We start from the raw sequence: 112,341 nt of genomic DNA, 5'->3' as shown, positions 1-112,341 counted from the left end.
CGGGCTCGACAAGCTAGTGGAAGCCATCGCCAAGGCCCACAAGGTGTGGAACAAGCGCGTGGCCACCAACCCGCTCAACCGCCTGCTGCAGCAGGTGGTGGACAAGCACCCGCCGCCGGCGGTGTCCGGCCGCCGGGTGAAGCTGCGCTACATGACGCAGCCCAAGGCGCGCCCGCCGTCCTTCGTCCTGTTCTGCTCGCGCGCCGATGCCCTGCCCGAGAGCTACCTGCGCTACATCACCAACGCCTTGCGTGAGACCTTCGACCTGCCCGGCGTCCCGATCCGGCTGACGCTGCGGCAGAAGGACAATCCCTACGCCGACTGAGCATTCCACGTATCCCGCGCCTCGCAGGCGCCGGATACGGCCTGCCAGTCACAGGGCGCGAGCCCCCGTGGAATCGGACCCTCACTGGGGCCTCGACGGAAGCGCTCTTGGGCGAAGATGGGACCGGCTCGCGTGAAAAACACGTGCGCGCTCGGCGAGGGAGGGCATGGCCCGCGTTCCGATGCGAGCGCGAAAATGCTCCAGGGCCGTCGCGCCCTTGACGCGGGCGTAAACACCGGATGGCGCAGCGCCCACGGGCGCCACAGGCCGCCGGGGAGCTGAGCGGGCTCCCCCATTTCGTGACATGCGGCGTCCGGGCTCGAAGCCGCCGGCACTGCCTTGCTGACCCCTGCTGAGAAGACGCACGCCCCAAGGCGAAGCCGCCTGTTTCGGAACCAAGCCGCCGGCCAAAGCCTTTCGCCAGAGCGGCTCCCGCGAAGCACCGGCGGGCGTCACCGGATCGTTGCGGACGCGGCATCACGCTGTGCCGCCACGCAACAACCTTGCACAACTGAGCACATGCACATGCCGGACGAGAGGCGGAAGCGACATGCGTCGCACCACCACCGGGCCCACCACGAAGGCTGGCGAACACACGCGCGGCCGGGAAAACTCACGCCCGAGCCGCGCCTTGCCGCTCCGCGAGGATCAGTTGAGGGCGGCCGTCATGGCATCGCCCAGGCCCTTGAAGGACACGGGCAGGATGATGGGGCTGCGCGAGCCGTTCTCGAAGGTCAGGTCGCCCTGGCCGGAACTCGCCTTCAGCGCCGCGAGGTTCTCCCGCGTCAGGGCGACGCTGGCCACGCAATACTGGCCGCAGCGCTTGTAGCTCAGCACCACGTCCGGCACGCCGCCCACCTTGAGGGTGACGTTGGACGGTAGCCACACCCCCGGCGGGGTGAGGACGATGAGCAGCACCTCGCCGCCCTTCTGCGCGCGCACGGCCACATGGGCGAGCACGCCCTTGAGGTCGGGGGTCTGCAAGGTCTGCACCGCCTCGCACTCCTTGGGGGAGGCATCCTTCTTGCAGCGCACGGTCCAATCGTCGTGGGTGGAGCGGGTGACGGTGTCCGCGGGGGTCTCGGCCCGCGCAGCCGGCGCCTGAAGCAGGAGGCCGCCGCTAAGCAGCGCCGCCGCGGCAAGGGCCAGCACCTTGCGGGCGCCCATGGCTTCGGCCCCGGCATCCACCATGGCCCCAGCGGACCGGACAACCTTGCGCGACATGCTGATCATAGCGTTCCCCGAGGTTCGACGGAGCCATGCCCGCCGCTGCTTGCGCCGGGATATCCGAATTTCGGCCGGTTCGGCAACTCCTATCCCGGCGGCAGGCGGGCGCCGGCCTCTTTAGCCCAGGACCCGCCGTCCACAGGTGCCTCAGCCGCCGTGAGCCTTGGCGGTGTCGGCCAGGAAATGCTCCAGCCAGTGGATGTCGTAGCGGCCTTCGGCGATATCGCGGGTGCGCACCAGCGTGCGGAACAGCGGCAAGGTGGTGTCGATGCCGTCCACCACGAACTCGTCGAGGGCGCGGCGCAGGCGGCGCAGGCACTCGTCGCGGGTCTGGCCGTGCACGATCAGCTTACCCACCAGGCTGTCATAGGTGGGGGGGATGACATAGCCCTGATAGGCGTTGGAATCGACGCGCACGCCGAGGCCGCCCGGCACGTGGTAATGGGTGATCCGCCCCGGCGAGGGCCGGAAAGTGGTGGGGTGCTCGGCATTCACCCGGCACTCGATGGCGTGGCCGTTGATGACCACGTCGTCCTGGCTGACGCTCATGGGCTCGCCGGCCGCCACGCGAATCTGCTCGTTGATGAGGTCGATGCCCGTCACCGCCTCTGTCACCGGATGCTCCACCTGGATGCGGGTGTTCATCTCGATGAAGTAGAAGCGCCCGTCCTCGTACAGGAACTCGATGGTGCCGACGCCGAGATACTTCAGCTCGCGCATGGCGCTGGCACAGGTCTCGCCGATCTCGGCGCGCTGGGCGGCGGTGATGACGGGCGAGGGCGCCTCCTCCCACACCTTCTGGTGGCGGCGCTGGAGCGAGCAGTCGCGTTCGCCAAGGTGGATGGCGTTGCCCCTGCCGTCACCCAGCACCTGCACTTCGATGTGGCGCGGGGTGGAGAGGTACTTCTCCAGATAGACGGCGTCGTCGCCGAAGGCGGCCTTGGCCTCGATCCGCGCGGTGGAGAGGGCCTGGGAGAGATCCTCCTGCGTGTGCGCCACCTTCATGCCGCGCCCGCCGCCGCCGGCGGCGGCCTTCACCAGCACCGGATAGCCGATCCCGGCAGCGACGCGATGGGCCTCCTCGTCGTCGCGGATGCCGCCTTCCGAGCCCGGCACCACCGGAATGCCCAGGGACTGGGCGGTGCGCTTGGCCTCGATCTTGTCGCCCATGATGCGGATGTGCTCCGCCTTGGGGCCGATGAAGCCGATGTTGTGGTCGTCCAGGATCTCGGCGAAGCGGGCGTTCTCGGCCAGGAAGCCGTAGCCCGGATGCACCGCGTCCGCCCCCGTGATCTCGCAGGCGGCGAGGATGGAGGGGATGTTGAGATAGCTCTCGCGGGCCGGCGGCGGACCGATGCACACGCTTTCGTCGGCAAGCCGCACATGCATGGCGTCGGCGTCCGCCGTGGAGTGCACCGCCACGGTGGCGATGTCGAGCTCCTTGCAGGCGCGCAGAATGCGCAGCGCGATCTCGCCGCGGTTGGCGATGAGGATTTTCTTGAACATCTCTGGCCTGCCCCTAGAGCGTCTTCCGCGCGCACTGTCTCACGGAAAGCGCCCCACGTTTTTGCATTGGCGCGTTTTCTTCACGCGAACCGGGATCCACTTCGCTTGAAAACGCTCGAGAGCGTATGCGCGCGAGCCTGATGCCGCTTCGCGCGCGGAAGGCGCGTCGATGCCGGGAGGGGCGCGCCGCCGCCGGATGGCGACGGGGGCACCTGCCGGGCACCGGTGTCACTCGATGATGAGGAGCGGCTCGCCGTATTCCACCGGCTGCGCATTGCCCACCAGCACGCGCGTCACCGTGCCGGAGCGGGGCGCGGGGATGGCGTTCATGGTCTTCATGGCCTCGACGATGAGCACCGTCTGGCCTTCCTTCACCGTGGCGCCGACCTCGACGAAAGCGGCGGCGCCGGGCTCGGGCGAGAGATAGGCCGTGCCCACCATCGGCGAGGTCACGGCGCCGGGATGCTTGGCAGGATCGGCGGGCGCCTCCGCGGCCGGGGCGGCGTGCGCGACGACGGGCGCGGGCGCGGCGGCCACAGCGGCCGGGGCGGCGGCGATCACCGGCGCGGGGGCGCGCACCACGCGCACGCGCAGGCCCTCGTGCTCCACCTCGATCTCGGTCAGGTCGCTGTCCGACAGGAGCTTCGCGATGTCCTTGACGAGGTCGGTATCGATCTGGGGTTTGGTCGGCTTCATCATCATCCTGCTCTTGCCGGCTGCGTCCGCGCCCGCGATCCTAGGGCACGGCGCGCCACCAGCTTCTTAAGAAAGGCCCGCCAGCGCCTGGATTCCGAGCACGTAGCTCTGCGGTCCGAAGCCGCAGATGACCCCGCGCGCCACGGGCGAAAGGTAGGAATGGTGGCGAAACGGCTCGCGCGCGAACACGTTCGACAGATGCACCTCGATGGTGGGAACCCCCACCGCCGCCACCGCGTCGCGGATGGCGACAGAGGTGTGCGTGTAGGCGGCCGCGTTGAGGACAATGCCCCGCGCGCCGCGCGCGGCCTGGATGAAGTCCACCAGCGCGCCTTCGGAATTGGTTTGCCGGAACACGAGGCCGAAGCCGTGCCGTTCCGCCTCGGAGCGGCACAGCGCCTCCACGTCGGCCAGCGTCGCGGCGCCGTAGATGCCGGGCTCGCGCGTGCCGAGGAGGTTGAGGTTGGGCCCGTTCAGAACGTGGATGGTATCGGACATCCCAGAAACATCTGTCGCCGGCACACCATGTCCGGGTCGGCGGCACTTATAGGGGTGCCCGCCGCGCAAGGAAAGAGCCCGCCGCGCAGCCTGGGGCCGGCGGCGGGCGGAAGCTCGGCGGTACTCAGTTCGCCTTCTTCTGCGTCCGGCTCTCGGCAATGGCGGCCTTGAGCTTGTCGAAGCCCACGGCGCCCACCACCACCTGGTCGCCCACCACATAGGACGGCGTGCCGTTGAGCGAGAGCGCCTCGGCGATCTTCATGTTCTCGTCCAGCGTTGCGTTCAGCTCCGGCGAGGAGGCCTGCTTCTGGATCAGGGCGGGGTCGATGCCCGCCTCCTTGGCGGCGGCGAGGGCCTTGGCGCGGTCAGCCTGGCCGCGGCCGTTCAGCAACGCCTGGTGGAAGGCCATGTACTTCTCCGGCGCCACCATGCGCACCGCGATCGCCACCTGCGCGGCCTCCACCGAGCCCGGTCCGAGCACCGGGAACTCGCGCAGCACCACGCGCAGGTTCGGGTCTTCCTTGATCAGCTCCTGCAGGTCGGAGAGGGCCTTTTTGCAGTAGCCGCAGTTGTAGTCGAAGAACTCCACCAGGGTCACGTCGCCCTTGGGATTGCCCACCACCACGCCGCGCGGGCTCTCCATGAGCAGCGGCTTCACCTGGGAGAGGGCCTTGCCGCGCTCCTGCGCCTCGGCGGCGTTGTGGCGCGCCTCCAATACGGCGATGGCCTCCTGGAGCACCTCCGGATTCTGGAGCAGGTACTCGCGGATGACCGGGCCGAGCTCCTTCTTCTCCTCGTCGGTGAAGGCGGAGGCGGGGCTGGAGGCCAGGGCGGCCGCCAGCGCCAGCGGAATGAGGCCGGCGCTGAGGCCGAGGCGCGAAAACATGCATATCTCCATCACGTGAGAAAGGTCTGTTCCGGGGCATCCCACGCGCAGTGATGCGCGGCAATGCCCCTGCTTCCGGCGTCCGCGCACTCCCCAGCGCGAACAGGTGCCCGCCTGGGGCAGGAGACCGGGGCAAGAATCCGGCTATCCGCCGTCCCGCCCGCCCCGCTGCTCGGCGCCCTTGGGCGGCTTGAAGTTCACGAGGTCGTCCGCCTTCAGCCACCCCGGAGAGCCCTGGGGAAAGCGCTGGCGGGCACGGGCGGCGATCTCCCGGCCGATCTTGAAGTCGCCCGAGGCGAAATAGCCGCTGGCCGCCGCGAGATCGGCGTTCGCAAGGTCGCCCTTGCGCCCGTAGGCAATGGAGAGCGAGCGCCACGCCCCAGCCGAATTGGGATCGCGCTGGGTGGCCTGGATCAGCTCGCGGATGGCGTCCTCGGGATTGACGTTGCTGCCCGACTGCACCATCGCCTGGCCGAGCATGGCGCGGATGAGCGGGGCGCCATCGGTCATGGAGACCGCCTTGCGCAGCGGCGCCACGGCCTCCGCCGCCCGGCCGCTTTCCAGCAGCGCCTGGCCCTTCAGCTCGTAGAAATAGGGATTGCCCGGCTGCTTGGCGATGAGGGAATCGATCTGCGCCAGGGCGCCGTTCACATTGCCGAAGCGATAGGCGGAGATGGCGCGCGCATACTGCGCCGCCAGCGAGTTGTCGGAGATGGGATACTGCCGGTTCACCGCATCGGGCCGCTCGATGAAGGCGATGAGCTTGGCCCGCATGAGATCATGCCGGGCCTGCAGGTCGGCCGGGTCCTTGGCGTTGTAGTAGGGGCTCGCCTTCACGAGCTGCTCCAGCGCCGCGATGCGCTCACGCGCCATGGGGTGGCTCAGCAGGTAGGGGTCCACCCTCTGGCTCAGGAAGAGCTGGTCGTTCTGGAAGCGCTCGAACGTCTCCAGCATGCCCCTGGACGATTGGTGGGTGGCGTCGAGGTACTTCACCGCCGAGCGGTCGGCCGCCTGCTCCTCGCCGCGCTGGTAGGAGAGCAGGGAGCGGCGAATCATCTCCTGGGGGGCGCTCATGCCGGCCGCAGCGGCGCTGCCCAGGCTGCTGCCACCCATGCCGCCCGCCGCGCCGGCCGCCACGCCCGCGCCGGCCAGCAGCATGGCGACGATGGCCATGGTCTGTGCCCCCGCGAGCTGCTCGCGCATGCGGGCGAGATGGCCGCCGGCGATGTGCCCGGTCTCGTGCGCGAGCACGCCGATGATCTGGTTCGGCGTCTTGGAATCGATGAGCGCGCCGGTGTTCACGAAGATGCGCCGTCCGTCCGCCACGAAGGCGTTGAAGGAGCGCTGGTTGATGAGCACCACTTCGACATTCTGCTGGGCGAGCCCCGCGGCCTTCAGGATGGGGCGGGTATAGTCGCGCAGCAGGGCCTCGATCTCGGTGTCGCGGATGGTGGTGACACCGCCCTTGGGCTGCTCCTGCGCGCGCACCGCGTGGAGCGGGAGCGCCGCCACTGCGAGCACGGCCGCCACACGCCCGGCGCGCAGCGCCATCCGGCGCAGAAGGGAGCAAGAAGGTGATCGGTCCATGAGCCCTGACGCTTGTCCTCGCCTCGCCACGTGTTCCCTCTCCCCTTGGCGCGCCGGTGCGCGCGCGCTAGGAAGCCGCCGGACAGTGGAGCCCCTCGCCGGCCGGGTCAACGGCCTCGGCCTCACATTGGGGCGACCTTATTCTCAAGGACCGCGAGAATGCGGCGGCAGCACGGCAGGTGCCACCCGCCGGCCTCGCGTCGCCGCTCCTGGCTGAAGGACCTTCGCCCGTGACCGCTTCTTCCACCCCCCTCCCCCGCGCCGGCGTCAGCCTTCAGCCCTCGCGCCGCAGCGCCGTCGCTCCCTTCATCGTGATGGATGTGATGGAGCATGCCGCGCGCATCGAGGCCGCCGGCGGCCGGGTGATGCATCTGGAGGTGGGGCAGCCGGCCGCGCCGGCGCCACTGGTGGCCCGCCGGGCGGCGGCTGATGCCATCGCCGCCGGGCAGGTGGCCTACACGGCGGCGCTCGGCATCCCCGCCCTGCGCGCCCGCATCGCCCGGCACTACGAGGAGACGCACAAGGTCGCGCTCGATCCGGAGCGGGTGGTGGTGACCAACGGCTCCTCGGGCGGCTTCATCCTCGCCTTCCTGGCCCTGTTCGAGGCCGGCGACCGGGTGGCCATCGCGGCGCCCGGCTATCCGCCCTACCGCCACGTGCTCTCCGCCCTGGGCTGCGAGCCGGTGCTCATCGAGACCCGCGCCGAGGACCGCCACGCCCTCACCCCGGAGCGGCTGATGGAGGCCCACCGCAAGGCGCCGCTGAAGGGCGTGCTGGTGGCGAGCCCCGGCAACCCCACCGGCACCATGATGGACCGCGCCGCCCTCACCGCGCTCTACGACTGCGCCCGCGAGCTCGGCCTCGCCTTCGTCTCCGACGAGATCTACCACGGGCTCGACTACGCCTTCCCGGCGGTGAGCGCGGTGGAAATCGCGGAGGATGTCACCGTCATCAACTCCTTCTCCAAATACTTCTGCATGACCGGCTGGCGCGTGGGCTGGATGGTGGTGCCGCCCGGCCTCTCACGCACCATGGAGCGGCTGCAGCAGAACCTGTCCATCTCCGTGCCCACGCTCTCGCAGATCGCGGCCGCCGCCGCCTTCGAGGGCCGCGAGGAGATGGACGGGGTGAAGGCCGGCTATGTGGAGAACCGCCGCATCCTCACCGAGGGGCTGCCGAAGGTCGGCCTCAGCCATTTCCTACCGGCGGACGGCGCCTTCTATCTCTATGCGGACGTTTCGGCCTTCACCGGCGATTCGGCCGCCTTCGCCACCCGCATGCTGGATGCCGTGCATGTGGCCACCACGCCCGGCGTCGACTTCGACCCCTTCCGGGGCAAGCAGTTCCTGCGCCTCTCCTATGCCGGCTCGGCTGCCGACATGCGCGAGGCGGTGGAGCGCATCGGCGCCTTCCTGAAGCGCGAATAGGCCAGGGCGGAGACGCGCGCCGCCATACAGTCGCACAATTTCCTGCTATCCTGCCGCCATGAGCCGGATGAGCGACCAGACCGTCGAGATCACCCCGGAGGTGCTGCTGAAGGCCTATGCCTGCGGCATCTTCCCCATGGCCGAGAGCGCCGAGGATCCGGGGCTCTACTGGATCGAGCCGGAGCGGCGCGGCATCATCCCGCTCGACGACTTCCGCATCTCCTCCCGCCTCGCCCGCACGGTGCGGTCCGACAAGTTCGAGGTGCGGGTGGATACCGATTTCGAAGGCGTCATCGACGGCTGCGCCGAGCCCCAGGAGGGCCGGGACAAGACCTGGATCAACGCCCGCATCCGCCACCTCTACGGCGAATTGTTCGCGCGCGGGCGCTGCCACACGGTGGAAGCCTGGCGCGACGGAAAGCTGGTGGGCGGGCTCTATGGGGTGCGGCTCGGCGGCGCCTTTTTCGGCGAGAGCATGTTCCACCGCGAGCGCGACGCCTCCAAGGTGGCGCTGGTGCATCTGGTGGGGCGCCTCGTCGCCGGCGGCTTCCGCCTGCTCGACACCCAGTTCGTCACCAGCCACCTGAAGAGCTTCGGCGCGCTGGAGGTCTCGCGGCGGCAATACCACCGCCTGCTCGATCACGCCTTGGCCGTAGAGGGCGACTTCTACTGCTGGCCGGCGGGCGCCGCGGTGACGGGAGCCGGCGCCTTGCAGCCGATCAGCCACACGTCATAGACCGGGTGCTCCACCCCATGGAGGCCGGGGCTGGAGGCGAACATCCACCCGGTGAAGATGCGCTTGGCCTCGCCCTTCAGGGTCACTTCGTTCACCTCGGTGAAGGAGGTGGTGTTCTGCGTCTCGTTGGCGGGCCGCGTGTAGCACACCCGCGGAGTCACCTGCAGGGCGCCGAACTGCACCGTCTCGCCGATGGCGACATCGAATGAAGTGATGCGGCCGGTGATCTTGTCGAGCCCGGCATAAACCGCGTAGCCGTTGGAGATCTTCACCGCCGGGGGCTGCACCACCATGCCGTCCGGCTCCGCCTGGGCGGGGGCCCCGCCCGCCTGCGCGGGTGCAGTGGCGGCGCGGGCGGGCGCGGCACCGGTGTTGCCGCCGGGGGGATAAGGCAGCGGCTCGTAGGGCGTGGGGGTATAAGGCGTGGGCGCGGACTGGGCCGGACGGCGCGGCTGCGGCGCGGTGGGGGCACCATAGCCCGTAGGCGGCGGCACGTTCGACTGCTCGATCCCCGAGCGCTGGAGCTGGGCCGCCGCGGGTGAAAGGCTTGCCGCCTGCGCGACCGCCACCATGGCGAGCGCCGTGAGGCCCTGGGACATCCGCATCATGCTACAGGCGCACCGGTCTAGTATCGTGGACCTGGGCGCTTCCTGCTGCCGGCCGCGGCCGGCGCCGGCGAAAGGCGCCCTTGGCGAGGCGGACGCGCCGTGCGGCACCTCCGAACCGAATGGATCTTCGTGTGGAGCCGATTAGCACTCACAATGCGGCTTGAACAGGGCATGCGGGCGGCGCGGTTCCCGCGGTCGCTGCATCGAAGTCGGGCGCGGAGCGCCCCGCCTCATTCGCCGGGAACCCAGGCCTTGTAGTCGCCGGTCACGGCCGGGCGGTGGCCAGTAGCCAGCACCGAACCCTGGGGATGGTAGGCGGCAGCGGTGCCGGTGGGATTCGCCCGGTGCTCCTTCTGCCACTCGCGGGGCGTGTAGGTTTCCTTGGAGGGCGGCGTATCGACACGGTGGTGGATCCAGCCCCACCAGCCGGGCGGAATGCTCGAGGCTTCCGCATAGCCCGGATAGATCACCCAGCGCCGCTCAAAGCCGAGGACGGGATCGATGGCGCCACCCTTGGTGCGGTAGTAGCGGTTGCCGAACTCGTCCTTCCCGACGAACTCGCCATAGCGCTTGGTCCACCACCAGGTGCCCACGGTCTGCTTTTGCCACCAGGTGAAGATGTAGAGCAGGAGAGTCTTCACGGCCGACGCCTCGTTCCAAAAACGGGCGGAACATGCCACCGGACCTTGCCTGTGTCCACCATCGCGAGCGACGTGCGTCACGGCACGATGGTGAGCATCACGTACACACCGAACAGGATGAGATGGACCACGCCGTTGAGCGCGTTGGTCCGCCCCGTTCCGAAGGAGAGGATGGCGAGCACGAAGGTCAGCAGCATCATGGTGCGATCCTCCGGGTCCAGCCCCAGTTCCATGGGCAGGCCGAGCACCATGCTGATGGCCGCCATGGCCGGGATGGTGAGGGCGATGGAGGCGAGCGCCGAGCCGAGCGCGATGTTCAGGCTGTGCTGGAGGTGATTGGCACCGGCCGCCCGCACGGCACTGATGCCCTCCGGGAGCAGCAGCAGCGTGGCCACCAGGGCCCCCGTGACCGCATCAGGATCGGCCAGCGGGAACATGCCGAGGAAGTCCTCGAAGCTCGCCGCCACATGGCCGGACAGGCTGACCACGCCGGCGAGGCTGACCAGAAGCATCGCCACCGCCTGCGCGAACCGCCGCAGGGTGGGTCGGCGATCCGCATGGCCACTGTCGTCGTCGACGAAATGCTCCCGGTAGCGCACCGTCTGCATGTAGAGGAAGGCAGCATAAAGGGCGACGGCGATGAATGCCATGAAGCCGAGCTGGAAAGGCGTGAACTGCCCGCTCTTCATGCCGGCCCGCGTCTCTATCGGCAGGATCAGCAGCATGACGCCGAGGGCGATCAGCACCGACAGGAAGCCGGTGACGCCCTGCTGCTGGATCACCTGCTCACGGTGCTTCAGGCTGCCGAGCAGCAGGCAAAGGCCAACGATGCCGGTGGTCACGATCATGATGACCGAGAACACCGATTCGCGAACCAGCGTGGGATTGCTGTTGGCATGCAGCATGAAAGAGGCGAGCACCGACACCTCGATCAGCGTCACCGAAAACGTCAGCAGCAGCGTGCCATAGGGCTGGCCGAGGCGGGCGGCCGCCACATCCGCATGCGCCACCGCGGCGAAGGAGGAGCCGCACAGGAATACCATGGTAAGCGCGCCACCTACCGCTTCCCGCACACCGCTGCCACCCGCTGCCGCGTGCGCCGGCGCGAAGTCAGGCACGGCAGCGAGGACGGCGGCCAGCGTGACGGCCAGGAGCGGAAAGACATAGGCGTAGGCGCCGAACCGCGTTTTCGTCACGCTGCACCTCGCAGGGCCTGAAGCGGCGCCGCTCTCCCATATCCTCGTGGCGGGCGCAAGGTTCCCCGCTGCCCGCCCCTCAGAGCGAGATCGAGCGGCCCTCCGCCTTCCGCTGCGCGAGCAGGCACAGATAAATGGAGGCGAGCGTGGCACCGGCCAGCGCCGTGACCTCCGCGTGATCGTAGGGCGGCGACACCTCGACCACGTCGAAGCCCCGCAAATCGAGCCCGCCCAGCCGCTTGAGGGTGGAGATGACCTCGCGGGTCGTGAGCCCGCCGCACACCGGCGTGCCGGTGCCGGGCGCGAAGGCAGGGTCGATGGCATCGATGTCAAAGGAGAGATAGACGGGCGCATCCCCCACCCGCTCGGCGATGCGCGCGGCCAGCGCCGCAGGCCCGAGCTCCCCGGCGGTGAGGGCGTCGAGGATCTCGATGCCGAAGGTGTTGGGCGCGTGGGTGCGGATGCCCACCTGGATCGAGCGGTCGGTGCGAATGAGGCCGTCCCGCACCGCGCGGGTGATCATGGTGCCATGGTCCACACGCTCGCCATGGTCGTCCCAGGTATCCTGATGCGCATCGAACTGCACCAGCGCGACCGGCTGGCCGGTGCGGGCCACCAGCGCCTTCAGCACCGGATAGGTGAGGAAATGGTCGCCGCCAAGGGTCACGAGGTGGCTGCCGCGCCCATAGTGGACCGCCGCCTGCTCGCGAATCGCCTGGGGAATGCCGGCCGCGATGCCGTAGTCGAACACGCAGTCGCCAGCATCGACCACGTCCAGGAGCTCGAACGGATCGATGCCGAAGGGATAGAAGGGATCGCCATCGAGAATGCTCGATGCCGCGCGGATGGCGCGCGGCCCGAACCGCGTGCCGGGGCGGTTGGACACCGCCACATCCAGCGGCACGCCCCACACCACCACCTCGGCCCCGCCGCCGTCGCGCGCGTAGCGCCGGCGCAGGAAGGACGTGACGCCCGAATAGTTCGGCTCCGTCGACTGGCCATGGCGGAACGACGGGTCCAGGGCCCGGTCGACGGGACGCGGCAAAACGGGATCGGTCATGGGACACCTCTCGGCTCGACGGGCCGGCGGACGCATGATATCGAGCATGAACGTTCATGCCAGCTCCTTCGGCGCGTCGTTCGGGATCGGGAGAACAGCCTTCGTCAGAGCACGAAGCTCCGCATGGTCCGGGCGCCGCGTGCGCGGAGGCCCGTGCGCCGTGCCCGCGGCGGCCGGTGCCGCCTGGAGAACGACCCGCGCATCGCCCCTTCCGCGCCGGACGACCACTCAAGCGCCTGTTCACACGCCCCTCGACCGTTTCGACCGACTATCTCGACCGACCGCTGGCGACCCGCATGACGCTCCATGTTCCGACCATCCTTCTCGCGTCGGCCGCCATAAGCGGGCTCATTGCCATGCTGCAGTTCGTCGTCAGCCCACGGCTGCAGAACCACGCCCTTCGCTACTGGGCGGTGAGCAACCTCGCAGCCGCCGTCGGCACCATGCTGCTCGGGCTCAGGCCCGCGCTGCCTCTCGCGCTCAGCGTCATCGTCGGCAACGGGCTGGTATTCGCGGCCCTCGGCCTCATTCTGGCGGGCATCCGGGTGTTCGACGGCAGGCGCCCCATGCTGGGCGCGGTCTTCGCCGGCACGCTGGCGGGGGCGGGGCTGCTTTTCCTGTCGATGCTTTCCGGCGACAACCTGGGCCAGCGCATCGTCATCACCTCGCTGGTCATCACCGCATGGTGCGCGCTGGCAGCGGCCCTGCTGTTCCGCCAGCCCGAGCGCGACGACTGGTCGCTTGCCCGCGGCATCTGCGCCGGTCTCATATGTATCATGGCGATGCTCCACGCCGCGCGGGCCGCGGCAGTGGCCGGCGGTTGGACCAACCCGGAGATCGCCTATTCGGGCACACTCCAGGCGGTGCTCGTGCTCGCCGCGGTGGGCCTGTCCATCAATTGGAACTTCTGCTCCCTCTATATGGTGCTCGACCGGCTCGCCTCCACCGACGACCTGACCGGCCTGCCCAACCGCCGCACCACCCTGCGCCGCGGCCGGAACCTGTTCAACGAGGCGATCATCCGCCAGCGTGCGCTCTCGATCCTGATGGTGGACCTCGACCACTTCAAATCCATCAATGATCGCTTCGGCCACCACGTGGGCGACGCAGTGCTGCGGCGCTTCGCGGAAGCGGCCGCGCGCGGGCTGCGCAGCGGCGACGTGATCGGCCGCCTGGGCGGCGAGGAATTCTGCGTCCTTCTGCCAGGTGCCGATGCCGTCGCCGGCCGCGAGGTGGGCGAGCGCCTGCGCCGCGTTGCCGAACGGGAGCTCTCCTGCGTCGTCGACCTGCCGGTGAACGCCACCGTGACCGTGGGCGTCGCCACCTTGCATCCCGACGGGCAGGCGGTGCCCGCCCTCTCCAGCCTGATCCGCGCCGCGGACGAGGCCCTCTACGTGGCCAAGGGCGAGGGGCGGAACCGGGTGCTCGCGGCGGCCTGGCCGGCTGCCTACCGGCAGGATACCCCCCGCGCGGACGTCACCGGCGCCTCGGCCTGAGGCGCGGGGCTCGCCGCCGACCTGCCCGGCACGGTGATCCCGACTTCGACCCGTCAGCCGCCGCAGCCGAGGGCCTCACTCCACGATCCGGCTGTCGTAGACCTCCTCGCCGGGGACGCCGGGGGCATCGAGGGAATCAAGGGTCACGGACAACCGCGCGCTGCCGGGCGGGTTGCCGCCCAGGAGCAGCCCCAGGTCCGCCACCGCATCGAAGCTGCTCGCGAAGGTGCCCAAGAGGTGGGTGCCGGCCTTCTCCGTCCGCAGGCGCAGGCTGTAGATGCGTCCCGGCGGGGCCGGCGGCGCATCCACCCGCACCTCCGCGCGGCCGGTGCGCGGATCAAACCGCAGCCGCACGGCGGGCGGCGGATTGGCCACGAATACGGGCGCCAAGGTCACTGTCCGCGGCTGCGGCACGCCATCTCCGCGCCAGCGGGCGAACAGGTCCGAGCCGAGGGCGATGCCAATGGCGGCCACCAGTGCGAGGGCGCCCCACAGCAACCGCCGGTAGCGCGAAACGGAGGGCTCCGGCTCCAGCCGCCGCAAGGGCAAAGTGTTGTCGTCCGACGCGCCGCCGTCCGCCGCGGGGCGGGCCGGTGCTCCCGCTTCCTCGGGACGATCCTGCGCCTCGACAGATGGCGTCGCGGCCGGCACCGGCCCCTTCGGGCGCGGGCCGTCATCTTCCTGAGCGGCGACGCCCTCCCTCTCCACCGGGCGGACAGAGGGCATGGGCGGTATTTCTGCCACCGCGATACCGGGATCCGCCGGCTCATCCCGCGACTGCCGCTCGGGCGCCGGCGCCGCCTCGGAAGCGGCGTCCTCCCCCGCCCGAGGAGCGATAGCCACGCGCTGCGCCCGCGCCGCACCCTTCGGCCCGACCATGGCCGGGATCACCTGCTTCACTGGTCCCCGGCTCAGAAGCGGCCATGCTGGCACCCAGCGGGGCTCCTCGGGGGGCTGCTCGGAGAGCGGAGCGGCTTCCGCAGCACCTTCCGGAACTTCATCTGCGGATGCTGCCGGAGCGGCCGCCGCCCCATCGGCGGGCAAAGTGTCCGCCTCCGCGTTCGGTGCCGCGCCTTTATCCGGCCTGCTCGGCTCAGCCGGCGCTTCGGGACCGGCGGGCTTCGGCGCTTCATCACCTCGGGTCTCGGCCCGTTCGGCTAGCGGTGCAGCGGATTCGGAGAGAGGCGCGGCGGCCGCGGCCGCCTCCACGATACTGAGGAGCTCAGGGGCCGTGACCGCCGGCGGCGGAGCGCCCTCCTCCGCGTCTGCTGGGGGACCTAACGGTTGCCCGCCCAACTCCGCGCCGAGCGGGGAGACCGGAGCCTCATTGCGCACACCGGCAGCCGCCGAAGCCGGCCCCTCGCGGGCGGGAACATCCTCCTGCGATCGCCCGTCCAGCCCTGCGCCGAGCAGCACGGCTGGAGCCTCATCGCTCCCACGGGTGTCCGCCGAGGCCGGCGCTTCGGGCGCGCCAACATCCTCCTGCGGTCGCGCGTCCAGCCCTGCGCCAAGCGGCGCGGCCGGAGCCTCATCGCCCCAACGGGCATCCGCCGAGGCCGACGCCTCGGGCGCGCCAACATCCTCCTGCGATCGCCCGTCCAGCCCCGCGCCGAGCGGCGTGGCCGGAGCCTCATCGCGCACACCGGCAGCCGCCGAAGCCGGCCCCTCGCGGGCGGGAACATCCTCCTGCGATCGCCCGTCCAGCCCTGCGCCGAGCAGCACGGCTGGAGCCTCATCGCTCCCACGGGTGTCCGCCGAGGCCGGCGCTTCGGGCGCGCCAACATCCTCCTGCGGTCGCGCGTCCAGCCCCGCGCCGAGCGGCGTGGCCGGAGCCTCATCGCGCACACCGGCAGCCGCCGAAGCCGGCCCCTCGCGCACGGGAACATCCTCCTGCAATCCCCCGTCCAGCCCTGCGCCAAGCAGCACGGCTGGAGCCTCATCGCTCCCACTGGCGTCCGCCGAGGCCGGCGCTTCGGGCGCGCCAACATCCTCCTGCGGCCGCCCGTCCAGCCCCGCGCCGAGCAGCGCGGCCGGAGCCTCATCGCTCCCGCTGGCATCCGCCGATGTCGCGGGGTCCGAGATGCCGTCCCCCCTCGACGCGTCTGGAGTCTCCTCCGTCGCGGCGGCGAGACGCTGCGCGTCGTCACTTTCCCTTGCGTCCGCCGCCGGCTCGCGCGCAGCAGTGACCTCTCGCAACGGTGCGTCCACGGCCGGAGCACCGGCAGGCGGCGCGTCATCCCCGGTATCGGTATGGGGCGGCGGCTCAGGCGCGATGATCTCTTCCAAGGACAGGAGAAGCGGCAGCTCCCCCAAGCCCGAGCCGGCATCGGCCGGCAAATCATCATGAACAGGACCGGAGGGAGCCTCGAGCGTCGCGCCGGCGGCAGCATCGGTCGGCGGAGTCTCGGGCGTAGGGGCGCCCGGCGCGCGGCTCTCGAGGGGCGACGCAGGCATGGCCGGCGCCTCGCCCCCGGCGCTGTCCCCGGGCGCGGGCGCCACCTCCGGCACGGGCGCGACGACGCGTTCCGGCAAGACTGCGACGCCAGGCCGCGTGGCAGCCACCGGTGCAGGCACCAGCACCGGCGGCGCGGCCATTGCCGCCGCCGCCTGCCCGGTGGACGCCACCAGCGGCCCGACCTCCGGCGCAGGCACCCTGACGCGCGCCGCAGAGGATGCTGGCCGGGCGCGCGTCACAGGCGGCGTTTGCGGCTCAGAAGGCAGGGCGGGTTCCGGCGGCGCGGGGGGCGCCTCGCTGGCGGGCGCCTGCCGGCGCAGCCCGCGCACCAGCCCCTTTACCGCGCGGAACGGTGTCTGCAGGGCCCCGCTCTTCCCCCCTCTGCGCCGCTTCGCCCGACCTTCATCGGAAGCGGGGGTGGTGGCAGGCACGGCCTCGGCCGCTGTTTCCTGCGATTTGCGTCCCCGTCCACGCAGGGCGGCAAGCACCCCGCCGCGCGTGTCGTCCAGGTCTTCGGAAATGATGTGCCAGAGGCCCGGCGGCGGAGCCACCGGCGTCACCAGCTCGTAAAGCGGCGCAAGCGCCTTCTCCCAGGCACGCACGCGCGCCGCGAAGGCGATATCCACCGCGATGCGGGTGCGGACCTCCGCCCGCTCCTCCGTATCGAGCGTGCCGATCACGAACTCGGCGGCGAGAAGCTCGTCGCGCGTCATGCCCGCATCCCGAGCGCGGTGGCGAGCTGCTGGATGCTGCGGCCGAGCCAGGCGCGCACCCCGGCGGCCGGAACGTCGAAATAGACGCCCAGCGCCTCTTTGGTCCAGCCGTCATAATAGGCGAGGAGCATCATCCGCCGGCGCTCCTCCGAAAGGGTGCCGAGGCCGGCGAGCAGGCGCATCAGCCCCTTGCTCCGCTCCGGCATGGCCAGGGGGTCCTCGGCCGCCTGGGCGACCCGAAAGGGCTCGAAGGCATCGATGCCGCCATGCTCGCGCGCCACGTCCAGCGCCGCCCCGCGGGCAATGACGACCATGGCGGCCAGGGGGTCGTGCTCGGCGCCGAGGGCCTCGGCCCGCGCGAAGATCTGGCGATAGGTCCGCCGCATGGCCTCGGCCGCCAGCTCGGGCCGGCGCACCAGGCGCAGCACGAGCCCATAGAGCTTGGGCGATGTCAGGGCGTAGACGCGCTCACGCGCGGCGCCGTCGGCGGCGCCAGCCAGCAGGGCTCGCAGCTCTCGTTGGGGCGTCACGGCCGGCTCACCTCCCATTCCCCGCGCCCGCCCCGGCGCACTGCGCGCCACGGGGCGGCACCCGAGCCACCCCATTGAAACCCGGGTGGCAGGCGAAAAACCAGGGGAACATCACAGCAGGGCGAACGCTTCGCCCGGAAGGACCCTCAGGCCCGCGACGAATCGGCGTGGCGCCACGTCCCCCGGCGGCCGCCCATCTCCGGCTTCACGGTGCGGTCGAGGTCGCCGGCGGCTTCCGCCAGGGCCAGCTCAGCCTCCGCCTCCGCCAGGACGGCGCTGGCGGCCTCGCGCTGGGCGGCGAGGTCCTCCACCGAGCGGCGCAGGTTGTCGCGACGGCCGCGCGCGGCGGTGGCGAGTGGCGGGTAGGCGAAATGATTGGGGTCGGCGATGCCGGAGCGCCCCTCCTCCGTAGCGATGTCGCGGTCGAGATCCACCGCCATGCGCTCGAAATCGGCGATCATGGCGTCGATCTGAGCGAGGCGCCGGCGGGCATCGTCGATCTGAAACTTCTTGGCGCGGATCAAGGGCTCTCGCGACTTCATCGCCGTCAACTCCGGTACGCAATGACGCAACCCGGCCCGAGCACCCTCGGACCCCTCAACGACCGCCACAATGCCGCCTCGCGGTTGCCCCTTTCTTACCGTCGAGCGCTCCGTTGCGGAAAATTGCACCGGATCGCCCGGCGGAAACCAATCGTTTACCGCCTTCGTTAATCATGGCTCCACGGTTCGAGCGAGGGGCGCCAGCTGCCCGCTCGAAAGCTGCCGGTAGGTGATCGGCGACGGGTGGAACGGGGACTGGAAGGCCAGGGCAAAACAGTTAAGTGCTTGGCGGCGATTCGCTCTTCGAAGCCGTGCACAATTGTTTTCTCACAAGGCCTTGTCCGCGAGAATCGAGGTCTGTTATCGATTCCCCACACGTAACGCGAATCACCCCGTCGGCCGAGCAACGGAAGTCGGCATAGCCGCCTTCCGGTCAGTTGCGAGGAAAGGGATTGCCATGCGCGTCTTGCTCATCGAAGACGACAGTGCGACGGCTAAGGGCATCGAACTGATGCTCAAGACCGAGAACTTCAACGTCTATACGACGAACTTCGGTGAGGAGGGCGTCGATCTCGGCAAAGTATACGAGTATGATATTATTCTGCTCGACCTGAACCTGCCGGATATGTCCGGGTTCGAAGTCCTTCGCAACCTGCGTGTTGCCAAGGTGAAGACCCCCATACTTATCCTCTCCGGCCTCGCCAATACGGAAGACAAGGTGAAGGGCTTCGGCTTCGGCGCCGATGACTACCTCACCAAGCCCTTCCACAAGGACGAGATGGTGGCGCGCATCCACGCCATCGTGCGCCGCTCCAAGGGCCATGCCCAGTCGGTGATCCAGACCGGCGACCTCATCGTCAACCTCGACACCAAAACGGTCGAGGTGGAGGGCGCCCGCGTGCACCTCACCGGCAAGGAATACCAGATGCTGGAGCTGCTCTCGCTCCGCAAGGGCACCACCCTCACCAAGGAGATGTTCCTGAACCATCTCTACGGCGGCATGGACGAGCCCGAGCTGAAGATCATCGACGTGTTCATCTGCAAGCTGCGCAAGAAGCTCGCGAACGCCTCCGCCGGCAAGAACTACATCGAGACGGTGTGGGGCCGCGGCTACGTGCTGCGCGAGCCGGTCCTGGGTGCCGAGCGCATGGCGGTCTAGAGGCCGCCCCCTTTTTCAGAAGTTTCCTCGCATGTCCCGATGCCCCACCCGCCGGTGGGGCATTTTGCGTTGGCGGCCGGCGTCGCCGGCCGCTGGCGACAATCCCGCTCCGCTTATCGCGCGAGGGCGGTGAAGGTCACCACCTCGTCGCCCTGGCCGAGGCTCACGATCATGCCGCAGGAGCGGGCGAGGAGGCCCGTGTAATAAGGCTGGATGACCTGCGCCGCGAGGCCCCCGGCAGGCACCTCGCCCGCCACCAGCGCCTCCGCCCCTGAGGGAATGCGCGCCTTGGGACCGCTGGCGGCGAGCACGAAGCCCATGGCCTCGCCCTCTCCTTCCGCGGTCACCCGCACCACGCCGCCACGCGCCACCGAGGCGGCGGCCAGCAGCATCAGGTTGAGCAGCAGCTTCACCTTGTTCTTGGCCTGGAACTCGCGCGGCAGCAGCCATTCGATCCGCGTGCGGTCATCCTCGATCATGCCACGAGAAACCTGCTCGGCGTCGCCGAGGTCGAGCTGTGCGCCGGCCGAGCCGGCGGCGCCGAAGGCGAGGCGCGTGAACTGAAGCCGCGCCGAGGCCTGCCGCGCGCTCTTGGCGATGAGCTCCAACGCCGCCTCGCGCATGTCAGCGGCGTTCTCGTCCTCCAGCACCTCGATGCCGTTGACGATCGAGCCCACCGGGCTGATGACGTCGTGGCACACCCGCGAGCACAGCAGCGCGGCCAGCTCCATGGCGGAGATGGGCAGCAGCGCATCGGGAGCAGTCACGGCGGTCGGCGTCACGTCGGACATGGTCGGGGTTCCGGGCGTGGTGCGATCCCACCACCGGCCGGCCGCGGAGCGCGGCCCGGCGGGGAAGGAAACCGCAGGGGGTGCAGGGTTGGCTCTGATACACCCGACCGGACCCCGCTCACAAGCCGCCGTCGACAGCCGCCGGCCCGCCCACTATGAGAAGGCCATGACCGCATCCGATCCGGCCCCCGCCGCCGCGCCGCGCCCGCCCGCCCCTACCGATGCCTCGCTGCTCGCCGGCCTCGCGGAGGCGGCGCTCGCCGCCGGCGTCGCCATCCGCCGCATCGAGGCTGATGGCATCGACGCCCATCTGAAGGCGGACATGAGCCCCGTGACCGCCGCCGACGGCGCGGCCGAGGAGATCATCTGCGCCGCGCTGGCGAAGCTTGCGCCCGGCGTACCCGTGGTGGCGGAGGAAGCGGTCTCTGCCGGCGCGCAGGTGGCCTGCGGCGGCCGCTTCTTCCTGGTGGACCCGCTCGACGGCACCCGCGAGTTCATCTCCGGCAACGGCGAGTACACCGTGAACATCGCCCTGGTGGAAGACGGCACGCCGGTGTTGGGCGTGGTCTATGCCCCGGCGCGGGCGACCCTGTTCGCCGGACGCCCCGGCGGCGCCTTCCGGGCGCTGCGCGCGCCCGGCGCCCCGGTGGACGCCCAGGACTGGACTCCCATCTCGTGCCGCCCCATCCCGGACGGCCCGCTGGTGGTGGCCGCCAGCCGCTCCCACGGCGACCCCGCCACCGACGCCCTGGTGGCGCGCTATCCCGTGGCCGAATACATCCCGGCCGGCTCGGCGCTGAAGTTCGGCCTCCTGGCGGAGGGGCGAGTGGACCTCTACCCGCGTCTGGGAACGGTGATGGAGTGGGATTGCGCGGCGGGCCATGCGCTGGTGGCGGCGGCCGGCGGGCGGGTGACCCGGCCGGATGGCAGCCCCCTCACTTACGGGCATGGCGCGGACGGCTTCAAGGTGCGCGGCTTCCTCGCGTGGGGCGCGGGCGCCCTGCCCCAGCCAACCGGGGAATAAACGAGAAGCCAGCGTGCAGCGGCACTGCGCCACCACGCCTTCCGCCGGTCACAGTATTGAGAATAATGGGGGCTCGAATCGCGGCTCCCGCGGTCCCGAAGCCCATCGCGAGATCCCATCATGCGCTTCTCATCGAGCTTCCTTCCGAACGCCCTGCGCCGCGCCCTTCTCGCCCCCGTGCTGGCCGCGGGCCTCGCCGCCGCCGGCGGAATGATGCTTGCCGCGACGCCGGCTGCCGCCCAGCAGCAGGCGCCGGCCACCTATTCCACCGGCGAGCTGGTGAGCAAGGGCCACTCCTTCTTCGGCAGCGTCTCGCGCGGGCTTGCCCTCTCCATCGAGAAGGCCGTGTCGCAATGGGGCCAGCCCAACGGCTACATCCTCGGGCAGGAGGGCTCCGGCGCCTTCGTGGGCGGCCTACGCTACGGCGAGGGCGTGCTCTACACCCGCAACGCCGGCGACCTGAAGGTCTACTGGCAGGGCCCCTCGGTGGGCTGGGATTTCGGCGGCGACGGCGCCCGCACCATGATCCTCGTCTACAACCTGCGCAGCGTGGACGATGTCTTCCGCCGGTTCGCCGGCCTCTCCGGCTCGGCCTATGTGGTGGCGGGCTTCGGCATGACCGCCCTGGGAGCGGACGGTATCGTGGTGGTCCCCATCCGCTCGGGCGTGGGCGTGCGGCTGGGCGCGAACCTGGGCTATCTGAAGTTCACGCCCAACCCCACGTGGAATCCGTTCTGATCCCCGCCGCGCGGGGGGGGGCCGGCGCGGCGTCCGCACTGGTGCGCCGCGCGCACTTCTGGCATGAATGGTTGAGAGGTCCGGCGTGGCGGACCCAAGCTGAAGGACAAGGGCCGACGTGATCGAGCAGATCATGTATTTCGCGTTGGGCGTTCTCATCGCAACGCTCGTGGCTCTGCTCGTCCTGCCGGCGGTGTGGCACCGGGCAGTGCGCCTCACCACGCGCCGGGTGGAGGCGGCGGTGCCCGTCTCCCTGTTCGAGGTGCAGGCGGACAAGGACCAGCAGCGCGCCTTCTTCGCGCTCAACCAGCGGCGGCTGGAGCTGAAGGCCGACGCCATGCGCGAAACCATCACCGAGCACGCCTCGGCCATCGAGCACCAGCGCCAGAGAATCGTGGAGCTGGAGCGCGCCAATGGCGAGCTGGAAGACCGGGCCCGCCGGCTGGAGGGCCTCAACGCGGAGCAGGCGGTCCTGGTGGGCGAGCTGCAGGACCAGGTGGCCGACCACGCCGCCGCCGGTGGCCAGCTCGATGCCGAGCGCGTCGCCCACCTCACCGACCTCACGGAAGCCAACGAGATCGTGGCGCGCCTTCAGGCTGACATCGAGCGGCTGAATGGCGCCGTCGCTGCCCGTGACAGCCGGCTCGCCGCCGAGCGCGCCCGCATCGCGACGCTGGAGCTGGACCGCACCCGGCCGGGCACATCCGGCCAGGGCTCCGCGCCGGATGCGGCGGACACCGCCCTCCGGGCGGCGCTGGCCGAGCTGGCGGCGAAGGTGGTGGTGCTCACCGCCCAGGTGGAAGGGTCCGCCTCCCCCATCCCAGCGCTGGTGGCCGATGCGCCCGCCGGCGATGCCACCCTCGCGGGCCGCATCCGCGCGCTGCTCCACGAGCCCCGGCAGGCGGCCGAATAGGAAGCCGCAGGGCCTGCGCCCCGCAGCCCCATCACCGCGCAGGGCACGACTGCGTGTTCATGCGCCGCTGACCCAGGCCCGCGCTCGCGGCCCGGCCCACCACGGGTGCGGCCAGGACCAGCGAACACGGCCGAGGCAGGCGACGCCCATGGGCTGCGCTCATGTCATGAGGCACGCCGCTGCCTCACGCCACGCGGAAGCGCGGCGCGCGGGCAGCCTCAGTCGGGGAGCGGCCATCCCATGCTCAGGCGAATTGCGAAACCGTGAGGCCCGTGTGCGGCGCCGGTGTCGCCGGCATGTCCGACGGCGCCGTCAGCAGCGCGAGGGGCGGCGTGGCGATGAGCACCGCGGCGAACAGCACCCCCACCAGCGAGACGAGCAGGGAGGCGCGGCGCGCGACGCCATCATCCTCCCCCCGCCGGAAGGACGAGGGAGGGCACGCGGGGAACGGGACAGGACGGGACACCGAAGAAGCCATGGCGGGAATCCTTCATCCAGCCTTCGCGCGCCACGCGCGACGAAGGGCGAGACTCGTGTTTCCAAGACTTGTGCTTTCCATGAACAACCCGCTGCCGATCCGCCGCACCGGCACGCAGATGTTAAGAAAAGATTGACGCCACCCGCGAAGTTCCCGCCTTTCCCATTCACGAATCCGAGAGAAGCGGCACGCTGCGGCGCCCCCGCGCATTCGCTGCGGCGCAACGCAGAAGAAGAGTTGCGCGACCTCCCCCGCACCCCTGATATGGCGGGGATGATAGACAAGCTCGAATACCTCATTGCCCTTGCCCGTGAACGCCACTTCGGCCGCGCGGCCGAAGCCTGCGGGGTGACGCAGCCCACCCTCTCCGCGGGCATCAAACAGCTTGAGGACATGCTGGGCGTGCTGCTGGTGCAGCGTGGATCGCGCTTCATGGGCTTCACGACCGAGGGCGAGCGGGCCCTGGAGTGGGCGCGGCGCATCGTCTCCGACGCGCGCGCCATGCGGCAGGACATCGACGCCCTGAAGCGCGGCCTTTCCGGCCCGCTGCGCATCGCCGCCATTCCCACCGCCCTGCCCATGGTGGCGGCGCTCACAACCCCCTTCCGCGCCCGCCACCCGGACGTGCGCTTCACGGTGATCTCCCGCACCTCACTGGAGATCTTGAGCGACCTCGAGAACCTGGAGATCGATGCCGGCCTCACCTATCTCGACAACGAGCCCCTGGGCCGGGTTAACACGGTGCCCCTCTATCGGGAGCGCTACCGGCTGGTGACCGCCGCCGATGCCCGCTTCGGCGACCGTTCCAGCGTGAGCTGGGCGGAAGTGGCGGAGCTGCCGCTGGCCCTGCTCACGCCCGACATGCAGAACCGCCGAATCGTGGACGGCCTTCTGGCCGCAGCCGGGCCGCAGCCGAAGCCCACCCTGGAATCCAATTCCATGACCGTGCTGTTCACCCATGTGCGCACCGGCCTGTGGGCAAGCGTGATGCCGGCCATGCTGGCGGATTCCCTGGGCCTCACCTCGGTGGTGCGCTCCATACCCATCCGCGATCCCGACATTTCCCATTCCATCGGCCTCGTAGTGCCTCACCGCGAGCCGACGACGCCGGTCATCTCCGCCTTGGTGGCGGAGGCGCGGCGCATCGCCCCGAAGCTGGACCAGCAGGTGCTGGCCGATCCTGCCCTTGCCGCGATGCGGTAGGGTCAGCGCCCGCGCACGCGGGTACACATAGAAAAGTCCGATCAAGACTGGGCTTCCGGCGCGGCGATGTCCCATTTGTCGCAGCCTGGAGGCTGATAACGCCGCGAGCGCACCCCCGCGCCCGGCATCTTTCATAGAAATGTTCTATTGCACCATCCCACGGCTGCATTGATCGGCGCCGCTTTTGTGACAGTCTGTTTGAAATCATCACAAGGAAGGGCCGCCGCCCGAGCGGCCCCGATGAACAGTCTGACGCGGGAAGGCGGACGCCCATGGCGGTCTTTGAGGATTGGAGCACCGAGCGCGCGGCTCAGGTGATCGCGGAGCATCGGCACCTGGAAGGCGCCGCCATGCCCATCCTGCACGCGCTGCAGGAAACCTTCGGCTTTGTGCCCGATCCGGCCGTGCCCATGATCGCGGAGAGCCTCAATCTCTCCCGCGCCGAGGTCTACGGCGTCCTCACCTTCTACCATGACTTCCGCCGCGAGCCCCCGGGCCGCCACGTGGTGAAGCTGTGCGCGGCCGAGGCCTGCCAGTCCATGGGCGGCAAGGCGCTCGCCGCCTATGCGGAGGATAAGTTCGGCGTGGGCATGGGCGAGACATCGCCGGACGGCAAGATCACGCTGGAGCCCATCTACTGCCTCGGCCTGTGCGCCTGCGCGCCCTCCGCTTTGGTGGACGGCCAGCTCGTGGGCCGGCTCGACCATGGCGCCATCGACGAGATGGCCGATGCCTTCGCCCACGGCAAAAGCTTCGGAGACGCGTGATGAAATCCCCCCGCATCTTCGTGCCCAACGACGCCACGGCCATGGCCTGCGGCGCAGACCGGGTCGCCCGCAAGCTGGAGCATGAGCTGCTCGCCCGCGGCGTCACCGCCGACATCACCCGCAACGGCTCGCGCGGCCTTTTCTGGCTGGAGCCGCTGATCGAGGTGGAAACCGAGAAGGGCCGCGTGGGCTACGGCCCGGTGAAGCCCTCCGATGTCGAGGACCTGCTGCACGCCGGCCTGCTCCACGGCGCCGACCACCCCCTGTGCGTGGGGCTGGTGGACGAGCTGCCTTATCTCAAGAAGCAGACGCGGCTCACCTTCGCCCGCATCGGCATCATCGACCCCCTCTCCCTGACCGACTACGAGGCCCACGGCGGCTATCGCGGCCTGAAGCGGGCCATCGAGATCGGCCCCTCCGCCACGGTGGAGGAGGTGGTGGAGAGCGGCCTGCGCGGTCGCGGCGGCGCCGGCTTCCCCACCGGCATCAAGTGGCGCACGGTCGCCGCCGCCCCGTCCGACCAGCGCTACATCGTCTGCAATGCGGACGAGGGCGATTCGGGCACCTTCGCCGACCGGCTCATCATGGAGGCGGACCCGTTCTGCCTCATCGAGGGCATGACCATCGCCGGCCTCGCGGTGGGCGCGACGCGCGGCTATGTCTATTCCCGCTCCGAATATCCCCTCGCCTTCGTGGTGATGGAAAAGGCCATCGAGAAGGCCCGCGCCGCCGGCCTGCTGGGCAGGAACATCCTGGGCTCGGGCGTCGATTTCGACCTGGAGATGCGCATGGGCGCGGGCGCCTATGTGTGCGGCGAGGAGACGGCGCTGCTGGAAAGCCTGGAGGGCAAGCGCGGCCTGGTGCGCGCCAAGCCTCCGCTGCCGGCCCACAAGGGCCTGTTCCAGCAGCCCACCGTCATCAACAATCTCGTCTCGCTCGCCACCATCCCCGTGATCCTCGACAAGGGCGGCGCCTTCTATCGCGACTTCGGCATGGGCCGCTCGCGCGGCACCATGCCCATCCAGATCGCCGGCAACGTGAAGTATGGCGGCCTGTTCGAGACCGCCTTCGGCATCACCCTGGGCGAGCTGGTGAATGACATCGGCGGCGGCACCCAGTCCGGCCGCCCGGTGAAGGCGGTGCAGGCGGGCGGGCCGCTCGGCGCCTATCTGCCGGTTTCCCAGTTCGACACGCCGTTCGACTACGAGGCGTTCGCGGCCAAGGACGCGCTCATCGGCCACGGCGGCCTCGTGGTGTTCGACGACACCGTGGACCTCGCCGGCATGGCGCGCTTCGCCATGGAGTTCTGCGCCCATGAGAGCTGCGGCAAGTGCACGCCCTGCCGGATCGGCTCCACCCGCGGGGTCGAGACCCTCGACAAGGTGATCGCCGGCGAGCGGCGCGACGCCAATCTCGTGCTGCTGCGCGACCTCTGCAACACCATGAAGCTCGGCTCGCTGTGCGCGCTGGGCGGCTTCACCCCCTATCCGGTGCTGAGCGCCCTCAACCATTTCCCGGAAGACTTCGGCGACACGCCGAGCCTGCCGGCCGCCGCAGAATAATCCGGAGGAACGCCAGATGTCCCTCGACACCGAAATCGACTACGGCACGCCGGCTTCCAAGTCCGAGAAGCTCGTTACCCTCACCATCGACGGCATGCGCGTGAGCGTTCCCGAAGGCACCTCCATCATGCGCGCGGCCATGGAGGTGGGGAACCAGATCCCCAAGCTCTGCGCCACCGACATGCTGGACGCCTTCGGCTCCTGCCGCCTGTGCCTCGTGGAGATCGAGGGCCGCAACGGCACGCCCGCCTCCTGCACCACGCCGGTGGCCGAGGGCATCGTGGTGAAGACCCAGACCGAGCGGCTGAAGCAGATCCGCAAGGGGGTGATGGAGCTTTACATCTCCGACCACCCGCTGGACTGCCTCACCTGCTCCGCCAACGGCGACTGCGAGCTGCAGGAGATGGCCGGCGTCGTGGGCCTGCGCGACGTGCGCTACGGCTACGAGGGCGAGAACCACACGAAGCTGCGCAAGGACGAGTCCAACCCCTATTTCACCTATGAGCAGTCGAAGTGCATCGTCTGCAATCGCTGCGTGCGTGCGTGCGAGGAGGTGCAGGGCACCTTCGCGCTCACCATCTCCGGCCGCGGCTTCGACAGCCGGGTGTCGCCGGGTATGAGCGAGCCGTTCCTCACCTCGGAATGCGTCTCGTGCGGGGCCTGCGTGCAGGCCTGCCCCACCGCGACGCTCAATGAAAAGTCCATGGTGGAGATCGGCACGCCCGAGCATGCGCTGGTGACCACCTGCGCCTATTGCGGCGTCGGCTGCGCCTTCCGGGCGGAGATGCGCGGCGACGAGCTGGTGCGCATGGTGCCCTACAAGGACGGCAAGGCCAACCGGGGCCATAGCTGCGTCAAAGGCCGCTTCGCCTATGGCTACGCCACCCACCAGGATCGCATCCTGAAGCCCATGATCCGCTCCTCCATCCACGAGCCGTGGACCGAAGTGAGCTATGAGGAGGCCATCGCCTACGCCGCCTCCGAGTTCAAGCGCATCCAGGAGAAGTACGGCCGGCGCGCGGTGGGCGGCATCACCTCCTCCCGCTGCACCAACGAGGAGACCTACCTGGTCCAGAAGCTGATCCGCGGCGGCTTCGGCAACAACAATGTGGACACCTGCGCCCGCGTCTGCCACTCGCCCACCGGCTACGGCCTCTCCCAGACCTACGGCACCTCCGCCGGCACCCAGGATTTCGACAGCGTCGAGAAATCGGACGTGGTGCTCATCATCGGTGCCAACCCCACCGACGGGCACCCTGTGTTCGGCTCGCGCCTCAAGAAGCGGCTGCGCGAGGGCGCCAAGCTGATCGTGGTGGACCCGCGCCGCACCGACATCGTGCGCTCGCCCCATGTGGAGGCGGCCTTCCACCTGCCGCTGAAGCCGGGCACCAATGTCGCCATCGTCACCGCGCTGGCCCATGTGATCGTCACCGAGGGGCTGGTGAACGAACAGTTCGTGCGCGAGCGCTGCGACTGGGAAGACTTCCAGGAATGGGCGGCCTTCGTCGCGGATGAGCGCCACTCGCCGGAAGCGGTGGAGAAATACACCCAGGTGCCCGCCGAGCTGGTGCGCGGCGCCGCCCGCCTCTACGCCACCGGCGGCAACGGCGCCATCTATTACGGCCTTGGCGTCACCGAGCATTCCCAGGGCTCCACCACGGTGATGGCCATCGCCAACCTTGCCATGGCCACCGGCAACATCGGCCGCGAGGGCGTGGGCGTGAACCCGCTGCGCGGACAGAACAACGTGCAGGGCTCGTGCGACATGGGCTCGTTCCCCCATGAGCTGCCGGGCTATCGCCACATCTCCGACGATGCCACCCGCGCCTCCTTCGAGGCCCTGTGGGGCGTGCACCTGGACGACGAGCCCGGCCTGCGCATTCCCAACATGTTCGATGCGGCGGTGGAGGGCACCTACAAGGGCATGTACGTGCAGGGCGAGGACATTCTCCAGTCCGACCCCGACACCAGGCATGTCTCGGCCGGCCTCGCGGCGCTGGAATGCCTCGTGGTGCAGGACCTGTTCCTGAACGAGACCGCCAATTACGCCCACGTCTTCCTGCCCGGCTGCACCTTCCTGGAGAAGGACGGCACCTTCACCAATGCCGAGCGCCGCATCCAGCGCGTGCGCAAGGTGATGGCACCCAAGAACGGCTATGCGGACTGGGAGGTGACCCAGATGCTGGCCAACGCGCTCGGCTTCAGGATGGACTATGCCCATCCCTCCGAGATCATGGACGAGATCGCGGCCCTCACCCCCTCCTTCGCCGGCGTGAGCTACCAGAAGCTGGAGGAGTTGGGCTCGGTGCAGTGGCCCTGCAACGAGAAGGCTCCCGCCGGCACGCCGGTGATGCACATCGGCGGCTTCGTGCGCGGCAAGGGCAAGTTCATGCTCACCGAATACGTGCCCACCGACGAGAAGACCGGCCCACGCTTCCCGCTGCTGCTCACCACCGGGCGCATCCTCAGCCAGTATAATGTGGGCGCCCAGACCCGGCGCACCGCGAACGTGGCCTGGCACCCGGAAGACGTGCTGGAGATTCACCCCTTCGACGCCGAGAACCGCGGCATCCGCGAAGGCGACCATGTGAAGCTGGAAAGCCGCTCCGGCGCCACCTCGCTGAAGGCGGTGATTTCGGAACGGGTGGCGCCGGGCGTGGTCTACACCACCTTCCACCACCCGGTGACCCAGGCCAACGTGGTCACCACCGACTATTCCGACTGGGCCACCAACTGCCCGGAATACAAGGTGACGGCGGTGCAGGTCTCGCCTTCCAACGGCCCCACGCCGTGGCAGGAGGAATATGAGGACCTGAGCAAGAAGAGCCGCCGCGTCGCCGCCGAAGCGGCGGAGTAAGGCCCGGCCGCCCGAACGGGGCGCATCCTTCCCGCCCGCGTCCCTCGCGCGGGTGGGGCGGCATCCCGGATCGGCGCTGGCCCTGCGTGAAGCGCCGCGCTCTCCTCTCCCTGGGGAGCGAGGTGCCGGCACCCGCAATGCGTGAGGATCGAGCCAGGCGCCGCCATGACCGACACCCCGGAAACGCCCCTCTCCTGCGCCACGCCGCAGGACCTGCCCCCGCCGCCGCCTTCCCGGCGCGTGGCACGCGTGCAGGTGCGCGAGGGCGTGGCCGGCGGCGGCACCCGCGCGGTGCCGGAGGAGACGCCCGTCGCCCTCACCTTCAACGGCACCACCCATGCCGTGATGATGGCGACCCCCGCCGACATCCCGGCCTTCGCCCTCGGCTTCGCCCTCACGGAGGGCATCGTGGCCGCCCCCGCCGACATCCTCTCCATCGAGGAGATCGTGGTGGAAGAGGGCATCGAGGCGCGCATCTGGATCGCCGAGGAGAAGATGCGCACCCTCTCCGCGCGCCGCCGGGCCCTGGCGGGGCCCACCGGCTGCGGCCTGTGCGGGGTGGAGAGCCTCGCCGAGGCCGTGAAGCCGGCCGCGCGCGTCACCTGCGAGCTGCGCCTTGCGCCGGCGGAGATCCTGGCGGCCATGGCGGCGCTCGGCCCCCTGCAGGCGCTCAACCACGAGACCCGCGCGGTCCATGCCGCCGCCTATGCGGAGCCGGGCGCGGGCATCCTGGCCCTGGCGGAGGACGTGGGCCGGCACAACGCCCTCGACAAGCTCGTGGGCCTTGTCACCCTGCGCGGGCTCGACACATCCCGCGGGCTGCTGCTGCTCACCAGCCGCGTCTCCATCGAGATGGTGCAGAAGGCGTCCGTGCTCGGCACCGGCGTCATTGCCGCGGTGTCTGCCCCCACCTCGCTCGCCATCCGCACCGCGGAGGCGGCGGGCATCACCCTGTGCGCCGTGGTGCGCGCGGACGGATTCGAGATCTTCACCCACCCCGAGCGCATCGCGCTCGCCAGCGCTGACGAACGGCACACCCATGTCGCATAGTACTTCGGAAAAGCTCGTCTACATGGCGAACCAGATCGCCACCGCCTTCGCCCAGCAGCCGCACGACGCCGCCGTGGAGGCAACGCGCACCCACATCCGCAAATTCTGGGACCCGCGCATGCGCGCCAAAATCGCCGAGCACGTGGCCACCGGCGGCGAGGGGCTCTCGCCCGTCGCCAGGGAGGCCCTGGACGGCCTGCCGCCCGTGAAGGCCGCCTGACACCAGGGCTCCCGGGGCGCGGCCCATGGAGCATGGGTCAAGCCCAAGCGGGGCTTGGATGAACCCACGTGGCGCGGTCGAAGACCGGAGCCGCTGGCTTGGCTGTCGGCTCAGACCACGTCCGCCGGAGCGAGGGCGCAGGCCATCCGCCCCTCCTCCACCTGCAGCACGGGATGGGAAATGCCGAAGCGCGCCTTCAGGCCACTCATGGCATCTTGCAGGAAGGCATCGTCCAGGCTCGCACCGGGGCGCACCAGATGGGCCGAAAGCGCCGCCTCGGTGGTGGAAAGACCCCAGATGTGCAGGTCGTGCACCTCGCTCACCCCGGGCAGGCCGGCGAGATAGGCTTCCACCGCATCGCGATCAATGTGGGCGGGAACGGTGTCGAGGGCAAGGTTCACGCTGTCGCGCGCGAGGCCCCAGGTCGACACCACGATGACCACCGCGATCACCAGCGACACCGCAGAATCGAGCCACAGCCAGCCGGTGAGCGCGATGAGTGCCGCCGCCGCCACCACACCGAGCGACACCGCCGCATCCGCCGCCATATGAAGGAAGGCGCCGTGCACGTTGAGGTCGCTCCTGCGCCCCGACATGAACAGCATGGCCGTGCCGAGATTGACCCCGACGCCCACCAGCGCCGTGATCATGACGACGCCGGTCTTCACCGGCTCCGGGTCGTCCAGGCGCGAGAGGGCTTCGATGATGATGGCGCCGGTGCCCACCAGCAGCAGGATGGCGTTGGCGAGGGCGGCGAGGATGGAGGAGCGGCCGTAGCCGAAGGTGCGCCGGGCCGTAGGCGCGCGACGCGAGAGCCAGGCGGCGCCCCAGGCGAGCAGCAGGCCGAGCACATCGGAAAGGTTGTGGCCGGCATCGGCCACCAGGGCGAGCGAGCCCGCCCACAGGCCCAGCAGCACTTCCACGATCACGAAGGCGAAGTTCAGCCCGGCGCCGATGGCGAAAGCCCGCAGTGATTGCGGCATGGCGTGGACATGCCCGGCGTGGCCGCCATGGGAATGGCCATCATGGGAATGGCCATGGGCCTCGTGCCCCGCGTGGCCGCCTGCGCCGTCATGGCCATCGCCGTCATGAGCATGGCCCCCGTGGTCGTGCAGAGCGCCGGCGGACGCAGGATGGAGTGGGGCGCGATCGCCCGGTGCATGGCCGGAGGCACCAGCCTCCACCCCGTGCGCCGGAGGCGCAGCGGAATCCTGCTCATACGAACTCCCGCGCGCCTTGTCCGGCCCGTCCATCTGCCCCTCCCTCATCCGGTACGCCCTGGAGGACCTACCTCAGCAACATGAGGACTGCGTGTCACCGGGGCGCGGTGCCGCGCGCCGGCCGGTACCGGGAAGGGGGGAGGAAGGGCTCAGTCCTCGAGGTCGGTGTCGAGGATGGCCATCTGGAAGTTGTAGGAAAGCTCGCCGTCTTCCTTGTCCTCGAACAACACGCCGATGAATTCGTCGCCGATGTAGACCTCGGCCGAATCCTTCTTCTTCGGGCGGCCCATCACCTTGATCTGCGGGTTGCCGAACAGGTTGCGCATGTACCGCTGAATGCTTTCGAAATCTTTCTTTTCCAATGAGGCCTCCTGAGGTCCGCGAGGCCGCGTTATGGCCGCCGAGAGGGGCGCATTCAAGGCATCATCGCACGCAAATCCCAGATATCGCAGCGGTGGCCGACCACCGCTGCGCGCTCTCGTCAGATATCGGCACCGGCGAAGATGGCGATGTCCTCGAACACCTGGTCCATGGAGCGTGAGGGCTCGGCGCAGCCCGCCTCGCCTACCACCTTGGCCGGGATGCCCGCCACCGTGGTGTTGCGCGGCACCGGCTTCAGCACCACGGAGCCGGCGGCGACGCGGGCGCAGCGGCCCACCTCGATATTGCCCAGCACCTTCGCTCCGGCGCCGATGAGCACGCCCCGGCGGATCTTGGGGTGCCGGTCCCCGGTCTCCTTGCCGGTGCCGCCCAGGGTGACGCCCTGCAGGATGGAGACGTCGTCCTCGATCACCGCCGTCATGCCGATCACGACGCCGGTGGCGTGGTCGAGGAAAATCCCCCGGCCCATGGGCACCTGCGGGTGGATATCCACCGTGAACACGCTCGACACGCGGCTCTGCAGGTAGAGCGCGAAGTCATACTGCCCGCGCTGCCACAGCCAGTGGGCGAGGCGGTGGGCCTGGATGGCGTGGAAGCCCTTGAAATAGAGCAGCGGCTCCAGGGCACGGGTGGCCGCCGGGTCGCGGTCCACCACGGCCAGGATATCGGCTCGCAGGGCCTGGGAGATGAACTTGTCGTCGGTGGTGGCCTCAAGATAGGCGGCCTGGATGACGACCGCCGGCATGTCCGGATGGTCGAGCCGCTGGGCGATGCGCTGGCCCACCGCGGCCTCCAGGCTCGGCTGGCCGAGCACGGCGCCGGTGAGGAAGGCGGCCATCAGCGGCTCGCGGGCCACGGCCTCCTCGGCCTCGTTGCGTACCCGCGCCCACACCGGGTCCACCACGTCGTGCCAGCGGTCCACCGGGGCCTTGGTGAGCCGGATCGCGGGCGCGTCGGCCTGCATCACCCCTGCGGGCAGAACCGGCACCGGAGTCTGTCCCATGCGTGCCTCCTTGAAGACGTTGGGAACCTTGGTCCCCTTCTTAGCACATGCGGCGGCGCACGCGCAGGGCGCCGTTCAGGGCCGCCGCTTCAGGAAATCGAGAACGCCCTGCTTGAACACCTTGTCGCCCACCGCCGGGTTGTGGTCGCGGTTGGGGATGTCGAGCACCTCGCCGTCGGGCAGCAGTTCCACAAGGGCGCGCGCGTCGCCGGCCACGGTGTCGCGGGTGCCCACCGCCACCAGCACCGGCTGGAAGATACGGGCCACCTCCTCGCGCGACAGCACCTGCCGCGAGCCGCGGATGCAGGCGGCGAGCGCCTTGAGGTCCTGCCTGTTGGCATCGGCGAAGGCGCGGAACATGCGGCCCATGGGGTCCTCGACCGCATCGAGGCTCGGCGCCTCCATGGCGTCGGCGATGGACTGGGGCAGGCCGACCCCGTCCACCAGGTGGATGCCGAGCCCGCCCAGCACCAGCGAGCGCACCATCTCCGGGAACAGGAGGGCGCTGAAGGCCCCCACCCGCGCGCCCATCGAATAGCCGATGACATCGGCCCGCTCGATGCCGAGATGGGAGAGCAGGCGCCGCGCGTCCTCCGCCATGCGGGCGGTGTGGTAGAGCGCGGGGTCGTAGACCTTGCCGGAGGCGCCGTGGCCGCGATGATCGAACGCGATCACCCGGTAGCCGGCCTCGGTGAGGGTCTTCAGCCAGGAGGGGCCGACCCAGTTGATCTCCTTGTTGGAGGCGAAGCCGTGGATGAGGAGCACGGGATCGCCCGCCCCCTCGTCGAGATAGGCGATGTCGATGCCGGCGGAATCGAAATGGGGCATTGGGGGTCCCTGGGGCTCCCGCGCGATGCGCAGCGGTGCGGGAAAAACGGGCGCGACCCTAGAGCATTTTCGAGCGAAGTGCGCACCGATCCGCGTGAAGAAAATGCGTGACATCAAAACCTGGAGTGTTCCGGCGTTTCCGCGAAACGACGAAACGCTCCAGTGCCGCGCCTCGTCCCCGCCGCCCCCATGACGCGGGCGCGGCATCACGGCAACCGGAGCGGCGAGGAGCCGGCCACCGCTGATGTGCGCCCTCCCCGGCCCGGCCGGCGCCACAGCCGGCGGGCGCAGGCGACGCAGAAGGCGTTGGCGGACGACACCACCAGCCAGGCATAGGCCGCGAGCGCCAGCGCCCACCACACCAGCTTCAGCAGCGCCCCGCCGACGACGATGGCGCCCCGGCCCAGGGTCTTCAATATGGCGAGGGTCTGCCCGCCCTTGGCCTCCGCGAGACGGGCCACGCGCGCGAGGTCGCGCCCGCCTTCGGCCACCTTCAGCCCCTCCAGGGCGGCGCGGGCGCCGGCCTTGGCCTCGACCACCGCCACGTCGTCCAGCATGCGGACGAGGCCCGCGAGGTGGTCCGCCCGCACCACGCCCTTCAGCGCCGCCGCATCCACCGCGCCCGGATGGGCCGCGAGCCGGCGCAGGGCGGGCAGATCGACGCTCTCGCGCACCGCCCGGCCGAGGCTGCGCGCGAGCGCCGCGGAAAGCCGGCCCGTGCGCCCCGCCACCTTCACCAAAGTGATGCCGGCCCGCACCGGCAGGCCCGCCCCGCCGGTGGCATAGGTGCCGGCGGTGAGCGCGAGGCCCACGGCCGAGAGGCCGAGGATCACTTCATCCGCATCCTCCCCGCGCGCCAGCTTCCAGCCCTCGCGGGAAGCGTCGCGGATGTCACCCCACACCATGAGATCGCCCGCCAGCGCGCCGGCGAGCCCGGCCATGCCCTCCGGCTGGCCGCTGACGAAGCCGGCGCCGAAATCGCGCGCGGTGCGCAGGGCCTGGGCCGAAGGCGCATCGGCTGCGGCAACACGCGCGCGCAGCTCCGGCGCCAGCGCGAGGCCGCGTGCGTCGGCGAGTGCCACATAGGAGGCGGTGAGCGCCACATCGTCCGCGCTCAGGGCGGCCTCGATGGCGGCAGCGGCGTCGGCGACGGAGAAGTCGCGAAGGCCGAGGTCCGCGAGCGCGGCGGGATCATCCCGCGCGGCCACGAGGCGCGCGCTCTCCTTCGCCACCGGCACGAGCCACGGCGCCGCCCCGGCGAGGGCGGCGAGCAGGACGAGGAGGGAGAGGATGCGCATCATGTCCCCCTCATATGGCCCCGCCCCCGCCGATGCGGGAGTTGCCTCATGCCCACGGCTCCGGCCCGCCATCGAACAGGTTTTGCCTGTATATGAAATTGGCGGGGAGCGTGATCACCGCCAGCCAGCCTTTGGCATCAAGGCAACGCCCTCTGCACTCGAGGCGCGCCGGCCGCCTTTCCCCGGCCCGAGGCCAGGCGACTGCCCATGGGCCAAGCTCTGCACTCCAGGGCTTCAACCACCCCTGGCGGCAACCGCCCCGCGCGCCTCAGCTGCGCTCGGCCACCAGCCGGGCGATAGCCGCGCGCAGCTCCGGAAAGCCGGCACCCGTCTCGCTCGACGTGGGGAACACTTCCGGGTAGGCCGCAGGGCGCCTGCGGATCTTCTCCTGCACGGCAGCCACCACATCGGGAAGGGCAGAGGGCTTCACCTGGTCCACCTTGGTGAGCACGATGGCGTAGGAGACGGCCGCCTTGTCCAGCAGATCCAGGATTTCCTCGTCCACCGGCTTGATGCCGTGGCGGGAATCGATGAGCACGAATACGCGCCCGAGGTTCACCCGCCCGCGCAGATAGGCGCGGATGGTGCGCGTCCAGGCGTCCACCTTTTCCTTGGGCGCCTTGGCGAAGCCGTAGCCGGGCATATCCACCAGCATCAGCTCCGGCTGGGCGCGGAAGAAGATGAGTTCCTGCGTGCGCCCGGGCGTGACGGAGGTCCGCGCCAGCGCCTTGCGGCCGGTGAGCGCATTCACCAGCGAGGACTTGCCGACATTGGAGCGCCCGGCCAGCGCCACTTCCAGCCCCTGCATGGGGGGCAGCACATCGGTGGTGGGAGCGGCGGCGATGAATTGCCAGTCGGCCGCGAACATCAGCCGGCCGGCATCGAGGAAGGGATCGCTCTCGGGGGCGGCGGGCACGGCGCCGGACGGGCTTTGGCTCGGATCTTGGCTCATGGCGCCTTATCCTAGAGGCGGCGCGCCGACGCAAGGCGCGCCGCCGTCACGGGGCTATGCCGCCTTCAGATCGGAGATGAAGCGCCGCATCTTTTCCTGCAGCGTGGTGGCCTCCGTGCCGATGGTGGTGGAGGAAGAGAGGAGGCTCTGCGCCACCTGCTCGGTCTCCCCGGCGGCCTGCGAGACATTGGAGATGTTCTCCGTCACCATATGGGTGCCGTCCGACACCTGGCTGATGGAGCGCACGATCTCGCGGGTGGCGCTGCCCTGCTCCTCCACTGCGGAGGCGATGGACGTGATGGCATCGTTCACCGAGCCGATGGTCCGCATGATGCCTTCGATGGCCGTGGCGGCGCGCGTGGTGGCGTTCTGGATGGCGGCCACCTTGTTGGAAATCTCGGAGGTGGCGGAGGCGGTCTGGGAGGCGAGCTGCTTCACCTCGCTCGCCACCACGGCGAAGCCCTTGCCGCTGTCGCCGGCGCGGGCGGCCTCGATGGTGGCGTTGAGCGCCAGCAGGTTGGTCTGCCCCGCGAGACCGGAAATGAGGTCCACCACGTTGCCGATATCGGCCGCCACCGCGCTCAGCTCGCTCATGATCGCGGAGGTGGTGCGCGCCTCGCTCACCGAGCCCTTGGACATCTCGGCCGAAAGGTCGATCTGGCGGGCGATCTCGTCCACCGAGGCCCCCAGCTCCTCGGAGGAGGAGGCCACGGTGGAGAGGTTGGCGGCGGCTTCCTCCACGGTCGAGACAACCACGACCGATTCGTCGGAGGTCTTCTTCGCGGCGCCCGCGAGCTGCCTGGCTGCCGCCTGCAGGGACTGCGCGGTGGACTGGAAGGTGCCGATGAGCGAGGACGCCTCGGTATCGAAGCGCGCCGTCAGCGCCTCCACCATCTCCACCCGCTTGTTCGCCGCCTGCTCGGCGAGGACGTTGTCGTGGATGTCCACCAGCGAGCCGCAGGCGCGGACAGCCTTGCCGCTCGCATCGTGAACTACGCCGCCCGTGGCGCGGAACCAGCGGTAAGAGCCATCCTTCATCTTCAGGCGGTAAATAACGTTGTAGATGGACTTGCCATCCTTCTTCTTCAGCGCGCCCCCGAATGCGGCGAAGGTCGGCCCGGCATCTTCGGGATGAAGCTTATCCGACCATGACTGGACGACATTTGGGAAATCGTAATCGCCGCTATAGCCCAGAAGACGGCGAAACTCGTTGGTCCAGGTCCACTTGCTCTGCGGATGCATGGCGTCTTCATTGACGAGGACCGCATCCCACAGGCCGACACCGCAATAATTTCCAAGAACGGAAATCAGCTCATCGCTCTTCGACTTCTGCCCGAACATGGTGTTGTTTCCCAGATTTGGAAAGCTACGCGACACGAACGTCTGGAACGGCTCGACGAGCCGGGCACCTGCGGTTCCGAGGCGTTCCTCCGTGACCTACGGGCATGGGCGATGTGGCCCAGTCCCCCCGCAGGGCAGCATATTCATGCGACATCGGGAGGCGAAGCGGATTTTGATGCCAGCGTGGACTGAATACACCGATGTCTCGACGGAGGCGCACCGGCATTGAAAGACCTGTCACCTGCCTATTCTGTCCCGCCGCCGCCCCTCAGGCCGCGAGAAACACGCCGCGCGCCTTGTGCACCTCGGCGGCGATGAAATCCGCCGCCACCCGGATGCGGGCGAGATCGCGCATGTCGGTGTGGCTGATGAGCCAGAAGGTGCGGGTGATGCCCACCTCCTCCGGCAGCACCGGCACCAGGGCGTCGCTCGCCTCCCCCGCGAACAGATCGCCCATGAAGCAGGGCAGCACGCACACCCCGGCTCCGCCGCGGGTGGCGGTGAGCTGCGCCACCAGGCTGGAGCTCTTCAGGCGCACCCGCAGGTCCTTCGCCACCAGGGGCACATAGTCCAGCTCCGGCGTGTAGATGAGGTCGTCCACATAGCCGACGAAGGCATGGCGATTGAGCGCCGCCCGGCTTTCGATGGGCCCGTGCCGGTTGAGATACCCGCGCGAGGCGTAGAGGCGCAGGCGGTAGTCCGTGAGCTTGCGGGCGTGCAGGCGCCCCTCCTTCGGCCGGCTCAGGGAGATGGCAAGGTCCGCCTCGCGCTTCGAGAGCGAGAACACCCGCGGCATGGCCAGGAGCTGGATATCGAGATCCGGATGGGTTTCGGCCAGGGTCGCGATTCGCGGCGCCAGGAAGAAGGTGCCGAAACCGTCGGGGGCGCCGATGCGCACCGTGCCGGCGACGCCGAGATCGGCCCCCGCGATCGCCCCCTGGGCGGCGAGCGCCAGGCTTTCCATGCCCTCGGCCGCCGCCATCAGCCGCTCGCCAGCGGCGGTGAGGGCATAACCGTGGGGTCGGCGATCGAACAGCTTGGCACCGAGCCGCGCCTCCAGCGCGCCGAGCCGCCGGCTGACCGTGGAATGCTCCACCGCGAGCCGGGCCGCCGCCGCCGTGAGCCGCCCGGCGCGCGCCACCGCGAGGAAGAAGCGCAGGTCCGACCAGTCGAAATCCGCCACGCGCCCCTTCCTTCTGTTTATTTTCGCACATTGAGCGTGCGGAGATTGCCCTTTATGTGCACAAAAGGATAGGGCATTGTGCCGGCCAACAAAGGTCGCGCCAGCGGCCACAACACTCTTGGAAACGCATTCACCGGGAAGGACACGCACCATGCGCGACATCGGCCATTTCATCGGCGGCAAGCACGTGCCGGGCACTTCGGGCCGCAAGGCCGACGTGTTCCAGCCCATGACGGGCGAGGTGATCGCCACCGTCGCCCTCGCCAGCACGGCGGAGATGCGCGCGGCGGTGGAAAACGCCAAGGCGGCCCAGCCCGCCTGGGCCGCCACCAATCCGCAGCGCCGCGCCCGCGTGATGATGAAGTTCCTGGAGCTGGTGCAGCGCGACTATGACGCGCTCGCCGAGCTGCTCGCCCGCGAGCATGGCAAGACCATTCCCGATGCCAAGGGCGACATCCAGCGCGGCCTGGAGGTGATCGAGTTCTCGTGCGGCATCCCGCACCTCATGAAGGGCGAGTACACCGACGGCGCCGGCCCCGGCATCGACCTTTATTCCATGCGCCAGCCGCTGGGCGTGGTCGCGGGCATCACGCCATTCAACTTCCCGGCCATGATCCCCATGTGGAAGTTCGGCCCGGCCATCGCCTGCGGCAATGCCTTCATCCTGAAGCCGTCGGAGCGCGACCCCGGCGTGCCCATGCACCTCGCCGAGCTGATGATCGAGGCGGGCCTGCCGGCCGGCGTCCTCAACGTGGTGAACGGCGACAAGGAAGCGGTGGACGCCATCCTCGACGACCCGGACATCCACGCCATCGGTTTCGTGGGCTCGTCCTCCATCGCGCAGTACATCTATGCGCGCGGCGCGGCCAACGGCAAGCGCGTGCAGGGCTTCGGCGGCGCCAAGAACCACATGATCATCATGCCCGACGCCGACCTCGACCAGGCGGCAGACGCGCTCATCGGCGCCGGCTACGGCTCGGCTGGCGAGCGCTGCATGGCCATCTCGGTGGCGGTGCCGGTGGGCGAGGCCACAGCGGACCGCCTCATCGAGAAGCTGGTGCCGCGCGTCGAGAGCCTGAAGATCGGCCCTTCCACCGACCCCACCGCCGATTTCGGCCCCCTCGTCACCCGCGAGGCGGTGGCACGGGTGAAGGGCTATGTGGACGCCGGCGTCCAGGAAGGCGCCAAGCTCCTGGTGGACGGGCGCGACTTCAAGCTCCAGGGCTATGAGAACGGCTTCTACATGGGCGGCTGCCTGTTCGACCGCGTGACGCCGGACATGCGCATCTACAAGGAAGAGATCTTCGGCCCCGTCCTCACCGTGGTGCGCGCGCCCGACTACAAGGAAGCCCTGCGCCTGCCCACCGAGCACGAATACGGCAACGGCGTCGCCATCTACACCCGCGACGGAGACGCGGCGCGCGACTTCGCCTCCAAGGTGAACGTGGGCATGGTGGGCATCAACGTGCCGATCCCGGTGCCGCTCGCCTACCACACCTTCGGCGGCTGGAAGCGCTCGGGCTTCGGCGATCTCAACCAGCACGGGCCGGATTCGATCCGCTTCTATACCAAGACCAAGACGGTCACCTCCCGCTGGCCCTCGGGCATCAAGGACGGCGCCGACTTCGTCATCCCCACCATGGGCTGAGCCTGCGGCCGGGCGCCCGCGCGAGGCGGGGGCGCCCGGTTCAGGCCCGCCGGCGATGCCGGACCACCCGACGGGGCGCCCACCCCGTCGCCCATGATTTCCGTGGCGCGAGCGACATGTTCACCCTCTCCGAAGACCAGATCGCCATCCGCGACATGGCCCGCGACTTCGCCGACGCGGAGATCGCCCCCAATGCCGTGGCGTGGGACGAGAAGAAGCACTTCCCGGTCGAGACCCTGCGCGCAGCAGCGGCGCTGGGCATGGGCGGCATCTATGTGCGCGAGGACGTGGGCGGCTCCGGCCTTTCCCGGCTCGATGCGGCGCTGATCTTCGAGCAGCTCGCCACCGGCTGCCCGGGCACGGCGGCCTATCTCTCCATCCACAACATGGCGACCTGGATGATCGACCGCTTCGGCGACGACGCCCAGCGCGGGCGCTTCGTGCCGAAGCTCGCCGCCATGGAGCACCTCGCCTCCTATTGCCTCACCGAGCCGGGCGCGGGCTCCGACGCCGCCGCGCTGAAGACGCGGGCGGTGCGCGCGGGCGACCACTATATCGTGGACGGCCAGAAGCAGTTCATCTCGGGCGCCGGCGCATCGGACATCTACGTGGTGATGGTGCGCACCGGCGGCGAAGGCCCCAAGGGCATCTCCACCCTGGTCATCCCCGCCGGCACCCCCGGCCTTTCCTTCGGCGCCAACGAGCGGAAGATGGGCTGGAACGTGCAGCCCACCCGCGCCGTCATGTTGGAGGGCGTCCGCGTGCCCGTGGAAAACCGGCTGGGCGCGGAGGGCGAGGGCTTCGCGATCGCCATGGCGGGGCTCGATGGCGGACGGCTGAACATCGGCGCCTGCTCCCTCGGCGGGGCCCAGGCGGCACTCGACCGGACGCTGGCCTACATGCGCGAGCGCAAGGCGTTCGGAAAGCGGCTCGACGCATTCCAGGCGCTGCAGTTCCGCCTCGCCGACATGGCCACCGAGCTAGAGGTGGCGCGCACCTTCCTGTGGCGGGCGGCTGCCGCCCTCGACGCCAAGACCGGCGATGCCACCAAGCTGTGCGCCATGGCCAAGCGCGTCGCCACCGACAGCGGCTTCAAGGTGGCCAACGAGGCGCTCCAGCTCCACGGCGGCTACGGCTACCTGGCCGACTACGGCATCGAGAAGATCGTGCGCGACCTGCGCGTGCACCAGATCCTCGAAGGCACCAACGAGATCATGCGCCTCATCGTGTCCCGCACGCTGATCGGCTGAGGACCGCGGCCAGCGCAAGGCCGCGCAGACGGCCGCGCCCGGCGCCCCGACGACATCGCCGACAGGGCCCCTGAGCAAGCCTGAGCGGCGCTTGAATGAAGTCCGCCGAGCACCGGCTGAAGACCGGGACCGGCGGCATAGGGAGGAACCACATGGCCACCATCGCATTCATCGGTCTCGGCAACATGGGGGCGCCCATGGCCGGCAACCTCATCAAGGCCGGGCACGCGGTCACCGGCTTCGATCTCGCCCCGGCCGCGGTGGAGGCCGGCAAGGCGCGCGGCGTCGCCGTGGCCGAAAGCGCCTGCGCGGCCGTGGCGGGCGCCGATGTGGTGGTCACCATGCTGCCCTCCGGCCGGCATGTGGTGAGCGCCACGGGCGGGACCGAGGGCCTGTTCGCCGCGGCACGGCCCGGCACGCTGTTCATCGATTCCTCCACCATCGACGTCGCCTCCGCCCGCACCTTCCACGAGGCGGCGAAGGCGGCGGGCCACGAGAGCGTGGATGCGCCTGTGTCCGGCGGCGTCGGCGGGGCGGAAGCCGCCACCCTCACCTTCATGGTGGGCGGCACCGACGGCGCCTTCGCCAAGGCGCGGCCCTACCTGGAGGCCATGGGCCGGAAGATCGTCCATTGCGGCGGCGCGGGCGCGGGGCAGGCGGCGAAGATCTGCAACAACATGATCCTCGGCATTTCCATGATCGCGGTTTCGGAGGCGTTCGTGCTGGGCGAGAAGCTCGGCCTCTCCCACGAGGCGCTCTACGAGGTCGCCTCCACCTCCTCCGGCCAGTGCTGGTCGCTCACCACCTATTGCCCGGTGCCCGGCCCGGTGCCCACGAGCCCGGCGAACCGCGCCTACCAGCCCGGCTTCGCCGCCGCCCTCATGCTGAAGGACCTGCGGCTGTCGCAGGAGGCGGCCACCCAGGCCGGCGCGGCCACCGCCCTGGGCGCAGCCGCCACCGCCCTCTACACCGCGTTCGCGGAGGAGGGAAACGAGGGCAAGGACTTCTCCGGCATCGTGGAGTGGATCCGCGCGCGCGACGAGACCTGAGCGCCGCAGCCGGCAGCACACCACCCCCGGTCTCTGGCCGACATCCAGAGCGCTTCACGCGGGGGGCGCCGCGCGGGCTTCCGCCCGAGGCCCGCGGATCAGGCGCAACAGGCATTTGGCCTTATGAAAGGGGCGGAGACGCACGGCGGGCGTCATCCGCCCCTTTCGCATTCAGGCGAGGCGCTCAGGCCGCGGGCAGCGCCGGCAGGGGCTGCGGGCCGTGGGCGTTGGCGCGCGGCTCGGAGGGCTGGACGAACCAGAACAGCAGCACCAGGAAGCCGATGAGCGGCACCGCCATCAGCAGCACCCACCAGCCGCTGCGCCCCACATCGTGCAGCCGCCGCACCGTGACCCCGAGCGCCGGCAGGAACAGCGCCAGGTTCACAAGATGGGGAATGGCGCCAGCGGCGCCGCCCACGCCCCACATCATGCCCCAGCCATGGCCCGTCTCGCCCATGGCTTCCGCCGACATGTGCTCAGTCATCACCCCGCCGAACAGCAGCGCGACGATAAAGGGCACGGCCAGCGCCACCAGCAGCAGGAACAGCTCGAACCACCAGAACTCGCTGCGCGAGGCCCGGCCCTGGAACACGGCGTATTTCGACAGGCAGGTCTTGACCGCGGTGATGAAGTCCATTGGCCCCTCTCCCATTCCCGCGCCATGATCCCACATGGCGGAGCCAGCCTGATAGAGCGATTCGGCGCCGCAGGGATAAGGAAGGCGACATCCGCGCGCGGAAAGCGCGAAGCCGGGCCGCATCAAAAGCGGAGGAATTCGGAAAGTGGAGGGATGGTAGCAGCGGGCGGACTTGAACCGCCGACCTCCGGGTTATGAATCCGGCGCTCTCACCAACTGAGCTACGCTGCCACATCCGCCGACGCGGCAAAGCGCATCGGCTAGAGGCGGGCTTATAGGGGGCCGCCTTCCCCCCTGTCAAGAAAGAGAGGCGAGTCTTACACCTTCATCTTCTTCTTGATGCGCACCAGCTTGAAGAAGCCCACCGGGAACACCGGGGAGACCTCCACCACCTCCATGTCGGGGTAGCGCGCGGCCCAGGTGCGCAGGCGGCCGGCCTTGAAGGCGATGCTCCAGCCCACCTTCTTCACCAGCGGCGCCAGCGCCTGCTCGATGTGCATCATCGGCCCCTCGTCGGCGCCGAGCTTGGAGGCCACGATGATCTCGCCGCCGGGCTTCAGCACCCGGTACATCTCGTCGAGCGCGCCTTCCGGGTCCGGCACCAGGGTGATGACGAACGGCACGGTGACGGCATCGAAGGTCTCGTCGGCGAAGCCGAGGTTGCAGGCGTCCATGGCGGCCAGCAGGCCCACCTGATCGAGCCCGCGGTCCACCTTCTTCTCCACCGCCTTCTGCAGCATGTCGAAGGAGAGGTCGATACCGGTGACGCTCACGTTGGGCGGGTAATAGGGCAGCACCAGCCCGGTGCCGACGCCCACTTCCAGGATGCGGGGGCCGCAGGCGGCGGCGGTGGTGGCCGCCTTGCGCTGCGCATCGGCCAGGAGCTTCACATAGACCTTGTCATAGATGGGGGCCCATTTGGCATAGGCGCGCTTCTGGCCCTCAAGATCGTACTGAACCGCCATCCTCGCCTTCTCCCAGCATCGTCCCTGCGGTGACCGCGAACGCCTTTCCCGGACCATCCATCCCTGGGCCTCCCCCGCATCCTCGCGGCGCCGGGCGGCCGGTTGTCCTCTTGGGCGGCGCCTCAGGCCACCTCCGCCATGCTGCGGGCGGTGCGCTCCGCCTTGACGATGGTGCCGCCGCCAAGAAGGCGCGCACCGTCGCCGGCGCTATCGTAGAGCACGCAAGCCTGCCCCGGCGCAACGCCTTCCTCGCCGACGGCGAGATGAACCGCCGGAGCGCCATCCGGCGAGAGGCCGAGCCGGCCCGGCGCGGGGGCGCGCGTGGAGCGCACCTTCACCTGCACCTCCAGACCGCGCGCGCAGGCCTCCTCGAACGCGCCCTCGCCCAGCCAGTTCACGTCGGCCATGGAGACGGCGCGCACCATCAGCGCCTCGCGCGGGCCCACCCGCACCTCGCGGCGGACGGCATCGATACCCACCACATAGAGTGGGTCGGAGCTGGCGATGCCCAGGCCCTTGCGCTGGCCGATGGTGTAATGCATCACGCCCCGATGGCGGCCAAGCACGCGCCCGTCGAGATGCACGATGTCGCCCGGCTCCGCCGCTTCCGGCCGCAGGCGCTCCACCACCTCCGCATAATTGCCGCCGGGCACGAAGCAGATATCCTGGCTGTCGGGCTTGTCGGCTACCGGCAGTCCGAACCGTGCCGCCAGCGCGCGCACGTCGCCCTTCATCATGTCGCCGAGGGGGAAGCGCAGGCGCTGGAGCTGCGCGGCGGTGGTGGCATAGAGGAAATAGCTCTGGTCCCGTGCCACCTCGGCCGCGCGGAACAGGCCGCGCCGCCCATCCGGCAGGGCACGGCTCGAAACGTAATGGCCGGTGGCGAGCGCCTGTGCACCCAGTTCCTCGGCCGTAGCCAGCAGGTCGCGGAACTTGACCGTGCGGTTGCAGTCCACGCACGGAATCGGCGTGACGCCGGAAGCGTAGCTCGCCGCGAAGCGGTCGATCACCTCCTCGCGGAAGCGGCTCTCATAGTCGAGCACGTAATGGGGGATGCCAAGGGTGCGCGCCACCTCGCTGGCGTCGTAGATGTCCTGCCCGGCGCAGCAGGCGCCGCGGCGGTGGGCCGCCTCCCCGTGATCGTAGAGCTGGAGGGTCACCCCCACCACGTCATAGCCCGCGCGGGCGAGCAACGCGGCCGTTACGGACGAATCGACCCCTCCCGACATGGCCACCACCACGCGGATGGAGGCCGGATCGCCCGGAAGGTCGAGAAGGTCGTGATCGGTGCTCATGTTCGGTCGGATGCCGCGTGGCGAGCGTGGCGCCACGGGCGCCGCGCGATTGCCTTGCTCTGGAATGCGGGCCCGGCGGCCCAGCTGCAACTTGCTCGCACCTTTCAGGCCGCGGGAGCAAGACCAAAAATAGGCCGCCGCGCCGGAAGCGGCCAGCCCTGGCGCATCCCAACAGTCGAGGGCAGAGCGAAAACCCCCGCCATGTCAATACGATGGAGCATCCCGGCCAGCGCGTGCGCCCTGTGAGGGGACGCGCATGGCCGTCATGCTTCGTGATCGGGCAGCGCCAGCCTCAGGCCCGCACCGCGCGGCGCGGGGCGTCCTCGTCGTCCTGCGCGCCCTCGAACACCGCCACCAGCGCCCGCCGGATGGCCGACTGGCGCGCCGCACCGGTGATCTTCGCGCCCATGAGGTCGGTCACGTAGAACACGTCCACCGCCCGCTCGCCGAAGGTGGCGACATGGGCCGAGGCGATGTTGAGGTTGAGCCGCGACAGCGTGTTGGTGAGCGCGAACAGGAGGCCCGGCCGGTCGAGGCCGGAGACCTCCACCACCGTGTGGCGGTTGGACCAGGAGTTGTTCACCATCACCTCCGGCTCCAGCGAGAAGGTGCGGCGGCCCTTGGGCAGCTTGCGCGCCATCACCTCCGGCAGGCGCACCTCACCCTTCAGCGCCTGCTCTACCGCCTCACGGATGCGGCCCGCGCGGCGCTCCTCGTCATCGTCGCGCTCGAAGGCGCGACGGATGGCGATGGTGTCGAGCGCGAGGCCGTCGGTGGTGGTGGAGATGTGGGCGTCCATGATGTTGGCGCCTGCGGCCGCACACGCCCCGGCGATGATGGACAGGAGCTTGGGATGGTCCGGCGCCAGCACGGTCAGCGTGGTGACACCCCGGCCCGGCTCCATGGTGATCTGGGTGGCGATGCTCTCCCCCGCCGCCTCGGTGGCGTCGATGAAGCGGGCGTGGCGCAGCTTGGCCTCCAGGTCCATGCGCAGCCAGTAGGAGGGGTAGTGGCGGGCGAGATAGGCCTCCACCTTCTCCGGCGGCCAGTCGGCCAGCGCGTGGCGCAGCTGGGACTGGGCCGCGGTGACGCGCTTGCCCCGGTCCACCTCGGAAAAGCCGCCGGTGAGCACCGGCTCGGTTTCATAATAGAGCGTGCGCAGCAGCTGGGCCTTCCAGCTGTTCCAGGTGCCCGGCCCCACGGCGCGAATGTCCGCGGTGGTGATGATGGTCAAGAGCTTCAACCGGTCGAGGCTCTGCACCACGGAAGCGAAATTCTCGATGGTCTTACGATCCGAGAGATCGCGCGACTGGGCCACCGTGGACATGATGAGGTGTTGCTCCACCAGCCACGCCACGGTCTCGGTCTCCACCGGCGTCATGCCGAGGCGCGGGCACAGGCGACGAGCAATGCGGGCGCCGGCGGTGGAATGGTCCTCCGGCCGGCCCTTGGCGATGTCGTGCAGCAGCATGGCCACATAGACGAGGTTGCGATTCTTCACCGTGGCCATCAGCTCGTTGGCGAGGCCGTTCTCCGGATTGTTCTTGTGCTCGATCTCGGAGAGGATGCCGATGCAGCGCAGCAGGTGCTCGTCCACCGTGTAGTGGTGGTACATGTTGAACTGCATCATGGCCACGATCTTCCCGAACTCGGGAAGGAAGCGGCCGAGCACGCCGGCTTCGTTCATGCGCCGCAGCACGGTTTCCGGCGCGTTCCTCGAGGCGAGCACCTCCAGGAACAGGCGGTTCGCCTCCGGATTGTCACGCAGCTTGCCGTCGATGAGGGGGAGCGAGCGCGCCATCAGCCGCATGGCATCGGGATGGAGCGCGAGGTTGCGCTTGTCGGCCACGTGGAAGATGCGGATGAGGTTGACCGGATCGCGCTTGAAGGCGTCCGCATCGGCCACGTTGAGGCGGTCGTGGTCGAGGATGAAGTCCGGCGTGTCCTTCAGCGCGGCGCGGCGGTGGCCGGGGCGCAGGCGCTCCACCATGCCGCGCAGGCCCGGCACGGGCTTGGCCTGGTGTTCCTCCAGCGCGGCGGAAAGGATGGCGGTGAGGTCGCCCACGTCCTTCGCCACCAGGAAGTAATGCTTCATGAAGCGCTCCACGTCCTTCTGGCCGGGATGCTCCGTGTAGCCGAGGCGCTGGGCCATCTCGCGCTGGACATCGAAGGAGAGGCGATCCTCCGCGCGGCCGGTGAGGAAGTGGAGGTGGCAGCGCACCGACCACAGGAAATCCTCGCAGCGGGTGAAGAGGCGCGCCTCCTCGCGGGTGAAGACCTCCTTGGCCACGAGCTGGCTGGTGGTCTGCACGCGGTAGACATATTTCGCGATCCAGAACAGGGTGTGCAGGTCCCGAAGGCCGCCCTTGCTGTCCTTCACGTTGGGCTCGACCAGATAGCGCGACTGGCCGGCGCGGCGCAGGCGCTCCTCGCGCTCGGCCATCTTGGCGGCCACGAACTCGGCCCCGGTGCCCTCCACCACCTCCTTGTCGAAGCGCTGCTCCAGGTCGTGGAACAGGGCCTTGTCCCCCGCCAGGAAGCGCGCCTCCAGGATGGAGGTGCGGATGGTGAAGTCGGCCCGCGCCTGGCGCAGGCACTCGTCCACCGAGCGGGTGGCGTGCCCCACCTTCAGGCCCAGGTCCCACAATATATAAAGGATGGCCTCGGCCACGCTCTCGCCCCAGGCGGTCTGCTTGTAGGGCAGCACGAACAGGATGTCGGTGTCGGAGCCCGGCGCGAGCATGCCGCGCCCGTAGCCGCCTACCGCCGCAATGGCCATGCGCTCAGAGCGGGAGGGATTGTCCGCGGGATAAAGGATGGTGGTCGCCACCTCATAGGCGCTGGCGATCATGGCATCCTGGAAGGCGGAAAGGCGCATGGCGCAGCAGCGCCCGCAGCCGTCCTCCCTCAGGAGGCGCTCCGCCTCGGCGCGGGCCTCCTGCATGGCGCCCTTGAGATAGCCCACGACCGCGTTGCGCAGGTCGAGGTCCCGGCCCTGGTGGGCCTTGGCGATCTCGCGGACCGCGGCCCGCAGCTTCTGCCCCTCGAACGGTTCGCCGATGGTGCGGTTGGCTCTGGAAGTACGGACGTTGGACATGCGCGGCGATCTGAAACCACAGTCGAGAATAGCCGTCATGTTTAGCGCAAACGGCGCGCCACCGCGAGCGGCGCGTGCGGTGGCGCGCCCGCGCCGCCGGATATTCCGTAACGGCATGAGGAGAAACGCACGGAAGCGATCAGGAACACCGCGCACCGCGGCGGTCCCGGCCCGCCAACGAGCCGGGACCGCGGGCACCGTCAGTGAACGGTTTTCGTAGTGTCCTTGGCGGCATCCTTGGCGCCGCCGCCGGCGGGCTTGGCCTTCAGCTTCTTGATCTCGTCACGGATCGGCTGGAACGGGCCATACTTGTGCTGCTCCGCCGGCAGGCCATCGGCGAACGGGCCGTAGGCGGCATCCACGGGCTTCTCGGTCCGCTTGGGGTAATCCTCCTCGATGCCCGCCCGCTGCGGCCGGTCGAGGGATTCCACATAGGCGGTCACGTCCCATGCCTCCTCCTCGGTCAGGACCGGCGAATCGTGGCTCGTTCCGAACGGCATGTTGGCGCGCACGAAGCTCGCGGCGGTGATGAGCCGCGCCATGCCGGCACCGTTATTGAAGGTGTCCGTGCCGCGCAGGGGCGGGAACTCGTAGCCCTGGCGGTCGCCCACCGCGCCCACCCTTTTGCCGAGGCCTTCCGGGCCGTGGCAGGAGACGCAGTGTTCCTCGAACACCACCTTCCCCTTCTCGGGGCTCGCGGGGCGCGTCAGCTCCGCCATCTTGGGCGTGCCGCGGCCGGGCGTGGGCTTGCCCACCGGCCGGTCGGAGGAGAGGAACTTGATGTAGGTGACGAAAGCCACCATGGGCTCGGAATCCCAGGGCAGCTCCCTGCCGTCCATGCTGCGCGTCATGCAGCCGTTGACCCGGTCCTCCAGCGTGGCGACCCGACCCTCGCGCCCGCGATATTGCGGAAAATCGGCGAAGACGCCCACGAACGGCAGGCCGTACTCCTTGGTGCCGGCCTCCAGGTGGCAGCTCTGGCAGGCGAGGTTGTTGCCGGCGAACCGCATCGCCGGGTCCTCCACCTCGGGGCCGAGATGGGCGAAGGTCCGCTGGGTCAGCTCGCGGCCCCGGCGCACTGTGCGGCCGAAGGCGTCGTCGGGCAGCGCGTCCACATCGGGGACGGTCCATTCCTGCGCGACGACAGGCGCAGCGGCGGGAGCCTTGGACGCGGGGGATTTGGCGGCGGGAGCGTCCGCCGCAGGAGCCGGCGCGACCGCCTGGACGGCCAGGGCCGTCGCGACCCGCGGCGCGGATGCGCTCTGCACGGGCGGTGCCGCGGGAGCGTGCCGCGCGCTGTCATTGTAGGCGAAATAGCCGATGGCGACGAGGAACGTCGCCACATAGCCACCCATCAGCGGATAGTCCACGTCTTCCTCCCACGTTCTTATTCTTCGATCTTGGCAGAGCCGAAATGGGCCTTCGCGATCTCGAAAAATGCAGTGTCGTCAGAATGTTGAGGTAACAGGCAATGGTGGCCTCCGCGGCCGCGCGTCGGCACGGGCAACAGGTGCCGGTGGGGAAATGCCCGGCCCAGCTTAAGTGAACCTTAAGGAAGCTCGGTCCAGCGCCATCCCTCCCTTAACCCTCCATTCAGGGCCACCACGCAGACTTCTTCCATTCACAGAGCGGAAAGCGGCGGAGAGCGCCGCCCTCACTGCCGTTTTCGCCCCATTTGAGTGGTGGAAGGGGGAATCGCAGGCACGAGGCGGAGCGGCAGGACAGTCGATGGCGACCCGAGGTTACGGCGAGGGAACACGGCGCGAACCGGATGCGGATCGCCAGGACGCGGGCCTCGACATCCGCCTGTCGCCCGAGGACCGCCCGCTCGGCGCGCCCCGCGCGCCTAAAGCCAAGGCGCCGAAAGCGAGAGCGGCCCGCGCCGAGCCGCCGATGGACCGCTTCGACCGGGTGCCGCCGCTGAGCGCCGCCAGGACGGGCGAACGCGAAGCCTCTCCCCGGCTTTCCGCCACGCGGGACGGCATGGAGGTGGAGCCAGAGCCGGTGCCGCAGAAGCCGGCCCCGAAGGCCTCGGCCCGCGGCGCCGTGCCCGAGATCATGGTGCCCGAACCCTCGGCGCGCCGCGAAAGAGGAGATCCCGAGCTGGGCGCACGCGAGAAGAAGCGCGGCAAGGCGAAGGCCGAGCCCCCGGCCCCGCAGGCGGCGCGCCCCCGGCGCCGGCGGCGCTCGCTCGTCTGGACCCTGGTGAAATGGAGCCTGGTGCTGGCGGTGTGGGGCGTCATCGCCCTCATCGGCATCGTCGCCTACGAGGCGTCGAAGCTGCCGCCCATGCAGACGCTGATGATCCCCAAGCGCCCGCCCACGGTCACCATCCTCAGCGCCGACGGCAAGACGCTGGCGGTGCGCGGCGACATGGGCGGTGTCGCCATTCCCATCTCGGAGCTGCCGCCCTACCTGCCCAAGGCGTTCGTGGCCATCGAGGACCAGCGCTTCTACACCCATTTCGGCCTCGACCCCGAGGGCCTCGCCCGCGCGCTCGTCACCAACCTCACCTCGCGGCGCCTGCGGCAGGGCGGCTCGACCCTGACCCAGCAGCTCGCCAAGAACCTGTTCCTCACCCAGGAGCGCACCGCCTCCCGCAAGATCCAGGAGCTGGTGCTGGCCCTGTGGCTGGAGACCAAGTTCACCAAGGACCAGATCCTCGACCTCTACCTCAACCGCGTCTATTTCGGCGCCGGCGCCTACGGGGTGGAGGCCGCGGCCCAGCGCTACTTCGGCAAATCGGCCCGGCAGGTCACCCTTTCGGAGGCCGCCATGCTCGCCGGCCTCGTGAACTCGCCCTCGCGCCTTGCCCCCACGCGCAACCTGAAGGGCGCCCAGGCGCGCGCCGTGCTTGTGCTCACGGCCATGAAGCAGCAGGGGATGATCACCCCCGAGATGGCCCAGGCCGCCATCGCCAAGCCGGCCCAGCTCGCCCGCGCCAAGACCCCCGATTCCATGGGCTATGTGGCCGACTGGGTGATGGAGCAGCTCGATTCGTATGTCGGCCCCCTCTCCGGCGACGTGAGCGTGCGCACCACCATCGAGCTCAACCTCCAGCAGGCGGCCGAGAAGGCGCTGGAGGAGACCCTCGCCAAGTCCGGCGGCAAATACGGCGTCAGCCAGGGGGCGGTGGTGTCGCTCGACACCGACGGCGCGGTGCGGGCCCTGGTGGGCGGGCGCTCCTACGAGGAGAGCCAGTACAATCGCGCCGTCACCGCGCGGCGGCAGCCGGGCTCGTCCTTCAAGCCGTTCGTCTACCTCACGGCGCTGGAGGCGGGCCTGACCCCGGACACGGTGCGCGAGGACGCGCCGCTCCAGCTCAAGGGCTGGAAGCCGGAAAACTCCACCCACGACTATCGCGGGCCGGTCTCCCTCACCACCGCGCTGGCGCTCTCGCTGAACACGGTCTCGGTGCGGCTGGCGCTGGAGGTGGGGCCGAAGGCAGTGGTGGCCACCGCCCACCGGCTCGGCATCGCCTCCACGCTCGATCCCAACCCCTCCATCGCGCTCGGCACCTCCGAGGTATCGGTGCTGGAGCTGGCGGGCGCCTACGTGCCGTTCGCCAACGGCGGCATCGGCGTCATTCCCTATGTCATCGAGACGGTGACGGACGCCGGCGGCAAGGCGCTGTTCCAGCGCTCCGGCTCCGGCCCCGGCCGGGTGATGGACCCCGCCTACGCCGCCGAGATGAACCAGATGCTGACCCAGACACTGGTGATGGGCACCGGCCGCCGCGCCGACCTGCCCGGCTGGGAGGCCGCCGGCAAGACCGGCACCTCGCAGGATTACCGCGACGCCTGGTTCGTGGGCTACACGGCCCGCTTCGTCACCGCCGTGTGGCTCGGCAACGACGATTCCTCCCCCACCAAGAAGGCCTCGGGCGCCAACCTGCCGGTGGAGATCTGGAGCCGCTACATGAAGGTGGCGCACCAGGGCGTGCCGGTGGCGGAGCTGCCCGGCGGCACCCGCACCGCCGGCTTCGGCGGCTACGGCTACGGCGCGCCCGGCGGCACCCTCGCCCCCGAGAACCTGCCCGACGACCGCCCGCCCGCCATCGTGGGTCAGGCCGGCCCGCCCTCCGGCTACGGCGGCCCCCAGGGCCAGCCCGAGGGGCAGGCCGGCGGCGAGCCGCCCATGACCTTCGAGCGCTGGTTCGGAGAGACCTTCCTCGGCCAGGGCCGCCGCTGAGGCGGCCACGGACGGACGGCGCGCGCCATGCGAGTCGCCCGCCCCGCCCCCAACCGGGGCGATTCCCCCTTCCCGCCGGCGGGAAGTCCTCGGAAAGCGGCGCGGTGCCGTCGTTTGCGGGGGCCGACCTTGACTGCGGAGCGCCTCCCCCTTATAGGAGCCGCTTCCCGATCCGGCGGGTGAGTGCCGCGGGGCGCGCCTTCTCGAAGAAGGCGGGCTGCCCCAGATGGCGTTTCCCGCGCCAAGAAAGACGAAGAAGGACTTCTGCCATGTCCCGGCGGTGTGATCTGACCGGTAAGGCGGTGCTGACCGGCCACCTCGTGAGCCATTCGAACCGCAAGACCAAGCGCCGGTTCCTGCCGAACCTGTGCAACGTGACGCTCCAGAGCGAGACCCTCAACCGGTCCATTCGCCTGCGCATCTCCGCGAACGCGCTCAAGAGCGTGGATCATCGCGGTGGGCTCGATGCCTTCCTCAAGAAGGCCAGCGACGAGGAGCTGTCTCCCCGCGCGCTCGAGCTGAAGCGCCTCATCGTGAAGGCCCTGAAGGCTCCGGAAGCGGCCCCCGCCGCCTGATGCCCTCTTCCACGGTTTCAAGGTGGTCCGAACCGCGGGCGTTCGCGCTCGCGGTTTTTGCCATGTGCGCGGCGGTTCTTGCGGCCAACATCCTGGTGCAGTTCCCGTTCACGCCGTTCGGCCTTCAGGACTACCTCACCTACGGCGCCTTCACCTATCCCTTCACCTTCCTGGTGAACGACCTCACCAACCGGCGGCTCGGCCTCGCCCGGACCCGGCAGGTGATCTACGTGGGCTTCGGCCTCGCGCTGGCGCTTTCCGCCCTGCTCGCCACGCCACGCATCGCCCTCGCCTCCGGCACCGCCTTCATCGTCGCGCAATTGCTCGACGCCACGGTGTTCAACGCCCTGCGCCAGAAGGCGTGGTGGCTGCCGCCGGCGCTTTCGGGCGGCATCTCCTCGGCCATCGACACCGCCGTGTTCTTCACCCTCGCCTTCTCGGGCACGGACCTGCCCTGGGCCAATTGGGCGGTGGTGGACTATCTGGTGAAGGCGGCCATGGTGGCGCTGTTCCTGGCGCCCTACCGCTACCTCATCGGCCGCATGTCCGCGTGGACGCCCCGCACGGCCGAAGAGACCGCCTCCGCCGAGGCCTGAGCGCCCCCGGCATCGCGCCGGCATCCCAAAGGAGCCGGCGCCGCGCCTCACAGGAATTCCGACACCGCCTGCGCCAGCCGCTCCAGGTCCTCGGGCCGGGAGAGGCGGTGGTCGCCGTCCTTGACCAGCGAGAACACCACGTCGTCCTCCGCGAGGCAGGTCACGAGCCGCATGGCGTGCTCCCACGGCACGTCCTCGTCCTGCGCCCCCTGCAGGATGCGCACCGGGCAGCCCACCTTGAAGGGAGCGCCCAGGAGCAGATGGCTGCGCCCGTCCTCGATGAGCGCACGGGTGATGACATAGGGCTCGTCACCGTAGGGCGTGGGCTTCAGGAACCGCCCGTTGACGGTGATCTCGCTCTGCACCTCGGCCGGAAAGCGCGCCCACATGAGGGTTTCGGTGAAGTCCGGCGCCGGGGCGACCAGCACCAGCGCCCGCAGCCGGCTCTCGCCGCGCGCCGCCAGCACCCGCGCCAGCAGCAGCGCCAGCCAGCCACCCATGGAGGACCCCACCACCACCTGCTCGCCCTGGGTCGCGCGGTCGAACACCGCGAGCGCCTCCCCGAGCCAGCGGGAAATGGTGCCCTCCTCGAACGCGCCGCCGGAGGCGCCATGGCCGGAATAATCGAACCGCACGAAGGCATTGCCGCCCGCGGTGGCGAGCGCGGCAAGCCGCTCCGCCTTGGTGCCGGTCATGTCGGACTTGAAGCCGCCGAGCCAGAACACGCCCGGCGCGGTGCCGGGAATCGCGCGTACCGCGATGTCGCGGCCGTCCACGTCGAGGCGATAGGCGGTTTCAGCGGAACTCATGCGTCGCACCTCCGGAAAATCAGGCGAACTGCGCGAAATAGCGCGTGATGATGTGGCCGTAGACGGCGGTGAGGTCTTCCAGGTCACGCACCGAGGTCGCCTCGTCCACCTTGTGCATGGTCTGGCCCACCAGGCCAAACTCCACCACCGGGCACAGATCCTTGATGAAGCGTGCGTCCGAGGTGCCGCCGGAGGTGGAGGGCTCGGGCCGGCGGCCGGTCACCGCCTCCACCGCCCCGGCCACGATGTCCACGAACGGGCCGGGGGCCGTGATGAAGCTCTCGCTCGCGCCCGGCTGGAACAGCACCTCATGGGGCTCGCCGGCCTCATCCAGCCGACGGCGGATCTCCGCCTTCAGCGTGGCGAGGGAGAAGTGGTCGTTGAAGCGCACGTTGAAGCGGGCGTCGGCCTCCGCCGGGATCATGTTGAAGGCGGTGTTGCCCACATCCACCGAGACCACTTCCAGGTTCGAGGGCGGGAAGAAATCGGAGCCGGCGTCGAGCGGCCCGGCGATCAGCGCGGAGAGGAGCCGCACCAGCCGCGGCACCGGATTGTCCGCGAGGTGGGGATAGGCCACGTGCCCCTGCACGCCCTTCACCCGCACCACGCCGGAAAGGCTGCCGCGCCGGCCGATCTTGAACGCGTCGCCCAGCGCCACCGGGTTGGTGGGCTCGCCCAGCACGCAATGGTCGATCCGCTCGCCCTTCTCCTTCAGCCACTCCACCACCTTCACCGTGCCGTCGAGGGCGGGCCCCTCCTCGTCACCGGTGATGAGGAAGGAGAGCGAACCCTTCTGCGGCCGCCCGTGCGCGAGCGCGGCCGCCATGAAGGCGGCCACGGCGCCCTTCATGTCCACCGCCCCGCGGCCGAACAGCCGGCCGCCCGCGATCTCGCCGGAGAAGGGGCCGTGGCTCCAGCGGGCGGCGTCGCCCACGGGCACCACGTCCACATGGCCGGCGAAGCACAGGTTCGGCCCGTCCTCGCCGATGCGGGCATAGAGATTGGCGATGGGCACGCCGCCGCTGGCGAAGGTGAGCTTCTCCACCCGGTATCCCGCGCCCGCCAGGAGATCGGCCACGAGATCAAGCGTCGCCTGCGCCTGCGGCGTCACCGAGGGCGAGCGGATGAGCGCGGCGGCGAGGGCCACGGGGTCGCGCGCGTCGAGCAGCGCGGCGGCGGGCTTGACGGGATCGGTGGGGGTCATCAAGGAGAACCTTCTCACGGGCCGGGCGTGGGGCGGGCCCGGCGCGTCCCGAATTAGCGGGAACAGCGGCAGTGACGCCAGAAATTTCGTCGCGCCACATGCCCCAGCGGCAGGTGCAAGACGGCGCGACGGCACAGCGCGGCCGCCTTTACTCTGCCGCGTTCGCGGGACAGGAACGCCGGCTCGGAGGTGAGGAATGCATTTGCCGAAGTCGAAGCTGCTGATCGCCGCGCTCGCGCTGTGGGCGGGCACGCTCGCGGGCGTCGATGCCGTGGTGCGGCCGGTCCCCGCCATTGCCGCGGAGCAGGCGCCCGCCGCCGACGCCGCCAAGGGTGGTGAGACGAAGGACGCAGCGGCGGGAAAGCCGGCCGCCTCCGTACCCGCAGCGCCGCCGGCCGAGAGCGTGGCTCCCGCAGCGCCGCCGCCGCCCAAGCCCGCCGCCTTGCCGCCCGACCCCGCCGTGATCGCCGCCCGCGAGAAGATCGAGGCCAACCGCGCCGCCCTCGACGCGCTTGAGGCCGCCCTTTCGGTGGACGGCCTGCGCCCCAGCGACCTCGACGACCTGCGCACCCGGCTCGACCCCATCCGCCGCGACCTGCAGCAGCTCACCGACGACATCGGCCCGCGGCTCGCCGACGCGCGGGCACGGTTCAAGTCCATCCCGGCCAAGCCGGGCGAGGGCGCGCCCGCCGAGGACCCGGCGGTGACCACCGACCGCGAGCACCTGCAGAAGGTGACGGCCGACCTCGAAGCGGTGCTGGCGCCGGTGCGAATCCTGGCAGACCGCAGCGCCCAGGCCACCGACCGCATCAGCGCCCGGCGCCGCGCCCTGTTCACCAGCCAGCTCTTCGAGCGCTCCGATTCGATCCTCGACCCGAGCCTGTGGACGGCGGCCATCGCCGCCACCGGCGTGGAGCTGCACTCCACCCAGCTCCTCATCTCCGACTGGGGCACCTATGCCGCACGCCGGCACCAGCCGCTGGCGCTCACCGGCATTCTCGTCGGCGTGTTCGCGGTGGTGGCGCTGGTGGTGGCCGGCGGACGCTGGCTGCGGGCGCGCCTGCGCACCCCGCCGCCGCCGGAGGGCGAGACCTTCACCCGCCTGCGCTCCGCCCGCGAGGCTCTGAAGGTGCTGCTGCTGGAAGTCACGGTGGCGCCGGTGGCGGCGGTGCTGGGCGTCACCCTCATCAAGGCCTTCGATCTGGTGCCGCCGCGCGCGGACGACCTGGTGCACGGCATCGCTCTCGCGGTCATCATCAAGACCATCGGCACCGGCGCCGCGCGGGCCATGCTGGCGCCGGGCGAGCCCTGGCGGCGCATGCCGCCCATCTCCGACCGCGCGGCGATGATCACCTTCCGCTACTTCTCGTGGGCGGTGTGGACGCTGGTGGTGGCGGCGGTGCTCAATGCGCTGCACCGGGTGCTGTTCGTACCGCTGGGCCTCACAGTGGTCACGAGCGCGGTGATGGCGCTGCTCATCGCGGCCTTCATCGCCCGCTTCCTGCTCCACCTCGCGAGCTCGGAGGAGGACGAGGACGCCGCCGATGAGCAGGGCAAGGGGAGCGAGGCCCAGGCGGGCCAGTCCCACACCTTCGAGGGCCGGCACTGGGTGCGCTTCCTCGTGTGGCTGGTGGTGGCGCTGGTCATCGGCGCACTCGTCACCGGCTATGTGAGCTTCGCCGCCTTCGTGGCGAGCCGCGTGGTGGTGGCCAGCGCGATCCTCGGCATCCTCTACGTGCTGTATGGGCTCATCGATTCTTTCTTCGGCACCGGGCTCGCCGCCGATACGCCGCGCGCGCGCCATTTGTCGAAGACGCTCGGCCTGAAGCCCACCAACCTGGAGCTGATCGGGGTCATCGTCTCCGGCCTCCTCAAGGTGCTGCTGTTCGTGGTCGCCGCCTTCCTCATCGTGGGCAGCTGGGGCGCCTCCTCCGCAGACGTGATGGACACGATGGAGCGCTTCACCTTCGGGGTGCGCATCGGCAACATCACCATCTCGCTGTCGAGTGTGCTCTACGCCGCGATCTACCTGCTGGTCGGCGTCGGCATCGCGCGCGGGCTGCAGCGGTGGATCACCTCGGCGCTGCTGCCGCGCACCGGGCTGGAGCCCTCGCTGCAATCGTCCATCTCCACCATCGTCGGCTATGTGGGCGTCATCGTCGCCATCATGGTCTCGATGAGCGAGCTGGGGCTCAACCTCGAGAACCTCGCCCTGGTGGCCGGCGCGCTCTCGGTGGGTATCGGCTTCGGCCTCCAGGCCATCGTGTCCAACTTCGTGTCGGGCCTCATTCTGCTGGCGGAACGGCCGGTGCGGGTGGGCGACACCATCGCGGTGAAGGGCGAGGAGGGCTACGTGCGGCGCATCTCGGTGCGCTCCACCGAGATCGAGACCTTCGACCGCGCCTCGGTGATCGTGCCCAATTCCGATCTCATCACCGGCATGGTGAAGAACTGGACCCACGCCAACACCACCGGCCGCATCATCGTCACGCTCAACGTCTCCTACGACGCTGACGCAGAGGAGGTGCGCGACATCCTGGTGGGCTGCGCCTCCCCCCATCCGCAGGTGATGAAGTCACCGCCGCCGCGGGTGTTCCTCACCAAGTTCATCGAGGGCGGCATGGTGTTCGAGCTGAGGTGCGTGGTGGCGAACGTGGACTATTCGCTGACTGTGAAGAGTGACCTGCATTTCCAGATCCTCTCGCGGTTCCGCGCCGCGGGCATCGGCATGGCGGCGCAGCCCTGGGCCGTGCTCTCCCAGGCGCCGGCGGACCTGGCGCCCCCGCCCGCCGGCGGCCCGCTGCCGGACGGCGCCTGAGGGCTCCGCCTCACGCAGGGAGATTAACGCCCCCTATACCGGCCCCGGCGCACAAGTGCCGGAGCCGTACCGGCATCCCGCCCCCGGCGGGGCGCCGCTTCCGCATCGCCTCCAGGAGCCGCCATGCGCGCCCTTTTCCCCGCCCCGCAGCTCACCCGCAGGGGCACCCGACGCGCAAGCGCCGGCCTCGTTCTCGCCCTGCTGCTCGCCGGCTGCGGCACCACCGAGACGCTGAACGAGCAGCCCGCCTTCTACACAAACCTCGCCAAGACCGGGAAACCCGTGGACGCGGAGGCCGCCGTCTCCATGATCTCGGACTACCGCACCGCGCGCGGCCTCTCCGCGCTCACCCTCGATCCCACCCTCACCCAGCTCGCCCAGGAGCAGGCGAACGCCATGGCGCGCGCCGACAACCTCTCCCACGAGGTGGGCGGACGCTCGTTCGTGCAGCGCGTGAAGGCTTCCGGCTACAAGGCCCGGCAGGCGGTGGAGAACGTGGGCGCCGGCTACCACACGCTGGCGGAAGCCTTTTCCGGCTGGCGCGATTCCCCGCCCCACAACAAGAACATGCTGACGCCGGGCGTGACCCGCATGGGCATCGCCACCGCCAATGCGCCCAATTCCAAATACAAGGTCTACTGGGCCCTGGTGCTCGCCCAGCCGGACGAGCGCTGAAGCCTCTTCACGCGAAACGGATACCGGTTCGCGTGAAGAACATGCGTGATTTCAAGAAATCCAGAGCGATCGCCGTGAACCAATGCGAGCGGAAAGCGCTCTTGGGCCACGCTGTTTTGCGTCGCGGCAAACCAATCTGGACCCCGCGGCCCCGACCCGTTAGCGTCCCGCCCGTTTTCGACGGGCGAGGCACGGATTTCACGGGATGCTGCCGGACATTCAAGACTATGACGGGCTGATCCGCGCCTTCCGCTGGGCGCTGCCCGAGACCTACAACATCGCCGTCCACGCCTGCGACCAGTGGGCCGCCCAGGCGCCCGGCCGGCCGGCGCTGCTCCTGCCCGCCGACGGCGGCTTCGCGCCCTTCTCCTACGGCGCACTCTCCTCGCTCTCCAACCGGCTCGCCCATGGCCTCGCGGCGCACGGGGTGCGGGCCGGTGACCGGGTCGCCATCCTGCTGCCCCAGTCGGTGGAGGTGCTCGCCACCCATTTCGCGGTCTACAAGCTGGGCGCCATCGCGGTGCCGCTGGCCGGCGCGTTCGGGGTGGAGGCGATCGCCTACCGGCTCGCGGATTCCGGAGCGCGGGCCCTCGTCACCGACGATGCCGGCCTCGCCAAGGTGGCGACGCGGCCGGAGGCGCTCGACCTGGTGGTGAACGTGGACGGGGCGCGCGCGGACGCCCTCTCCTTCGCCGACCTCGTGGCGGGCGGCGCGGACCGGCCCACGGGCCTTGCCACCGGGCCGGACACGCCGGCCCTGATGATCTACACCTCCGGCACCACCGGCCAGCCCAAGGGCGCGCTGCACGGCCACCGGGTGCTGCTGCCGCACGTGAGCGGCGTGCGCTTCACCCATGATTTCCTGCCCCATCGGGGCGACCGCATGTGGACCCCTTCCGACTGGGCGTGGGCCGGCGGGCTGCTCAACACGGTGCTGCCGGCCCTCGCCCTCGGCGTGCCCGTGGTGGTACAGCCCAGGGGCAGGTTCGACCCCGAGGCCGCCTTCGCCCTGATGGCGGCGGCCGGCGTGCGCAACGCCTTCATCCCCCCCACCGCCCTCAAGATGATGCGGTCCGTGCCCTCCCCCCGCGCGCGCTTCGGGCTCGATTTGCGCACCGTGGGCTCGGCCGGCGAGGCGCTGGGCGCGGAGACCTTCGCCTGGAGCCGGGAGGCGCTGGGCGTGCAGGTGAACGAGTTCTACGGCCAGACCGAGTGCAACTACGTCATCGGCTCCAACGCGGCCCTGGGCGTCTCCCGCGCGGGAGCGACGGGCAAGGCCATTCCGGGCCACGACGTGTGCGTGCTGGACGAGGACGGACAGCCTGCGGCCGCCGGCGAGATGGGGCAGATCGCGGTGCGCGCCGGCGACCCGGTGATGTTCCTTTCCTACTGGAACCGCCCGGAGGCGACGGCCGAGAAATACCGCAACGGCTGGTTCCTCACCGGCGACCTCGCGCGGCGGGACGAGGACGGCTATTTCCACTTCCTGGGCCGCGACGACGACATCATCACCTCCGCCGGCTACCGCATCGGCCCGGCGGAGATCGAGGACACGCTGCTGCGCCACCCGGCGGTGGCGCTGGCGGCGGCGGTGGGAAAGCCCGACGCGCTGCGCACTGAGATCGTCAAGGCGGTGCTGGTGCTGGCGCCGGGCTATGCGCCCTCGGCGGCGCTGGTGGCGGACATCCAGGATTTCGTGCGCACGCGCCTCGCCGCCTATGAATATCCGCGCGAGATCGAGTTCGCGGACGAACTGCCCCTCACCACCACCGGCAAGGTCATCCGCCGCGCGCTGAGGGGCTAAAGCCCCTCAGCCCCTGCCGGGCGACTCGCCTTTCTATTCGCGGAACTTGCGGGCCAGCTCGTCGGCCGCGCGCACCAGCAGCATCACGTCTATGCCCACGGCGGTGAAGGCCGCCCCTGCCGCCATGTAGCGCCGCGCCAAAGCGGGATCGTTGGCGAGGATGCCCGGCCGGTTGCCGGCGGAGAGGATGCGCAGCATCCCGGTCTCGATGGCCTCCACCACGCGGGGATTGCGGGTGTCGTTCAGGAACCCCATGGAGGCGGAAAGGTCGCCGGGGCCGATGAACACCCCGTCCACCCCCTCCACGGCGGCGATCTCCTCCACCTGCTCCAGCGCCTCCATGGTCTCCACCTGCACCAGCACGCACATCTCCTCCTCGTGGCGGGAGAAGTAGTCGCCCATGCGGCCGAAGGCGGTGGCCCGCACGTTGCCGGCGAAGCCGCGGATGCCCTTGGGCGGATAGCGGGTGGCGGCCACCGCCGCTCGCGCCTCCTCCGCGTTCTGCACCATGGGCACGAGAATGGTGTCGGCGCCGAGGTCCAGCACGCGCTTGATGACGACGGGATCGTTCCACGGCACCCGCACCACCGGATGGGCGGTGCCGCGCGTGGTGGCCTGGAGCATGGAGAGAATGTCCGGCACCTCGTTCGGCGCGTGCTCGGCGTCGATCAGCAGCCAGTCGAAGCCGGAGGCGGCCACGGCCTCGGCGGTGAGGGGGCTCGGAATGGAGCACCACAGGCCGAGCTGCTGGCGCCCGGCGTGCAGCGCGCGCTTGAAGTGGTTGTCGGGACGGCGCATGGGCTCCTCCATCGCCGCGCGGCGGCACCCGCGCGCTCCGGCGCGCGGACACGGGCCGCCAGCGGCCTTTTCTCCTGTTACACTACTGGCCCCGGCCTTCGACCGGCGCCACTTCGGTTTCGCTCAAGCGCCGCGCGGGCTTGACCAAAAACCCATGAGAACGGTCCATAGGAACGGTCCATGAGGCAAGCTCGCGGGCCTTTGGCGTGAGAGCGCATCCGGTGAATTCGTATCCGCCGGATGTGTTCCAACTCCCGTCGTCACGCAATTCCAAACACGAATCGCCACGCACTTCCGCTGGAACTCCCCGGCCGTCGCAAGCGAACGCGCTCTACTCCTCTCCCTCGCCGCCGAACAGCCCGAGCTGCCGCTCGCGCACCGGCGCGAAGGACTGCCGGTGGTGGCGGCAGGGGCCGTGGGCATCAAGCGCCTCCGCGTGGCGGCGGGTGCCATAGCCCTTGTGATCCTCGAAGCCATAGGCGGGAAACGCGGCCCCGAGCCCGGCCATCAGCCGGTCGCGCACCACCTTCGCGACGATGGAGGCGGCGGCGATGGAGGCGACGAGCCCGTCGCCGCCCACGATGGCCTCCACCTGGCAGGCCGCCGGCGGCGGGTCGTTGCCATCCACCAGCAGCAGCGCCGGCGGACGCGGCAGGCCAGCCGCCGCCCGCGCGAGCGCCCACAAGGTGGCCTGGCGGATGTTGTCGCGGTCGATGCGCGCCGGCGGGGCGAGACTCACCGCCACCTCGGCGGTAGCGCAGATCTCGGCATAGAGCGCCACGCGCCGGGCGGCCGAGAGCTTCTTCGAATCGTTGAGGCCGGCGGGCACCCGTTCCGGATCGAGCACCACCGCCGCCGCCACCACCGGCCCGGCCAGCGGCCCGCGCCCCACCTCGTCGGCCCCGGCGACGGGCCATATGCCCCGCGCCATGAGCGCCCGCTCGCGGCTGAAATCGAGCGATGCGAAGGGCTCCGCCGCCCGCGCCCGCCCCGTCTTCGGCCCCGCCGTCCGCCGTCCTGCCGGCATGCCCGCTCTCTCCCTCCGGCCTTTCGACCGCTCACCGCACCGCGCCCCGCCGCGCCGCAGGGTGGTGGCCGCGCGGCGCGCGGTGTAACACAGAAGGCAAATCGACACCCGGACCGAAGGCGTGCCCCCGGCCGCGCGGGCCGGCGTGAGCGCGGGAGACGGACCGATGCGTTGGGAGGACTATCGCTCCAGCGACAATGTGGAGGACCGGCGCGGCGAGGGCGGCGGCCCCCGGATACCGGGCGGCCGCGGCGGGCTCGGCATCGGCACCATCATCGTCGTGGGCCTGATCGGCTGGGCGCTGGGCATCAATCCGGCGGTGCTCATCGGCGGGCTCGAGGCCATCAACGGCATGGGCGGCGGCCAGCAGCAGCAATACGCCCCCCCGCGCCAGGGCGGCCAGCAGAGCGCAAGCCAGGGTGCGCCCAAGGACCAGCTCGGCCGCTTCGCCGCCGCCGTGCTCGCCCAGACCGAGGACGTGTGGACGGACGTCTTCCGCTCGGAAGGCCGCACCTACCAGGACCCCAAGCTGGTGCTGTTCTCCGGCGCCACCCGCTCGGCCTGCGGCGGGGCGCAATCGGCCATGGGCCCGTTCTACTGCCCGGCGGACCAGAAGGTTTACCTCGACCTCACCTTCTTCCAGGAGATGAAGAACCGCTTCAACGCCGGCGGCGACTTCGCGGCCGCCTACGTGATCGCCCACGAGGTCGGCCACCATGTGGAGAACCTCACCGGCATCCTCTCCAAGGTGCAGCAGGCGCAGGCGCGGGCCAGCTCGCGCGCCGAGGCCAACGCCCTCTCCGTGCGCGTGGAGCTGATGGCGGATTGCCTCGCCGGGGTGTGGGCCTACCACGCCAATGCCCGCTACCGCATCCTGGAGGAGGGCGACGTGGAGGAGGCGCTGAACGCCGCCACCGCCATCGGCGACGATACCCTCCAGAAGCGCTCCCAGGGCTATGCGGTGCCCGACAGCTTCACCCACGGCACTTCCCGCCAGCGGGTTGCCTGGTTCACGCGCGGGCTTAAGAGCGGCTCCATGCAGCAGTGCAATACCTTCCAGGGGCCTATCTGACCCCCCGGAATATCCGAAAGTATAATATACTATAGGTTGCGTTATCCACGGCAGCCGCCATGCTTTCCGCACGGCGGATGGCACCGGAAGAAGCGGGCCCGTGCCGGGGAGCCGGGGGAACGCCATGGACCTGCCGCCGATCAGCGAAGAGGTGCTCAACCAGCCGCCGCCTTTCGGCGACCTGAACCTCGCCACCCCGGACACGCCGCTGATGGAAAACGCGACGGCGGCCGGCCACGGGGAGGCGATCGCCGCTTTCGGCGCCGCCTGGGGAACAGCCGCGCGCCTGGAGCTGGGGCGCCTCGCCAACGCCAGCCCGCCGCTGCTCCACACCCACGACGCCCAGGGCCGGCGCCGCGACCAGGTGGAGTTCCACCCCGCCTACCACACGCTGATGGGCGAGAGCATCGCCGCGGGCCTCCACTGCTCGGGCTGGGACGTGGCCGGCCGGGCCGACCTCGTGCGCCGCGCCGCCCAGCTCTATCTCGTCACCCAGGCGGAGGCCGGCCACGTCTGCCCGCTCACCATGACCCATGCCGCCCCGGCAGCGCTGGCGGCAAGCCCGCAGCTTCTGCGCAACTGGCTGCCGCGCATCCGCTCGCGCCGCTACGACGGCCGCTTCCTGCCCTTCTGGGAGAAGGCAGGCGTCACCATCGGCATGGGCATGACCGAGAAGCAGGGCGGCAGCGACGTGCGGGCCAACATCACCCGCGCCACCCCGGTCGGCGGCGATGAATACGAGATCACCGGCCACAAGTGGTTCTTCTCCGCCCCCATGAGCGATGCCTTCCTGGTGCTGGCCCAGGCGCCGGCGGGTCTCACCTGCCTGCTCATGCCGCGCTTCCGGCCGGACGGCGCCGTCAACGGCCTGCGACTGATGCGGCTCAAGGACAAGCTGGGCAACCGCTCCAATGCCTCCGCCGAAGTGGAGTTCGAGCGCGCCTTCGCCTGGCGGGTGGGGGAGGAAGGCCGTGGCGTGCGCACAATCCTGCGCATGGTGCAGCTCACCCGCCTCGACTGCGCGGTTTCCTCCGCCGGGCTGATGCGCCTCGCGCTGACCCTGGCGCTGCACCACGCCCGCCACCGCAGCGCCTTCCAGCGGCCGCTCGTGGACCAGCCCGCCATGGCCATGGTGCTCGCCGACCTCGCGCTGGAAGCCGAGGCCGCCACCGCCCTCGCCCTCCGCCTCGCCGCGAGCTTCGAGGACGAAGCGGCCAACGGCGGCCCACGTGACGGGGAGGCCGCGCGCGCACGCCTGCTCACGCCCGCAATCAAGTTCGCTTTGTGCAAGACGGCGCCGGCCTTCGTGTTCGAAACCATGGAGGTGCTCGGTGGCAACGGCTATGTGGAGGAGGGCATGATGCCGCGCCTCTACCGGGAGGCGCCGGTGAACGCCATCTGGGAAGGCGCGGGCAACATGCTCGCCCTCGACCTGTTGCGCGGCGCCGCGCGCGACCCCCACGCCGTGCACACCCTTCTCGCGGAGCTGAAGGCGGAGGCCGCCGGGCTCCCCGACGTGCCCGCCTTTGCCGACGCACTGGAGCGACTCATCGCCGGCGGCGCCTGCCCTGAAGCCCATGCACGGCGCGCGGCACAGGATCTTTCCATCCTGGCCGCCACCGCCGCCCTCGCCCGCACAGCTCCGCCCCCTGTGGCCGAGGCCTATGCGGCCACCCGCCTCGCCCGCCCGCGCGGCGGCTATGGCACCAATGCGGTGGCGGACGCCTGCGATCTCCTGCTGACGCGGGCCGGCGCGGCGTGAGGCTTGCGGCGCACGGCCTCGCGTGCGATGTCAATTCCCGTGGGGCGATCAACGGTTGACGCAGGGTCCGGCGGGCACCTGCAGGCGGGGGCCATTGAAACCTCCGCACGCGTTCGCTATAGGGGCCGTCAACTCATCCCAGGGCCATCCGGCCGCAAAGCCGGCCCGGCCGACGGCGGCGCGCCGCCCGCGCAATGCGGATGCGGCGGGTAGCAGCCAGTACACGAGAGGCGTCAGTCCATGTCTTCCACGTTCGACACGGTGGCCAACATCATCGCGGAAACGTGCGATATCCCGCGGGACACCATCACGCCGGACAGCCACGCCATCGACGATCTGGGCATCGACAGCCTCGACTTCCTCGATATCGCCTTCGCCATCGACAAGGCGTTCGGCATCAAGCTGCCGCTCGAGCAGTGGACGCAGGAAGTGAACGACGGCAAGGCCACCACCGAGCAGTATTTCGTGCTCAAGAATCTCTGCGCGCGCATCGACGAGCTGGTCGCCGCCAAGGCCGCCTGAGTCAGATCCCGCGCGCGACCGGACGGAGCTGATGCGTCCTGAAGTCTTCAAGATGATCGACCGGGTCGTCACCATCGACCCGTCGCTCAACAAAATCCATTGCCAGGGCCTGGTGCCCCAGGAAAGCTCCATCTTCGAGGGGCATTTCCCGGGTTATCCCATCATGCCCGGCGTGCTCCTCATCGAGGCCATGGCCCAGACCACGGGATGGCTGGTGCTGGCGCGCAACCGTTTCGAGCGGATGCCCTTCCTCGCCACCGTGAAGGAAGCCAAGCTGCGCACATTCGTGGTTCCCGGGCAGAATCTCGACCTCTATTCCGAGATCCTGCACGAGGGCTCCGGCTTCGTGGTGGCCCGGACCCAGGCCATGTTCGAAGGCAAGCTGGTGTGTTCCGCCGAGCTCACCTTCCGCGTGCTGCCCTGGCCGGAAGGCAAGATGAAGGCGGTGGTCATGAAGGTCGCCGAGCACGTTTCCTTTCCCCTGACGGACTTTGCCGATGCCTGATGCACACGCCGCGCGGCGTGAGGTCTGGATCACGGGCATCGGGCTCGTGTCCTCCCTCGGTGAGGGGCTAGAAGCCCACTGGGAGGCCCTGACGAACGGTCAGGCCCCCGTCACCGACGCGACCGCCTTTGCGCCGTACGTGGTGCACCCGCTGGTCAAGGTCAATTTCGACACGCAGATCCCCAAGAAGGGCGATCAGCGGCAGATGGAGCCCTGGCAGCGCATCGGCACCTATGCCGCCGGCCTCGCGCTGGAGGCGGCCGGCATCGCCAAGAACGCCGAGATCCTCTCCCGCACCGACATGATCGTGGCGGCGGGCGGCGGCGAACGCGACATCGCCGTGGACGCGGCCATCCTCAACGACCTGTCCACCTCCAACGATCCCGGCCGGCTGCTGAACGAACGCCTGCTGTCGGACCTGCGGCCCACCCTCTCGCTGGCGCAGCTTTCCAACCTGCTGGCCGGCAACATCTCCATCGTCCACGGGGTCACGGGCTCGTCCCGCACCTTCATGGGCGAGGAGAGCGCGGGGGTGGACGCGGTGCGCATCGCCTTCTCGCGCATCGCCTCCGGCCAGAGCGAGATCGGCCTGGTGGGCGGCGCCTACAATGCCGAGCGCGAGGACACGCTGCTCCTCAACGATCTGGACGACTTCTGCCTGAAGGGCGCGTTCCGCCCCGTCTTCTCCTCGCCGGAGCCGGGCATCGCAGCGGGCTCCATGGGCGCCTTCCTGGTGCTCGAATCGCCTGAACATGCCGAGGCTCGGGGCGCGACGCCCATCGCCAAGCTGTCCGGCGTATGGTCCGAGCGGGCGCGGCGGCAGGTGGAAGGCGCGGTGCGCGACAAGGTGCGCGCGCTCATCACCACCGCCGGCACCACTGGCGAAAGCGCCGTCATCTCCTGCGCCACCGGCGCGCGGGATGCGACGAAGCCCGAGGCCGAGGCCCTCTCCGCCACCGGCCTGCCGGTGCGCGCGGTAGCGAACCGGCTCGGCCACGGCTTCGAGGCGCAGTTCATCGCCGGCCTCGCGCTCGGCGCCCTGTGCGTCTCCAAGGGCGCGCTCTATCCGGCGCTCGCGGGTGATCCGCTGGAGCAGGACGGCGGCGCGGTTTCCCGCGTGGTGGTCACCTCCGTCGGCCATTGGCGCGGCGAAGGCGCCGGCGTGGTCGAGAGGATCTGAGGGCGCCCCGCGCCCTCCGCCCCTTCGGGCACCTCGGGAATCACGCGCCCGGTCCGGTCGAGTCGCCTCGATCGCCCACCGGGCGCTTATCCGTTTCGGCGCCCCGCGCAGGATGCGGCTTCACGGGGCGCGCGGTTCGTCAGCCGCGCATTTACCTTGTGCACGGCTTGGGCGTATTTTCCGGCGACATGGGCCGCAGGCCGCGCAGCGCGCGCCGGGCCGCACACACCATCCACGGGCGCCTCGGGGCGGGCGCACCTCGAATTGGGGGAGCCGCGACATGACGCAGGCGCATTTGGACAAGTTCGGACGGCCCATCGTCGTCGTCACCGGCATCGGCCTCGTCACCTCGCTCGGCCAGGGCAAGGAAGAGAACTGGCGGCGCCTCACGGCGGGCGAATCGGGCATCCACACCATCACCCGCTTCCCCATCGAGGGCATGCGCACCACCATCGCCGGCACGGTGGACTTCCTGTTCGAGGGCCGCGTTCCCGCGCCGGACCTTTCCGAGAAGCTCGCCACCCTGGCGGTGGAGGAGGCCATTGCCGAAGCGGCCATCGGCGCGCCGGGCGACTTCCCCGGCCCCCTGTTCGCCGCCGTGCCGCCGGTGGAGCTGGAGTGGCCCGAGCGCCGGCAGCTCGCCGAGGCGGTCGGGCATTATCCCATCGTCTATCACGACCTTCTGGGGGCGGCCGATTCGGGCAAGTTCCGCCCCTGGCACGAGCGCTTCCTGTTCGGCTCGGTGGCCGACCGGCTGGCCGACCGCTTCGGCACCCGCGGCCAGCCCATCTCGCTGTCCACCGCCTGCGCCTCGGGCGCGACCGCCATCCAGCTCGGCGTCGAGGCCATCCGCCGCGGCGACACGGAGGTGGCGCTCTCGCTCGGCACCGACGGCTCGGTGCACCCGGAAGCGCTCATCCGCTTCTCCCTCCTCTCGGCGCTCACCACCGCCAACGACAAGCCGGAGGAGGCCGCCCGGCCCTTCGCCAAGAATCGCGACGGCTTCGTGATGGCCGAAGGCGCAGCCGCCCTGGTGCTGGAGAGCTACGCCCACGCGGTCGCGCGCGGCGCCAGGATCCTGGGCGTGCTGGAAGGCTGCGGCGAGATGGCGGACAATTTCCACCGTACCCGCTCCAACCCGGATGGACGGCCCATCATCGGCTGCATGCGCAATGCCTTCGCCGATGCCGGCATCACCGCAGACGACGTGGACTACATCAACGCCCACGGCACCTCGACCCCCGAGAACGACCGCATGGAATACGTGGGGCTGAAGGCGGTGTTCAGCGAGGAGAAGCTGGCGCAGACGCCCATCTCCTCCAACAAGTCCATGATCGGCCACACGCTGACGGCGGCGGGCGCCATCGAGGCGGCGGTATCGCTCCTCACCATCGCCAACGGGCGCATCCCGCCGACCATCAACTACCATGTGCCGGACCCGGCCATTCCGCTGGACGTGGTGCCGAACGTCGCGCGCGACGCGGAGGTGCGGCGGGTGATCTCCAACTCGTTCGGCTTCGGCGGACAGAACGTGTGCCTGGTGCTCGCGGGCGAGCCGGCGTGAGCCGGCCTTCGCGCCTCGGTCCCCTTCCCCCCGCTCCCCCGCGCGTGGGGGAGCCCATGTCCGGACATCCCTGATGAAGTCCATCCTCGTCACCGGCGGCGGCCGGGGCCTCGGCGCGGCCATCGTGCGCCGGCTGGTGGAGGCGGGCTTCGCGGTCACCTTCACCTACCGCTCGGCGGCCGCCGAGGCGCAGGCGCTGCTGGACGAGGCCCGCGCGGCCCATCCCGGTGCGCAGGTGAGCGCGCGCGCCCTGGACCTTGCGGACCGGGAGGCCGTGGAGGCGTTCGCGGGGGAGCTGGAGGCGGGCGCGCCCTGGTTCGGCTTCTGCCACAATGCCGGCGCCTCCTATGACACGCTCGCCGCCATGATGGACCAGGACAAGGCCGAGGCGGTGATGCAGGTGAATCACTTCGCCTTCGCCCGGCTCGCCCGCGCCCTCGTGCGGCCCATGACGCGGGCGCGCGAGGGGCGCATCGTCGCCATCGGCTCGGTGGCGGCCCTCCAGGCCAATCCCGGCAACGTGGCCTATGCAGCCTCCAAGGCGGCCCTGCTGGCCCATGTGCGCGGCCTCGCCATTGAGACCGCCCGGCGGGGGGTGACGGCGAACTACATCGCCCCCGGCTTCATCGATACCGCCATGCTGGAGAAGTATGCGGACTACCGCGCCAGGATGGAGGCGCAGATCCCCGCCGGCCGCTTCGCCACGCCCGATGACGTAGCGCAAGTGGCGGCCTTCCTCTTCTCCCCCGGCGCGGGCTATATGACCGGCGCCGTCCTGCCGGTGGACGGCGGGCTCTCCGCGGCCCTCCCTGCCCACCGCTGACACCAACTTCAGAGAAAAAGAATGCGTGGCCTCCAGCTCGTCTCCGACCGCAAGCTCGAACTCGTGACCCTGCCCGAGCCCGAGGCGCCCGGCGCCGGCGAGGTGCAGATCCGCGTGAAGGCGCTGGCGCTCAACCATATCGACGTGTGGGGCTGGCGCGGCATGGCCTTCGCCAAGCGGAAGATGCCGCTGGTGGTGGGCGCGGAAGCGGCCGGCGAGATCGTGGCGCTGGGCGCCGACGTGCGCGGACTCAAGGTGGGCCAGACCGTAGCCATGTACGGCGCCATGACCTGCGGCCACTGCCACAACTGTCTCGCCGGGCGCGACAATCTGTGCGAGAGCGTGGGCGGCGTGCTGGGCTTCCACATCGACGGCTTCGCCCGCGACGTCATCAACATGCCCGAGCGGCTCGTGATCCCCGCACCGCAGGGGATCTCCTTCGCGGAGGCCGCCTGCGCCGGCATCACCTTCTCCACCGTCGAGCACATGCTGTTCGACAATGCCAGGCTCGAAAAGGGTGAGACCGTGCTGGTGCACGCCGGCGGCTCGGGCATCGGCTCCGCTGCCATTCGCCTCGCCAAGGACGTGGGCGCCACCGTCATCACCACCGTCGGCGACGACGAGAAGGGCGAGAAGGCGAAGGCCCTGGGCGCAGACCACGTCATCAACTACCGCCGCGACCGCTTCGAGCACGAGGTGCGCAAGATCACCAAGAAGGTCGGCGTGGACGTGGTGTTCGAGCATGTGGGCGCCGACACCTGGAACGCCTCCCTGCTCTCCATGAAGCCGGGCGCGCGGCTGGTCACCTGTGGCTCCACCTCGGGCGTGAGCGTGCAGATGAACCTGATGCAGCTCTTCCAGCGCCAGTACAAGATTTTCGGCTCCTTCGGCGCCACCATCCGGAATGTGGCCGATGGCCTCGAGAAGATGGGCCGCGGTGTCAAGCCGGTGATCGACACGGTGGTGCCGCTCGAAAACTTCAACGAGGGGCTGGAGCGCCTCGAAAGCCGCCGGGTGTTCGGCAAAATCGTCGTCCAGTTCTGATAAGGACCGGCGGAACGGGGCGCGCGGGCGATTTCCCGCGCGCCCCTGCCGCCGGCCCGCCTGAGCCATCGAGCCACCGTGCCGAAGCCGAAGAAACCTTTTCGCCGCCTCAAGAAGCGCCTTTCCGCCCTGCTCACGCCGGTGGTGGAGAGCGTGGTGGGCGGCTATGTCCGCTTTTCCATCTGGTGGCTGCGCCTATGGCCGCTGTGGCTGTCCTCCGGCGGCATGGCCTTCTGGGCGCGTCTCGTCGGTCCCCTTTTCCCGGTCAGCAACACCGCCCGGCGCAATCTCCGGGCTGCCTTTCCCGAAAAAAGCCGCGCCGAAATCGAGCATCTGGTGCGAGGCGTCTGGGCCAACATGGGCCGGCTCGCCGCCGATTTCGCCCAGCAGGACCGGTTGTGGGACTATGACCCTGCTCATCCAGGCGCCGGCCGCATTGAGGTGAAGGGCGTGGAGATCTTCGAGCGCCTGCGCGATGACGACCGCCCCGCCCTGTTCTTCACCGCCCACACGGGGGACTGGGAGCTGTGCGCCGTTGCCGGCGCCAAGTTCGGGATGCCGGGCGGCGTGCTCTACCGCGCGCCCAACAACAAGAAGGCCGCCGACCTCATCGAGGAGATGCGCGCCGGCAACATGCCGGGGCTCATCCGCGCCGGCCGCGATGCCGGCCGCGTCATGGCGCGAATGCTCGCGGACGGCCAGCACCTGGGCATGCTGGTGGACCAGCATTGGAGCGGCGGCCCGAAGGTGAACTTCTTCGGCCGCCCCTGCTATGCCAATCCCACGCTGGCGCGGCTCGCCCGCCAGTTCGACTGCCCCGTGCACGGCATGCGCGTCGTCCGCCTGCCCGGCGCCCGGTTCCGCGTGGAGATCACCGAGGAAGTGGCCTTGCCCCGCGATGAGGAGGACAAGATCGAGGTGGTCGGCGCCATGCAGGCTGTCACTTCGGTCATCGAGGGATGGGTGCGCGAGCACCCGGAGCAATGGCTTTGGTTGCACCGCCGCTGGCGGTAGAATGCCGCGCCCCGCCTCCTTCACAAAGAGCCGCTTGACGTAAGCGCTCCGCCCGGAGATAGGCGTGGGGTTGCCGGAAGCGGGCCCGCTTCCGGCCGATTCTGATGCACCTCCCCCAGGCGGCCGATCCCGCGCTCCGGGGGCCGATGCTCGCGACCTCCACGGCAAGACACGGCGACTGAGATGCAAATCGTTCTGGCGGATCCCAGTCGCGTTTCCCTCAAGCTGATCGGCCAGACGCTGCATCTGGTCGGGCACGAGGTGATCGCCTTCTCGGACGGTGCCGACGCGCTCGACTACCTGCGGGCCGGCCATCCCATCGACGTGCTGATGACCAGCTTCGAGCTGCCCCACGTCTCCGGGCTGGAGCTGTGCTGGGAGGCGCGGCTGATCTCGAACGAGGGGCGCCCGCTCTATGTGATCGCCATGTCCTCCAATGCCGATGGCCACCAGTTGGTGGAGGCGCTCGATTCGGGGGCCGACGACTTCGTGGCCAAGCCCCCGGTTCCGGCCGAGCTCTACGCCCGGCTGCGCGCCGCAGAGCGCATGAACCAGGCCCGGCGCGAGCTGATCCGCCTCGCGACCGTCGATTCGCTGACCGGCCTTCTGAACCGCCGCGCCTTCTTCGAGCGTGCCGAGGCGGTCTGCGTCGCTGCCGGCGAGGACCGCCCGGTCTCGCTGGTGATGTTCGACATCGACCATTTCAAGAAGATCAACGACACCAAGGGCCACGATGCCGGCGACTGCGTGTTGAAGGCGGTCGCTGCGGAAGTGCGGCGGGCGCCCGGCCAAGCGGCGCGGCTGGGCGGCGAGGAATTCGTCGCCATCCTGCCGGACCATGACGCGCGCAAGGCGCTGGACGAGGCCGAGCGCCTGCGCATCGCCGTCGCCGAAACCAAGGTTCCGCTGCCCTCCGGCGGCACGGTTTCCGTCACCATCTCCCTCGGCGTGGCGCAGTACGAGCCGGGCGAGAGCCTGGACCAGTTCCTCAAGAAGGCCGACGTGGCGCTCTACGCCGCCAAGAACGACGGCCGCAACCGCACCGTGGTGGCCCCGCCTGCCGGTGCCCCCGACATCGCGTGCACGCCAATGCCGGGCTTGCCCCTTGCCGACGCTGCGCCGATCCGATAAACGCGCGCTTTGCGTTTGTTGAGGGTGATCGAAATGGCATCGCGGCCGGTGGCCGTCATCATGGGCAGCCAGTCCGATTGGGAAACCATGCGCCACGCGGTTGAGACGCTGGAAGCGCTCGAGATCCCGCACGACGCCCTGATCGTCTCCGCGCATCGCACGCCGGAGCGCATGTTTGACTTTGCCAAGTCGGCCAAGGCGTCCGGCTGCAAGGTCATCATCGCCGGCGCGGGCGGCGCGGCGCACCTGCCGGGCATGGTGGCTGCGCTCACCACCCTGCCGGTTTTCGGCGTGCCCGTGGAATCGAAGGCCATGTCGGGCCTCGACAGCCTCTATTCCATCGTGCAGATGCCGGCCGGCGTGCCTGTCGGCACCCTCGCCATCGGCAAGGCCGGCGCCACCAATGCGGCGCTGCTTGCCGCGTCCGTGCTCGCCCTTGGCGACGAGGCCCTGGCCACGCGGCTTGCCGCCTGGCGCGCCGCGCGCACCGCGGCGGTGACGGAGCGTCCCGTCTGATCCGATGCTTCAGCCCGGCGACACCATCGGCATCCTCGGCGGAGGCCAGCTCGGACGCATGATCGCGCTCGCGGCCGCCCAGCTTGGCCTCAAGAGCATCATCTACTGCCCGGAGGCGGGAAGCCCCGCCTTCCAGGTGAGCGACGCCCACATCTGCGCCGCCTACGACGATTTCGAGGCCCTCGCGCGCTTCGCCGCGATGGTGCAGGTGGTGACCTACGAGTTCGAGAACGTGCCGCTCGATACTGCGGAGTTCCTGGCCGGGCGCGTGCCGCTGCGGCCCGGCGCCCGCGCCCTGGCCCTCACCCAGGATCGGCTCCAGGAAAAGACCTTCGTCAACGGCCTCGGGATAGAGACCGCTCCCTTCGCGCCCGTAGACGACCTCGACGGCCTCATCCGCGCGGCGAAAGCGGTCGGCCTGCCGGCGGTGCTGAAGACCCGCCGCTTCGGCTATGACGGCAAGGGACAGGTGACGCTGCGCCCCGGCGACGACCTTTCCGCCGCCTGGGACGCCATCGGCCGGCAGAGCGCCATCCTCGAAGGCTTTGTACCGTTCGAGCGGGAGGTGTCCATCATCGCGGCCCGCCGCGCCGACGACGCCTTCGCCGCCTATGAGGTGACGCAGAACGTCCACCGCAACCATATCCTGCACACCTCCACTGTGCCCGCAGAGGTGAGCGCGGCCACCGCGCGGCAGGCCCGCGCCTTCGCCTGCGCCATCGCCGGCGCCCTGGACTATGTGGGCGTGTTCGCGGTGGAACTGTTCGTGGTCGGCCATGGTGCCGACGAGCGCGTGCTGGTGAATGAGATCGCCCCGCGCGTACACAATTCCGGCCACTGGACCCAGGACGGGTCCGTCAGCTCCCAGTTCGAGCAGCATGTGCGGGCCGTGGCCGGCTGGCCGCTCGGGGAGACGGGACGTCTCGGCCGCGTGGAGATGACCAATCTCATCGGCGACGACGTGCTTTCCTGGCCGGAGATCCTGTCGGAGCCAGGCGCCCGCCTGCATCTCTACGGCAAGGCCGAGGCCCGCCCGGGCCGCAAGATGGGGCACGTGAACCGCGTCTGGCCCGAGGGCGGCGCATTTCACAACGGCGCGGGCAAAAGCTGCTGACACCGCCGAGTCGCGGTGTGATACAACCATTAGCGAATCAGTCCTTGGTGATTCTTTTCGGCAGCGGGGGACCCCCGGATGGCCAACGGCGAAGCTTTGTCCGATGCCCGGCAGATGGCGCTGACGCTGGCGCGATCAGGGCGGTTCTGCGGCTGGCGCCTGATTGAGATTGAGCTGCGCTTCATCCGCGGGCTCGCCATCGCACGGGACTTTTTCCAGGATCTCAAGCTCCGGGACGAACTGGACGGCCTCTGCCGGGCCTCCCAGCGCCACCGCCGCCGCCAGGCCGACCTGCCGCCCGTGCCGCAATACCGATTCCGTGGCGGCGAGCTGCGCCGCCCCCCGGTGATCCGATTCCTGACCGATACGGATGGCGGCACACCCGCCGAGGCCCCCGCCCCAACCTTCGCCAGGGGACTCCTGGGCGCCGAATATTGAGCCGGCGCAAGGGCTCGCGCGGCAAAGCCGCCCAACCCGGGCGGGTGGACAACCACGTTCATCTCTGATAATAGAGCGCTTCCTTCGGACATGCCGCAAGGGCGCCGCTCGGCGCTTTGCCCCAGGGTTCGGAGTCCCAGATCAATTCCGCACCGGATCGGCGCAACAGTTCGAAGAGGCAAACACGTGCAAGTTCTCGTCCGCGACAACAATGTTGATCAGGCCCTGAAGGCGCTCAAGAAGAAGATGCAGCGCGAAGGGATCTTCCGCGAGATGAAGCTGCGTGGTCATTACGAGAAGCCGTCCGAGAAGCGCGCGCGCGAGCAGGCGGAAGCCATCCGCCGCGCCCGCAAGCTGGCGCGCAAGCGCGCCCAGCGCGAAGGCCTGCTGCCCTCCAAGCCGCGCAGCCGCTGAAGGTTTCCTGCCGCCTCCTTGCCAAATGGCGGAACGGCAGCGTACCTTCAGGACCGATCTCGTGAATTTCGAAATCCGCGTGGTCAAGCCGCGCGGATTTTCGTTTTGACTCCTGGTGCCTGGACTCAGCCGCACCGGGATTTCGCGTGTGGCGCGGATGCGCTGTGCAATACGCGCTACTTCATCCGCGTAAAGCTTGTGGCCATCAGCGGAACGCAGCAGTGCCCCACGGGACTTGCCGCCTCCAGGCCTGTTGAAAACTTGCTCGCGCGACCGACGTCGATACCTCCAGCCGCGGCGCTGCCCGGCAAGGGCGCACGCCCCCGGTGCAACGCCAGCGCGCCGTGCTATAGGAAAGAAGAGCCGGCTGTGGGCGCCAGCCCCGCACGGGCATGCCGGCGGTCCTGGGAACCAGCCTGCCCCGTCTGGTTCATCAGTCCACCACGCTATCGCCTCCAATCGGGCAATGCCGGCACATGAGCGACGTACTGCTGTCAACCTCGGGGAGCATGGGTGTCTCCGGTACGTCAACCTCCGTGAGACCGGATGCCGACGGCTCGCTCGGCGCCGCCGGGGGGTCGCCGGACGGTCGAGGGATCCCTTCGTCCATGACCGCGACCCAGCCCCTGTGGCGTATGCTTTCCTCGACCCGCGCCGCGGCCCGCCGCGACCTGCGCGTGCTCAATGCCGAGCCCGGCCGCTTTGCCGCCTTCTCCCGCGCGGATGGCGACCTGCTGCTCGACTTCTCCAAGACCGAGCTCGACGCCGATTCCCTCGCCCTGCTGCTGCGGGTCGCGGAAGCTGCTGGCGTCGCCCGGCTGCGTGACGCCATGTTCGCCGGCGCGCGCATCAACACCACCGAGAATCGCGCCGTGCTCCATGTCGCCCTGCGCGACAGCACCATAACGCCCCTCATGCTCGACGGGGTGGACGTGAAGGTGGAGGTCCGCGCCACGCTGGAGCGGCTCGCCGCCTTCGCGGAGGGCGTGCGCGCCGGCCGCATCGCCGGCGCCACCGGCCGTGCCATCACCGATGTGGTCAACATCGGCATCGGCGGCTCGGATCTGGGCCCCGCCATGGTCACCCAGGCGCTGGCACCCTACCACGACGGCCCCCGCTGCCACTTCGTCTCCAACGTGGACGGCGCCCATGTGGCCGACACGCTCAGGGGGCTGGACCCCGCCACCACCCTTATCATCGTCGCCTCCAAGACCTTCACCACCGTGGAGACCATGCGCAACGCGCGCACGGCGCGGGCCTGGATCGTCACCGCGCTTGGCGAGGAGGCGGTCGGCCTCCACTTCGCGGCAGTGTCCACCGCCGGCGACAAGGTCGCCGCCTTCGGCATCCCGCAGGCGCGCACCTTCGGCTTCTGGGACTGGGTCGGCGGGCGCTACTCGCTGTGGTCGGCCATCGGCCTGCCGGTGATGCTGGCCATCGGGCCGGAGCGCTTCCGCGAGCTGCTGGCCGGCGCCGAATCCATGGACCGGCACTTCCGCACCGCGCCCTTCGCGCAGAACCTGCCTGTGCTGCTCGCGCTCGTGGGCCTGTGGCACCGCAATGTCTGCGATTACGCCAGCCGCGCCGTGGTGCCCTATGACCAGCGGCTCGCGCGCATGCCGGCCTACCTCCAGCAGCTCGACATGGAGAGCAACGGCAAGGGCGTGACGCGGGAGGGGCTGCCCGTGGCCCAGGCCACCGGGCCGGTGGTGTGGGGCGAGCCCGGCACCAATGCCCAGCATGCCTTCTTCCAGCTTCTCCACCAGGGCACGCAGATCGTGCCCGTGGAGTTCCTGGTGGCCGCCGAAGGCCATGAGCCCGAGCTGCGCGAGCATCATGAGCTTCTGGTGGCGAGCTGCCTCGCCCAATCGGAAGCGCTGATGTGCGGGCGCACTCTGGAGGAGGCCTCCGCGCAGCTGCGGGAGAAGGGCCTTTCCGAGGCCGAGGCGGCGGCGCTGGCGCCGCATCGGGTCTTCTCCGGAAACCGCCCGTCGGTCACCCTCGCGTATCGCCGGCTCGATCCCTACACCCTCGGCCGGCTCCTGGCCCTCTACGAGCACCGGGTGTTCGTGGAGGCGGCGGTGTGGAACATCAACGCCTTCGACCAATGGGGCGTGGAGCTGGGCAAGGAGCTCGCCACCGCTCTCCTGCCCGCGGTCCGCGGCGAAGAGGCGCCTGAAGGCGCCTCCGGCTCCACCCTCGGGCTGCTCGCACACCTGTCAGCCGCCCGTGCCTGAGGCGGGCTCGCGCGCGAGCGCGGCCTGATCTGCCTCAGCTCAGCACCGTCAGCTCCGGCGCCCCGCTCGCCAGCAGGGCGTCGGCATGGCCCTGTGCTTCGGCCTCGCGCAGGAAATGGCGGAGCAGATCGGTGGCGCTGATGACCCCGACGAGGGCGAAATCCTCCATCACCGGCAGGTGGCGCACCTGGTTCTCATCCATGAGCCGCAGGGCGGTGATGATGGAATCCGTGGGCGTGCAGCACGTGGGCTCCCGCTCCAGGAAGGAGGCGAGCACCATGCCCGGCGCCTGCGCCCCATGGGCCAGGACGGCGCGCGCGACGTCGCGCTCGGAAAACAGGCCGATGACGGTGCCATGCTCAGAACCGCAGTCGTCCATCACCAGCACGGACGAGACGTTCTCGCGCTTCATCAGCAAGGTGGCCTTGGCCACCGTGTCGGAGACGCGAATGGCGATAATGCGGGTGTCGCGCTTGGCGCGCAGGATATCGTCCACGGTGATCACTGGCGTTCCCTCCCCCCGCCCGCTGGGCGGCGTCTTGCGAAGGCTCCTGCCCCGATGGCGCCCGGCAATTGCCGGACGGCCCATGCTGGGCCGCGACAAATCGCCCTGTCAACGGAAAGCGCGACATTTTGGCGCATAATACCGTTGTGCGTCGGCCGGATACCGCTGTCGACCAGCCACACGGTATCGGGGCGCAGCCGCAAAAAGACGTGACTGCGCCGCCACCCACGGCGCGGAGCCGCGGCGATGCCGGAAGAGATTCTTCTGGAGAGGAAAGGCCGCCGCGGCGGCATCTACGCACGCCCGAGGACGCGGCGAAAACCGCCCCGCGCGCAGCCGCGGCGGGGCGGTGATGGCGACTCAGGCCGCCTTATTCTTCTCGATCAGCGCCACGAACCGATCAAACAGATAGTGGCTGTCCTGGGGGCCGGGGCTGGCCTCCGGGTGGTACTGCACTGAAAACACCGGCTTGTCGGAAAGGGCGATGCCGGCATTGGAGCCGTCGAACAGGGAGACATGGGTCTCCACCGCATTGGCCGGCAGGCTCTCCCGGTCCACGGCAAAGCCGTGGTTCATGGAGGTGATCTCCACCTTGCCGGTGGTGAGGTCCTTCACGGGGTGGTTCGCGCCGTGGTGGCCCTGGTGCATCTTCACGGTCTTGCCGCCCACGGCGAGGCCGATCATCTGGTGGCCGAGGCAGATGCCGAAGGTGGGCACGCCGGCCGAGATGACCTCGCGGATCACCGGCACCGCATATTCCCCCGTGGCTGCGGGATCGCCGGGGCCGTTGGAAAGGAACACGCCATCGGGCTTCAGCGCCAGGATATCCTCGGCGGAGGTGGTGGCGGGCACCACAGTCACCTTGCAGCCGGCAGCGGCGAGCAGGCGCAGGATGTTGCGCTTCACGCCATAGTCCACAGCCACCACATGGTGCCTGGGGGCATCCTGCCGGCCATAACCCGCGGGCCATTCCCAGGGTGTCTCGGTCCAGTCGAAGCGCTGGGCGGCAGTGACGGAGGGCACGAGATCCATGCCCACCAGTCCCGGCCAGGCGCGCGCCTCGGCCTTGAGGGCGGGGATATCGAACTCCCCCTTTTGCGAATGGGCGATGACCGCGTTCGGCATGCCCGCCTCGCGGATGAGCGCGGTAAGGGCGCGCGTGTCGATGCCGGTGATGCCGGGAATGCCGCGCGCCTTCAGCCAGGCGTCGAGCGAGCGCGTGGCGCGGTAGTTGGACGGCGCGGTAATGGCCGTGCGCAGCACCACCCCCCGCACGCCCGATGCGGCCGCCATGGACACCGTCTCGATGTCCTCTTCATTGGTGCCGACATTGCCGATGTGCGGGAAGGTAAAGGTGATGATCTGCCCCGAATAGGACGGATCGGTGAGGACTTCCTCATAGCCGGTCATGGCGGTGTTGAAGCACACCTCGCCGGCGAGCGTGGCCTCGGCACCGATGCCGAAGCCTTCGAGCACCGTGCCGTCGGCGAGGACGAGAACGGCGGTGGGGACGGGCTCGCTCCAGCCGTCAGCCGCGGAAGAGCGCCCGGAGCCGGCGGCAACCGGCTCGGTGGGGGTCTGGTCTTGTTCGTTCGTCATGGATCGCCTAGATAGAGCGTCACGCGCCGCGTTTCCAGCGTCCGCGCGCGAAAAAACGTGTGCGCCGGTGCCCGGCGCTTTGAGATCCGGCCCGGCCGCCAGGCAGTCCTTGCGACGCCCCCCACAGAAGGGAGCGCATCCGGAGGCACCGAGCATGCCGGGACCTTATCGCCGGGATGTGTGACACGACGCTGGACCATTCGAGCCCGAGCCTGTGAACATTCACGTGAACGCGCGGCTGTCCCTGCCCGGTGGCCCAGGTGCCCTCACGCCGCGAGGTCGTGAGCGCCCCGCCCGGCCGGCCTGCCCGCATTCCGCGCCCGGCTCTTCTGCAAGGAAACCGACCCGTGCTTCGTGACGACATCAACGCCGCCCTGAAAGAGGCGATGAAGGCCCAGGATAAGCGCCGCCTGTCCACCCTGCGCCTCGTCAACGCCGCCCTGAAGGACCGCGACATCGAGCAGCGCGGCCAGGGCAAGGACCCCCTGACAGACGACGAGCTGCGCGCCCTGCTCGCCAAGATGGTGAAGCAGCGCGAGGAAAGCGCCAAGATCTACGATGAGAACGGACGTCCCGAGCTCGCCACCCAGGAGCGCGAGGAAATCGCCTGCATCCAGGCCTTCCTGCCGCAGGCCCTGTGCGAGGCGGACACCCGCGCCGCCATCGCCGCCGTCATCGGCGAGATCGAGGCCAAGGGCATCAAGGACATGGGCCGCACCATGGCCGCGCTGAAGGAGCGCCACGCCGGCGCCATCGACTTCGGCAAGGCCTCCCAGTGGGTGAAGGAAGCCCTCACCGCCGGCTGAGATGCGTGATGCTTCCGGCGGGGACACGCAGCCCCGCCGGGTACCGCCCCTGGAGCATTTTCAGGCGAAGCGGATACCGGCGCATGATGAAAGTGACTGGCATCAAGGGCCTAGAGCGATCTCCGCGAGCCGGTGCGAGCGGAAATCGCGCTAGCGACGGCTCCAGATCTGCGTGTCGATCTCGTCCTTCAGCTCCGGCATGTCGCTTGCGAGGAACATGGGTTCCTCGCCGGCGCGGCGCTTGGCGAGATAATCCGCCGCCAGCCTGGATACGAGACCGGACAGGAGCAGGATGGCCACGAGGTTGATGGAGGCCATCAGCCCCATGGCGGCGTCCGCCGTGTTGAACACGGTGGTGACGCTTTCCAGCGCCCCCCACACCACCATGGCCAGCAGTGCGATGCGCAGCACCGCCACCCCGGCCACATGCCCGTGCCCGAGGAACACCAGGGCATTCTCGGCATAGGAATAGTTGCCGATGATGGAGGTGAAGGCGAAGAAGAAGATGGCGATGGCCACGAAATAGCGCCCGGCCGAGCCGACGTGCACTTCCATCGCCGCCTGGGTGAGCTGGGTTCCGGTGACGCCGTTGCCCGGCACCAGCACATCGGCGAGCAGGATCACCAGCGCCGTGGCGGTGCAGATGACGATGGTGTCCACGAACACGCCCAGCGACTGCACGAAGCCCTGGCTGACCGGATGGTGCGGGTCGGGCGTCGCCACGGCGGCGATGTTGGGCGCGCTGCCCATGCCTGCCTCGTTGGAGAACAGGCCGCGCTTCACGCCGTTCATCATGGCGAGGGTGACCGAGCCCGCCACCCCGCCCACCGCCTGATCCACGCCGAAGGCGCTGGCGACGATGTGGTAGAGCATGGCCGGCACCTCGGTGATGTTGGTGACCACCGCATAGAGCGCGAACAGCACGTAGGCGCCCGCCATGAAGGGCACCACCAGTTCCGCCGTGCGGGCGATGGCCGCGATGCCGCCGAAGATGATGACGCCCGCAAGCGCGGCGATGACGAGGCCGGTGCCGAGCTTGGGCAGGCCAAAGGCGCCTTCCATGGCATCGGCGATGGAATTGGCCTGCACCGCATTGAATACGAGCCCGAAGGACAGGATGAGGCACACCGAGAACACCGCCCCGGCCCACGGCGCCTTCAGCCCCTTGGCAATGTAGAAGGCGGGGCCGCCGCGGTAGCGGCCCTGCTCGTCCTTCACCTTGTAAAGCTGGGCGAGGGTGCTTTCGGCGAAGGCGGTGGCCATGCCCAGAGTGGCCACCACCCACATCCAGAAGATGGAGCCCGGCCCGCCGAGATAGAGCGCCACCGCCACGCCGGCGATGTTGCCGGTGCCCACCCGCGAGGCGAGCGAGGTGCACAGCGCCTGGAACGGCGTGATGCCCGACTTGTCGGTGGCGTTGGCCCGCAGCACCGAGCGCAGCATCTCGGGGAAATGGCGCACCTGGATGAACCGGAGCCGCAGCGTGAAATAGATGCCCACCGCCAGGAGGCCGTAGATCAGCACATAGCCCCAGAAGATGGTGTTCAGAAAGTTGATGACCGTGTCCATGGCCAAGCCCCGGTTGCCCCGGGGAAGGCTACTGCCGGCACCTCTCCCGGTCCACGGCAAAGCTCACGCCGCGAGTGCGCCTTTCGTCATCGTCCCGCCCGAATCAGCGCCTGTGGATAACGAGGATTGCGGGCGCGGCGCACAGGAGCCTTTCACCACGCCCAATGTGGCCTGAAGACCGCGCGCAAGGCCGTGCGCCGGTGGTGTAGGATCACATGGACGGACGTTAACGGGCGGCGGCCCAGGCTCCGGCCCCCTGCCCTGTTCCTGGCTGAGCTGATTCGCGCATGCGCTTTTCTCCCGCGTTCCTCGATGAGATCCGCGCCCGGCTGCCGGTGTCGGAGGTGGTGGGCCGGCGCGTCAAGCTGAAGAAGCAGGGGCGTGAGTTCGCCGGCCTCTCGCCCTTCAACGCGGAGAAGACGCCCTCCTTTTTCGTGAACGACCAGAAGGGCTTCTACCACTGCTTCTCCTCCGGCAAGCATGGCGACGTGTTTGATTTCCTGATGGAGACCGAAGGCCTGCCGTTCGGCGAGGCGGTGGAGCGGCTGGCCTCCATGGCCGGCCTGCCGCTACCGGAGGTGACGCCCGAGGCCGCCGCCAAGGAGGAGCGCCGCCGGTCGCTCTACGAGGTGATGGCGCTCGCCGCCCGGCACTTCGAGGAAACGCTGCAATCGCGCCTGGGCGCCAAGGCCCGCGGCTACCTCGCGGACCGCGAGCTCGGCCCCGCCACCCAGCAGCGCTTCCACCTGGGCTATTCCGCCGGCGAGCGCTTCCACCTGAAGGAGGCGCTGGGCCGCCAGGGCGTGCCGGTGGAGGCCATGGTGGAATGCGGCCTCCTCATCTCGGGCGAGGACATCCCCGTTCCCTACGACCGCTTCCGCGACCGGGTGATGTTTCCCATCACCGACCTGAAGGGCCGGGTGGTGGCCTTCGGCGGGCGGGCGCTGGAGAAGGATGTCCCGGCCAAGTACCTGAATTCGCCGGAAACCGTGCTCTTCCACAAGGGCAGCCTGCTCTATAACGGCTTCGAGGCCCGCGCGAGCGCCCACAAGGGCGCGCGGGTGATCGTGGTGGAAGGCTATGTGGACGTGATCGCCATGGTGGAGGCCGGCTTCGGCGGCACCGTGGCGCCCCTCGGCACCGCCCTTACGGAAGATCAGCTCCAGCTGCTGTGGCGCATGTCCGAGGAGCCGTTGCTGCTGTTCGACGGCGACAAGGCGGGGCTGCGGGCTGCCAGCCGCGCCATGGACATCGCCCTGCCGCACCTCAAGGCGGGGCGTTCCCTGTCCTTCGCCACCCTGCCGGAGGGCCAGGACCCCGACGACCTCATCCGCCGCTCTGGACGCGAGGCCATGGAGCAGGTGCTGGCCGGCGCCCGCCCGCTGGCGGCGGAGCTCTGGACGCGGGAAAGCGAGGCCGCGCCCCTCGACACGCCCGAGCGCCGCGCGGCACTGGAAGCGCGGCTCCACGAGATCGTGAACGGCATCGCCGACGAGACCGTGCGCAAGCATTACCGCCAGGAGATGAACGAGCGCCTGCGCGCGCTGCTCGCCCCCGCTGGTGGACGCGGCGGGGCGCGCGATGGCCGGCCCGGCGGCTGGCAGGCGAGCGGCTGGCAAGGCGGCGGGGGAAAGGGCGGCGGCTGGGGCATGGGCCGTACCGGCGGGCGCGGGGCCGAACGCGGCCCCGGGCGCGGGCGGGAGGTGGGCTTCGGCTCCGTGGGCGGCGAAATCGCCCGCACCGCGCTGGTACGCGGGCCGCTGGCGGCTCTGCCGCGCAATGAGGCACTGCTGCTGTTCTGCCTCATCAACCATCCCTTCCTGCTGGACGAGGCGGCGGAAGAGGTGGCTGACCTGCCCTTCGCCAATCCGGAGGCGGACCACCTCCGACAGGCTCTCATCGCCGCCCACCTGGAGGGGGCGCATGAGGAAGGCGGGCAGTGGGATACCCTCGCCGAGCGGCTCGGTGGCACTGACCTCGACGCTCTTTCCCGCCGGGTCCGGAGCCTTGCCAACCCGCAAATGGACTGGCCAGCCTACGCAGATACCGCAAAAGAGGATGCGCGGCTCTGGTGGCAGCAGCGGACGGCCTTGCATCGCAAGGCTCACGCGCTATCTAGGGAATTGAAAGAGGCCGAGCGGTCCTTCGGGGATGACCCGAGCGAGGCGAATTTCGCTTGGCTGCGCGACGTGCGCGAGCGTCTCTCCACGGTGGAGGGGATGGAGGCGCTGGTGGAAGGTTTTGGCGCCTTGTCGGGCCGCAAGTCGGCACGCTCGGTGTAGGAGCCGGCCTCGCGTCAGGTGCAGCCGCCCGGGCGCGGAGGGTCGGCCCCGCTGCCTCAGGCAGCGCGGAATACCGCCCCGCCGGAATGGGCCGCCCGTTCAGGCGGGCTTAACGGGGACGCGTCCAAAAGGGACGCGACCGGAGCCGAGTACGACAGGCGGCGGGGCCGGAGGGCCGCGTCGCCGTTTCGCCGTTGAAGATCGGCGAGATCATCAGGAGATGTCCATGGCGAAGCAATCTGCCGAGACGACCGACGCGCCCGAGAAGGAGACCGACGCCCCCGACGGGCCGTTGCTCGACCTCTCGGACGCGGCCGTCCGGAAGATGATCAAGAACGCCAAGCGCCGGGGCTACGTGACCTACGAGCAGCTCAACGAGGTGATGCCTTCCGAGGAAGTCACCTCCGAGCAGATCGAGGACACCCTGGCGATGCTCAACGACATGGGCATCAACGTGATCGAGGCCGAGGAGGCCGAGGCCGAGGAGAATGGCGAGGAGGGCGAAGCCGCCGAGGAGCCAGAGGAGGCCGAGGGCGGCGAGCTCGCCGAGCCGGCGCCGCGCGCCCTGGCCCGCTCCGAGGCCAAGTCCGAGCCGGCCGAGCGCACCGACGATCCGGTAAGGATGTACCTTCGCGAGATGGGCTCCGTGGAGCTGCTCTCGCGCGAGGGCGAAATCGCCATCGCCAAGCGCATCGAGGCCGGCCGCGAGGCCATGATCGCCGGCCTGTGCGAGAGCCCCCTCACCTTCCAGGCCATCATCATCTGGCGCGACGAGCTGGTGGAAGGCAAGGTCCTGCTGCGGGACATCATCGACCTTGAGGCCACCTATGCCGGCCCCGAGGGCAAGAACCCGCCCGCCGCCTTGGGCGAGGAAGCGGCCCTTGCCCCCGAGGCGGGGGAAGACGGCATCCTGGGCGAGCCCCCCATTCCGGAGGGGGACGAGGACGACATGGAAAACTCCATGTCGCTCGCCGCCATGGAGGCGGAGATCAAGCCGAAGGTGCTGGAAACCTTCGACCGCATCGCCGGCTCCTATGTGAAGCTGCGGCGCCTCCAGGACCAGAACGTCGAATCGAAGCTCAAGAACGAGAGCCTCTCGCCGGCGCAGGAGCGCAAGGCCAAGAAGCTCAAGGAAGACCTTGTTCTCGACGTGAAGAGCCTGTCGCTCAACCAGGCCCGCATCGACGCGCTGGTGGAGCATCTCTACGAGATCAACAAGCGGCTCGTCTCGCTTGAGGGCCGGCTGCTGCGCCTGGCCGAAAGCTATGGCGTCTCCCGCGACGACTTCCTGAAGAACTACCTGGGGTCTGAGCTCGACCCCAAGTGGGTGCTGCGCGTCTCCAAGCTCGGCTCCCGCGGCTGGAAGGGCTTTGTCGCCCACGAGAAGGACGGCATCAAGGACCTGCGCGGCGACATCCACGCTCTGGCCACCGAGACGGGGCTGGAGATCGCGGAGTTCCGCAAGATCGTGCAGATGGTGCAGAAGGGCGAGAAGGAAGCCCGGCAGGCGAAAAAGGAAATGGTGGAGGCCAACCTGCGCCTCGTCATCTCCATCGCCAAGAAGTACACGAACCGCGGCCTTCAGTTCCTGGATCTCATCCAGGAGGGCAACATCGGCCTGATGAAGGCCGTGGACAAGTTCGAGTACCGGCGCGGCTACAAGTTCTCCACCTATGCCACGTGGTGGATCCGGCAAGCCATCACCCGCTCCATCGCGGACCAGGCCCGCACCATCCGCATTCCCGTGCACATGATCGAGACGATCAACAAGATCGTCCGCACCTCCCGCCAGATGCTCCATGAGATCGGCCGCGAGCCGACCCCGGAAGAGCTGGCCGAAAAGCTCGGCATGCCGCTGGAAAAAGTGCGCAAGGTGCTGAAGATCGCCAAGGAGCCCATCTCCCTCGAAACGCCCATCGGCGACGAGGAAGATTCGCACCTGGGCGACTTCATCGAGGACAAGAACGCGGTGCTGCCCATCGACGCCGCCATCCAGTCCAACCTGCGCGAGACCACCACCCGCGTGCTCGCCTCCCTCACCCCACGTGAGGAACGCGTGCTGCGCATGCGCTTCGGCATCGGCATGAACACGGACCACACCCTCGAGGAAGTGGGCCAGCAGTTCTCGGTGACGCGCGAGCGCATCCGCCAGATCGAGGCCAAGGCCCTGCGCAAGCTCAAGCACCCCAGCCGCTCGCGCAAGCTGCGCTCGTTCCTGGATAACTGAGCCCGGCCATTCCGGATAACGGACAAGAAAAAGGCGGCCCCCGTGGCCGCCTTTTTTGTGCGCCGATGCCTTGTCCGCCGGCTTGCCGACGCCGCGGCGCGAGATCGCAAGCCGCCGTCATCCCCAACAATCCGCCCGCCTTGAAAGGCCGCCGACCCCACTCGCTCCAGGGCCGGGTGTCCCCGCCCCTTACCTGTCCGTCAGCTTCAGCTCGATGCGGCGGTTGCGGGCGCGGGCTTCGTCGGTACTGCCGGTGTCGATGGGCTGGAACTCGCCGAAGCCGGCGGCGATGAGGTGCTGCGGGCTCACCCCCTTACCCACCAGATACTGCACCACGGCGATGGCGCGCGCCGCCGAAAGCTCCCAGTTGGAGGGAAACTGCGAGGTGGCGATAGGCCGGTTGTCGGTGTGGCCGTCGATGCGCAGGGCCCAGTCGAGGTCCGCGGGGATCTCCTTCTCCAGGTCCAGGATGGCGGAGGCGAGCTTGTCCAGCTCGGCCTGGGCCTCGGGCTTCAGGGTGGCGGAGCCGGGATCGAAAAACACCTCGGACTGGAACACGAAGCGGTCGCCCACCACCCGGATGTCCGGCCGGTTGCCCAATATCTCCTTGAGCCGGCCGAAGAACTCGGAGCGGAAGCGGGTCAGCTCCTGCACCCTCTGGGCGAGCGCCACGTTCAGCCGCCGGCCGAGATCGGCGATCCGGGACTGGCTCTCCTTGTCCTTCTGCTCGGAGGCGTTCAGCGCCTCTTCCAGCGCCGCCATCTGCCGGCGCAAAGCGGCGATCTGCTGGTTGAGCAGGTCGATCTGCGAGAGGGCGCGGGCGGCGACATCCTTCTGCGCATCGAGGTCACGCGAGAGCGATTGCTCGCGGCTGCCATCGGGTGCGGCGGGCACGGCGGAAAGCTGGCCGCGCAGGCTGTCGCGCTCGGCCCGCGTCGCCTCCAGGGAGGCGCGCATGGCGGAAAGCTCGGTCTCGGTGTTCTGGCCGGTGGCGCGCTCCAGGGAGAGCAGTTCCGTGAGCTGGCGGATCTGCGCCTGGAGGCGCTGGAGCACGTTGTCCTTGCCCGTCATCTCCTGGGTCAGGAAGAACTGGGTGAGCATGAACACGGACAGGAGGAAGATGAACACCAGCAGCAGCGTCGAGAGGGCGTCGACGAAGCCGGGCCAGTAGTCGATATGGCGGTCGCGCCCGCGCCGGCCGAGGGCCATGGCTCACCTCCGCTCGGGGCCGGGGCCGGTCTTCTCCAGCCGCTCCACCAGGTGGCGCAGGCTCTCCTGCTGGCGGCCCTGGGTGTCGAGCAGCTGGCGGATGAGCGCCTGCTCGGAGCGCAGGTGCGTCACCAGCCCCTGCAGGCTCTCGGCGAGGTGGGACATGGCGGCGGTGACCCGCTGGGAGCCCGCCTCCGACATGGTGTTCTCCAGCCGGTCGATGGCGGCGACGAGCTCGTCGGCCTCGATGCGCGGCGCCGGCAAAGCGACATAAGCGCCGCCGGCCCGCTCCGGCGCGCCCGGCGCGGTGTCGAGGTCGCGCACGGTGGTGGAGAGCCAGTCCTCCAGGTCGATATAGAAGCGGTTCTGCGCCTGCCCGGCCTGCAGGTCGAGGAAGCCCAGCACCAGCGAGCCGGCAAGGCCGAACAGGGAGGACGAAAAAGCGATGCCCATGCCGCCCAGCGGCGCCGCCAGCCCGCTCTTCATGTCCTCGAATACCGAGCCCGAATCCGGCCCCACCTGCAGCGAGCTGATGACCCGGCCGATGGAGGAGACGGTCTCCAGAAGGCCCCAGAAGGTGCCGAGCAGGCCCAGGAACACCAGGAGGCCGGTGAGGTAGCGCGCCATGTCGCGGCTTTCATCCAGCCGTGTGCCGATGGAATCGAGGATGGAGCGCATGGTGGTCTGGGTGATGGTCATGCGCCCCACCCGGTCGCGCAGCAGCGCCGCCATGGGCGCGAGCAGGGTGGGCGTGCGCGACACTTCCAGCCCGGGATCGGCGAGGCGGAAGGAATTCACCCAGTCCACCTCGGGGAACAGCCGCGCCACCTGCCGGATGGCGAGGATGATGCCCACCGCCAGCACCCCGAAGATGACGCCGTTGAGGCCGGGATTGTTGAGGAAGGCGGCGGCGATCTGCCGGTGCAGCACCGCCGCCAGGGCCGCGCACAGCGCCAGGAACACCACCATGCGCACCAGGAAGATGCGCGGCGAGGACAGTTTCAGGTAAGGCTCGACGGCGCGCGTCATGCTGGCTCCCGGGCGTGTGCCCCGCATGTCTCCTCGGCCGGGGACTATGGCACAGCGCGCGGCAAATGACACCGCGCCGCGGGCGAGCACGGAACATCTGGAACCGCTCGAAGGCGGCCTTCCCCCCATCGCGTACTGGCCTGCCTTGCATCCGCCGCAAGGGGCGGCTAACTCGCCCGCATGTCGCTTCCGCCGGAAAAGACCGCTCGCCTCGCCGCCGCGCTCAAGGCCAACCTCGCGCGCCGCAAGGCCCAGACCCGCGCCCGCCGCGACGCGGAGGCCGAGGGCGCCGACGCGCCCGGCCCCGACGGCGCGCCTGCACGCGAAAGTGGTATCGCGAGCGAGCCGGGCGCGGCAGCGATTGTGCCGGGCGGGAAGGCACGCTAGATCTAGGCTTTTGAAAGTGCCGCAGGCGGGCCGGGCGCGGGCCGCACGGCGCCGGGGAACAGGACCAGCATGGACAAGATTCGCATCGTCGGCGGCAACGCGCTCCAGGGCACCATTCCGATCTCCGGCGCCAAGAACGCGGCCCTCCCGCTGATGATCGCGAGCCTCCTCACCGAGGAGAAGCTGATCCTGGAGAATGTGCCGCGCCTCGCGGACGTGGCACTGCTCCAGCGCATCCTGGGCAACCACGGGGTGGACATCACCACCAACGGCAAGCGCAACGGCGACGACCCCGATGCCGGCCAGACGCTGGAGATCGACGCCCGCGTGATCGTCGACACCACCGCGCCCTACGATCTCGTCTCGCGCATGCGCGCCTCGTTCTGGGTGCTGGGGCCGCTGGTCGCCCGCATGGGCGTCGCGAAGGTGTCGCTGCCGGGCGGCTGCGCCATCGGCACCCGGCCGGTGGATTTCCACCTCGACGCGCTGAAGGCCTTGGGGGCCGACCTGGAGATCGACGGCGGCTACGTGCTGGCCCGCGCCCCGAAGGGGCTGAAGGGCGGCCGCATCGTGTTCCCCAAGGTCTCCGTGGGCGCCACCCACACGGCGCTCATGGCCGCCGCCCTCGCCGAGGGCGAGACCGTCATCGAGAACGCTGCCCGCGAGCCGGAGGTGACCGACCTCGCGGACTGCCTGGTGAAGATGGGCGCGCGCATCTCCGGCGCCGGCACCGCCACCATCCACGTGCAGGGCGCGTCGCGCCTGCGGGGGGCGCGCCACGCGGTGCTGCCGGACCGCATCGAGACCGGCACCTACGCCATGGCCACCGCCATGGTGGGCGGCGACGTGCTGCTGGCCGGCGCGCGGGCCGATCTGCTCGAGAACGCGCTCGACGTGCTGCGCGCGGCGGGCGCCGAGATCGACGTCACCAACGAGGGGCTGCGCGTGCGCCGCAACGGCGCCGGCATCCTGCCGGTGGAGGTGAGCACCGCCCCCTACCCCGGCTTCCCCACCGATCTTCAGGCCCAGCTCATGGCCCTGATGACCAAGGCGAAGGGCCGCTCGCGCATCACCGAGACCATCTTCGAGAACCGCTTCATGCATGTGCAGGAGCTGGCGCGGCTCGGCGCCCGCATCCAGCTCGACGGCGACACCGCCACCATCGAGGGCGCCGAGCGCCTCACCGGCGCGCCGGTGATGGCCACCGACCTGCGCGCCTCCGTCTCGCTCGTCATCGCCGGCCTCGCGGCCGAAGGCGAGACGCTGGTGCAGCGCGTCTACCACCTGGACCGCGGCTTCGAGAAGCTGGAAGCCAAGCTCTCGCGCTGCGGCGCGCAGATCGAGCGCATCACCGGCTGAGGGCCCGCCGGGCGCCTCGCGGACCGATCATGCGCGCGGCGTCCGCCACCGCATCGCCGGCGGCGCGCACTCTGCACAGGTTTCCGGATAAGACGCTCGTCGTCTGTTCAGCCTTCTCCGGACTGCTATGATTCCCAGCAGGGTAGAGCGGAAGTCGGAGGCAGAGCGAAAAGATGTCGTCGCGAGATGCGCCGCCCGATCTGAAGCGGGGATATTGGAAGGCCTACGCTGTCATCGGGCTGTGCGCGGTCGTCCTGTTTTTCGGCCTCAGATACCTTCACGCGCTCGACTACGCCTATCGCCTCTCGGCCGCCTATGCCAGCTGGCACCTGGGCGACGTGTTCGCCCTCATCGTCACCGCGGCCCTGGCGGCCATTGCCGCGCTGGTGGTGCACGAGCACCAGCTACAGGCGGAGATCTCCCAGCGCCGGCGCGCCGAGGCGCTCGCCCAGGCCGCCTCCCGCTATGACGGCCTGACCGGCATCGCCAACCGCGCCCTGTTCCTGGAAGAGTTCTCGTCGGCCCTGGCCCGTGCGCGCGCGACCCAGACGCGGCTGGCGGTGCTCATCATCGACGTGGACGCGTTCCAGCAGGTGAACGACGCCCACGGCTATGCCGCCGGCGACGCCGTGCTCATCGCCCTCGCCAAGCGTCTTTCCGCCCGGCTGCGCGGACGGGATGCGCTGGCGCGGCTCGGCGCCGACGAATTCATCCTGCTCTACCCCCTGGAGAACGAGGGCACGGAGGCCCTGTTCCGCCGCGCAGAGCGCATCCTGAAGGCGGCGCGCGAGCCGATCGCGGCGCCGGGCGGGCCGGTGACGGTTTCCGTCTCCATCGGCATCGCCAAGTATCCGCGCGACGGCGACGAGCAGAGCGGCCTGCTGCGCCGGGCGGAAACCGCCCTCGCCCAGGCCAAGGGCAACGGCAAGAACCGCTATTCCCTCTACGACGGCACCCTCGATGCCCACCGCCGCGCCCGGCTCGACACCGAGGCCGAGCTGCGCGCGGGCATGGAGCGCGGGGAGATCGTGGCCCTCTACCAGCCGCTGGTGGACCTCGGCGACGGCCGTCCGCACGGGTTCGAGGCCCTGGCGCGCTGGCGCCACCCCACCCGCGGCCTGCTCGGCGCGCCGGAATTCATCCCGGTTGTAGAGGACGCAGGCCTCGCCGGCCGGCTGCTGACGGCGATGCTGGAGCGGGCCTGCACCGATTCCCGCGACTGGCCCGCCGGCATCACCGTCGCTGTGAACCTCTCCCCGCCGCAATTGCTGGACCGCGACCTGCCCGCCGCCATCCTGAACCTGCTCTCGCGCATGGGGGTGCCGCCCCGCCGCATCGAGCTCGAGATCACCGAGACCGCCCTCCTCCAGGACTTCGAGACCGCGCGGCGCACCATGTCGGCGCTGCGGGAGGCCGGCATGCGCATGTCCCTGGATGATTTCGGCACCGGCTTCTCCAGCCTGCGCCACCTGCAGGAGCTGCCCCTCGACAAGATCAAGATCGACCGCTCCTTCACCTGCCGGCTGCTGGAGGATGCGCACTGCCGCAAGATCGTCTCCTCCATGCTGGGGCTCGCCGGGGCCCTCGGCCCCGCCACGGTGGCGGAGGGGGTGGAAAGCCCCGAGGAGGCCGAGTGGCTGCGCACCCACGGCTGCACCCTGGGCCAGGGCTACCATTTTGCCCGTCCCCTGCCGCCGCAAGAGGCCGGCGCCATGGCGGCAAGCCCGAGCGCGGCCTGAGCGGCCCGCGCGTGAGCGGGGCGCGGCCGAGCCATGCGCGCCGGCGACATTGAAAACGCGCCTGCCGCTCTCTATGTCGTGGGTGCCGGGAAACGGCGCACGAACGAGAAGGCTAGAGCCAGGAAGGCGCCCGCCATGACCGATCTCAAGCTCATCGCCCTCGACGAGGAGGACCTCGCCGTCGTCTCCGCCCATCTGCAGGATGCGGTGGTGAAGGTGGCGGACATGGGCTTCCTGCCGCGCGTGCAGCGCTTCGCCCTGCTGCTCAACCGCTTCGACTGGGACCAGCAGGCCCACGCCAACGAAAAGGTGCGCCGGCGTGCCGGCCTGCACTTCGAGCGGGTGCGCGACGCCAAGTGCCGCGGCCTCGACCTCGCCCAGCAGGACGGCGTGCTCAACCTGCTGGCGGTCACATTCATTCCCACCGATGCCCCTTCCGGCTACGTGCTGCTCACCTTCTCCGGAGGCGCCGAGGTGCGGCTGGAGGTGGAGTGCATCGAGGCCGGCCTGAAGGATCTCGGCCCCGCCTGGGGCTGCGCCCATGCCCCGCGCCACGCCTCCCCCGCCGGAGCCGCCGGCCCCGACGCGGCCTGATCTTTCCCCCTTCCCTGCGGTGCCCCGCCACGGCGGGGCTTCCCTCCGCCGCCGTCCTGATCTAGCAAGGCATCCATGCCTATCCGTCTCGATACCGAACAGCCCGATTTCGCGGCGCGCTTCGCCACTTTCCTCGGCTCCAAGCGCGAGGCGTCCGTGGATGTGCAGGACCAGGTGTCCGCCATCATCGCCGACGTGCGCGCGCGCGGCGACGAGGCGCTCATCGATTTCTCGCGCACCTTCGACCGGGTGGACCTTAAAGCCCTCGGCATCCGCGTCACCGATGCGGAGATCGACGCCGCGCTCGCCTCCATCCCGGCTGAGACCCGCGAAGCCCTGGAATTCGCCAAGGCGCGCATCGAGGCGCACCATGCCCGCCAGCGCCCCACCGACGAGACCTACACCGACGCCGCCGGCGTCACCCTCGGCCACCGCTGGACCAGCGTGGACGCGGTCGGCCTCTACGTGCCCGGCGGCACCGCGGCCTATCCTTCCTCCGTGCTCATGAACGCGGTGCCGGCCCAGGTGGCGGGCGTGCCACGCATCGTGATGGTGGTGCCGGCGCCCGACGGGCAGATCGCGCCCCTGGTGCTGGCCGCGGCGCGCCTCGCCGGCGTGCACGAGGTCTATCGCGTGGGCGGCGCCCAGGCGGTGGCGGCCCTCGCCTTCGGCACGGACACCATCGCCCCCGTGGACAAGATCGTCGGCCCCGGCAACGCCTATGTGGCGCAGGCCAAGCGGCAGGTGTTCGGCAAGGTGGGCATCGACATGGTGGCCGGCCCCTCCGAGGTGCTGGTGATCGCCGACGCCGACGCCAATGCCGACTGGATCGCCGCCGACCTGCTCGCCCAGGCCGAGCACGACACCGCCGCCCAGTCCATCCTCGTCACCGATTCGGAAGACCTCGCCCAGCGCGTGACGGCGGCGGTGGAGGGCATGCTGGAGACGCTGCCCCGCGCCGAGATCGCCCGCGCCTCCTGGCGCGACCACGGCGCCGTCATCAAGGTGCGCGACCTCGACGAGGCGCCCGCCCTGGTGGACCGCGTCGCCCCCGAGCATTTGGAGATCCAGGCTGCCGACGCCGACCGGCTGGCGGCGCGCATTCGCCACGCGGGGGCCATCTTCATCGGCGCCTACACGCCGGAGGCCATCGGCGATTATGTGGGCGGCACCAATCACGTGCTGCCCACCGCCCGCTCGGCGCGCTTCTCCTCGGGCCTCTCGGTGCTCGATTTCATGAAGCGCACCTCCATCCTGAAGCTCGACGCCGAGGCGCTGGAGAAGGTGGGCACCGCCGCCGTGCGCCTCGCCGAGGTGGAGCGCCTGCAGGCGCATGGGCGTTCCGTGTCCATCCGCACCAACGCCGGGGGAGGGCGATGACGGCATGAGCGAGAAATCCCCGTCGCGCCTGTCCGGTGTCACGCTCGATCCCTCCTCCATCGGCCATGCCGGGGCGGAGATCGAGCACGAGCGCGCCACCGCCATCTGGGACCTGATCGACGACAACACGTTCCACCCGTGCGGCGATCCCGGCGAGGGGCCCTACAAGCTCCACATCTCGCTCATGGACAACCGGCTCGTGCTCGACATCAAGCGCGAGAATGAAGACCAGGTGGTGCAGCACCATCTCTCCCTCACCCCCTTCCGCAAGGTGGTGAAGGACTATTTCCTCATCTGCGAGAGCTATTTCGCGGCCATCCGCACCGCCTCCCCCAGCCAGATCGAAGCCATCGACATGGGCCGCCGCGGCGCCCACAACGAGGGCTCCGAGCTGCTGCAGGAGCGCCTGAAGGGCAAGATCGACGTGGACTTCGACACCGCCCGGCGCCTCTTCACCCTCATCTGCGCGCTGCACTGGAAGGGCTGATCGCCATGCCCTCGGTGGCGGACCCCGACGTAGCCCGCTCGCGGTCGGCGCGGCCGCAATCGGTTCTGTTCATCTGCGGGCAGAACGTGGTGCGATCGGTGATGGCCGCGGCGCTGCTGCGCCATCTCTATGGCAAGTCCATCTATGTGGGCTCGGCCGGCGTCATCGCCGGGGAGCCGGACCCGTTCGTCATCGCGGTGATGGACGAGATCGGCCTCGACGTCCACAAGCACCGGCCCAAGACCCTGGAGGAGCTGGAGGAATACGAGGGCCTCGGCTTCGATCTCGCCATCTCGCTCTCCCCCGGCGCCCACCACCGCGCGCTGGAGCTGACCCGCACCAACGCCCTCGACGTGGAATACTGGCCCACCCCCGACCCCACCCGCGAGGGCGGCAACCGCGAGCAGCGCCTCGACGCCTACCGCGCGGTGCGCGACGAGCTGGAAAACCGCATCCGCGAGAGATTCAGGCATACCTGAGTGTGCCGGACCCGTGCGGCGGCGGGCCCCTTTTCCACGCACGGCGCGCCGCCTCCCCTTCCCCCATCCGGCGCCGCCGCGCGCATCGCTTGCGGAGGAGCGGCCTGCCGGCGTTTCATCGTCATGGTGCCGATTCGCCCGGCGACGGCGCCGACCGCTTCCCGCCACGGACCCGCGCCATGCCTCTGCCCTACATCCTGCGCCCCGCGACCCCGGCCGACCGCCCCGCCATGGCCGACCTGTGGGTGGAAAGCTGGGCGCGCACCCTGCCGGAAATCGATTTCGAGGCCCGCCGCCCCTGGCTCTCAGGGCATCTGGACACGCTCGCCGCTGGCGGCGCCTTCACCCGCGTGGCGGAGCATGAGGGTGCGGTCGCCGGTTTCGTGGTGATCCATCCGGGCACCGGCTACCTCGACCAGATCGCCGTTTCCCCCGCCTTCTGGGGCCAGGGCGCCGCCGAGGCTCTGATGGACGAGGCGCGGCGCCTCTCCCCCGCCCTGGTGGCGCTGGACGTGAACCAGGAGAACCCGCGCGCGGTGCGCTTCTATGAGAAGATCGGCCTCGTCGTCACCGGCGAGGGAGAGAACCCCATGTCGGGCCGTCGCACCTTCCGCATGGAGTGGCGGCCGGGCTGAGGCCTGCAACTGCCCCGGCCCGCTCTTCCGGCGAAGCTTGGGCGTTTTCCGCTCGCATCGCCGCGCGGAAATCACTCCAGATTCTCGGAGCAACTCATTTTCTTCTCGCGAAGCCGGTATCCGCTTCGCTTGAAAATGCCCTAAGGCATTCCGCGCGGGCCGGGGCCGCATGCCGACCCCGCCGGCCTTTGCCTCACCCCGCCGCGCCGAACTGCAGCGCGGCGAGGCGGGCATAGAGCCCACCCTTCGCCACCAGCTCCGCATGGCTGCCCTCGTCCACGATGCGCCCGGCCTCCATCACCAGGATGCGGTCGGCGGAGAGGACGGTGGACAGCCGGTGGGCGATGACGAGGGTGGTGCGCCCCTCCATGGAGCGCTCCAGGGCGGTCTGCACCAGGGTCTCGCTCTCGGCGTCGAGGGCGCTGGTGGCCTCGTCGAGCAGCAGCACGGGCGCCGCGCGCAGGATGGCGCGGGCAATGACGATGCGCTGGCGCTGCCCGCCGGACAGGGTGACGCCACGCTCGCCCACCTCGGTCTCCCACCCCTTAGGCAGGCGCGAGACGAACTCGTCCACCAGCGCCGCGCGGCCGGCGGCCTCCACCTCGGCGTCGGTGGCCTCGGGGCGGCCGAGGCGGATGTTGCCGCGCACGGTGTCGGCGAAGATGGCCACATCCTGGGGCACCAGCGCCATCTGGCGCCGCACCGCCACCGGATCGCAGCCATGGATGTCGATGCCGTCGAGGCTGATGCGCCCGGCCTGCGGGTCGTAGAAGCGCTCCAGAAGCTGGAACACGGTGCTCTTGCCGGCGCCCGAGGGGCCCACCAGCGCCACCCGCTCGCCGGGGCGGATCTCGAACGAGACGGCATGCAGCGCGGCCGAATCGGGCCGGCTCGGATAGGCGAAGCTCACCTCGTCGAAGCGGATGGCCCCGGCGATGCGCTGGGGCAAGGCAGCGGGGCGCGCGGGCGCCTTCACCTGTGGCTCCGCCTTCAGCAGCTCGGCGATGCGCCCTGCGGCCCCGGCGGCGGCCGAGGCCTCGCCCCAGGTCTCCGAGAGATTGCCAAGGGAGGAGGCGGCGAGCACCGCATAAAGCACGAACTGGCCCAGGGTGCCCGGGCTCATGGTGCCCGCGAGCACCGATTGCGCCCCCGCCCACAGCACCGTCACGATGGAGGCGAACACCAGGAAGATGGCGACTGCGGTGAGCAGGGCGCGCGCGCGGCTCGCGTCCCGCGCCGCCTCGAAGGCGCGCTCCACATCCCCGCCGAAGCGCGAGAGGGCCGCGCCCTCGGCGGTGGCGGCCTGGAGCGAGCGCATGGCCCCGAGCGCCTCGGCGGCGAAGGCGGAGGCATCGGCCAGCGTATCCTGCGCCGTCCGCGCCCGCAGGCGCACGCGCCGCCCCGAGGCCACCAGCGGCAGCACGATGACCGGAATGGCCACCAGCACCAGCCCGGAAAGGTGCGGGCTCGTCACCACCATCATCGCGATGGAGCCGAGGCACAGCACGAGGTTGCGCAGCGCGGTGGAGGCCGAGGCGCCCACCGCCGCCTTGATCTGAGTGGTATCCGCCGTGAGCCGCGAGGTGAGCTCACCCGAGCGGGCGGCATCGTAGAAGGCGCCATCCAGCGTCACCAGGCGGGCGAACACCGCCTTGCGCAGGTCCGAGACCACCCGCTCGCCCAGCGTGGTCACCAGATAGTAGCGGGCGGCCGAGGCGGCGGCGAGCACCGCCACCACCGCCACCAGCAGCTCGAAATAGCGGTCCACCATGCCCGCCTGATCGGCGGCGAAGCCGAAATCGATCATGCGCCGCACGGCGAGCGGCAGTGCCAGGGTGGCGAGCGCCGCCACCAGGATGGCCGCGAGCGCGGCGCCGAGCCGGCCGCGATAGCGCGCGAGATGGGGCAGCAGCCCCCGCAGCGGGGCGAGCGCGCGCCGTCCGCGGCGCTTTTCGCCCTCCGGCGCGCGGTCCGGGGCGGCTTCGGGGGCAAGGTCGGCTTGTGTCAAAGGTTGCTCTCGGCTATAGACCCGCCACTTCCGGCAGGAAACGAATTTGAGCGCGTCGGGGATTTACGGGATCGTCCCGTGAGCCCGGCGAGGCCAAAAGGATTGAGACAATGAAGAGCGACATCCATCCCGACTACCACTTCATCAAGGTGGTCATGACGGACGGCACCGAGTACACGACCCGGTCGACCTACGGCAAGGAGGGGGACACCCTCCAGCTCGACATCGATCCGCGCACGCACCCGGCCTGGACGGGCGGCACCCAGCAGCTCATGGACCGCGGCGGCCGTGTGTCGCGCTTCAAGAACAAGTTCGGCGCGCTGCTCAAGGGCTGAGGCCCGGCCCCGCACCTGCCTCGGGGAGAGCTGCGCGCACGCGCCGCAGCCTCCCTCACGCAGGCGTGAGCGGCGGGGCCACCCCTCCCGCCGGGCCACCCCTCAGGGCAGTTCCCGCGAGGAGACGAGACGAAGCCGCGGGCGTCCGGCCAGACGCTGCCGCGGCTTTTCCGTTTCCGCAGCCCCCGGCATCACGACCAGGGATGCAAGGGCGTCGGGCGCGAGCCACGGTCCGGCGTCCTCCAGGTCCGGCGCAAGCTGCGTGGACTGCTCCGCCAGCGCGTCGAGCAGCGCCAGCACCTGCGCGGCGAGGGCGGAAACCTGGAGCAGAACGACCTGCAAGGCGGGCGCGCGCGCGCAGCGCAGCGCCGGCGTCAGCGCCCGCGCCACCTGGCCGGGAAGATCCAGCCGGTCCGCCTCATCGCCGGCGGCGGCCGGGTCCATGTCGCCCTCGGCGGCGGCGCGCAGCAGCATCAGGGCGGTGGCGAGATCGAGCAGCAGCACGGAAAGGCCGGAGCGGGCGGCGCCGTCGAGGCCCTGGGCCACGGCATCGTCGTCCAGCCGCGCGCGGGCCTGCGTCAGCAGCGCCATTCCCCCCGCGAACACCGGCTCCAAGGCCTGCGCCCCCATTTCCGCGTCCCGTCCCAAGGTTCCGCCCATGCTCCGCCACGGCCGCCCGCGCCCATCGCGCGCGGCGCCACAAAACGACGGCGCGGCCAAAAGGTAAAGGCCGGGAACTGCCCCGCCTCTGGGGAAACCGGGCATGCGCGGGCGGGGCAGCGGGCGCCGCGAAAGCCCCGCGCGGCGCGGGCTCATGGGCCGGCGGCGGAATCGGAGGCCGCCGGGCGCGCGGACCCATGCCGCTGCGAACGCGCAGCAGGGTTAACAGAACGTAAAGGCCCGGCTTGCCGGGCGCGTCAGAACTTGAAGGCAGCGTCGGCGGCGGCGCGGGAGGCTTCCTTCTGCGCGAGGGCGCCTTCGAGCCGAGCGATCTCCGCCTTCAGGGCGGCGATGCGGGCGCGGATCTCGTCCACCGACAGGCGCGAGACATCGGCCACCAGCAGCGGGTCCGCCGGCCGGGCTGGCCGCTCGTCGTCGGTGGGGTCCATCGCATCCTCCTCTCGCCGTTCGCCGCCATGGTAGCCGCCCGGTGGCGCGCCATGAAGGCCCCGCGCCATGCGGAGCCGGAGTGCCTTCGAGCGAAAGGGATGACGCTTCACGCGAGGAAGACCCGCCAAACCGAAGATCCAGGGCATCTCCCCGATTCCGTGAAACGGGGGGATGCTCTACAAAGCGCCACCTGAGCCTTTGGGAGCCCCGCCATGACAGAGCCGGCCGTGCCCGCCACCATGACCGCCATCGCCATCACCGCCCCCGGCGGCCCGCAGGTGCTGGCGCCCGAGCAGCGCCCCACCCCCACCCCCGCCCCCGGCGAGGTGCTGGTGAAGGTGGAGGCCGCCGGCGTGAACCGCCCGGACGTGATGCAGCGCAAGGGCCTCTACCCGCCGCCGCCCGGCGCTTCCGACATTCCCGGCCTGGAGATCGCGGGCACGGTGGTGGCGCTCGGCGCGGGCGCGAGCCGGTTCGCCATCGGCGAGCGCATCTGCGCGCTCGTCTCCGGCGGCGGCTACGCCCAATACTGCCCGGCGCCGGAGGCCACCGCCCTGCCCGTGCCCGCCGGCCTCTCCATGAGCGAGGCGGCGGCGCTGCCGGAAACGGTCTTCACCGTATGGAGCAACGTGTTCCAGCGCGGCGGGCTCAAGGCCGGCGAGTGGCTGCTGGTGCACGGCGGGGCGAGCGGCATCGGCACCACCGCCATCCAGCTCGCCAAGGCGTTCGGCGCGCGCGTCATCGTCACCGCCGGCTCGGACGAGAAATGCGCCGCCTGCCTCAAGCTCGGCGCCGACGCGGCGGTGAACTACGCCGAGAAGGACTTCGTGCCCGAAGTGAAGAGCGCCACCGGCGGCAAGGGCGCGAACGTGATCCTCGACATCATCGGCGGCCCCTACATCCAGAAGAATTACGAGGCCGCCGCCGTGGACGGGCGCATCGTGCAGATCGCCTTCCAGAAGGGCTCAAAGGCGGAGGTGGACTTCATGCGCCTGATGCTGAAGCGCCTTACCCACACCGGCTCCACCCTGCGCTCGCGCCCGCTCGCGGAGAAGGCGGCGCTGGCCGCCGAGGTGGTGGAGAAGGTGTGGCCGCTGGTGACGGCCGGCACACTGCGCCCGGTGATGGACCTCGCCTTCCCCCTGGCTGACGCCGCCGCCGCCCACGCCCGCATGGATGCGAGCGCCCATATCGGCAAGATCACCCTGACGGTCTCACACTAAGGGCGGCTTGGGCCGCAGGCCGAGCAGGCCCGCCACCTCGGCATCGGCGGGGCGGGCCATGAGGTCCTCGGGCCGGCCCTGCTGCACCACCCGCCCGCGCGCGAGGATGACGAGATGGTCCGCCGCCAGCGCCATCTGCCGGTCGTGGGTGGAGGCGAGCACCGCCAGGCGCCCGTCGCGGCTGATGGCGATCAGCTCGGCCACCACCTCGTCGCGGGTCACGGGGTCGAGCGCGGAGGTGGGCTCGTCCAGCAGCAGCAGGCTCGGCGCCCGCGCCAGCGCGCGGGCCAGCGCCACCCGCTGCTGCTGCCCGCCGGAAAGCTGGCGCGGCCGGCGCTCGGCAAGGTGCGCGAGGCCGAAGCGCTCCAGCAGCGCCACCGCCTTCTCCCGCCGCCCCGCGCCGTCGAGCGAGAAGGCCACGTTCTGCCAGACGGAAAGGTGCGGGAACAGGCACAGGCCCTGCGGCACGTAGCCAATGGGGCGCGCCTGCGGCGGCAGACCGTCGAAGGGGGTGCCCTCGGCCGGCAGGAGCCCCGCCAGCGCCCGCAGCAGGGTGGTCTTGCCCTCGCCCGAGCGGCCGAGCAGCACCGTGAGGCCGCGCGCCGAGAAGGCGGCATCGAGGCGGACCGGATGCACCAGCCGGCAAGTAATGTTCACGGCGCCGATATCCACGGTGCTGATGTCCGTGGTGCCCCCGGTGAGACCGCCAGTAAGGCCGCTCATGGCGCGCCGTCCCAGCGCCGGGTGAAGGCGCGCATGAGGAGCGGCACCGGCATCGCCAGCAGGAAGAAGGCCCAGAGCAGCGGATAGACCGCCTGGAGGCCGAGATCCTGAAGGTTCACCCACAGCTTCACCGGCATGCCCTGCGGAAAGTAGGCCACCACCAGCACGATGCCGAACTCCCCCACCGCCCGCACCCAGGCCACCGCGAGCGCCATCAGCAGCCCCGGCGCGGCCAGCGGCAGCGTCACCCGCCACAGCAGCGCCAGCGGCCCGCGGCCAAGGGTGAGCCCCACCTCCTCCAGCTCGTGCGGCACCCCTTCGAAGGCCGCGCGGGCCGCGATGACGAAATAGGGGCCGGCGCCGTAGCAGGTGGCGAGGATGAAGGCCGGCGGATTGTTGGTGAGCACCAGCCCCGCCTGCTGCAGCAGCGCGCCCGCCGGCCCGTAGGGCCCGTAGAAGGAGGCGAGCAGGATACCGAGCGCCAGCGGCGGCGAGAGCAGCGGCAGCAGCAGCAGCACATCCGCCACCCACTTGCCCCGGAAGCGGCTGCGCGCCAGCCACCACGCGAGCGGGGTGCCGAGCGCGACGATGATGACCATGGAGACGCCGCCATAGCCGAGCGAGACGGAGATGGCATCCCAGTCCCCGTCCGCGAGCTGGAAGCGCGACCAGTCGGTGGCGGTGGCGAGGGTGGCGAAGGGCGCCACCATCACCGCCAGCACCAGCGCGGCGAACACCGCGACGGCGCCGAGAAGGCGGGAGCCGGAGACGCCGGCTCCGGAGAAGGCGGGCAAGGCCGCGGGTTCCGGCGCGGCGCTCAGATCCCGTCGCCCTTCGGCGGGCCGTAGCCGGAGGAGTGGAACAGCTTCTGCCCCTCGGGGCTCATCATGAACTTGAGGAAGGCGGCGCCGCCCTCCGGGTTGGGGGCGTTCTTCAGCACGGCGGCGTAGAACACCATGGGCTGCGGCTTCGCCACCTGCGCCTTGCCGTCCTTGCCCGGCAGGTCGAAGCTCACGGTGTCATACCAGGCGGCGGCCAGGGCCGGGTTCGAGAGGTTGATCTCGTCGGGCAGGGTGATGAAGGGCAGCTTGGCCGAGACCGCCGCGCTCTCGTAGCCGGAGCTTGCGTCCACCTGCCCCGCCTCGAGGCGGGTCATGGCGGAGCCCTCGGCGAAGATCTGCTGGTCGTTGTAGACGCCGCCCAGCACCTTCTGCATCAGGTCCGGCTGGTTGTAGTAGCGCTGGGCCAGCAGGAAGGTGAAGATGATGTTCTGGCCCTGCGGATCGGTGGCGGGGTCGGTGCGGCCGAATTTCACGCCCGGCTCCTCCAGCACCTTCCACCAGGGGATCTTGCCCTCTTTGGCCGCCTCGAACGCGGCCGCGTGGGGGCCGGAAGCGTTGTAGACGATGACCATGGCCGTGCTCGCCACCGGCACCGCGCCGTCCACGAGCCCGGCCTTCCTCAGGATCTCCACCGGCCCCGGCGTGATGGAGACGAACACGTCCGCCTGGATCTGCCCGCCGGCGATGAGCCGGGCGAGGCCATAGGCGCCCTGGCCGATGCCCTGGAAGGGCGCACCGGTCTGCCGCGTGAAGGCTGGCCCGAGCTCGCGGTCCATCACCAGGCCCATGGAGCCGGCATAGGCCACCCGCACGGGCTCCGCCGCCCGCGCCTCCCGCAGCCCAGGAGCCACGGCCCCGAAGGCCGCGACGCCAAGGGCCGCCAACCCCAGCAGGAATGCCCGTTTCCGCATCTCGCCTCTCCTGAAGTGAACGGCTCGCGCTCGCGTCCGGGCGGCGGGGCAGCGCAAGAGGCAGGTTCCGCCGTCGCTATCCGGGCACCATTATTATATTCACATGGATATAGCTTAGATCAAGCCGGAAACGGCGCGCGGCCCCTTGGCGCCGTGCCTTGCCGCAATGGCGGCGGACGTGCGCCACCCGCGCGCTCCGCCGATGCGGGGGTTCCCATTAAGAAGAAGGCGCTACAGAATCGCGCGCGCGACCACCCCGGCGCGCCCGCCACCGGGACAGCACGAGGACGCGACCCATGACAGCGCAGCCCATGGACACGGGTTCCACCGCCGTGCCGCCGATGACCATCGCGGCGCCCTCCCTCGCCGCCCTGCCCGGCATCCGCCACGCCTTCTTCACCCGCGCCGGCGGCGTCTCCACCGGCCTCTACGCCAGCCTCAACGGCGGCATGGGCTCCAGTGACGATCCCGAGGCGGTGCGCGAGAACCGCGCCCGCATGGCCGGCGCCCTCGGCCTCGCGCCCGAAAACCTGCTCGCCTGCTGGCAGGTGCATTCGCCCGACGCGGTGCTCGCCGCCGCCCCCTGGACCCGCGAGGAGGCGCCCAAGGCGGACGCCATCGTCACCCGCGCGCCCGGCCTCGGCGCCGCCGTCTCCATCGCCGATTGCGGGCCGGTGCTGTTCGCCGATCCCAAGGCGCGGGTAGTGGCGGCGGCCCATTCGGGCTGGAAGGGCGCCGTCGGCGGGGTCATCGGCGCCACGGTGGCGCTGATGGAAACGCAGGGCGCGCGGCGCGGCGACATCCATGCCGTCATCGGCCCGCTCATCCGCCAGTCGAGCTACGAGGTGGGCGAGGATTTCGTCACGCGCCTCCTCGCGCAGGACCGGGCCTACGCCCGCTTTTTCGCGCCCGCCGACCGGCCCCACCACGCGCTGTTCGACCTGCCGGGCTTCATCCGCCTGCGGCTGGAGGAGGCGGGCATCACCATGATCGAAGACCTGATGCTCGACACCTACACCGATGAGGCGCGCTTCTATTCCTTCCGCCGCGCGACCCACCGCAAGGAAGCCGACTACGGCCGCCTCATCGCCGCCATCGCGCTGGCGCCGGAAGCTCCCTGAGCAAAAGCGATGTCCGCTCGCATCGACAGGCGGATATCGTTCCAGCCGATCGAGACGACGCATCGTCTTCACGCGAACCGGCATCCGCTTCGCTTGAACATGCACTGAGGACACGCCATGCGCCCGCCCCTCCTCCTGCTCACGCTTGCCGCCGTACTTGTGGCGGTCCCCGCCCTCGCCTCCGATTTTGCGGATGGGCTAAAGGGCGGGCCCGACGCCTGGCGCGTCTCCGGCCTCGGGCCGGGCGCGACCCTGGCGCTCAGGACCGCCCCCGCCCGCGATGCCGCCATCCTCGCGCGCTATCCGGACGGCACGCGGCTCGCCAACGAAGGGTGCCTCATCCGCAAGAGCGTGCGCTGGTGCCGCGTTTCGCCGTGGGACGCCCGCAAGCCCAGCGGCTGGGTGATCGGCCGCGATCTGCGCGAGGCCACCGATTAGGACGCTTTCCGTTCGCACAGGCTCGCGGCAAAGCCCTGGGTTTTGATCGAATGCGTTCTCTTTACGCGCACCGGCATCCGCTTCACCCGAAACCACTCCGGGCTGCGCCGGGCATGCGGGCCGCGAGAGCGGACGGAGAGACCGGGAATCGGAGAGGGCGGGAGCGGCAGCGGGCGCACGCGCCGGACCGGCCGCTCCCGCCCTGCCCCTCATGCGTGGCACGGGGCCGTGCCAAGGGCCTGCGAACTCTGCTCATGGGCCCTCGGTCAAGCCGACGCGGCGCTGGCGCACACCCATCGGGCGCCACTGGAAGACCGGGCATGCGGTATCAAGGGACCGTATAGACCACCGCTCCGGCAGTGAGGCCAGCGCCCACCGCCGTCATCAGCACCCGTTCGCCGGAGACGAGAGGCTGCGCCTCGGCGGCGGCGGCGAGGGAGAAGGGGATGGTGGCGGCGGAGGAATTGCCGAACTCCGCGATGGTGGAGACCACGCTCTCCGGCGGCAGCGCCAGCGCCTTGCGCACCGCCTCGAAAATGCGGATGTTCGCCTGATGCGGCACGAAGCGGGTGATGTCCTCGGCGCTCAACCCCGCCTCGGCCATGGCGCGGCCGGCGCAGCCGGTCATCATCTCCACCGCCCGCGAGAACACGGTGCGCCCGTCGGGCATGGACATCAGCAGGTCCTCGGCGGGCACGTCCGGCCCGTAGGGCCTGCGGCTGCCGCCGGCCGGGATCTGGATCAGCCCGTAGAGGCCGCCGTCTCCGATGAGGTGGGCGCCCACCACGCCCGCCTCGGCCTGGGCGGAGGGCACCAGCAGCGCCGCGCCCGCGGCATCGGCGAACAGCACCGCGCTGGCGCGGTCCGCCGGGTTGATGCGGCGGCTCAGGATGTTCGCGGCCACCACCAGCACCGGCTTGCCGTGGGCGCGCACGAAGCCGTCCGCCAGGGTGAGCGCATAGAGGAAGCCCGAGCAGGCCCCCGCAAGATCCACCCCGCCCGCATGGACGAGGCCGAGGCGGTGCGCCAGCAGCGGCGCCGAGGGCGGCAGCAGGTGATCCGGCGTGGAAGTGGCGAGCAGCAGCAGCCCCACGTCCGCGCGCGGCACCCCCGCGGCCGCGAGCGCCTGTTCCGCCGCCGGTCGGGCGATGTCGGTCAGCGCCTCGTCGGGCGCCGCATAGCGCCGGGCGCGGATGCCGGTGCGCCGCTCGATCCAGCCCTCGTCGAGGCCCAGCATCACCTCCAGCTCGGCATTCTCCACCCGCCGCTCGGGCGCATGGCGGCCGAGGCCGGCGATGCGGCTGGCGGGCGCGCCCCTCATGCCAGCACGCCCGGCGCGGCGGCGATGGCGGCATAGACCTCGTCCAGCTCCTCCTCGCCAATGCAGTAGGGCGGCATCACATAGATGGTGTTGCCGAGCGGGCGCAGCAGCACGCCGCGTTCCAGGAAGAAGGCCATCAGCTGGGGCGCCGCCTGGGCCAGGTATCCGGCATCGCCAACCTTCAGGTCGAGCGCGGTGATGGTGCCGCAGCGGCGCACGTTCTCGAAGCGCGGGTCCTCCCGGAAGGGCGCGAGCGCCGCATTCTGCCGCACCGCCAGGGTGGCGACCCGGTTCGCCACCGGCTCGTTGCGCCACACTTCCACATTGGCGAGCCCCGCCGCGCAGGCAATGGGATTGGCCGTGTAGGAGGACGAATGGAAAAAGGTGCGCGAGCGGTCCATGGAATAATGGGCCTCGAAGATGGGCTCGCGGCACATGGTGGCGGCGAGCGGCACGAGGCCGCCGGTGAGCCCCTTCGAGAGGCACATGATGTCCGGGCTGATGCCAGCCTGGGTGCAGGCGAACAGGGTGCCGGTGCGGCCCCATCCGGTCATCACCTCGTCGGCGATGAAGAGCACGCCGTGGGCCTCGCAGATGTCCTTCATGGCGGCGAGCACGTCGGGGCCGTACATGAGCATGCCGCCGGCGCCGAGCACCAGCGGCTCCACGATGAAGGCGGCGGGCCCCTCGGCACAGGCGGCCGAAAGCGCTTTCAGCGTCTCCTCCTCCCGCCCCGCATGGGGGAAGGGAATGCGCTTCACGTCGAACAGCAGCGGCGCATAGGCCGCGTTGAACACCCCGCGCTCGCCCACCGACATGGTGCCGATGGTATCCCCGTGGTAGCTGTGCTCCATCACCACGATGGTGGTGCGATCGATGCCCAGGTTGCGCCAGTAGCCGAGCGCCATCTTCAGCGCCACCTCGACGCTGGTGGAGCCACTGTCGGAATAGAACACCCGCGAGAGCCCCTCGGGCGCCAGCGCCACCAGCTCGCGGGCGAGCGCCTCGGCCGGGGCGTGGGTGAAGCCGGCGAAGATGATCTGGTCGAGGGTATCGGCCTGCGCCTTCACAGCCTCCACGATGGCGGGATGGCGGTGGCCGTGGGTGACCACCCACCAGGAGGAGATGGCATCGAGGATGCGCGCGCCCTCCGGCGTGAACAGGTGGGCCCCCTCGCTGCGGGCGATGGCCGTCATGACCGGATGGAGCGCGTGCTGGGTGAAGGGATGCCAGATCGGCGAGCCGCAGGGGATGGGGCCGGTCATGCGTTGGTCCGTCCGTCGAGAAAATCCGCGCGCCGGAAGCCGGCGGCGAAGGCGGTGGCGAGCGCGCCCGCATCCAGCGGCGCGAGCGGCGGCAGGGTGCCGAGCACCCGCACCGCGCCGAGCCGCGCGATCATGCGCGCGTTCTCCGCGTGGGGCGGGCCGATGAGCGCCACCCCCAGCACCGGAACGGCGCGGCGGCGCAGCGCCTCCAGCGAGAGCAGGGTGTGGTTGAGGGTGCCGAGACCGGAGCGCGCACACAGCACCACCGGCAGGCCCCAGCTCGCGAACACGTCGATGAAGAGGAGATCCTCCGTGAGCGGCACCATCAGGCCGCCCGCGCCCTCGATCACCAGCGGGCGGGTGGGGTCGTCCGCCGGCGGGGCGAGGCGGGCCGGGTCGATCACCACCCCGTCGATGGCGGCGGCGAGGTGCGGGGAGGCCGGCGTGTTCAGCCGGTAGGCCTCCGCCAGTACGTCGCCAGGCGCGAGGCCGCCGAGGCGCTGGGCGGCCTGCGAATCGGTCTCTTCCTCCAGGCCCGACTGCACGGGCTTCCAGTAGCGGGCGTTCAGGAAGCCGGCGAGCCCGGCGCTGAAGACCGTCTTGCCGATGCCGGTATCGGTGCCGGTGACCACGAGACGCGTCATGCCGCGCGGCTCCCCATCTCCTCGGCAAGCGCGTCCACCAATGCGGTGACGTCCGCCTCGTCCACGTTCAGCGTCAGCGACACGCGCAGCCGCGCGGTGCCCTCCGGCACCGTGGGCGGGCGCACGCCGCGCACATCGAAGCCGCGCGCCTGCAGCGCCGCCGCCAGCGCCATGGCGCGGCCGTTGTCGCCCACCACCACCGGCTGGATCTGCGAGCCGGACGCGGGCACGCCGATGCGCGCCAGCTCCCGCCCCGCATGGGCCACCAGGGCCGCGAGCCGCGCGCGCCGCTCGGGCTCGCGCTTCAGCAGCTCAAGCGCCTCCAGCGCCGCCACCGCCACCAGCGGCGAGGGCGCCGTGGCGAATATGAAGGGCCGCCCCCGGTTCACCAGATAGTCGCGCAGCACCCGCGCCCCGGCGAGCAGCGCGCCCGAGCCGCCCAGCGCCTTGCCGCAGGTGTGCAGCACCAGCACGTTCTCGCGCCCCTCGAACGGCGCGGCGAGCCCGCGCCCATCCGCGCCGTAGACGCCGGTGGCATGGGCCTCGTCGACGAAGAGGAAGGACCCGGTTTCGTCGGCGAGCGCCATCAGCTCGGCGAGCGGGGCCTGGTCGCCGTCCATGCTGTAGAGGCTCTCCACCACGATCCAGGCGCGCCCGGTGCCGCCGGTGGCGCGGAAACGGCGGATCTCCTGCGCGAAGGCGTCCACATCGTTGTGGCGGGCGGTGACGGCGAGCGCCCGGCCCGCCCGCGCGCCCTCATGAGCGCTGGCGTGCGCCAGCTCATCCATCACCAGCAGGTCGCCCTTCTGCGGCAGGGTCGTGAGGGCGGCGAAATTGGCCACGTAGCCACCGCCGAAGAACAGCGTGCTCTCGGCATGGAAGAAGCGCGCGGCCTCCTCCTCCAGGCGCTCGTGCTCCTCGGTGTTGCCGCGCAGCAGGCGCGAACCGCCCGCGCCCACGCTCGTGCCGGCGTCCAGCGCGCGGCGCACGGCGTCCGCGAGCAGGCCCGAGGCGGCGAGGCCCAGGTAGTCGTTGGAGGCGAAGTCGCGCCCGGCGCGGGGCGCGAGGGCGCGCAGGCGATCCTTGCGCTCCAGCCCGCGCAGGGTCGCGGCATAGCGCTCCAGCAGGCCGGAGCGGCCCGGCTCGCTCATTCCGCGGCGGCCGCCGCCATGGAGGCGCAGGGGGCCTCGGTCTCCACGGTCTCCACTTCCACCTTCAACTCCATGGGGTGGATGCCGAGGCGCTGGAACAGCACCGCGTCCTTGTCCTCCTCCGGATTGCCGGCGGTGAGGAGCGTCTCGCCCACGAAGATGGAGTTGGCGCCCGCGAAGAAGCACATGGCCTGCATCTCGTCGCTCATCTCGGTGCGGCCGGCGGAAAGGCGCACGTGGGAGGCGGGCATCATGATGCGGGCGAGCGCAATGGTGCGGACGAAATCGATGGGGTCCACCTTCGGCGCGTTCTCCATGGGCGTGCCGGGGATGGCGATGAGCATGTTGATGGGCACGCTGTCGGGCGGCTCGGGCAGGTTGGCGAGGGTGACGAGCATGTCCACCCGGTCCTCCGCCTTCTCGCCGAGGCCGAGGATGCCGCCCGAGCACACCTTGATGCCCGCCTCGCGCACGTTGTCCAGCGTCTCCAGCCGGTCGGCGAAGGTGCGGGTGGTGATGACGCTGGCGTAGTGGGCTTCCGAGGTGTCGATGTTGTGGTTGTAGTAGTCGAGGCCCGCGGCCTTCAGCCGGCCGGCCTGATCGGGGCTGAGCATGCCCAGGGTCATGCAGCTTTCCATGCCGAGGGCCTTCACCCCCTCCACCATGGCAATGACGAAGCCCATGTCGCGCTCCTTGGGGCTGCGCCAGGCGGCGCCCATGCAATAGCGCGTGGCGCCGGCGTCGCGGGCCTTCCTCGCCTCCGCGAGCACCCGCTCCACCTCCATCAGCTTGGAGGCGGAAAGCTCGGATTCGTGCCGGGCCGACTGGCTGCAATAGCCGCAATCCTCCGGGCAGCCGCCGGTCTTGATGGAGAGCAGGCGGCTGAGCTGCACCGCGTTGGGATCGAAATTGGCGCGATGCACCGTCTGCGCCTGGAACAGGAGATCGTTGAACGGCGCGCCGTAGAGGGCGAGCGCCTCCTCGCGGGTCCACTTGCGGCGCGGCGCCGCGCCCTGCGAAGCCACATGGTCCTGCATCGTCACGGCGACCGACATGCTCACTCCCGAACGTTTCTCGTGCGCGCCCTGCGGCCCTGCGGGCGCCGGCGCGGAAAGGGGGGAACTTAGCTCCTCGCGCCCGCGCAGGGAATAGGCGCCGTTTCGCCTGCGGTTCCCCCTTTGTCCGCGCCTCGGCATGGGCTACCAATGAAGGCGAGCTGGGATCCTCGCCGCATGAACGCCATCACCTCCCTCAAGTCGTTCTTCATTGGCCGCGTGGCCGGCCTTCCGGCGCCGCTCTACGCCGGCGCCGGGAAGATCGCGGTGCCCGCCGACGACCCGCACGACGACATCGCCGGGCACGCGCCCGACCACGACCCCGCCGAGGGACAGTCCTTCGCCATCGACTACGAGGACCACGCCGGCAACCTCAGCCATCGCCGCATCTCGGTGTGGGCGATCCAGCGCAATCCGGAAGGGGTGCCCATCCTGCTCGCCAAGTGCCACGAGCGGCAGGCGGCGCGCGCGTTCCGGGTGGACCGCATCAAGGCCGTGACCGACTTCGACGGCACCGCGCGCGAGCCGCTTTCCCGCTTCTTCTTCGAGACCTTCGGCTTCACCTGGCCCAAGGATGCCATCATCCTGCCCGATGCCGAGCCGGCCGATGCGCGCTGGGACCGCATCCGCACCATCGCCAACCGCTCCGGCGTGGTGCTGCTGGTGGCGCTGGCGCTGGCCGACGGCGACATGGGCGCGGCCGAGGCGGACGAGATCCGCTTTTTCTGCACACGCGCCTGCGCGGCCTCTGGGCTCGACCCCACCGGCGCCGAGCGCGAGCGGCTCGCCGCCTACCTCGCCCGCCTGCGCCCCACCCCAGAGAGCGTGGAGCGTGCGCTCGACACCCTGCTGGCAGGCGAGCGCGAATCCACCGCCGCCCTGCTCAAGGCCGGCCTGCGCGTGATCGCCGCCGACGGCCGGCTGGAGGCAGCCGAAGCGGAAATGCTCGACAGCTTCTGCGTGACGCTGACCGGCCAGAGCATCCTTTAAAGGGAGCACGCCCAGCCCTGCCGAAAGCCCTAGGCTCAGGACTCGTT

General features: G+C 70.1%; 102 protein-coding genes and 1 tRNA gene (1 of these 103 only partly in view). 54 read left to right on the top strand and 49 right to left on the bottom strand.

Going from position 1 to position 112,341, the window contains the following annotated elements:
- Positions 1 to 325, top strand: partial view of a ribosome biogenesis GTPase Der gene (gene der / locus V5F61_RS08490; protein ID WP_393989116.1) — the 3' portion only. Its footprint begins 1,046 nt before the window's first position; only the last 325 of its 1,371 coding nucleotides appear in the window; the start codon falls outside the window, past its left edge; the stop codon is at positions 323 to 325.
- A 648-nt stretch (positions 326 to 973) separates the two neighbouring features.
- Here der and V5F61_RS08485 read toward each other — a convergent pair.
- The 6 genes from V5F61_RS08485 to V5F61_RS08460 form a co-directional block, all read right to left on the bottom strand.
- The gene (locus tag V5F61_RS08485) at positions 974 to 1,549 is read right to left on the bottom strand and encodes an invasion associated locus B family protein (protein WP_393989115.1); all 576 of its coding nucleotides are present in this window, start codon (positions 1,547 to 1,549) and stop codon (positions 974 to 976) included.
- Positions 1,550 to 1,699: 150 nt separating this feature from the next.
- Positions 1,700 to 3,058 carry an acetyl-CoA carboxylase biotin carboxylase subunit gene (accC, locus tag V5F61_RS08480; RefSeq protein WP_393989114.1) on the bottom strand — a complete coding sequence of 453 codons (1,359 nt, stop codon included), beginning with the start codon at positions 3,056 to 3,058 and terminating at the stop codon, positions 1,700 to 1,702.
- 228 nt (positions 3,059 to 3,286) lie between these two features.
- Positions 3,287 to 3,754 carry an acetyl-CoA carboxylase biotin carboxyl carrier protein gene (gene accB, locus V5F61_RS08475; protein ID WP_393989192.1) on the bottom strand — a complete coding sequence of 156 codons (468 nt, stop codon included), beginning with the start codon at positions 3,752 to 3,754 and terminating at the stop codon, positions 3,287 to 3,289.
- A 66-nt stretch (positions 3,755 to 3,820) separates the two neighbouring features.
- A complete protein-coding gene (gene aroQ / locus V5F61_RS08470; RefSeq protein WP_393989113.1) occupies positions 3,821 to 4,252 on the bottom strand; it encodes a type II 3-dehydroquinate dehydratase in 432 nt (143 codons plus the stop codon).
- A 124-nt stretch (positions 4,253 to 4,376) separates the two neighbouring features.
- Positions 4,377 to 5,138 (bottom strand): DsbA family protein, encoded by a 762-nt coding sequence (locus V5F61_RS08465; RefSeq protein ID WP_393989112.1) that lies wholly within the window; start codon positions 5,136 to 5,138, stop codon positions 4,377 to 4,379.
- Between the two features lie 144 nt (positions 5,139 to 5,282).
- Positions 5,283 to 6,725, bottom strand: a complete 1,443-nt coding sequence (locus V5F61_RS08460) for a M48 family metalloprotease (protein ID WP_393989111.1) — start codon at positions 6,723 to 6,725, stop codon at positions 5,283 to 5,285.
- A gap of 230 nt (positions 6,726 to 6,955) precedes the next feature.
- Between V5F61_RS08460 and V5F61_RS08455 the strand changes: the two genes are divergently transcribed.
- Positions 6,956 to 8,152, top strand: coding sequence for a pyridoxal phosphate-dependent aminotransferase (locus tag V5F61_RS08455; protein ID WP_393989110.1), 1,197 nt, complete (start codon positions 6,956 to 6,958; stop codon positions 8,150 to 8,152).
- A 58-nt stretch (positions 8,153 to 8,210) separates the two neighbouring features.
- A complete protein-coding gene (gene aat / locus V5F61_RS08450; RefSeq protein WP_393989109.1) occupies positions 8,211 to 8,888 on the top strand; it encodes a leucyl/phenylalanyl-tRNA--protein transferase in 678 nt (225 codons plus the stop codon).
- On the opposite strand, the gene V5F61_RS08445 is transcribed toward aat, so the two are convergent.
- The 4 genes from V5F61_RS08445 to speB all read right to left on the bottom strand — a co-directional run bounded on the left by V5F61_RS08445 (position 8,819) and on the right by speB (position 12,393).
- Positions 8,819 to 9,496 carry a DUF2155 domain-containing protein gene (locus V5F61_RS08445; protein WP_393989108.1) on the bottom strand — a complete coding sequence of 226 codons (678 nt, stop codon included), beginning with the start codon at positions 9,494 to 9,496 and terminating at the stop codon, positions 8,819 to 8,821. The genes aat and V5F61_RS08445 overlap by 70 nt on opposite strands.
- A 230-nt stretch (positions 9,497 to 9,726) precedes the next feature.
- On the bottom strand, positions 9,727 to 10,137 hold the full coding sequence (locus tag V5F61_RS08440) for an NADH:ubiquinone oxidoreductase subunit NDUFA12 (RefSeq protein WP_393989107.1): 411 nt from the start codon (positions 10,135 to 10,137) through the stop codon (positions 9,727 to 9,729).
- A 77-nt stretch (positions 10,138 to 10,214) separates the two neighbouring features.
- On the bottom strand, positions 10,215 to 11,333 hold the full coding sequence (locus V5F61_RS08435; protein WP_393989106.1) for a calcium:cation antiporter: 1,119 nt from the start codon (positions 11,331 to 11,333) through the stop codon (positions 10,215 to 10,217).
- A gap of 79 nt (positions 11,334 to 11,412) precedes the next feature.
- Positions 11,413 to 12,393, bottom strand: coding sequence for an agmatinase (gene speB / locus V5F61_RS08430; protein WP_393989105.1), 981 nt, complete (start codon positions 12,391 to 12,393; stop codon positions 11,413 to 11,415).
- 296 nt (positions 12,394 to 12,689) lie between these two features.
- Between speB and V5F61_RS08425 the strand changes: the two genes are divergently transcribed.
- Entirely contained in the window at positions 12,690 to 13,889 is a 1,200-nt protein-coding gene (locus V5F61_RS08425) for a GGDEF domain-containing protein (RefSeq protein ID WP_393989104.1), read from the top strand.
- Between the two features lie 75 nt (positions 13,890 to 13,964).
- Here V5F61_RS08425 and V5F61_RS08420 read toward each other — a convergent pair whose 3' ends face one another.
- The 3 genes from V5F61_RS08420 to V5F61_RS08410 all read right to left on the bottom strand — a co-directional run bounded on the left by V5F61_RS08420 (position 13,965) and on the right by V5F61_RS08410 (position 18,129).
- The gene (locus V5F61_RS08420) at positions 13,965 to 17,057 is read right to left on the bottom strand and encodes a hypothetical protein (RefSeq protein WP_394104026.1); all 3,093 of its coding nucleotides are present in this window, start codon (positions 17,055 to 17,057) and stop codon (positions 13,965 to 13,967) included.
- On the bottom strand, positions 17,054 to 17,587 hold the full coding sequence (locus V5F61_RS08415; protein WP_393989973.1) for an RNA polymerase subunit sigma-70: 534 nt from the start codon (positions 17,585 to 17,587) through the stop codon (positions 17,054 to 17,056). The genes V5F61_RS08420 and V5F61_RS08415 overlap by 4 nt, the downstream gene beginning before the upstream one ends.
- Positions 17,588 to 17,733: 146 nt before the next feature.
- Entirely contained in the window at positions 17,734 to 18,129 is a 396-nt protein-coding gene (locus tag V5F61_RS08410) for a flagellar export protein FliJ (protein ID WP_393989972.1), read from the bottom strand.
- Positions 18,130 to 18,586: 457 nt separating this feature from the next.
- Here V5F61_RS08410 and ctrA point away from each other — a divergent pair, with 457 nt between their 5' ends.
- Entirely contained in the window at positions 18,587 to 19,288 is a 702-nt protein-coding gene (gene ctrA, locus V5F61_RS08405; RefSeq protein WP_393989971.1) for a response regulator transcription factor CtrA, read from the top strand.
- Between the two features lie 113 nt (positions 19,289 to 19,401).
- Here the strand turns inward: ctrA and chpT are convergent, their stop codons facing one another.
- Positions 19,402 to 20,079 (bottom strand): histidine phosphotransferase ChpT, encoded by a 678-nt coding sequence (chpT, locus tag V5F61_RS08400; RefSeq protein ID WP_393989970.1) that lies wholly within the window; start codon positions 20,077 to 20,079, stop codon positions 19,402 to 19,404.
- 166 nt (positions 20,080 to 20,245) lie between these two features.
- Here chpT and cysQ point away from each other — a divergent pair, with 166 nt between their 5' ends.
- The 3 genes from cysQ (at position 20,246) to V5F61_RS08385 (ending at position 22,754) form a co-directional block, all read left to right on the top strand.
- Positions 20,246 to 21,103: a 3'(2'),5'-bisphosphate nucleotidase CysQ gene (gene cysQ, locus V5F61_RS08395; protein WP_393989969.1), complete on the top strand. Its 858-nt coding sequence runs from the start codon at positions 20,246 to 20,248 to the stop codon at positions 21,101 to 21,103.
- A 210-nt stretch (positions 21,104 to 21,313) separates the two neighbouring features.
- A complete protein-coding gene (locus tag V5F61_RS08390) occupies positions 21,314 to 21,841 on the top strand; it encodes a DUF1134 domain-containing protein (RefSeq protein WP_393989979.1) in 528 nt (175 codons plus the stop codon).
- Between the two features lie 118 nt (positions 21,842 to 21,959).
- Entirely contained in the window at positions 21,960 to 22,754 is a 795-nt protein-coding gene (locus V5F61_RS08385) for a hypothetical protein (protein WP_393989968.1), read from the top strand.
- 244 nt (positions 22,755 to 22,998) lie between these two features.
- Here V5F61_RS08385 and V5F61_RS08380 read toward each other — a convergent pair whose 3' ends face one another.
- Positions 22,999 to 23,232, bottom strand: coding sequence for a hypothetical protein (locus V5F61_RS08380; RefSeq protein ID WP_393989967.1), 234 nt, complete (start codon positions 23,230 to 23,232; stop codon positions 22,999 to 23,001).
- Between the two features lie 273 nt (positions 23,233 to 23,505).
- Here V5F61_RS08380 and V5F61_RS08375 point away from each other — a divergent pair, with 273 nt between their 5' ends.
- From V5F61_RS08375 to V5F61_RS08350, 6 genes are all read left to right on the top strand, one after another.
- Positions 23,506 to 24,435, top strand: coding sequence for a LysR family transcriptional regulator (locus V5F61_RS08375; protein WP_393989966.1), 930 nt, complete (start codon positions 23,506 to 23,508; stop codon positions 24,433 to 24,435).
- A 272-nt stretch (positions 24,436 to 24,707) separates the two neighbouring features.
- Positions 24,708 to 25,202 (top strand): formate dehydrogenase subunit gamma, encoded by a 495-nt coding sequence (locus V5F61_RS08370; protein ID WP_393989965.1) that lies wholly within the window; start codon positions 24,708 to 24,710, stop codon positions 25,200 to 25,202.
- On the top strand, positions 25,202 to 26,764 hold the full coding sequence (locus tag V5F61_RS08365; protein ID WP_393989964.1) for a formate dehydrogenase beta subunit: 1,563 nt from the start codon (positions 25,202 to 25,204) through the stop codon (positions 26,762 to 26,764). Before V5F61_RS08370 ends, V5F61_RS08365 begins: the two co-directional genes overlap by 1 nt.
- A gap of 16 nt (positions 26,765 to 26,780) precedes the next feature.
- The gene (gene fdhF / locus V5F61_RS08360) at positions 26,781 to 29,621 is read left to right on the top strand and encodes a formate dehydrogenase subunit alpha (RefSeq protein ID WP_393989963.1); all 2,841 of its coding nucleotides are present in this window, start codon (positions 26,781 to 26,783) and stop codon (positions 29,619 to 29,621) included.
- 165 nt (positions 29,622 to 29,786) lie between these two features.
- Positions 29,787 to 30,671 (top strand): formate dehydrogenase accessory sulfurtransferase FdhD, encoded by an 885-nt coding sequence (gene fdhD / locus V5F61_RS08355; protein ID WP_393989962.1) that lies wholly within the window; start codon positions 29,787 to 29,789, stop codon positions 30,669 to 30,671.
- Complete coding sequence (locus V5F61_RS08350) at positions 30,661 to 30,891, top strand: formate dehydrogenase subunit delta (protein WP_393989961.1); 231 nt, start codon at positions 30,661 to 30,663, stop codon at positions 30,889 to 30,891. Before fdhD ends, V5F61_RS08350 begins: the two co-directional genes overlap by 11 nt.
- A 110-nt stretch (positions 30,892 to 31,001) precedes the next feature.
- On the opposite strand, the gene V5F61_RS08345 is transcribed toward V5F61_RS08350, so the two are convergent.
- The 8 genes from V5F61_RS08345 to V5F61_RS08310 form a co-directional block, all read right to left on the bottom strand.
- A complete protein-coding gene (locus V5F61_RS08345) occupies positions 31,002 to 31,874 on the bottom strand; it encodes a cation diffusion facilitator family transporter (RefSeq protein ID WP_393989960.1) in 873 nt (290 codons plus the stop codon).
- Between the two features lie 386 nt (positions 31,875 to 32,260).
- Positions 32,261 to 32,473 carry a DUF3126 family protein gene (locus V5F61_RS08340; RefSeq protein ID WP_393989959.1) on the bottom strand — a complete coding sequence of 71 codons (213 nt, stop codon included), beginning with the start codon at positions 32,471 to 32,473 and terminating at the stop codon, positions 32,261 to 32,263.
- A 119-nt stretch (positions 32,474 to 32,592) separates the two neighbouring features.
- On the bottom strand, positions 32,593 to 33,456 hold the full coding sequence (gene cysE / locus V5F61_RS08335) for a serine O-acetyltransferase (RefSeq protein ID WP_393989978.1): 864 nt from the start codon (positions 33,454 to 33,456) through the stop codon (positions 32,593 to 32,595).
- 114 nt (positions 33,457 to 33,570) lie between these two features.
- Positions 33,571 to 34,323 (bottom strand): alpha/beta fold hydrolase, encoded by a 753-nt coding sequence (locus V5F61_RS08330; RefSeq protein WP_393989958.1) that lies wholly within the window; start codon positions 34,321 to 34,323, stop codon positions 33,571 to 33,573.
- A gap of 206 nt (positions 34,324 to 34,529) precedes the next feature.
- Complete coding sequence (locus V5F61_RS08325; protein ID WP_393989957.1) at positions 34,530 to 35,624, bottom strand: hypothetical protein; 1,095 nt, start codon at positions 35,622 to 35,624, stop codon at positions 34,530 to 34,532.
- Between the two features lie 265 nt (positions 35,625 to 35,889).
- Positions 35,890 to 36,489, bottom strand: coding sequence for a ribosome biogenesis GTP-binding protein YihA/YsxC (yihA, locus tag V5F61_RS08320; protein ID WP_393989977.1), 600 nt, complete (start codon positions 36,487 to 36,489; stop codon positions 35,890 to 35,892).
- Between the two features lie 138 nt (positions 36,490 to 36,627).
- Entirely contained in the window at positions 36,628 to 37,914 is a 1,287-nt protein-coding gene (locus tag V5F61_RS08315; RefSeq protein WP_393989956.1) for a methyl-accepting chemotaxis protein, read from the bottom strand.
- A 268-nt stretch (positions 37,915 to 38,182) separates the two neighbouring features.
- Entirely contained in the window at positions 38,183 to 39,097 is a 915-nt protein-coding gene (locus V5F61_RS08310; RefSeq protein ID WP_393989955.1) for a LysR family transcriptional regulator, read from the bottom strand.
- Positions 39,098 to 39,248: 151 nt separating this feature from the next.
- Between V5F61_RS08310 and V5F61_RS08305 the strand changes: the two genes are divergently transcribed.
- The 3 genes from V5F61_RS08305 to mmsB all read left to right on the top strand — a co-directional run bounded on the left by V5F61_RS08305 (position 39,249) and on the right by mmsB (position 43,044).
- Entirely contained in the window at positions 39,249 to 40,745 is a 1,497-nt protein-coding gene (locus V5F61_RS08305) for a CoA-acylating methylmalonate-semialdehyde dehydrogenase (protein WP_393989954.1), read from the top strand.
- Positions 40,746 to 40,861: 116 nt separating this feature from the next.
- Positions 40,862 to 41,995: an isobutyryl-CoA dehydrogenase gene (locus tag V5F61_RS08300; RefSeq protein WP_393989953.1), complete on the top strand. Its 1,134-nt coding sequence runs from the start codon at positions 40,862 to 40,864 to the stop codon at positions 41,993 to 41,995.
- A 152-nt stretch (positions 41,996 to 42,147) separates the two neighbouring features.
- The gene (gene mmsB / locus V5F61_RS08295) at positions 42,148 to 43,044 is read left to right on the top strand and encodes a 3-hydroxyisobutyrate dehydrogenase (RefSeq protein WP_393989952.1); all 897 of its coding nucleotides are present in this window, start codon (positions 42,148 to 42,150) and stop codon (positions 43,042 to 43,044) included.
- A 184-nt stretch (positions 43,045 to 43,228) separates the two neighbouring features.
- Here the strand turns inward: mmsB and V5F61_RS08290 are convergent, their stop codons facing one another.
- The 6 genes from V5F61_RS08290 to V5F61_RS08265 form a co-directional block, all read right to left on the bottom strand.
- The gene (locus V5F61_RS08290; RefSeq protein ID WP_393989951.1) at positions 43,229 to 43,681 is read right to left on the bottom strand and encodes a DUF805 domain-containing protein; all 453 of its coding nucleotides are present in this window, start codon (positions 43,679 to 43,681) and stop codon (positions 43,229 to 43,231) included.
- A gap of 154 nt (positions 43,682 to 43,835) precedes the next feature.
- Positions 43,836 to 43,912 (bottom strand) — tRNA-Met (locus V5F61_RS08285).
- 86 nt (positions 43,913 to 43,998) lie between these two features.
- Positions 43,999 to 44,646: a class I SAM-dependent methyltransferase gene (locus V5F61_RS08280; protein WP_393989950.1), complete on the bottom strand. Its 648-nt coding sequence runs from the start codon at positions 44,644 to 44,646 to the stop codon at positions 43,999 to 44,001.
- Positions 44,647 to 44,768: 122 nt separating this feature from the next.
- Positions 44,769 to 45,941: a tRNA 2-thiouridine(34) synthase MnmA gene (gene mnmA, locus V5F61_RS08275; protein WP_393989949.1), complete on the bottom strand. Its 1,173-nt coding sequence runs from the start codon at positions 45,939 to 45,941 to the stop codon at positions 44,769 to 44,771.
- Between the two features lie 292 nt (positions 45,942 to 46,233).
- On the bottom strand, positions 46,234 to 49,038 hold the full coding sequence (locus V5F61_RS08270) for a [protein-PII] uridylyltransferase (RefSeq protein WP_393989948.1): 2,805 nt from the start codon (positions 49,036 to 49,038) through the stop codon (positions 46,234 to 46,236).
- Between the two features lie 200 nt (positions 49,039 to 49,238).
- The gene (locus V5F61_RS08265) at positions 49,239 to 50,393 is read right to left on the bottom strand and encodes a c-type cytochrome (RefSeq protein ID WP_393989976.1); all 1,155 of its coding nucleotides are present in this window, start codon (positions 50,391 to 50,393) and stop codon (positions 49,239 to 49,241) included.
- 373 nt (positions 50,394 to 50,766) lie between these two features.
- Here V5F61_RS08265 and V5F61_RS08260 point away from each other — a divergent pair, with 373 nt between their 5' ends.
- From V5F61_RS08260 to V5F61_RS08250, 3 genes are all read left to right on the top strand, one after another.
- Entirely contained in the window at positions 50,767 to 53,229 is a 2,463-nt protein-coding gene (locus V5F61_RS08260) for a transglycosylase domain-containing protein (RefSeq protein ID WP_393989947.1), read from the top strand.
- A gap of 269 nt (positions 53,230 to 53,498) precedes the next feature.
- Positions 53,499 to 53,804: a 50S ribosomal protein L28 gene (rpmB, locus tag V5F61_RS08255; protein ID WP_393989946.1), complete on the top strand. Its 306-nt coding sequence runs from the start codon at positions 53,499 to 53,501 to the stop codon at positions 53,802 to 53,804.
- A gap of 62 nt (positions 53,805 to 53,866) precedes the next feature.
- The gene (locus V5F61_RS08250) at positions 53,867 to 54,400 is read left to right on the top strand and encodes a queuosine precursor transporter (protein ID WP_393989945.1); all 534 of its coding nucleotides are present in this window, start codon (positions 53,867 to 53,869) and stop codon (positions 54,398 to 54,400) included.
- 47 nt (positions 54,401 to 54,447) lie between these two features.
- Here V5F61_RS08250 and V5F61_RS08245 read toward each other — a convergent pair whose 3' ends face one another.
- Positions 54,448 to 55,209, bottom strand: coding sequence for an alpha/beta hydrolase (locus tag V5F61_RS08245; RefSeq protein WP_393989944.1), 762 nt, complete (start codon positions 55,207 to 55,209; stop codon positions 54,448 to 54,450).
- A gap of 19 nt (positions 55,210 to 55,228) precedes the next feature.
- Positions 55,229 to 56,413, bottom strand: coding sequence for a succinyl-diaminopimelate desuccinylase (dapE, locus tag V5F61_RS08240; RefSeq protein WP_393989943.1), 1,185 nt, complete (start codon positions 56,411 to 56,413; stop codon positions 55,229 to 55,231).
- Between the two features lie 196 nt (positions 56,414 to 56,609).
- Between dapE and V5F61_RS08235 the strand changes: the two genes are divergently transcribed.
- The 3 genes from V5F61_RS08235 (at position 56,610) to V5F61_RS08225 (ending at position 61,710) form a co-directional block, all read left to right on the top strand.
- Positions 56,610 to 59,231 (top strand): DUF3772 domain-containing protein, encoded by a 2,622-nt coding sequence (locus V5F61_RS08235; protein WP_393989942.1) that lies wholly within the window; start codon positions 56,610 to 56,612, stop codon positions 59,229 to 59,231.
- A gap of 123 nt (positions 59,232 to 59,354) precedes the next feature.
- A complete protein-coding gene (locus V5F61_RS08230; RefSeq protein ID WP_393989941.1) occupies positions 59,355 to 59,906 on the top strand; it encodes a CAP domain-containing protein in 552 nt (183 codons plus the stop codon).
- Between the two features lie 205 nt (positions 59,907 to 60,111).
- Complete coding sequence (locus tag V5F61_RS08225; protein WP_393989940.1) at positions 60,112 to 61,710, top strand: AMP-binding protein; 1,599 nt, start codon at positions 60,112 to 60,114, stop codon at positions 61,708 to 61,710.
- Between the two features lie 33 nt (positions 61,711 to 61,743).
- On the opposite strand, the gene V5F61_RS08220 is transcribed toward V5F61_RS08225, so the two are convergent.
- Together V5F61_RS08220 and V5F61_RS08215 are read right to left on the bottom strand one after the other, a co-directional pair.
- Positions 61,744 to 62,508, bottom strand: coding sequence for an HpcH/HpaI aldolase family protein (locus tag V5F61_RS08220; protein ID WP_393989939.1), 765 nt, complete (start codon positions 62,506 to 62,508; stop codon positions 61,744 to 61,746).
- 331 nt (positions 62,509 to 62,839) lie between these two features.
- A complete protein-coding gene (locus V5F61_RS08215; RefSeq protein WP_393989938.1) occupies positions 62,840 to 63,535 on the bottom strand; it encodes a ribonuclease HII in 696 nt (231 codons plus the stop codon).
- Between the two features lie 166 nt (positions 63,536 to 63,701).
- On the opposite strand from V5F61_RS08215, the gene ypfJ reads away from it, so the two are divergent.
- The 15 genes from ypfJ (at position 63,702) to pgi (ending at position 78,871) form a co-directional block, all read left to right on the top strand.
- On the top strand, positions 63,702 to 64,607 hold the full coding sequence (gene ypfJ, locus V5F61_RS08210) for a KPN_02809 family neutral zinc metallopeptidase (RefSeq protein WP_393989937.1): 906 nt from the start codon (positions 63,702 to 63,704) through the stop codon (positions 64,605 to 64,607).
- A 124-nt stretch (positions 64,608 to 64,731) separates the two neighbouring features.
- Complete coding sequence (locus tag V5F61_RS08205) at positions 64,732 to 66,369, top strand: acyl-CoA dehydrogenase family protein (RefSeq protein WP_393989936.1); 1,638 nt, start codon at positions 64,732 to 64,734, stop codon at positions 66,367 to 66,369.
- A 240-nt stretch (positions 66,370 to 66,609) separates the two neighbouring features.
- Entirely contained in the window at positions 66,610 to 66,891 is a 282-nt protein-coding gene (locus tag V5F61_RS08200; protein WP_012113283.1) for an acyl carrier protein, read from the top strand.
- 31 nt (positions 66,892 to 66,922) lie between these two features.
- A complete protein-coding gene (locus V5F61_RS08195; protein ID WP_393989935.1) occupies positions 66,923 to 67,396 on the top strand; it encodes a 3-hydroxyacyl-ACP dehydratase FabZ family protein in 474 nt (157 codons plus the stop codon).
- Positions 67,389 to 68,576, top strand: coding sequence for a beta-ketoacyl-ACP synthase (locus V5F61_RS08190; protein ID WP_393989934.1), 1,188 nt, complete (start codon positions 67,389 to 67,391; stop codon positions 68,574 to 68,576). Before V5F61_RS08195 ends, V5F61_RS08190 begins: the two co-directional genes overlap by 8 nt.
- Positions 68,577 to 68,856: 280 nt before the next feature.
- Entirely contained in the window at positions 68,857 to 70,140 is a 1,284-nt protein-coding gene (locus V5F61_RS08185; protein WP_393989933.1) for a beta-ketoacyl-ACP synthase, read from the top strand.
- Positions 70,141 to 70,213: 73 nt separating this feature from the next.
- Positions 70,214 to 70,963, top strand: coding sequence for an SDR family oxidoreductase (locus tag V5F61_RS08180; RefSeq protein WP_393989932.1), 750 nt, complete (start codon positions 70,214 to 70,216; stop codon positions 70,961 to 70,963).
- A 21-nt stretch (positions 70,964 to 70,984) separates the two neighbouring features.
- The gene (locus V5F61_RS08175) at positions 70,985 to 72,007 is read left to right on the top strand and encodes a zinc-binding dehydrogenase (RefSeq protein WP_393989931.1); all 1,023 of its coding nucleotides are present in this window, start codon (positions 70,985 to 70,987) and stop codon (positions 72,005 to 72,007) included.
- Positions 72,008 to 72,085: 78 nt separating this feature from the next.
- Complete coding sequence (locus V5F61_RS08170) at positions 72,086 to 73,021, top strand: lipid A biosynthesis lauroyl acyltransferase (RefSeq protein ID WP_393989930.1); 936 nt, start codon at positions 72,086 to 72,088, stop codon at positions 73,019 to 73,021.
- A 183-nt stretch (positions 73,022 to 73,204) separates the two neighbouring features.
- On the top strand, positions 73,205 to 74,152 hold the full coding sequence (locus V5F61_RS08165; RefSeq protein WP_393989929.1) for a diguanylate cyclase: 948 nt from the start codon (positions 73,205 to 73,207) through the stop codon (positions 74,150 to 74,152).
- 33 nt (positions 74,153 to 74,185) lie between these two features.
- Positions 74,186 to 74,668, top strand: a complete 483-nt coding sequence (gene purE / locus V5F61_RS08160) for a 5-(carboxyamino)imidazole ribonucleotide mutase (RefSeq protein WP_393989928.1) — start codon at positions 74,186 to 74,188, stop codon at positions 74,666 to 74,668.
- A 4-nt stretch (positions 74,669 to 74,672) separates the two neighbouring features.
- On the top strand, positions 74,673 to 75,782 hold the full coding sequence (locus tag V5F61_RS08155; RefSeq protein ID WP_393989927.1) for a 5-(carboxyamino)imidazole ribonucleotide synthase: 1,110 nt from the start codon (positions 74,673 to 74,675) through the stop codon (positions 75,780 to 75,782).
- Between the two features lie 114 nt (positions 75,783 to 75,896).
- Positions 75,897 to 76,220, top strand: coding sequence for a hypothetical protein (locus tag V5F61_RS08150; protein ID WP_394104025.1), 324 nt, complete (start codon positions 75,897 to 75,899; stop codon positions 76,218 to 76,220).
- Between the two features lie 186 nt (positions 76,221 to 76,406).
- On the top strand, positions 76,407 to 76,634 hold the full coding sequence (rpsU, locus tag V5F61_RS08145; protein ID WP_234052638.1) for a 30S ribosomal protein S21: 228 nt from the start codon (positions 76,407 to 76,409) through the stop codon (positions 76,632 to 76,634).
- A gap of 608 nt (positions 76,635 to 77,242) precedes the next feature.
- Positions 77,243 to 78,871: a glucose-6-phosphate isomerase gene (gene pgi / locus V5F61_RS08140; protein ID WP_393989925.1), complete on the top strand. Its 1,629-nt coding sequence runs from the start codon at positions 77,243 to 77,245 to the stop codon at positions 78,869 to 78,871.
- A 34-nt stretch (positions 78,872 to 78,905) separates the two neighbouring features.
- Here pgi and V5F61_RS08135 read toward each other — a convergent pair whose 3' ends face one another.
- The gene (locus V5F61_RS08135; RefSeq protein WP_393989924.1) at positions 78,906 to 79,376 is read right to left on the bottom strand and encodes a CBS domain-containing protein; all 471 of its coding nucleotides are present in this window, start codon (positions 79,374 to 79,376) and stop codon (positions 78,906 to 78,908) included.
- 360 nt (positions 79,377 to 79,736) lie between these two features.
- Positions 79,737 to 80,975, bottom strand: coding sequence for a glutamine-hydrolyzing carbamoyl-phosphate synthase small subunit (gene carA / locus V5F61_RS08130; protein ID WP_393989923.1), 1,239 nt, complete (start codon positions 80,973 to 80,975; stop codon positions 79,737 to 79,739).
- A 347-nt stretch (positions 80,976 to 81,322) separates the two neighbouring features.
- Between carA and V5F61_RS08125 the strand changes: the two genes are divergently transcribed.
- Positions 81,323 to 81,781 (top strand): GatB/YqeY domain-containing protein, encoded by a 459-nt coding sequence (locus V5F61_RS08125; protein WP_393989922.1) that lies wholly within the window; start codon positions 81,323 to 81,325, stop codon positions 81,779 to 81,781.
- Positions 81,782 to 81,931: 150 nt separating this feature from the next.
- On the opposite strand, the gene V5F61_RS08120 is transcribed toward V5F61_RS08125, so the two are convergent.
- Complete coding sequence (locus tag V5F61_RS08120; RefSeq protein ID WP_393989921.1) at positions 81,932 to 83,350, bottom strand: alanine/glycine:cation symporter family protein; 1,419 nt, start codon at positions 83,348 to 83,350, stop codon at positions 81,932 to 81,934.
- Between the two features lie 287 nt (positions 83,351 to 83,637).
- Here V5F61_RS08120 and dnaG point away from each other — a divergent pair, with 287 nt between their 5' ends.
- Complete coding sequence (dnaG, locus tag V5F61_RS08115) at positions 83,638 to 85,632, top strand: DNA primase (protein ID WP_393989920.1); 1,995 nt, start codon at positions 83,638 to 83,640, stop codon at positions 85,630 to 85,632.
- Positions 85,633 to 85,858: 226 nt separating this feature from the next.
- A complete protein-coding gene (gene rpoD, locus V5F61_RS08110; RefSeq protein ID WP_393989919.1) occupies positions 85,859 to 87,859 on the top strand; it encodes an RNA polymerase sigma factor RpoD in 2,001 nt (666 codons plus the stop codon).
- 189 nt (positions 87,860 to 88,048) lie between these two features.
- Here rpoD and V5F61_RS08105 read toward each other — a convergent pair whose 3' ends face one another.
- Complete coding sequence (locus V5F61_RS08105) at positions 88,049 to 89,068, bottom strand: peptidoglycan -binding protein (protein WP_393989918.1); 1,020 nt, start codon at positions 89,066 to 89,068, stop codon at positions 88,049 to 88,051.
- 3 nt (positions 89,069 to 89,071) lie between these two features.
- On the bottom strand, positions 89,072 to 90,097 hold the full coding sequence (locus tag V5F61_RS08100) for a flagellar motor protein MotA (protein WP_393989917.1): 1,026 nt from the start codon (positions 90,095 to 90,097) through the stop codon (positions 89,072 to 89,074).
- 180 nt (positions 90,098 to 90,277) lie between these two features.
- Here V5F61_RS08100 and V5F61_RS08095 point away from each other — a divergent pair, with 180 nt between their 5' ends.
- The 8 genes from V5F61_RS08095 to V5F61_RS08060 all read left to right on the top strand — a co-directional run bounded on the left by V5F61_RS08095 (position 90,278) and on the right by V5F61_RS08060 (position 97,157).
- A complete protein-coding gene (locus tag V5F61_RS08095) occupies positions 90,278 to 90,484 on the top strand; it encodes a hypothetical protein (protein ID WP_393989916.1) in 207 nt (68 codons plus the stop codon).
- A gap of 69 nt (positions 90,485 to 90,553) precedes the next feature.
- A complete protein-coding gene (murA, locus tag V5F61_RS08090) occupies positions 90,554 to 91,843 on the top strand; it encodes a UDP-N-acetylglucosamine 1-carboxyvinyltransferase (RefSeq protein ID WP_393989915.1) in 1,290 nt (429 codons plus the stop codon).
- A 173-nt stretch (positions 91,844 to 92,016) separates the two neighbouring features.
- Positions 92,017 to 93,582: a putative bifunctional diguanylate cyclase/phosphodiesterase gene (locus V5F61_RS08085; protein WP_393989914.1), complete on the top strand. Its 1,566-nt coding sequence runs from the start codon at positions 92,017 to 92,019 to the stop codon at positions 93,580 to 93,582.
- Positions 93,583 to 93,717: 135 nt separating this feature from the next.
- Positions 93,718 to 94,176: a DUF2948 family protein gene (locus V5F61_RS08080; RefSeq protein WP_393989913.1), complete on the top strand. Its 459-nt coding sequence runs from the start codon at positions 93,718 to 93,720 to the stop codon at positions 94,174 to 94,176.
- A 75-nt stretch (positions 94,177 to 94,251) separates the two neighbouring features.
- Entirely contained in the window at positions 94,252 to 95,556 is a 1,305-nt protein-coding gene (hisD, locus tag V5F61_RS08075) for a histidinol dehydrogenase (protein WP_393989912.1), read from the top strand.
- A 4-nt stretch (positions 95,557 to 95,560) separates the two neighbouring features.
- On the top strand, positions 95,561 to 96,043 hold the full coding sequence (locus V5F61_RS08070; protein WP_393989911.1) for a UPF0262 family protein: 483 nt from the start codon (positions 95,561 to 95,563) through the stop codon (positions 96,041 to 96,043).
- Between the two features lie 5 nt (positions 96,044 to 96,048).
- Positions 96,049 to 96,522, top strand: coding sequence for an arsenate-mycothiol transferase ArsC (locus V5F61_RS08065; protein ID WP_393989910.1), 474 nt, complete (start codon positions 96,049 to 96,051; stop codon positions 96,520 to 96,522).
- Positions 96,523 to 96,701: 179 nt separating this feature from the next.
- The gene (locus tag V5F61_RS08060; protein WP_393989909.1) at positions 96,702 to 97,157 is read left to right on the top strand and encodes a GNAT family N-acetyltransferase; all 456 of its coding nucleotides are present in this window, start codon (positions 96,702 to 96,704) and stop codon (positions 97,155 to 97,157) included.
- A 193-nt stretch (positions 97,158 to 97,350) separates the two neighbouring features.
- Here V5F61_RS08060 and V5F61_RS08055 read toward each other — a convergent pair whose 3' ends face one another.
- Entirely contained in the window at positions 97,351 to 99,165 is a 1,815-nt protein-coding gene (locus V5F61_RS08055) for an ABC transporter transmembrane domain-containing protein (RefSeq protein ID WP_393989908.1), read from the bottom strand.
- Between the two features lie 110 nt (positions 99,166 to 99,275).
- Here V5F61_RS08055 and rpmE point away from each other — a divergent pair, with 110 nt between their 5' ends.
- Positions 99,276 to 99,500 carry a 50S ribosomal protein L31 gene (gene rpmE / locus V5F61_RS08050; RefSeq protein ID WP_393989907.1) on the top strand — a complete coding sequence of 75 codons (225 nt, stop codon included), beginning with the start codon at positions 99,276 to 99,278 and terminating at the stop codon, positions 99,498 to 99,500.
- Between the two features lie 102 nt (positions 99,501 to 99,602).
- Here rpmE and V5F61_RS08045 read toward each other — a convergent pair whose 3' ends face one another.
- Complete coding sequence (locus V5F61_RS08045) at positions 99,603 to 100,130, bottom strand: hypothetical protein (RefSeq protein ID WP_393989906.1); 528 nt, start codon at positions 100,128 to 100,130, stop codon at positions 99,603 to 99,605.
- A 287-nt stretch (positions 100,131 to 100,417) separates the two neighbouring features.
- A complete protein-coding gene (locus V5F61_RS08040) occupies positions 100,418 to 100,609 on the bottom strand; it encodes a DUF1192 domain-containing protein (RefSeq protein WP_393989905.1) in 192 nt (63 codons plus the stop codon).
- A 213-nt stretch (positions 100,610 to 100,822) separates the two neighbouring features.
- On the opposite strand from V5F61_RS08040, the gene V5F61_RS08035 reads away from it, so the two are divergent.
- Positions 100,823 to 101,833, top strand: coding sequence for an NAD(P)H-quinone oxidoreductase (locus V5F61_RS08035; RefSeq protein WP_393989904.1), 1,011 nt, complete (start codon positions 100,823 to 100,825; stop codon positions 101,831 to 101,833).
- On the opposite strand, the gene V5F61_RS08030 is transcribed toward V5F61_RS08035, so the two are convergent.
- From V5F61_RS08030 to V5F61_RS08020, 3 genes are read right to left on the bottom strand one after another with little or no spacing between them, the layout of a single operon-like run.
- A complete protein-coding gene (locus V5F61_RS08030) occupies positions 101,825 to 102,556 on the bottom strand; it encodes an ABC transporter ATP-binding protein (RefSeq protein WP_393989903.1) in 732 nt (243 codons plus the stop codon). The two genes, V5F61_RS08035 and V5F61_RS08030, sit on opposite strands and share 9 nt — an antisense overlap.
- A complete protein-coding gene (locus V5F61_RS08025; RefSeq protein ID WP_393989902.1) occupies positions 102,553 to 103,350 on the bottom strand; it encodes a molybdate ABC transporter permease subunit in 798 nt (265 codons plus the stop codon). The genes V5F61_RS08030 and V5F61_RS08025 overlap by 4 nt, the downstream gene beginning before the upstream one ends.
- 23 nt (positions 103,351 to 103,373) lie before the next feature.
- Positions 103,374 to 104,309, bottom strand: a complete 936-nt coding sequence (locus V5F61_RS08020) for an extracellular solute-binding protein (protein WP_393989901.1) — start codon at positions 104,307 to 104,309, stop codon at positions 103,374 to 103,376.
- A 341-nt stretch (positions 104,310 to 104,650) separates the two neighbouring features.
- Here V5F61_RS08020 and pgeF point away from each other — a divergent pair, with 341 nt between their 5' ends.
- Together pgeF and V5F61_RS08010 are read left to right on the top strand one after the other, a co-directional pair.
- Positions 104,651 to 105,430 (top strand): peptidoglycan editing factor PgeF, encoded by a 780-nt coding sequence (pgeF, locus tag V5F61_RS08015; RefSeq protein ID WP_393989975.1) that lies wholly within the window; start codon positions 104,651 to 104,653, stop codon positions 105,428 to 105,430.
- A gap of 117 nt (positions 105,431 to 105,547) precedes the next feature.
- Entirely contained in the window at positions 105,548 to 105,868 is a 321-nt protein-coding gene (locus tag V5F61_RS08010; RefSeq protein WP_393989900.1) for an SH3 domain-containing protein, read from the top strand.
- Between the two features lie 328 nt (positions 105,869 to 106,196).
- Here the strand turns inward: V5F61_RS08010 and V5F61_RS08005 are convergent, their stop codons facing one another.
- The 5 genes from V5F61_RS08005 to bioB are packed head-to-tail and all read right to left on the bottom strand — an operon-like array spanning position 106,197 to position 111,286.
- Positions 106,197 to 107,189 carry a beta-ketoacyl-ACP synthase III gene (locus tag V5F61_RS08005; protein WP_393989899.1) on the bottom strand — a complete coding sequence of 331 codons (993 nt, stop codon included), beginning with the start codon at positions 107,187 to 107,189 and terminating at the stop codon, positions 106,197 to 106,199.
- A complete protein-coding gene (locus V5F61_RS08000; protein ID WP_393989898.1) occupies positions 107,186 to 108,454 on the bottom strand; it encodes an adenosylmethionine--8-amino-7-oxononanoate transaminase in 1,269 nt (422 codons plus the stop codon). The genes V5F61_RS08005 and V5F61_RS08000 overlap by 4 nt, the downstream gene beginning before the upstream one ends.
- Complete coding sequence (gene bioD / locus V5F61_RS07995) at positions 108,451 to 109,098, bottom strand: dethiobiotin synthase (RefSeq protein WP_393989897.1); 648 nt, start codon at positions 109,096 to 109,098, stop codon at positions 108,451 to 108,453. The genes V5F61_RS08000 and bioD overlap by 4 nt, the downstream gene beginning before the upstream one ends.
- Entirely contained in the window at positions 109,095 to 110,249 is a 1,155-nt protein-coding gene (locus V5F61_RS07990) for an 8-amino-7-oxononanoate synthase (RefSeq protein ID WP_393989896.1), read from the bottom strand. The genes bioD and V5F61_RS07990 overlap by 4 nt, the downstream gene beginning before the upstream one ends.
- Positions 110,246 to 111,286, bottom strand: a complete 1,041-nt coding sequence (gene bioB, locus V5F61_RS07985; protein ID WP_393989974.1) for a biotin synthase BioB — start codon at positions 111,284 to 111,286, stop codon at positions 110,246 to 110,248. Before bioB ends, V5F61_RS07990 begins: the two co-directional genes overlap by 4 nt.
- Before the next feature lie 195 nt (positions 111,287 to 111,481).
- Here bioB and V5F61_RS07980 point away from each other — a divergent pair, with 195 nt between their 5' ends.
- Positions 111,482 to 112,294: a WYL domain-containing protein gene (locus V5F61_RS07980; protein WP_393989895.1), complete on the top strand. Its 813-nt coding sequence runs from the start codon at positions 111,482 to 111,484 to the stop codon at positions 112,292 to 112,294.
- The last annotated feature ends 47 nt before the right edge of the window (positions 112,295 to 112,341 follow it).

Origin of the sequence: Xanthobacter sediminis, from assembly GCF_043195015.1 — a bacterium.
GTDB lineage: Bacteria > Pseudomonadota > Alphaproteobacteria > Rhizobiales > Xanthobacteraceae > Xanthobacter.
Note: the sequence above shows the minus strand (reverse complement) of the source record. Positions and strands in the feature narration are given on the sequence as shown.

Excerpts from the sequence above, each read along its gene's own strand:
- V5F61_RS08350 (WP_393989961.1), top strand. The coding sequence starts at position 30,661 with ATGTCGCATAGTACTTCGGAAAAGCTCGTCTACATGGCGAACCAGATC.
- V5F61_RS08080 (WP_393989913.1), top strand. The coding sequence starts at position 93,718 with ATGACCGATCTCAAGCTCATCGCCCTCGACGAGGAGGACCTCGCCGTC.
- V5F61_RS08345 (WP_393989960.1), bottom strand. The coding sequence starts at position 31,874 with ATGCCGCAATCACTGCGGGCTTTCGCCATCGGCGCCGGGCTGAACTTC.
- chpT (WP_393989970.1), bottom strand. The coding sequence starts at position 20,079 with ATGTCCGACGTGACGCCGACCGCCGTGACTGCTCCCGATGCGCTGCTG.
- V5F61_RS08225 (WP_393989940.1), top strand. The coding sequence starts at position 60,112 with ATGCTGCCGGACATTCAAGACTATGACGGGCTGATCCGCGCCTTCCGC.
- rpmE (WP_393989907.1), top strand. The coding sequence starts at position 99,276 with ATGAAGAGCGACATCCATCCCGACTACCACTTCATCAAGGTGGTCATG.
- V5F61_RS08155 (WP_393989927.1), top strand. The coding sequence starts at position 74,673 with ATGCTTCAGCCCGGCGACACCATCGGCATCCTCGGCGGAGGCCAGCTC.
- V5F61_RS08315 (WP_393989956.1), bottom strand. The coding sequence starts at position 37,914 with ATGTTCGGGCAGAAGTCGAAGAGCGATGAGCTGATTTCCGTTCTTGGA.
- V5F61_RS08425 (WP_393989104.1), top strand. The coding sequence starts at position 12,690 with ATGACGCTCCATGTTCCGACCATCCTTCTCGCGTCGGCCGCCATAAGC.
- V5F61_RS08300 (WP_393989953.1), top strand. The coding sequence starts at position 40,862 with ATGTTCACCCTCTCCGAAGACCAGATCGCCATCCGCGACATGGCCCGC.
- V5F61_RS08190 (WP_393989934.1), top strand. The coding sequence starts at position 67,389 with ATGCCTGATGCACACGCCGCGCGGCGTGAGGTCTGGATCACGGGCATC.
- V5F61_RS08195 (WP_393989935.1), top strand. The coding sequence starts at position 66,923 with ATGCGTCCTGAAGTCTTCAAGATGATCGACCGGGTCGTCACCATCGAC.
- V5F61_RS08010 (WP_393989900.1), top strand. The coding sequence starts at position 105,548 with ATGCGCCCGCCCCTCCTCCTGCTCACGCTTGCCGCCGTACTTGTGGCG.
- V5F61_RS08220 (WP_393989939.1), bottom strand. The coding sequence starts at position 62,508 with ATGCGCCGTCCCGACAACCACTTCAAGCGCGCGCTGCACGCCGGGCGC.
- bioD (WP_393989897.1), bottom strand. The coding sequence starts at position 109,098 with ATGACGCGTCTCGTGGTCACCGGCACCGATACCGGCATCGGCAAGACG.
- V5F61_RS08270 (WP_393989948.1), bottom strand. The coding sequence starts at position 49,038 with ATGTCCAACGTCCGTACTTCCAGAGCCAACCGCACCATCGGCGAACCG.
- hisD (WP_393989912.1), top strand. The coding sequence starts at position 94,252 with ATGCCTATCCGTCTCGATACCGAACAGCCCGATTTCGCGGCGCGCTTC.
- V5F61_RS08265 (WP_393989976.1), bottom strand. The coding sequence starts at position 50,393 with ATGGGTGGCTATGTGGCGACGTTCCTCGTCGCCATCGGCTATTTCGCC.
- V5F61_RS08105 (WP_393989918.1), bottom strand. The coding sequence starts at position 89,068 with ATGGCCCTCGGCCGGCGCGGGCGCGACCGCCATATCGACTACTGGCCC.
- speB (WP_393989105.1), bottom strand. The coding sequence starts at position 12,393 with ATGACCGATCCCGTTTTGCCGCGTCCCGTCGACCGGGCCCTGGACCCG.
- cysE (WP_393989978.1), bottom strand. The coding sequence starts at position 33,456 with ATGCAGGCCGACGCGCCCGCGATCCGGCTCACCAAGGCCCCGGTGGAC.
- V5F61_RS08065 (WP_393989910.1), top strand. The coding sequence starts at position 96,049 with ATGCCCTCGGTGGCGGACCCCGACGTAGCCCGCTCGCGGTCGGCGCGG.
- pgeF (WP_393989975.1), top strand. The coding sequence starts at position 104,651 with ATGACCATCGCGGCGCCCTCCCTCGCCGCCCTGCCCGGCATCCGCCAC.
- V5F61_RS08250 (WP_393989945.1), top strand. The coding sequence starts at position 53,867 with ATGTGCGCGGCGGTTCTTGCGGCCAACATCCTGGTGCAGTTCCCGTTC.
- V5F61_RS08465 (WP_393989112.1), bottom strand. The coding sequence starts at position 5,138 with ATGTTTTCGCGCCTCGGCCTCAGCGCCGGCCTCATTCCGCTGGCGCTG.
- carA (WP_393989923.1), bottom strand. The coding sequence starts at position 80,975 with ATGACGAACGAACAAGACCAGACCCCCACCGAGCCGGTTGCCGCCGGC.
- V5F61_RS08380 (WP_393989967.1), bottom strand. The coding sequence starts at position 23,232 with ATGGCTTCTTCGGTGTCCCGTCCTGTCCCGTTCCCCGCGTGCCCTCCC.
- V5F61_RS08215 (WP_393989938.1), bottom strand. The coding sequence starts at position 63,535 with ATGCCGGCAGGACGGCGGACGGCGGGGCCGAAGACGGGGCGGGCGCGG.
- V5F61_RS08085 (WP_393989914.1), top strand. The coding sequence starts at position 92,017 with ATGTCGTCGCGAGATGCGCCGCCCGATCTGAAGCGGGGATATTGGAAG.
- rpmB (WP_393989946.1), top strand. The coding sequence starts at position 53,499 with ATGTCCCGGCGGTGTGATCTGACCGGTAAGGCGGTGCTGACCGGCCAC.
- V5F61_RS08165 (WP_393989929.1), top strand. The coding sequence starts at position 73,205 with ATGCAAATCGTTCTGGCGGATCCCAGTCGCGTTTCCCTCAAGCTGATC.
- mnmA (WP_393989949.1), bottom strand. The coding sequence starts at position 45,941 with ATGAGCACCGATCACGACCTTCTCGACCTTCCGGGCGATCCGGCCTCC.
- rpoD (WP_393989919.1), top strand. The coding sequence starts at position 85,859 with ATGGCGAAGCAATCTGCCGAGACGACCGACGCGCCCGAGAAGGAGACC.
- cysQ (WP_393989969.1), top strand. The coding sequence starts at position 20,246 with ATGACCGCATCCGATCCGGCCCCCGCCGCCGCGCCGCGCCCGCCCGCC.
- V5F61_RS08180 (WP_393989932.1), top strand. The coding sequence starts at position 70,214 with ATGAAGTCCATCCTCGTCACCGGCGGCGGCCGGGGCCTCGGCGCGGCC.
- aroQ (WP_393989113.1), bottom strand. The coding sequence starts at position 4,252 with ATGTCCGATACCATCCACGTTCTGAACGGGCCCAACCTCAACCTCCTC.
- V5F61_RS08460 (WP_393989111.1), bottom strand. The coding sequence starts at position 6,725 with ATGGACCGATCACCTTCTTGCTCCCTTCTGCGCCGGATGGCGCTGCGC.
- dapE (WP_393989943.1), bottom strand. The coding sequence starts at position 56,413 with ATGACCCCCACCGATCCCGTCAAGCCCGCCGCCGCGCTGCTCGACGCG.
- dnaG (WP_393989920.1), top strand. The coding sequence starts at position 83,638 with ATGCGCTTTTCTCCCGCGTTCCTCGATGAGATCCGCGCCCGGCTGCCG.
- V5F61_RS08120 (WP_393989921.1), bottom strand. The coding sequence starts at position 83,350 with ATGGACACGGTCATCAACTTTCTGAACACCATCTTCTGGGGCTATGTG.
- ctrA (WP_393989971.1), top strand. The coding sequence starts at position 18,587 with ATGCGCGTCTTGCTCATCGAAGACGACAGTGCGACGGCTAAGGGCATC.
- V5F61_RS08290 (WP_393989951.1), bottom strand. The coding sequence starts at position 43,681 with ATGGACTTCATCACCGCGGTCAAGACCTGCCTGTCGAAATACGCCGTG.
- ypfJ (WP_393989937.1), top strand. The coding sequence starts at position 63,702 with ATGCGTTGGGAGGACTATCGCTCCAGCGACAATGTGGAGGACCGGCGC.
- murA (WP_393989915.1), top strand. The coding sequence starts at position 90,554 with ATGGACAAGATTCGCATCGTCGGCGGCAACGCGCTCCAGGGCACCATT.
- fdhF (WP_393989963.1), top strand. The coding sequence starts at position 26,781 with ATGTCCCTCGACACCGAAATCGACTACGGCACGCCGGCTTCCAAGTCC.
- bioB (WP_393989974.1), bottom strand. The coding sequence starts at position 111,286 with ATGCAGGACCATGTGGCTTCGCAGGGCGCGGCGCCGCGCCGCAAGTGG.
- mmsB (WP_393989952.1), top strand. The coding sequence starts at position 42,148 with ATGGCCACCATCGCATTCATCGGTCTCGGCAACATGGGGGCGCCCATG.
- V5F61_RS07980 (WP_393989895.1), top strand. The coding sequence starts at position 111,482 with ATGAACGCCATCACCTCCCTCAAGTCGTTCTTCATTGGCCGCGTGGCC.
- V5F61_RS08260 (WP_393989947.1), top strand. The coding sequence starts at position 50,767 with ATGGCGACCCGAGGTTACGGCGAGGGAACACGGCGCGAACCGGATGCG.
- pgi (WP_393989925.1), top strand. The coding sequence starts at position 77,243 with ATGACCGCGACCCAGCCCCTGTGGCGTATGCTTTCCTCGACCCGCGCC.
- V5F61_RS08040 (WP_393989905.1), bottom strand. The coding sequence starts at position 100,609 with ATGGACCCCACCGACGACGAGCGGCCAGCCCGGCCGGCGGACCCGCTG.
- V5F61_RS08420 (WP_394104026.1), bottom strand. The coding sequence starts at position 17,057 with ATGACGCGCGACGAGCTTCTCGCCGCCGAGTTCGTGATCGGCACGCTC.
- V5F61_RS08445 (WP_393989108.1), bottom strand. The coding sequence starts at position 9,496 with ATGATGCGGATGTCCCAGGGCCTCACGGCGCTCGCCATGGTGGCGGTC.
- V5F61_RS08070 (WP_393989911.1), top strand. The coding sequence starts at position 95,561 with ATGAGCGAGAAATCCCCGTCGCGCCTGTCCGGTGTCACGCTCGATCCC.
- V5F61_RS08020 (WP_393989901.1), bottom strand. The coding sequence starts at position 104,309 with ATGCGGAAACGGGCATTCCTGCTGGGGTTGGCGGCCCTTGGCGTCGCG.
- V5F61_RS07990 (WP_393989896.1), bottom strand. The coding sequence starts at position 110,249 with ATGAGCGAGCCGGGCCGCTCCGGCCTGCTGGAGCGCTATGCCGCGACC.
- V5F61_RS08410 (WP_393989972.1), bottom strand. The coding sequence starts at position 18,129 with ATGAAGTCGCGAGAGCCCTTGATCCGCGCCAAGAAGTTTCAGATCGAC.
- V5F61_RS08005 (WP_393989899.1), bottom strand. The coding sequence starts at position 107,189 with ATGAGGGGCGCGCCCGCCAGCCGCATCGCCGGCCTCGGCCGCCATGCG.
- V5F61_RS08235 (WP_393989942.1), top strand. The coding sequence starts at position 56,610 with ATGCATTTGCCGAAGTCGAAGCTGCTGATCGCCGCGCTCGCGCTGTGG.
- accB (WP_393989192.1), bottom strand. The coding sequence starts at position 3,754 with ATGAAGCCGACCAAACCCCAGATCGATACCGACCTCGTCAAGGACATC.
- V5F61_RS08245 (WP_393989944.1), bottom strand. The coding sequence starts at position 55,209 with ATGAGTTCCGCTGAAACCGCCTATCGCCTCGACGTGGACGGCCGCGAC.
- V5F61_RS08095 (WP_393989916.1), top strand. The coding sequence starts at position 90,278 with ATGTCGCTTCCGCCGGAAAAGACCGCTCGCCTCGCCGCCGCGCTCAAG.
- V5F61_RS08375 (WP_393989966.1), top strand. The coding sequence starts at position 23,506 with ATGATAGACAAGCTCGAATACCTCATTGCCCTTGCCCGTGAACGCCAC.
- V5F61_RS08045 (WP_393989906.1), bottom strand. The coding sequence starts at position 100,130 with ATGGGGGCGCAGGCCTTGGAGCCGGTGTTCGCGGGGGGAATGGCGCTG.
- V5F61_RS08200 (WP_012113283.1), top strand. The coding sequence starts at position 66,610 with ATGTCTTCCACGTTCGACACGGTGGCCAACATCATCGCGGAAACGTGC.
- aat (WP_393989109.1), top strand. The coding sequence starts at position 8,211 with ATGAGCCGGATGAGCGACCAGACCGTCGAGATCACCCCGGAGGTGCTG.
- V5F61_RS08330 (WP_393989958.1), bottom strand. The coding sequence starts at position 34,323 with ATGCCCCATTTCGATTCCGCCGGCATCGACATCGCCTATCTCGACGAG.
- V5F61_RS08325 (WP_393989957.1), bottom strand. The coding sequence starts at position 35,624 with ATGATGCGCATCCTCTCCCTCCTCGTCCTGCTCGCCGCCCTCGCCGGG.
- V5F61_RS08485 (WP_393989115.1), bottom strand. The coding sequence starts at position 1,549 with ATGTCGCGCAAGGTTGTCCGGTCCGCTGGGGCCATGGTGGATGCCGGG.
- V5F61_RS08305 (WP_393989954.1), top strand. The coding sequence starts at position 39,249 with ATGCGCGACATCGGCCATTTCATCGGCGGCAAGCACGTGCCGGGCACT.
- V5F61_RS08100 (WP_393989917.1), bottom strand. The coding sequence starts at position 90,097 with ATGACGCGCGCCGTCGAGCCTTACCTGAAACTGTCCTCGCCGCGCATC.
- yihA (WP_393989977.1), bottom strand. The coding sequence starts at position 36,489 with ATGTTCGCGGCCGACTGGCAATTCATCGCCGCCGCTCCCACCACCGAT.
- V5F61_RS08175 (WP_393989931.1), top strand. The coding sequence starts at position 70,985 with ATGCGTGGCCTCCAGCTCGTCTCCGACCGCAAGCTCGAACTCGTGACC.
- V5F61_RS08280 (WP_393989950.1), bottom strand. The coding sequence starts at position 44,646 with ATGGCGGTTCAGTACGATCTTGAGGGCCAGAAGCGCGCCTATGCCAAA.
- fdhD (WP_393989962.1), top strand. The coding sequence starts at position 29,787 with ATGACCGACACCCCGGAAACGCCCCTCTCCTGCGCCACGCCGCAGGAC.
- V5F61_RS08150 (WP_394104025.1), top strand. The coding sequence starts at position 75,897 with ATGGCGCTGACGCTGGCGCGATCAGGGCGGTTCTGCGGCTGGCGCCTG.
- V5F61_RS08185 (WP_393989933.1), top strand. The coding sequence starts at position 68,857 with ATGACGCAGGCGCATTTGGACAAGTTCGGACGGCCCATCGTCGTCGTC.
- accC (WP_393989114.1), bottom strand. The coding sequence starts at position 3,058 with ATGTTCAAGAAAATCCTCATCGCCAACCGCGGCGAGATCGCGCTGCGC.
- V5F61_RS08000 (WP_393989898.1), bottom strand. The coding sequence starts at position 108,454 with ATGACCGGCCCCATCCCCTGCGGCTCGCCGATCTGGCATCCCTTCACC.
- V5F61_RS08060 (WP_393989909.1), top strand. The coding sequence starts at position 96,702 with ATGCCTCTGCCCTACATCCTGCGCCCCGCGACCCCGGCCGACCGCCCC.
- V5F61_RS08030 (WP_393989903.1), bottom strand. The coding sequence starts at position 102,556 with ATGAGCGGCCTTACTGGCGGTCTCACCGGGGGCACCACGGACATCAGC.
- V5F61_RS08035 (WP_393989904.1), top strand. The coding sequence starts at position 100,823 with ATGACAGAGCCGGCCGTGCCCGCCACCATGACCGCCATCGCCATCACC.
- V5F61_RS08205 (WP_393989936.1), top strand. The coding sequence starts at position 64,732 with ATGGACCTGCCGCCGATCAGCGAAGAGGTGCTCAACCAGCCGCCGCCT.
- V5F61_RS08365 (WP_393989964.1), top strand. The coding sequence starts at position 25,202 with ATGAAATCCCCCCGCATCTTCGTGCCCAACGACGCCACGGCCATGGCC.
- V5F61_RS08230 (WP_393989941.1), top strand. The coding sequence starts at position 59,355 with ATGCGCGCCCTTTTCCCCGCCCCGCAGCTCACCCGCAGGGGCACCCGA.
- purE (WP_393989928.1), top strand. The coding sequence starts at position 74,186 with ATGGCATCGCGGCCGGTGGCCGTCATCATGGGCAGCCAGTCCGATTGG.
- V5F61_RS08390 (WP_393989979.1), top strand. The coding sequence starts at position 21,314 with ATGATGCTTGCCGCGACGCCGGCTGCCGCCCAGCAGCAGGCGCCGGCC.
- V5F61_RS08370 (WP_393989965.1), top strand. The coding sequence starts at position 24,708 with ATGGCGGTCTTTGAGGATTGGAGCACCGAGCGCGCGGCTCAGGTGATC.